Source organism: Brevibacillus borstelensis, from assembly GCF_036700025.1.
Classification (GTDB): Bacteria; Bacillota; Bacilli; order Brevibacillales; family Brevibacillaceae; genus Brevibacillus; species Brevibacillus borstelensis.
On the sequence record NZ_CP144922.1, the window covers coordinates 5,377,501 to 5,467,500 of the forward strand.

Genomic DNA, 90,000 nt, shown 5'->3' on the forward strand with positions numbered 1-90,000 from the left:
AATCTGTCTGCCAAACTTGCGCAAATACGCCTCTATATCGTTGTAAAGCCCGCTGTGGTTGGAATATTTGACATAGTTCTTCGCCGTGCGCAGCCAGTCCAGGGTGGTCGGCTTCACCTCGCTCAAAACCGTCTCCAAATCCTTCATCATGATCGGGCGCTCCACGCCGGTCTCCAAGATTTCCTCCAGAACAAGCTCCGCTGCCCGCTCACACACATTTTCAATGTCAGCCCCGGAAAAGAACTCCGTGTGCTTGGCCAGCCAATGGGGATCGATTCCTTTGGCAAATCGTCCGTGCAGCTTCAGCGTGAACATTTGCTCACGCGCTTCCAAATCTGGCGGCGCAACAAAAATCAACCGGTCAAACCGCCCCGGCCGCTTCAGTGCATTGTCTACATCCCAAGGGAGATTGGTAGCTCCAATGATCAAAACCTGATCGGTGCTGGTATCAATGCCTTCCATTTCCGACAAAAAGGTATCGATCACGCCCCGCATGTAATTGGATGAAGATTTTGAACGATTGTAGCCGATCGTATCGATCTCATCAAAAAACATAATGCTCGGTTTATGGTGACGCGCCTTGTCAAACATGGCTTTCAGATTCTGCTCGCTCACTCCGATATACGGGTCCAGAATATCGGTGATGTGCACCGGGACGAAGGTGGCTTTGCATTCTCCTGCAGTCGCTCTCGCCACGAACGTTTTCCCGCAACCGGGAGGGCCGTACAGCAATACGCCGCCGCCCACTTTTTTGCGGAACTTGGAGAACAGGCCTTGATTGAAAAACGGGCTTATTATCCGCAAGCGAATCGTTTTCTTCAATTCATGCAGGCCTGCCACATCCTCAAACGTGACCTTGTTTAACGTTGGCAGTTCCTCTTTTTTCTCCCGTTGGCCGCCATCGATAATTTTTAGGCCCGGATGGTTCTTTACTTTGTAGGAGTGGTTTTGTCTGCCCGCTCCAGTTCCCTGGCTGCCAGCATAACGGTCATCCTCGTAATCGCTGTTGTCGTCATCGGCTTCATCGTATTTCTGTTCGGCTTCATCGTATTTCTCATCGTCTTCCCCGAAATCATTTTGCAGCGAATGGTTGCGGCCATCTCTTTTATGATCTGTTTCTTGGGGGGGAGCCTCGTTTTTCTCTCCGATGTTTTCTGTTTCCATCCCTTTGGCCAGAGGCGCGACATTGCTCATCCCTGTAGCCGAGGCGGCGGAGGAGTTCTTCTGGACAGCCGGGGCAGCAGCACTGCCCGTTGCCTGTTGCTGCAGCTGTTGTGTGGCCAGTGACAGCTCCCGAATAAAGTCATTGCGCAATTCCTCATTCTCGCAATATGTGAGTCCTGCAGAATATGAACTGATCGCTTCCAGCCACAAACCGTTTTCGGCCAGTTCCTTTCCTAACCAGAAGTGCGTTTGGGCGTCCTCGGGATGCTTTGCCGCCATTTGACGCAGCCATTGTATTTTTTCCAAAGCGTGTTCACCGCCATTCATCCATGGTCTTCTATCTTGACGCGTGCATCCAGTTTCGGATATTCGTTTGCAACCTCTCATCATTCTACATCAAATGTAAAAAACTTCAAGAAACATGGTGGATTGTGACGATTTCTGCGGGTTGTCCTTTTCTTTATTTTATGTGGGTATTCGGGCAAAAGAAGCAGCGAAAACGGGACTTTCTTACCATTCCCTGTTCTGTTTTGATGTCTTGGCTATTACAAACACCCGATACAAATACTTCCATTATTGATAAACAATATAAAAAGGCCGTCACGCTCTCGTGCGAAACGGCCTTTCCATCCTTAATAGGGATCAGCCTGATGCCCTTTTCTTTCGGCTTCCTTCACTGCTGCTCCAGCGTTTTCTGTGCCGATCGGACCGCCCGTCCCCAATTTTCCCGAATCCTTGCTGCCGGCCTGCTCCAGACCCTCCCGGACGCGACGGCCGTAATCGGGATCGCATTTTGTTAGCATCTCGATCATCTTGTCCTGAATTTCCTTCCTGCAGACGCGCAAGGCGTTTACCAGATTTTCGATCAGATCGTCCCGCTCCCAGTCCTCGAACATCCGGTAACGCTCCCCGGCCTGTTTGAAGTCATTGGTCCGGTCAATTTTTTGCCGCACCACATTTCCCGCTACGTACGGCTCGTGGTCCTTTTCTTCCTGCACGACCTCACGCAGTCCCCCAATCGTGGACGGCTCGTAGTTGATATGCGGATTGGTCCTGTCCACATGGTAGAGCATTTGACCGCCTTCCTGATTGGTGGCTACGCGTTTTTTCGGAGCGTTGATCGGAAGCTGCAAATAATTGGCGCCTACCCGATAACGCTGTGTGTCAGAGTAGGAAAACGTCCGCCCCTGCAGCAGCTTGTCATCGGAAAAATCCAGTCCGTCGACCAGTACGCCCGTCCCGAAGGATGCTTGCTCTACCTCCGCAAAGTAGTTTTCCGGATTTTTGTTCAACACCATTTTGCCTACAGGGAGAAACGGAAATTGTTCCTCCGGCCAAAGCTTGGTCGGGTCCAATGGATCAAAATCAAGCTCCGGATGCTCGTCATCGCTCATGATCTGGACACAGAGCTCCCACTCCGGGTACTCGCCTCGCTCGATTGCTTCGTACAAGTCCTGAGTAGCGTGGTTGAAATTTTGTGCCTGAATTTTTTGGGCTTCCTTTTGCGTGAGGTTCTTGATGCCTTGGGAAAGCGGCTGCCAATGGTACTTCACCAGAACGGCTTCGCCCTCTTTGTTGACCCACTTGTACGTATTGACGCCCGAGCCCTGCATCTGGCGATAATTGGCCGGGATGCCCCACGGAGAGAAAAGAAACGTAATCATATGCATGGCTTCCGGGGTGTTGGAGATGAAGTCAAAGATGCGCTCCTGGTCCTGAATATTGGTCACCGGGTCCGGTTTGAACGCGTGAATCAGGTCCGGAAACTTCATCGCATCCCGAATGAAAAACACTTTCAGGTTGTTGCCTACCAGATCCCAGTTGCCGTCTTCCGTATAGAATTTGACGGCAAAGCCGCGCGGATCGCGCAATGTCTCCGGCGAGTGGATGCCGTGGGTGACCGTGGAAAACCGGACAAACACGGGTGTGCGCTTGCCCGCTTCCTGAAACAGCTTGGCCCTGGTGTACTTGGCTATAGGCTCGTCTCCCACTTTGCCGTACGCTTCAAAATAGCCATGGGCACCTGTCCCGCGCGCATGAACGACCCTCTCCGGAATGCGTTCCCTGTCAAAATGGGTGATTTTTTCCAGAAAATCGTAGTTCTCCAGTGTCGTGGGGCCTCTTCTGCCCACCGTCCTCATGTTCTGATTGTCCGTAATGGGGTGTCCTTGCCGGTTGGTGAGAGAATCTTCGCCCTCCCCCGCAGTCATTCTTTTGTCGTATACGCCGCCGGCACCCATTACCGAGGTCCCGTTCTCTCCTTCCGCTGACGCTCCTCGTTCCTGATGAACATCACTCATTGCATTCCCCCGCTTTCAGTCAAATAGCTTGCTTGCACGTTTTTTGGTTGCACATATGTAATATCTTCCTGCGGGGGTAGCTTTATGCAAAAATTGCCTGCGAAACCATTAGAGAGGGAATTTCATGCCACATACGAATGTGTAACACTCTGGAGATGTTGGTCGGCAAAACCGCTACAGGGCACAGCCTAAAGTGAGCCTGAAAACTGGCTTCTTCTGCTGCGCCCTGTATGTAGCGACTTTCATTTGGCTTCCAAGTCAGCAAAGGATTGACTCCAATCCTTCCTACGCCCGCTTTCTGCGCAATTGATAGTACGTGACTGCCAATGCCAGCGCCAGGACAATTCCTTTAATGATGTCATACGCATAATAAGGAAGATTCAGCATCGTCATGCCGTTCAGCAGGACACCGATCAGGATGGCCCCGACGAAGGTGCCGAATACATTGGGCTTGCCTGCGCCAAATACAGAGAAACCGACAAACGCCGCGGCCACCGCATCCATCAGCATGGAGCCTCCGCTGCTCACCTGACCGGTTCCGATTCGCGCAGCCAAGAGCATCCCTCCGAGTCCGGCAAACAGGGCAGAGAGCACGTAAGCAAGCGTCCGGTACCGGTTCACGGGTATTCCGGAGAGCCGTGCCGCTTCCACATTCCCTCCGGTCATATAAAGCATGCGCCCTTGTCTCGTATAGGTCAAATAAATATGCGTGACCGCCACCAGCAAAAAGGTAAGCAGCACAGGCACCGGTACGGAGAGAATCTCGCCTTGCCCCAGCCAGAGAAACCATTCCTGAAATTTGCCCGGAGCAGTCGTCCCGTCCTCCATCGGCATATTGGCGTAGATCGAGTAGCCCTTTGAATAGGTCATATGGACGCCGTTTACGATGTACAGCATCGCCAAGGTCGCCAACAGGTCGGGAATCCGAATCTTCACGACCAACAGCGCGTTGATCAAGCCCACCAGAACGGCCAGAACGATCGGAACCGTCAATGTCGCGACCGCTCCTTGTTCGTACCAGACCATCATCGATGCGGAGACAACGGTAGTCAAGGAGACGGTCGAACCGACAGACAGGTCGAATCCGCCGACAATCAAGGAAAACGTAACACCGACGGCCACAAATGTGACGATGGAGATGGAGCGCAAAATATCCGTGATGTTGGCATAGGTAAAGAAATAAGGATTGGTCAGGCTAAAAAGCAGGATGACGATGGCGATCACGGCAACTGTTCCGTATTTATAAACAAAATCAAACAAGCTGTATTTTTTTGCTTCCATCTTATTCACCCCCGCTTGCGTAATACATGATTGACTCCTGGGTCGCTTCTTCCCGGCTCAGCTCTTTTACGATTTGTCCCTCGAACATGACGAGGATCCGGTCCGCAATCCCCAGCACCTCGGGAAACTCGCAGGAAAAATACAGGATGCCTTTTTTCTCCGCGGCGAGCGAGCCGATCAGGCGGTAAATGTCGCTTTTCGCCCCGATGTCCACACCCTTCGTCGGCTCGTCGAACATAAAGATGCGCGCATCCGTATCCAGCCATTTTCCGATAGCGACCTTCTGCTGGTTTCCCCCGCTCAAGTGGCCGACAGGCTGACGAATGCCCGCTGTCTTTACCCCCAGTTTTCGGACGATCTTCTCGGCTTGCTCCGACTCCAGTCTTTGCTTCACAAAGCCCCTTGGCGACCATTTGGCCAGGGTAGCCACCGACAGATTGCGGGCGACCGACTCCTCTACGAATATCCCTTCCTTGCGGCGCTCCTCCGGCACGAGGACGATCCCCGCCTGGACTGCCTCTTTCGGCGTGCGAAGCCGCAAAGCCCTGCCGTTTACAATCAGCTTGCCATCCTCCCACTCATCCGCGCCGAACAGCAGACGTGCCAGCTCCGTCTTCCCTGCTCCAACCAGGCCGACGACACCGACGATTTCTCCCTCGCGCACATGCAGGTCCGCTCGGCGAACCTTGCCTCCTCTGGCGTTTTTCACTTCCAGGATGGTCTCGCCGATCGGCACCTGGGTCTTCGGGAACTCCTCGGAGAATGTCTTGCCCAGCATCGCGGCGATGACCTCGTCCATCGTTGTGTCCGCCGTCTCTTTGGTAGAGATCCGTTGTCCATCGCGCATGACGGTGATCCGGTCGCAGATTTGAAAAATTTCCGGCAGCCGGTGGGAGATGTAGATAATGCCCAACCCCGCTTGCTTGCACTGCTCGATGATCTGAAACAGCCGCTCTGTTTCCGTGTTGCTGAGCGGAGCTGTCGGTTCGTCAAAAATAATGAATCGGGCCTGCTGTACCGTCGCCCGGGCGATCAGGATCAGCTGCTTTTCGGACAGCGTACAGGCTTCCACCTGCTTTTTCACAGGAATGGAAAAGCCAAACCTTGCGAGAATCGCTTCCGCCTCTTCATACAAGCGGCGCCAGCTGATCAAGCCCTTTGCTTGGATTTGGCGATCGAGCAATATGTTTTCCGCTACACTGAGGTACGGGATCAGCGCCGTATCCACTTCCTGATAGACGCATTGAATCCCGAGCGCTTTGGCATCCTGCGGCGACTGGATCGCGGCCTCCCTGCCATCAATCACAATGGAGCCTCCGTCCGCCACATAGGCTCCCGTCAAAATCTTCATCAGCGTGCTCTTCCCCGCTCCGTTGGCTCCGAGCAGAGCGTGAACTTCTCCCGCTTTCACTTCGAAATCGACGGAACGGAGCGCGGGTACGCCAGAGAACTGCTTCATGATGCCGTTCATCTGCAAAGTCGTCATTTTCTGTCCCCCCTTATTAAGGAAGAATCCCGTTGATGGATGATCAACGGGATTACGCTACACCATCTATGCAGGATTACTTGCCCCATTCTTTCACGTACTGGGAGAGATCTCCCATCGTGATTTTCTTGTCCGTCGGCAAATCGTCTCGCTTGACCAGCACAGGATTCAGTTTGACGCTGTCCGGCACCTGCTCGCCGTTGATTTTTTTGAAGACGGTTTGGGCTTGAATCCGTCCGATGTTGCCCGGGTCTACCGCTGCAGTCGCTACCCACGAGGTAGAGGGATCCTGCATGAGCTGCAGGTCTTCGTCGCTCAAATCGATCGAGTATACTTTGATCTCGGTACGGCCGGCTTGCTGAATGGCGCGGGTCGCTCCTTTGGCGAACTCATCCCAGGAAGCCCAGACCGCTGTAATATCTCCTTTGTTTGGATACTTCTTCAGAATGGCTTCCATCTGCGATTGCGTATCCAGCGCGGTGTTGTTGGTGGCGCTGCCGAAAGCGGCAACCTCCTTGATATCCGGATATTTCTTCAAAAAGGCTTCGTACGTGATCTGGCGTTTTTCCATCGGTGCAAAGCCAGCCACCCAAATTTTCACGATGTTTCCTTTGCCGCCGGTATCTTCAGCCAGCTTCTCCAGGCTAAGCTCAGCCAGCTTCTGGTCATCCTGCTCTACTACCGGAACCCCGGGAAGCTTGATGTCTGTATCAAACAGCACGAGCGGGATGTTTTGCTTCACAGCCTTTTCTGCTCCTTGCTGCAGTGCTTCTGCAGTGCCGTGGTCAATCAGAATGCCGTCGAAACGCTGGTTGACCGCCGCATCCAGGTTGGAAGCCATTTTGGACAGATCGGTATCTGCGTTGAAAACAGTCAGCTCTCCGCCGTTCTTTTCTACTTCGGCTTTGACGCCGGCAATGTACTGAGCCGAGAATGTGCCTACGTTTTGCCGCATCACGAGCGCGATCCGTTTTGCTTTCTCGCCGGAGCCGCCACCCGCTCCGCCGTTTCCGGAAGACGCGCTGTTGCCCCCGCCGCAAGCTGTCAGCAAAAGAGACGCAGAAAGGATAAGCGATCCAATCAAACTAAACTTCTTTTTCATATCGGAAAACCCCCTTTTTAAAGTAACACGGTACGCTGTTCTGCGGTTTTGAACCGGAATCGACATCCATTTGCTCCATCAAAAAAGCCTCTTTCCAGATGAAAGAGGCTTAAATCAGCGGATTTTCGCCTCTCATCTGTCAGGTATCGCTACCTGTAGGAGTTAGCACCTTGGCTCAAAAGAAACGTGTTCCTTTGCGCTAGGTTGCCGGGCTTCATTGGGCCAGTCCCTCAGCCTTCTCTGGATAAGAGTTCATATTCTCATATCAAAACCTTTTGTATATACAGAATATAATGGCTGCTTTCAAACCTGTCAACTAGGATTTTTTCCCCTTCCCTGTCCCTATCTTTTCAAATGCCTGGGCGACAAACCAACTGTGCTCCTCCCGCATCTTTTGTTCCGTAGACGCATCGAGTCCCCAGTCGGATATTTTGGAAGCCGGGCGCAAAGCTGCGAACAGATCCCAGTAAGACAGGTCTGTAAAATCGAACTTCGTCAAGGATTGATAGCGACCGGTAAAACGAAGCATCGCCTCGATGCCGAATGCCCACAGAATCTCCAGTCTGGCGTTGGCAACATCCGCGAGCGGATCTCCGAGCTGCGCGTCCTCCCAGTCGATCACTGCAGCAAGCTGTCCGTCCCTCCACATTACATTTCCTGGCCAAAAATCTCCATGCAGCAGTACGGATGGATTCCGCGAAGGCAATGGCCAGACTGCCTCCAGCACATCCCGAATGCGTCCCTCACCCAGCGATTCATCTGTGATTGCCGGCCGTTTTTCGATTTTCTCGGTACATGCCTTCTCCAGTTTGGGCAAAAAGGACAAATCCAGCTTCGAGACGTCCACACTGTGAATCCTGGAAAGCTGCGCAGCTAGCTGGAAAACGTGGTCGGTCACATCGGCAGGAGTGAACTCAGTCTTTCCCTCGATGTATTCAATCACGACGTACGGCGTGGAAAAAATCTCGCCTGATTGATCCAGGAAAAATGGCACTGGCGCGGCCACCCCCACAGACTTCAGGAGTTCCATCAGCTTGAATTCATCTGCCGCCACATGGGGATTCTGTGCAATGTCTGCCGCACCGTGCCGGCGCACAACCACTTTTCTCCTTTTGCCGTCAAGCTGCTCGATTTCAAGCGCCGTCACCTGCGCTGAGACACCGCCTTTCAACTCCCAGGAGCGAACCAGCTTGCTTTGGGGTTCAAGCCTTTGAACCAATCTTTGAAAGCAGTCCCTTTCCGTTGATTCTGTCATTTGCACCTCTCCTTTGCCTTTTCCGGAATATTCGCTATCCCCGTGATCAAATCATCCCGGTTTCCCGCAGAAGATGAAAAATGAAAAGCGGACAGCTCTCGAATGGGCCGTCCGCTTCTTTTGCTCGCTTTACGGGTCAATCGCTGTTTATCGCTTTAGTTGGATGTGCAGCCATTGCATTTTTCACCTGGACTGCAACTGCTAAAGCCAGCGCCTGACCCAATCCCCCCCACAAATTCCCAACTACTTCTGCTGGTAATTTACTCTTACGATCTTCCAGCCATACGGGCTTGATTCTTCCTGTTCCAAAGAGTATTCCACCTGATAATTTCCTGTCAGCGTATGCTGATAGCTTCCTGTCACCCACAATCGCTTCGGATTGCTGTCATCTTTCCTGACCACCAGGCTGCCGCTGTAATCATGCAGAGGGAGCGGAGCGATCTCTTCCAGTGACTCTTGGGCGTCCTTGCTGAAAAACTGCCCGATCCGCGACGGGTCCTTCTGGACATACGCCTGATTGGCGGCGGTGAGGAAGAGGTTGACGATGTTTTTCTGGCGAAGCTGCGTTTCCTTGAACTGCTGAGGCGTATCGCGTTTCCAAAGATCATGCAAGCGTTTCAGGACGATGGCAAACTGCGCTCGTGTCATTTGTTTTTTCGGGTCAAAATTTTTGTCTGCGTTAAAGAGATAGAATTCGGAAATCGCTGCCGCATAGGGCGATGCCGTATCCTCGTATTTGGGATCGTGCTTCCACAGATAGTAGCCCGTATAGTAAGGCTTCACTTCATCCAGCTTGAGGGTTGTCGCCCGCATTTTGTAAGGAGCCAGGACATGGAACAGGATCATGCTCGCTTCTTCTCTGGTCAACGGCTTTTGCAAATAATCGGAGGACAGCCACCAGTCGATGTTGTTCTTCTGTGGCTGCTTCATACCTCCACGTTCGGATAAGTGCAGGTAGTACAGCATGCTTTCTCCCGGATCGAAGGAATTGACAAATCCGGTTTGTATGTCTAGCATGGCGCGCATATTGGCAAGGAGTTGTTCCGTTTCCTGTTTATAAGAGAACCGTTGATCCACATGCGTATTTGGCTTGGCTGTTTCCAAGGGACCATAGATGCCTTCCAGCACCCGGTTCAGCAAAGCCAGCGCTTCGCCCCTGGTAACCGGATTGTCCGGATGAAAATACCCGTACTTGAGGCGGTAAACATTCAGTGCGCTCAGTTCCTCGATTTCCTTTTGGGCCCAATGCCCCTGAATATCCTCATAGTATGCGGGAGCCGCAGAAGCGCCGGGGACAAAAAAGCTTTGGACGAACAGACCGAACATAACGATCCAGGCAAGATAACGTTTGTACATTTCTCAGTACTCCTTTCCAAATAATGCTTCGGGCAACATTTTCCCTAGGTAAGTGATCGTGCTGATGCTGACGGACGGGAATACCATGCGATTATCGGATTTCCGTTTACTTGTGGACTGCTCCTGTTTTATCGATCTGGATCAGCTTCCCGTTCTGTTTGACTGTGGCGACGCCATTTTTAAAAGGCGTGGCGTACTCGTACTGGCAATCGATGACGAGGCTTCCCTCGGCGTTGATGTACCCGAACTTCCCTCCCTTTTTCACGACAGCGAGCCCTTCGGAAAAGCTTGTCGCATGGTCGAATTGATACGCAATCGCCAGCTCCTTGTCAAACGGATTGATCTGTTTGACATAGCCCCATTTCCCGTTCTGCTGGACCGGCACAAGCACAGGGGCTGGTGCGGCTTTTGGCTGCGGCTTTGGCTGGGCGGGCTTTGCTGCAACCTGACTGGGCTTTGCTGGTTGTGGTTGCGGCTGTACGCTAGGAGTCGGCTTGCTTTGCTTTTTTGGGCTTTCTTTCTTCGGTCTGGGGGCGGCTTCTTTTTTTGCGACTGTCGGAGGAGCGGCTTTTGCGGCAGTCTCCGCTGTCGCCGCCGGGCTGGGCGTCGCTGCCGCTTCTGCTGGCGGTTGTACCGCCTGTTCCGCTGGCAGCTCTGGCTGCGGCATTGGGGGAACAGATGGAACCAGCTCTTTCCCCTGCCCGCTGAGACTCGACGCTGTCTCTATGGCTGCAACTGCCTTTTCCTTGGCAAATCCAAACAGGGACGAGCGCATATCTTTTCTATCTCCGTCACTTGCGGGGCTGGACCCATTGGGCTCCTCCGTCTCCTCTGCTGGCAGTTCTTTGCTCTCGGAGGTCTGGCTGGCCGGAGCGGGTTCTGGCTGGGCACTTGCCGAATCGCCTTTTCCGCCGCTCATCTGGGACAGGGCGACGCCGTTAATAATCAGCGTGACTGCCACGATCGCTCCTCCGATGATCAGGCTTTTGCGATTGCCCCAGCTCTTCTTCTTTTTGACTGGTCCGGCGGCGGCCGTCACCTGGATGTGCGTTTCCGTCCGCTGCCCCTCATACTGGGCCAGGACGACCATGTTTCCGACCACACCTACAGTTACAGCACCTGCCTTGGTTACTGTGCCAATCTGTGGCTGATCTGTGCTCCAGCGTACTTGCTCAGTAATGTCCTCCTCCCGTCCATCCATCCAGACGAGGTACGCCTTCAACTGTGCGGTTTGACCGGGATGCAGCTCCAATTCAGCCGGTACGACTTTGATGTAATGGGTAGTAGGCTCCCCGGTATTCGATTGTATGGACATGGTGGCACCCCCTAATTCTTCAGGTTTATCGTATAGGTATTTACACCTTGAACAGAAACGGCGTTAAAGTAAGCAAGACCGGACTGAGGAAGCTTCACAGCGTACGAAATGCCTCCTCCGGCATCTTTTAGGCCTTTTACCGTCACTACGCTCGGGACGGGAACGCTGATCGCTGCCGGCTGATTCGTCAAAGTAAGTACGGGGTATACCGACTTTCCATTGACAAGGATCTCGATCTGATCTCCGTCTTCGGCGTTGAAATCCCAAATCAGCATGGTTGCCTCCCCCGCTTCGTCGGCAGGGCTCTCTACGACAAAATCCTTCGCTTCCAAACCGGCCGTATTCTCTTCGGCAAACAACTGTTCACCGGCTGCGACGGACGTGCTGACCCGGCTATTGACGATCTGAGCGGCATCCCCCTCCGGCAGTTGTCCCCCCGTAAAGAAGACGGCCGCGGCAATCAAAATGGTTGCCAGCAAAAATGATTTTCCGATTCCTTTTTCGCCGGGGACCGCATCATGGGGCTCGGGTTTGCTTCTGCTGTCCGGAGCGTATGACCGAGGCGCATCTCCCCTTGACATGCGGCGCGACTCTTCCACTTGCATCACCCCTGCTTTCTCACGGTGAGACTAATCGGATATTTGCAGTACCAGTAAGACAAGAAGACCCGGGTCACCAGAACAATCACGACCGCTCCTCCTATCGCCAGCCACTTCGGAAACAACAAGCTGTCTGCCCACTGGTTCATCACTTCCAGACCTGCAGATGTTCCAATCGCCATAAAGTAAGCGATATGCAGGAAAGGCAGCAAAACCGGGTATTTTCGGTACAAGGTTCGCAAGGCTCCCACCCGGACGGATGCGAACAGCAGTCCGCCGATCACTCCCAGCACAATCAGGGGATACCCCAGACGGGGAGCCTCGTACTTGGCTACCTCGATCATGTCGAGGATAGAGAACAGCGGCATGGTGACCAGGATCAGTACACAGGGGAGCAGGAGCAGATAGAAACAGACCGCGAACATCGCCTTAGCTGCTTTCATAGATAGCCTCCTCCACCACATCGCATTCTTCCAACATGGTCAGCTCTTGTATGGTTGCGTGTTTGTTTCGGCTCAGGCGCATGGCGTGCGAGCGTATTGCCCGTTCACACAGATTCCTGGCAAAGCGTCCGTTCCCCGCCATCTTGTCCCCTTGCGTCTGAACAAACTGCTGCCGCATGGCTCGCTCTGCCGCAGCAGAAGCCTCATAGCCTCGCTGCGCCAACAATTGCCGGGTGATTTGCAGCAATTCATCAGGTGTATAATCCGGAAACTCAATGATCGTCGGAAACCGTGAACGCAAGCCGGGATTGCTTGCCAAAAACCCGGTCATATCCTCGCCGTAGCCTGCCAGAATGACGACGAGACTGTCGCGAAAATCATCCATCGCCTTGACCAGCGTGTCGATCGCTTCCCGGCCAAAGTCACCTTCGGCCCCCGCCAGTGCGTATGCTTCATCGATAAAGAGCACACCCCCCAGCGCACGCTCGATGACTTCCCGCGTTTTGAGTGCCGTTTGCCCCACATAACCGGCGACGAGCCCGGAGCGATCCGTTTCAATCAGCTCATCCCGCTTGATTACGCCCAATCGATACAACTGCCGCGCAATGATCCGGGCCACCGTCGTCTTGCCTGTTCCGGGATTCCCTTGGAAAATCATGTGCAGCGTCTGTCCCGCCGCATCGGGTATTCCGGCCGCTTTCCGCCGCTGTGCGATCTGGATTTGTGCCGCCAAAGACCTGACCATGTATTTGACCGGCTCCAATCCAACGACGGCAGCCAGTTCCTCCTCCAGCTCGGCCATTATGTTCTCTGCAGTACCGCGCTCCTTATCACCGATGCCCCAGTCTTCAGCTCGCAGCCACCTCCACTCTTCCGCCCCCGCTTCCAACTGGGCCAGACGAGCTGATTGCCTCCTCACAGCTTCCTCAAACAGGTTGCGAACCAGACGCCCGTTTCCGGTATCGCTTCGGCCCCGTACCTGCTTGCCTTCAATCATTCCGAGCAAATGCTGACGGGCATCGGGATGGATTTCGTACCCGCGGCCGATTACCATTCTCTCCAGAAGCTCCGCCATCTCTTCCGGCGTGTAGTCGGGGAATTCGATCTGCAGCGGAAAGCGGGAGCGAAGACCGGGATTCACTTTCAGAAAGGCGTCCATCTCCCGTGTATAGCCGGCCAGGATAACGATCATCTGGTCCCGGTGGTCCTCCATCGCTTTGACCAGTGTATCGATGGCTTCCCGGCCGTACAGATCGGCAGGGTCCCGGGACAGTGTGTATGCCTCATCAATAAACAGCACGCCGCCAATCGCCTCCTTTATCCTTTCTGCGGTTTTGGCGGCTGTGGAGCCGATATACTCGCCTACGAGATCCTGTCTGGTCACCTCGACCAACTGACCGCCCGACAGCAGCCCCATGCTTTTCCAGATGCGGGCCACGAGCCTGGCTACGGTTGTTTTTCCCGTACCCGGATTGCCTGAGAACACCATGTGCATCGACATGGGAAGCTTCGTTTGGCCTGTCAGGCTTCGCTTTTTTTCAGCCGTCACGACATCCAGGCATTCTCGAACGAATTTCTTAACGGCGTCCAATCCGGTCAACTGCTCCAGCTCCAGCAAAGCTTCTGAAAGCTCCTGCTCCTGCCCTCTCGCCAAACCCGGCAGCGGCAAGCTGACCGCTCCGCTGACGAGAACGAGCTCTCCCTCCCGGAAAGCCACCAGCGCCTCCTGATCGGAACGAAGCACTCCTCTCGCTCTCCAGTCCAGCAATTGCGGGGTAAATACATGTGTGACCCATTCCTCAATCGCCTTCTCGTACCGTTTTGTCTGTTCTACCTGTTTGGCGAGCTCTTGAAAAACGGACTCTTCAAAAGAAAGGGTCAGCCGGATATCCGCTTCGAGCCTTTCTGCTTGCGCCAGACACCTTTCTCCCAGCAGCTTCGCCAGAGTATCAAGGCCGGGGGCAGCAGTGAACGCGCACGTATCCAGACTTTTTACCAGGGCTTGCGGAACGGCTGGCGAAATCATTTTCTCCAGCGTCCTTCGCTCCATTTGTTCAGCGGCTCCTGCTGTTTCGCTTTTGGGAGACGGCTGGTCCACATGGAGGACCAGGAAGTAGTCGGAGGCCTCTATCTGTCCCCCCTCCGGAGTCCGGATCAAGCCATCTGCAAACAGCTTCGTAACGTACTGGACGATTTCCGGGCCAGCCCGCTCAATGCCTCTGAAGCAAACCGTCCCGATTCCGTCCCGAAAGGCATTTGCACAGTCGAGGAGAAACAGCGTATGTGCCTCCCGCTCACCATATCTGTCCAAATCGACCGTCGTGACGTGGCCGTACGGCAACAGCCGCTTTCGGCAAAACTGATCGAGCAGCAAAGATAATGTTCGCAGCTTGCCCGTCCCTTCGGGTCCGGCCAGCAGGAGCCTGTGCTGGACTTTTCCGCTTTCCCGAAGCAAAAAGCTTTTTTTGTAGGCGATCGCCACTTCGTAGACGAACGGCTCCTGCCGGTTGATTTGCCCGTTAACCTCTTCGATGATGGCCGGGAAAAGATCATCCAGCTCGGCCCGGGACCGGACCCAGGCATGCTTGTTCCACCCCCGGACGGTATCTGCCACTGCCTCTCTTCCGCTGGCCAAAGGGCCAAAGGTCTCTTTTCCCGCAGACGAGGCTAGCGATTGGCTTTGCCCGGCCATCCCGCTCTGCCGAAATGGCGATGTTTCGGGCTGTTGCTGACGCTCTGCCTTTTTCCCCGAAAACCCTCGCTCCCGTATATGGTCAAGCAGTTGAAGCTCCGGAAAGAGAATGCGCATCCACTTTTTCCATGCCATGTCTGAATCGTTTCCTTTCGTCATCCCGCCTCGTCTCAATGGGCTTGATAGAAAAATCCAGAATTGTTATGATGTAGAACAAATGCCAGATTGGGCAAAATATCCAGCCCGGAGGGGCGTTTATGAAGATTTGGAATGCAACGAAAAACAGAATGATCGCACAGCAGGCCAAATGTGCCGACACGTCGGTCACAAGGATGCTCGGCTTGCTCGGGAGAAGCACGCTCCCGGAGGGACAGGCATTGATCATAAACCCGTGCAAGGCTGTCCATACCTGGTTTATGCGTTTTTCCATTGACTGTCTGTTTGTCGATCAACACGGCGAGATCGTCCATCTCATGGAGGAGCTGCAACCATGGCGGTATACTCCGTTTATAAAAAGGGCGGCCTATGTTATCGAACTGCCTGCCCATACGATCCGCAACACGCAGACTGAAATAGGCGATCGACTGGAAATTACAAGCTAACGAAAGGAATCGTGACCATGATCATTCAGCCATCGAATATCCAACCTCAGCCCATTTCAGTTCTTCTGGGCCATAGTCTGAAAACGGGGAAACGGATCTGGCTCAGCCAGTTTCCCTTCCTGTTCCTGATCGTTTCCCTTCTCTTTTGGTCAGAGCAAGCGCTGACAGGATGGGCACAGTCCCAGCAGTTGAAGGAAGCGTTCAGCCCGCTGATCATGACGCCAGTCAACGGCATTCTGCTGTCCCTCTATTTCGTCTACATGGGAATCGTTTTGAAACGATCTCATTTGGGAACACAATGGGATCAGCAGCTTCAGGCGCTGACGGCCTTTGGCAGCCTGGTGCCCGTCGTTATCCTTGCCAGCCTGCTTGAATTTGCAGGGGTGGCATTAGGTACGCTACTGCTGATTATTCCGGGCATTTTGCTCATGATCTGGTTTACCGTCTTTCCTCAGGTGATCGCCTTTGAAGGGATGGGGGCGATCGCGGCACTGAAGCGAAGTCTCTTTTTGGTAAAGGGCTCCACGCTTCGCGTCCTGGGCATCATCCTGATCTTTGCCGTCGTGAGAGCAGTCCTGCAATACTTGCCCGGCTTTTTGTTTCCGGCAATTGCCAGTCAGCCGGCGATAGCCTTCCTGCTCTTCCTCATACGCGAAATGCTGATATTGCCGTTTGAGGGCGCCGCCTACTACCTGCTGTACCTGGAGCTTCGCACAAGAAAAGAAGCATTCGATTTCGACGTATACCAAGAGGAGAGCAGCAGAATGTAATACCGTATCTTGTACGGACGGTCGCGGGTGGCCGTCCTTTACTCTTCCATCCTCGCCTCCGCAGATGCGGACAAGGTGGTCCCCTGGATGCCAAACATTTTCATGACTTCGCCCGGTACAAGCACGACCTGCGGTTCTTCGGGCGGCTCTACATTCCAGAGATCGCGGTCATACGAATCCAGTCCCGCCCAGGCAGCAGCGTCAGTGGCCTCGGACAGCTTCGCCTGATGATAGGCGATCACCCCGGTGTCAATGACCAGCCCGGCCACAGCCACAAGGACAGGAAGAAAAGCGGCGAACAGCACCAGGGCGCCGCCCTTTTCGTCCCGTTTCCACCGGCCCCACTTTCGTTTCCATTCCTTTTTCCACTTCGCTGGTATTTTCATCTGACCTCATTCTTTCCTGCTCAGGATTTTTGTCCCACCGCTATAGCACTTTATAGACAGCCGTATGCTCAAGCTTTACAACAGGATTGGAGAAAAACGCGCTGATGATCGGGATCGTCACCGGGTAGTCATAAGTGACTGTCACGCTGATGTCATTTCCCGTTTCCCGGATCTGGACATCGTGAGACCCGCTCAGGCCGTTCGTTAGAATGGACAGGGCGGTGTTGCGGATTTTGGCCCGCGCGGCTCCTGCCCCCTCATCATCCCAGACAGCGCCGCCCACCCGCGCTCCCTGGCTGGCAGACAAGACCACGAGGGTTTTGGCGTACATCATATGTCCAAAAACGAGGATGCCCGTGATCAGCAGGATCATGACAGGCAGGACAATCGCAAATTCCGTGATGGCCTGCCCTTCTTCTCTTTTGACAAGTTGTCTCAGACGATTGCGGATCCCCAATACATGGTCACCACCGTTCCGATAAATATTGCGATGCCGTACGGAAATACCGGCTGGGAGCGATCTTTCAGCACATGTAAAAAGTCCTTCAGCTTTCCGCTACACAAATAGACAATAAAGAGATAGAGCAACTCGCATGTCCCTTTAAAGCCTCGCGCAGCGACAACGATCCCGGCTGCGATGACTCCGCCGACTGCGATCACGACAAAACTGTTGGTGACGATAAAGGGAAGACCCATGACCGCACCGATGCTGCCCATCATTTTTACATCACCTGCGCCAAAGGCTCCCATCAGGTAAGGGACAAGAAATATTCCAAGTCCGGCCAGCAAGCCCAAAAGATGCTCCACGAAGCCGGACCAGCCGTACAGAATGGTGCCGTTTGCCAGTCCGGCCAGCGCGAGTGATACTGTCAACAGGTTGGGGATTCGATATTTCCACACGTCAAAGATAAGCGCGATCGTCAGACCGAACAGGCAAAGGCCGTATGTGAACATTTCCAAACTCAGCTGCCCTTGCCAAGACCGTCAGCAATATCTTTAAATACTTTGACAATCTTATCCTTCATGGCGACCAGGCCAGCGATGGCGGCAATCGCGATGATGCCGAGAATCAAGCCGTACTCGCTGAGCGCCTGTCCTTCTTCTTCTTTCCAAAATTTCACCAGTGCTTGTTTCATTGCGAATCCCTCCATTGAATGGTTGATTGATTTAGAAGCCTTGCAGTGTAAAAACATACCCTTCCTGCTGAAATGAATAATTGCTGTTCAGAACGTCCTTCTTGTCAACGACGATGCTGAGCGGACGTGCTTCCCCTGTCGAAAGACTGCCAATGTCCTGAGCATTCGGAGCAAACGGAACCTCGACTACCTTTTGTCCATCTGCTTGGTAAATCGTCAGCACAGCTTTCGAAAGGTCGGCAGACGTCAGTGTTTTCCCTGGTACGCCATTTCGCAGCAGCATCACCGCGAGAAGCGAGCCGTCCTCCTGGTAGGCTGCCGTCACTGGAACGACATCCACGCTGCCTTCAGCCAGCGGCAGATAGAGATCCATCAGTGTCGTCAAATATTTTTTCATTTCCTCTGTTCGAAATGGTTCTTGATGCTCCAATACGGAAAGCTTCGATTCGACCCACTTTCCGCCTTGGCCGATGATTTCATCCCTTTTTGCTTTTAGCTGATCCTTTACCGCTTCCAACTGCTTTATCCGCTCCTCCAGATCTTCTTGCTGCAGATTCGCCAGTTGTTCAGCGCGATACTGAAGCTTCCGGTCAGCTCCGTTCTCCGGTCCGGTAGCAGGGGCGGACGTGCTGCTCTCCCCGCCGCAAGCGGCGAGAAAGAGGAGCAGGCACGTCGCCATCATGATGCTGCTTATCTTTTTCAGTTGCATGGTAACGTCCTTTCCATCATCCGGTCGACTCAACCAAATGACTTTCGTACATTGCTGAAGAAGCCTCCGATTGCGTTTCGTGCAGAGCTGGCTGCCTTGCGTGTCGAGCTCCACGCCCGGCTTGCTGTCTTCTTCGTCGAAGACCATGCGCGGTTCGCCGTCTTCTTCGTCGAAGACCAAGCATGGCTCGCTGTCTTCTTCGTTGCAGACCAAGCACGGCTTGCTGTCTTCTTCGTTGCAGACCAGGCACGGCTTGCTGTCTTCTTTGTCGAGGACCAAGCACGGCTTGCTGTCTTCTTCGTTGCGGACCATGCGCGGCTCGCTGTCTTCTTCGTTGCGGACCATGCGCGGCTCGCTGTCTTTTTCGTTGCAGACCATGCGCGGCTCGCTGTCTTCTTCGTTGCAGACCAGGCACGGCTTGCTGTCTTCTTCGTTGCGGACCATGCGCGGCTCGCTGTCTTCTTCGTTGCAGACCAGGCACGGCTCGCTGTCTTTTTCGTTGCGGACCATGCGCGGCTCGCTGTCTTCTTCGTTGCGGACCATGCGCGGCTCGCTGTTTTCTTCGTTGCAGACCAAGCGCGGCTCGCTGTTTTCTTCGTTGCAGACCAAGCACGGCTCGCTGTCTTCTTCGTCGCGGCCCAAGCACGGCTCGCTGTTTTCTTCGTTGCGGCCCAAGCACGGCTAGCTGTCTTCTTCGTCGCGGCCCAAGCACGGCTCGCTGTCTTCTTCGTCGCGGCCCAAGCACGACTAGCTGTCTTCTTCGTCGCGGCCCACGCCCTGCTTGCAGCCTGCTTTGTTGCACTCCAAGCCTGGCTCGCTGTCTTCTTTATTGCGGACCACGTATTTGCGGCAAAGTTTTTCGTCGCGTTCCATGCGTATCGGCCCAATTCTTTGCCTTTGTTCCACACCCATTTGGCGGCTGCGGCAATTTCTTTCCGATACTTCAGAGCTGTGGACACGACTGCCGCTCCAAGTGCAATCCCCGCCACGATCGGTGCAGCAGGCGTCGCAAGCAGGAACGGCAACGCCACTCCGGCAAGACCTCCGATGATATCGACGGAGCCCTCTGCGATTTTCCAGCCGTCGTTGTTCTTCGCTCCCTGAACGACATCATACACACCGAATCCAGCGGAAATCGCGGCGAACGGCGCCCCGACTTTGGCCAGAAAAACGCTGGCTGGCCCGTTTTGCAGCGTCGTCCAGGCGAACTCGTTTTTCAGCTTCGTCCACCAGCTTACATTCGCGGCGGTATTGACTGCGCCTGTAAACACGGTTTGATAGTTGAAAGCTGCCCGGAATTCCACAGCCTTGAGAGCAGGGTCTATCCCTTTCTCGATCAGCTGCACGCTCCAGTGGGTATCTCCTGCTTCGTTGAAAATCTTTGACCCGGAGGCTACGACGCCGAGGGTTCCCACAATGATGTTGCCTCCGCTCGGGGAGCTGCTGATGCTCTCTACTGCCTTGGCGACCTCCAGTACATACGTAAATGTATTATTGAATGTCTTTCCGGCCTTGTAGGCAGTGTCGTCCTGTCCCTTTCCATCCGGCAAGGCTCCGGGTGCTGCCCCGTTTGCTCCAGATCCCGGCTTTACGTCGTTCTTTTCATCTGCCTTGATCATGTTGGGAGTGGGTTTCTCGTTTGCCGACACCATCTCTGAAGGCACGGCAAACCATAGCAAGTTGAGCAGCACGATGAGGAAAACAGACACACCGGCGATCAGACGCCTACTCTGTTTTTTCCTGAACCACCTGTACATGATCTACCTTCCTTCCTGCTTAGTAAAAAAACCTCCATCGAAGACTTTGCAAGGATGAATGAATAGCGCTTTGCCGGAAGGTTTTTATGCGGTCGTATAGGGAGAGATCCACCTCCTCCAACAGATTTTGTATTTGTTATCGCAGCTACCACCCCCCTTTCTACGCGCTCCTCTCGGATGGTCAGTCATGCCTGTATGCTGCTTCCTTCCGCTCCGAGGAGCCATTTTTGCCTCAGCAAATCAGCGGTATGCTTGCCGATAAAATCCCTTGTTTCGTTCTTGGCTGTCCAGATTGCCTGCTCAAGTGTTTGCACACCGCGCTCCGCTATTGAGACCCGCTCCACCTGAAAGGAATTCTCCAGTAAAGCGACGATGTTCTGAGCTAGCTTCTCCTCACCGGCACCAAGCCATTTCTGGGCCAGCGCTTCAGAGAGCAGTCGCTTTGTTTCCGTGCGGGCTGTATGCGACTCCAGAAGGACCAGCACTCTTTTCCGCGAGTCATCCATGAAATCCAGCATCGCTTTGTCAAGCTGAGCCACCTCTTGCTCCCTCAGCGGCTGGCCCGCCTTGATCGGCTCGAGCCGCCGCAAAACCTCTCTTCCCGATGAGTTAATGCGCTCACCGAGCTGTGCTCCTTGTTTCAGGTACTGCTTGTAGCCATCCAGGTGAGCCTGTGCCGCTCTCCCCTGCTCCTCCCCGAGACGATCCAGCACCTTCTTTCCCAATTCCTCCACGTGCCGGATGATCGGCACAAACGACTGAGGATCGACAGCCAAATTTTTTTTGAGATAACCGGCGTTGTTGTCGAGTGTCACGATCAACTGGTACATTCGCAGACAGCGCTGCGTCACGTTCTGGTCTGGGACCAACCGGCCTGTTTGATCCACGATGGCGAATTTCTCAAAATTCGTTTCCATCCGAAGCAGCACAGACATTGGATAGATGCCCACCAGACGATAAGCTTCGCCGTCCACAACCATCTCCGAGCTCATGTATATCTGCTGCAAGCCGCGCTTAAACGGGGACAGCGCTGTTTTGAAAACACCCTTTGCCGGCGACATGATCCATAGCAATTTCATTGTCAGTCCTCCTTGTTCGTACATGGACAAATCGCTTAATTCATGACAAACCGAGCCAACTCAATAAACACAGGTCCCAGCATAAATATGGTCATCGCCGGAAAGGCAAGCAGCAGCAAAGGCAGGAACAGCTTCAAAGAAGCTTCCGCACCCAGTCTTTGCGCTTTTTTCTTGCGGTCCTCCCACACCTCCGAGGCTTGCTGGCGAAGCACGCCGGTGATCCCGGAAGCCCCCCGCTCGATCGTCTGCGACAGGGCCGAGACAAACCGGCTTACCTCTTCTACCTGACAGCGATCGGCCATCCGCTCCAAAGCCTCGATTTGTCCCACGCCGTAGGCCACATCATTGACGACCGTCAACAGCTCCCGGGCGAGCACTCCCTTTTGGCGAGTCGCTACTTCGCGGAGAGCGGGAAAGAGATGAAGTCCCGCCTCGCACATGATAGCGACAGCGTTTAGCAGATGCGGAAGCTCACGGCGTATCGATTCCTGCCTGCTTTTGATCTTTTGCCTGATCCATTGCTGCGGCAGGAAGTATCCAATCAGTACGGCTCCTATGGCGATGAGGTAATAGTCGGAATTCCCGTTTGCCCAGCCCAGAAACAGAAAGTACAAGCCGGCCAGTACAGCCGATCCCGCCTGGACGCTTACGAAATTCTCCACGGTCCAGTTCTCGGCCAACCCTGCGTGAATCAGCTTGGTTTGGATATCCTTGCGCTGTTTCGGACGGATGCGAAGCCGCAAAGCAGCCATCATGCTCATCACGAAAGGAGTGATGAGGTGTACGAGACCGGTTTTTCGAGTGGTGGAAGAAGTCACGTAGGATGACATAAAGACAAAGCCCTTTTTTACTTTTTGCACCTGCAGCCATTTGGTCGGCAAAAAGAGCATGACGACCAGTACGAATGTGAAGCAGGCAATCAGCGTCGGCATAAACATTCACCCACTATATATTGATCTTCGTGATGGCGCGGCCGAGGAAGTAGTTGGCGACCAGCATCAGAGCGGCTAGGAACATCAATGACGACCCGACCCAGGAATCGTACATCGGCTGCATATAGCCCGGATTGAGCGCCATGATCGCCAGCACAATACCGAGGGGCATGAATGTGAGCATTTTTGCCTCCATTCGCTTTTGAGCTGTCGCCACCATGATTTCCTGCTGGACCGTAATCTTGTCGGTGATCATCATCGTCGTATTTTGAATGACCTCGGCCAGGTTGCCGCCGCGCGATTTCGTGATGAGGGCCGCGTTGACGAATTGCGTGACGTCCTCCTGATTGACGGCATCGCGGAATTTTTGCAGCGCTTCCTCCAGCGATACGCCAAAATGGATGTCCCGATTGAGCTTTTCCAGTTCATCCAGCATGGGGCGATCCTTTTTATGGCCGAGCTGCTTCGCCAAGTCTTGCTGACTGCGCAGGAGCGCGACCTGCAGGGAGGAACCTGCCTTCAGCGAGCTTGCGATGGACAAAATCGCCTCGCGAAACTGGAGAACCATGATCTGACGCAGTTTTTCCTGCCTTCTTTTCTTTATGGCCCGCGGAACGAAAAGCCCAAGTACGCCAAACAAGGCTGCGTAAAACTCGTTTTGGAACAGCAGCATGCCAAAGAAAAACAGCGACACGACCGAAACGGCGATCAAGAGATAGTCAAGCAGCTTCGTATCCGACGACGATCCCAGTTGCAGCCATCGCGACAGCCCGGCCCGCTCCTTCTTTGTTTCAATATGACGCAAGCGGTCAAACTGCCGGGTCAGCCACTTTTTTTGCGGAAATTCCCCGTAAATCAGCACGTACAAAAGCTCGATGAAGGAACGGAGCAATACGTACAAAGAGACCATGACCGCTACATATGTCCCTAGCATCTCAACTCCTCCGCTTCAAACATGGTTTCTCCGTATCCCCTGGACAGCCATTTCTCCATCTGCATGACCGGCTCGCCGGTCGGAACGAGAGCCCCCCGCAGCCGACCGTCCTCATCCATGCCTTCCATCCTCCAGCGAAACAGGTCGACGCACTCGATTTCGCCATCGACGTAATCACGGATTTCCGAGATTTGCAGGACCTTGCGGGAGCCGTCGCGAAGGCGGCCCAGGTGAACGATAATCTCTACCGCAGAGGCAATCTGCCTGCGGATGGCGGGGAGAGGCAGTTCCAGTCCCGACATCAGTACCATCGTCTCGAGACGAGACAGCATGTCGCGCGCCGAGTTGGCGTGGCCCGTCGTCAGCGAGCCGTCGTGGCCCGTATTCATCGCCTGCAGCATGTCAACGGCCTCTCCTCCGCGGACCTCCCCGACGACAATCCGGTCAGGACGCATCCGGAGCGCTGTCCGTACCAGGTCGCGAATGGCGATGGCGCCTTTCCCTTCTACGTTGGGCGGCCGCGTCTCCAGGCGGACAAGGTTTTCAATATGAGTGACCTTCAGCTCGGCCGCATCCTCTACCGTAATCACCCGCTCCGTCTGCGGAATGAACATGCTGAGCGCATTGAGAAACGTGGTCTTCCCCGAGCCGGTTCCCCCGGAAACCACGATGTTGTACCGGGCACAAATCAGCTTTTCGAGCCACTCTGCTATTTGAGGGGAAAGGGCCCCCAGCTCCACCAGCTCCTGCATGGTGTAAGGATTTTCAGGAAACTTCCGAATCGTTACGATCGGCCCGGACAGCGAGATCGGACGGATGACTACGTTTACGCGCGAACCGTCGGCGAGCCGGGCATCCACGATCGGATCGCTTTCATCCACTTTGCGGTTGATCGGGGCCACGATTTTTTCGATCAGGTGCAGCAGCTCCGACTCGGACTCGAACTGCAGCGGGGCGCCTTTTTCCGTCATCGCCCGGCGCATTCTCCCTTTTTCCTCAATGAAAATCCGTTCAATTCCGTTGATCATGATCTCTGTGATCTGCTCGTTCTTCACCAACGGATCAATAATTCCGTAGCCGACCAGCTGCTGGACAATTTCTTCGACCATTGTCCGCTTTTCTTCCAAGGTGAGAAGGGCATGGCCGAAGCGGGACTCGCTCTCCTCTTCAAGCACTTTCCAGATCACCTGGCGAAGCAGCTCCGGCTGGCTCAGCAGCTGTTGATCCTTTTTGTTCTGCTCGATGATTCGCTCGCGGACAGCCTGTTTCAGCTCGGGAAGCTGGACGGTTTCCTGCGCACGCCCTTCTGCCGGGCCCTCGCCGGTCGCACCCGCCTTCTTTTGCCTAATGGCCTCTTCTACCCGCACGTGTAAACACCCCCCGCAAGCTGAAGCCCTTGCCCAGCTCTCTTTTTGTAAAAACCGGACAGATGAAGTGTGCAATACGCCGGTAGTACCTGTTGATCTTCAGATGGGGTCTCTCGACGAGCGAGATTCCCCGGTTCGTAAAGCCTTGTATCTGCTGATACATATCCGGGATGGTTTCCGCGATTGGCATGGAGAGGATCTCCTCCAGCTCCGAGGTCGGGAACCCGATCGACGAATGGTAGCGATTGAGCACCAAATAACGGGATTGGAGCGGCCGGTTCAGCTTTTCGACGATATCAAAGGTGGACAAGAGCGACCAGTTGGCGACCACATCCGTCGTCGTCACGTAGAACAGATCGGTCGCTGCGCTCAGCAGAGCGATATTTTTCGGGGAGAGGTCGGTCGATGTATCCATGACGATTACCTCGTAGTCGAGCGCCTCCAATCCCTCCAATATTTTGTCGGTCATGTCCAGCGTCATGTTGCTCATCTTGAAATGCGTAGCCGCACTCAGAACATGCAGCTTTTTCCCCTCTACCTCGACCTGGTGAACCGACTCTTTGAGAGTCGCCACGAGGTCATCCTTTTGTCCGATTCCCTGCTCGATCATCCTGATCGCATCTGTCAATCCCCGGGTCCGGGGCAAATACAGATAGGCAGATATTTGTCCGAAGGTAGCGAAGTCGACAAGCAGCACCTTCTTATCTTTTAGTGCCAGCTGGCAGGCCGTGTTGATCGCCAGCGTCGTCTTCCCTACCCCTCCCTTCGGAGAAAAGAACAATACTTTTCGCGTTTCCTGATTGCCCAGAAACTCGTTCACCGCCGCCTTGCTTTGGACAGGCTGCGTATGTCCCGGCGTAAAAGAATAGATCCGGGGAGCCAGCAAATCGTACGGGATGTATTTATAGACGAACTCTACGGTTCCGCCGTGGAGATCCACCTGCAGCTTCCGCAGCTTTTCCATCTGGTCCGTCCAAATCATGATCTTGGCTACCCGGCGATTCCTGATCTGAATGATCTCCTCTTGCGGGTTCGGCATCAAATCCAGGTTGATCAATACCACATCTACATCATGGGCCCCGCAGTAGGCATACAGCTCTGCCAGGGAACGGACTTGCGCAACCACGCGAATGGTCGGGTGATTTTGTTCAAAATAGTGTTGAATGTCCTGTGTATGCTCACGATCCGTATCCGCTACAGCCACTCGGATAAACGAGGTTGCGCTTGCAGTCGTGTTGTCGTACTCCATCTCTTTTCACCTTCTTTTGCGATCCTTATTTCAGCAGCAGCGAATCTGTTACCGGAGCAACCCTCTCCCGGTCTCCGTTCCAAGGGTTCAGGATCAGATCGATATCACCCTTGTGCTTGGCGAGCGAGAGTTTGACGGCTTCCTGCGGAGAAACGAGAAGCGTGACGTGCTGCATGACGCTCTCCCTTCCTTCGCCCTTCACATTCACACGCTCGATGTCAAACACCTCGACCTGCTGCAGAATCATGTGGGAAACAGATTCTCCTATCGCTTTCGAGTCTGATTTGGAGGTGTAGATCACGTCGACCCAATCCCCTTTGCTCAGTCTGTTGTCCACCACGGAAGCCGGTGGCAGCGCGACGGCTATCAAGCGCTTTTCTTTTGGAATGAAGTAGGTCATATCCACGCTGCCGTCCTTGCGCAAATACATGCTTCGCTGTTCAGGAAAGATGAGCGCTTTGGGGTCCAGTTCCATCGGTTTGCCCGCTTCGATTTTTTGCAGGGTGATGCCGCCTACGACATCTTCCTTGACGGTAACGGGCTTGGTAATCAGCAATCGTGCCGAGTCAGCCGCTACCTCGACGGGCTTTACCATGTCTTCGGTAATGAGCGTGTGTGCCGGAATTTCCTTGGCCGCGACAATGACCACCGTCGTTTGGCGCAACGAATCCAAATATTCGTACACGGAATATGCGATAGCTCCTGCACTCACTAAAATAAAGAAAATACGCCAGCCCACTTTCGCAAACATATGAGTTCCTCCTGCTATGACATTGCCATCGTTTCAATACATTTCCTCTATAGACCGAAAAACCCAAAGATTGGTTGCAAAAAGTAAGAAAAAAACACCATTTTTTATGAAAAAAATTGGGTGTTTTTTCTAAGCATTGTCGCATATCCTGATGGATTCAATGGGAATACCTGTACATAAGAACTGGAGGAAAACGGGAAAATAAGCAAAAAACTAGCCCAAGGAGATTACTTATGGACCTGTCCTCCCAATCAAAAGTCTCTGGTTTTGTCATACCGGTGGAAGGATTGAAGTCCCCGGAAGAGCGGTTGCAGCCTTTTGCCTGGTTTCAAAAAATGCGGAAGGAATTCCCTGTTTCCTTTGATGCCAAGCGAAACTCCTGGGACCTCTTCCGCTACGACGATATTCTGGCCGTTCTCAAGGACCCCGCTGCCTTTTCATCGGTGAGGCCGCAGCAGGGCCCTGTTTTGTTGGGAAGTATTTTGGGGATGGACCCACCGAAGCACCATCAGATGAGAAATATCGTGAGCAAAGCGTTTACACCCCGTTCAATCGCTGAACTGGAGCCACGCATTACAGAGATCATGGGTGAGCTGATCGCACAAACAGAAGGGAAAACCGAGATCGATCTGCTCCAAAGCATTTCGATCCCGCTGCCTGTCATCGTGATCGCCGAGCTTCTCGGCGTTCCTGCGGCAGATCGCCAGCTGTTCAAGGACTGGTCGGATCGAATCGCCGAGTCGGTCGAGGACGACTCCGAAGCAGCCATCCAAAAATTTCTCGCTGATAAAGAAAAGGTACGCCGCGAGCTTGACGATTATTTCATGAAAGTAACGCTGGAGCGGAGAAAACAGCCCGAGGATGATTTGATCACCAAGCTGGTGCAAGCAGAAGTAGACGGGGAGAAACTGACGGACGAGGAAATCATGGAGTTCTGCATTCTGCTTTTGGGTGCCGGCAACGAGACGACGACCAACCTGATTACGAATGCTGTTCGCATCTTTATGGAAGAGCCGAGTCTCCAGGAAAAGCTGAGGCAGCAGCCGGAGCTGATGAAGGGGGCGATCGAAGAGGTTCTGCGCTACTACTCGCCCATTCTGGCGATGAACCGCTATGCGACAAAGGATGTGGAAATCGGCGGGAAGCAGGTGAAAAAGGGCGACCTCGTCGTGACCTGGATCGGTTCCGCCAACCGGGATGAGGAAAAATTCCCGGACGCCGACCGTTTTATCGTCGACCGCACGCCCAATGCCCATCTCGCTTTCGGACAGGGCATCCATTTTTGCCTGGGCGCCCCGCTCGCCAGACTGGAGGCATTGATCGCCCTGCCGCTCATCCTCGCTCATTTCCACGACATGAGGCTGCCCGAGGGAACGAAGCTGGAGGCGATCCCCAGCACTTTTGTTTACGGCGTAAAGGAGCTGCCGGTCCAGTTTACTCCTGCCGCCTATCATTAAGAGCGTTTTTTGAACAAAAAAACGGACTTGGGCAAAGTCCGTTTTTCTGTTCTTATGCTTGTGCTTGCTGAGAAAGCTCATACAAATAAAACACGTAATCCGTCGGCACGCCTGCGTACCCCTGCTGTCTGAGCATCGCCGCAATATTCCCGCGATGGTATGTGCCATGGTTGACGACGTGCTGCACGATATCAGAATACCTGGCCTCCAGCACCCCGTAAGTAGGATGGCGGTATTGAGTCGTCGCGTCCAGATCTGGCAAACCCGCCAAAAACTCCTTGTACCTCTCGGAGGCAGTGCGGAACAGCTGCTGGAGTTCCTCTGCGCTTTTGCCATTCGTCTCCTCGGTGATGCCCCCGATCGCCTCTCTTATCTTCTCAAAGCTTTCGCCAGCCATCGCGTACAGCCAAATATGATCTGCCGTATAGATATGAACCAGTGCACTGTAAACAGAAGAAAAAATGCTCTGAATCTCTTGACGGCAGGCTTCTTCGGGCAATTCCTTCAGTTGTTGAAAAATCCTCTCATTGGCCCATATGTGTATTCGTACAATTGTACTGCGTGGTGCTTCATTTCAGATACGCCTCCATTCGCCTAACCTTTTCATGTCCACAGCATAACCGAGATTCACTGACAAATACAGTCAGTCAAGATGAATACGTTTCGTAATGCACAAGCAATGCCTTCGTGACACTCACCATTCTTTCCCGAAGCAGCTTCGGCTCCAGCACTTGAATCGCTCCACCGTACGGCAGCAGAAAGTACGGTACGTAACCCGAGATCGATTCTTCATCCAGTTGAAAGCGGGCCTCACCCTCCGACCGCTCCACCAGAGCGTGTCCGAACAGCCAATGTTCGCAAAGGTCGCGTATGGCATGGGGTTTTCCCTTGATCCGAACGGCAATGAGCTTTTTCCTCTCCGCATCGGGCAGCAAGTTTTGCATGAAAAACTGCCTTGCGGAAAAATCGTCGGGTGGTTGGAACAAAGCATCAGTCCGGGATACGTGATGAATTCTGTCTACGCGAAAGCTGCGGATCTCGCATCGCAGATGGCAATAGCCGACGACGTACCACTTGTTCTTCCAGTAAACCAGCCCGTATGGATCGACATCGCGGACCTGCGGAGACGGATCACGGCCCTTTTGATAGGCCATGGACAGCGTATACCCATCCGCTACCGCTCGCTGCAGCTCTTGCAAAACTGACTCTATCGCAGGATTCGGTGGCGGGTTAATCACATCGAAACCGCGTTCATTCCGCTGAATATGATGCAACTGCTCCTGATTGGTGTACCTCTTCAGCTTGGACACGGCACTGTCCAACGCCTCGCCAAAAGGATAACCGGCCTCTTTCGCAAAAATGGCTGCATGAATCAGCGCCTTCTGCTCGTCCAGGTCGAAAAACAAAGGAGCCTCGATGAAGTGATCGGGCAGGGTATATCCGCCATTGTGACCGGAATCGGCGATGATCGGCACGCCGCTCGCGCACAAGGCATCGATGTAGCGGTAGACGGTCCGGATATGAATCTCCAGCGTCTCTGCCAGCTTCTTGGCCGTCATCCGTCTCCCTGTTTTCAAGAGCCACAAGATGGAAAGCATGTTGTCGGCTTTTGACATGTTATGAAGTGCTCCTTTCCTGTTGGCGAGGTTATCGTTATTTCTGTTCACCGCATTAAGATCCGGTTCTCTTTTTTCATGTGGAATTGATATACAATTATCCATGAAGGCACCATAAACCTGCTGGCTTGTTCCATTCGTTCATGCTAAAAAGCATCGTTCCCGTTCTCCGTTATTTTGGGAATGATGCTTTCCATTGCCGATGTAGTCCCATAGAAATGATCGGAACCCTATTCTGAGGCACGTCTCGTCCCCCTAAAAAACAGGGAGGTGTCGCTCATGATAAAGCGAATCCTATGGTTTATTGTAACAATTGGCTTCGTCATCCTTTTTGTGGCAGGCTGTTCTGAATTCTTTGGGACCATACCAGACAGAGTCAAAGTACGACAACAAGCCATTGCCTACATTCATAACAAATACAATGTTCCCATCGAACAGATAAAAACGGATATTCCTTCTTATCGGTATGGAACTTTGCGCTATGTAATACATGTATTCGATACAGAAAGCGAGGACGTCTATTTCCTATCTGTTAGAATCAGGCCGAAAAACCATGTGGAAGACATAGAAGAGCCTATGGGGAATCCTATCAAGGAATGAAAAAGCAGTTGTAATAAAAGCAATCAGCCGTTTGATGCTGCAGCCTTGAATCCGCTACAGGCCGAGGATGAGCGATAAGCCACTTTCCCCAACCAACAGCCATCGGACGCCTTTAACGGAAACACTTTCGTTCTCGTACCTCAAGAGACAAAAAAAAAAGACCACGTCAGTTCGGGTCCTTCGCATGCTTTCCGATCATATCCAGTTCCACGTCTGCAACCCTTCGGTTTACATACCGTACTTTCTCTTTCATGTCGCGAATCTCGGACAGTACCAAATTATCGCTATTAATATTGGCGATGTGCTGGGAGTGAAGCGCGACTTTTATTTCGTCTACCTTTGTATCCAGTCGGTCAAAACGTTCCTCCAAATGGTCTACCTTTGCCTCTAGCCGATCAAAACGTTCTTCTTGTCGATCTACTTTCTCCTCAAGTCGCTCGAACCGCCCTTCCAACTGGTCCACCTTTGCCTCCAGCCGATCAAAACGTTCCTCTTGTCGATCTACCTTCTCCTCAAGCCGGTCGAACCGCCCTTCCAACTGGTCGAATCGTCCCTCCAACTGGTCGAATCGTCCCTCCAACTGGTCGAATCGTCCCTCCAACTGGTCGAATCGTCCCTCCAACTGATCGAACCTTTCTCCCATCCGCTTCATGCCTTCCGCGATTTCCAACAGGAGCTTTTCCATTCCGCTGTTCCCCTCCTTATGGGCATTATACAGGATTTCTGTCGGCTTGTAACTCACTGAGAAAGGGCCTTCATAAAGAAGGCCCCGCTGTTTTTCCCACTATTCTTTTGTATTGCGCCAAAGGCATAGCGCCTCTACTATCAGTACTCATAGCCTGACGCTATTATTTCAAAGCGCCCTCTACTTCTTTTACCATTGCGTCGACGGAGACGAGTCCGCCGCCGGACAGATACCAGAAGTCCGGTTTGAGATAAACGATGTGCCCTTCTTTAAAGGCTTTCGTTTTCTTCACCAGTTCGTTTTCAACTACACCCTTCGCGGAGGATTCTCCCCCAACTGCAGCGGTGCGGTCGATGACGAACAAGAAGTCCGGGTCTTTCTCCACGATGTATTCAAAAGAGATGCTTTGACCGTGAGTGGATACCTCGATGTTCTTATCTGCCGGTGTAAAGCCAAACACGTCGTGAATAATGCCGAAACGGGAGCCTGCTCCATACGCGCTTACTTTGCCGTCGTTGGCCAGAATGATCAGCGCGTTTTTGCCGCTGGCTGTTGCTTCTGCGTTCAGTTTTTTGATCGATTCATTGATTTTCGCCAGTTCTTCTTCAACGGCTGCTTCTTTGCCAAAAATTTGGCCAATCGTTTTTGCGTTCTCGGTAAAGGACTCCATATAGCGGGAGGTGTCCACGCCCTGGTAGATCGTTGGTGCGATCGCTTTGAATTCTTCATACATAGCCTGTTGGCGGCCAGAGATGATGATCAGGTCAGGCTTCACTTCGTTGATTTTCTCAAAATCAGGCTCTTTCAGGCTTCCTACATTCACATACTTGTCATCCTTGTATTTTTCGAGGTAAGTAGGAATGCTTGTTTTTGGCAGCGCCGCTACTTCAACGCCCAGCTTATCCAGCGTATCCAGCGTACCGAAGTCAAAGACAACAACTTTTTTCGGGTTTTTCTTCACTTTGGTTTCGCCCAGCTGGTGTTTGATCGTCAGCTCTTCGCCTTGCGCTTCCGTTGCCGGCGTTCCTTGCGCTCCCTGCGCTTGCGGCTGCTCTGCCGTGCTATTAGTGCTGCCGGTCGTGCTGGAACCGCCCGAACCGCATGCTACTGCAAAGACTGCCAGTACGGCAATCATGAGATATACTGCTACCTTCTTCATGTCGTCACCTCTAAAAGGGATTTTTTATATTGCATCGATGATTGTCTGGAAAAGAGTCTGGCTTGCTGCCAGCCCATTTAAAAACGGGATTTCTCTTTTTCAGACACCATCGAAATGATGCCTGACACAATAGATTTTCATCAAGAGAAGTAAATACAGATTTTATTGTCATCGATGTGCTGGATCGGAATGTCCATGTCATAGACCTCTTTCAACACGGGAGACGTGATAATCTCCTCGATCGTTCCCTCCCGGACGATCTTTCCGTCCTTGAGCGCCACGATGTAGTCGGAGTAACAGGAGGCGAAATTGATGTCATGGATGACGATCACCACTGTTTTCCCCAGCTCATCCACCAGTCTGCGGACAATCTTCATGATCTGTACGGAATGCTTCATGTCGAGATTGTTGAGCGGCTCATCCAGCAGGATGTATTCGGTGTCCTGAGCAATGACCATCGCGATATAGGCGCGCTGCTTCTGTCCCCCGCTGAGCTGGTCCAAATATTTGTCCTGCATGTCATGAAGCTCCATATAGCGGATCGCTTCGTCGACATGCTTCCAATCCTCCTCTGTCAGCCGTCCCTGCGAATAGGGGAAGCGTCCAAAGGAAACCAGTTCGCGGACCGTCAGCCGCAGATTGATGTGATTGGACTGCTTCAGAATGGAAATCTTTTTGGCCAGGTCGTTGCTTTTGCACTTGCCGACTTCCTGACCGTCAATGTAGATATCCCCTTCGTCCATGGCGATCAAGCGGCTGATCATCGACAGCAATGTGCTTTTGCCTGCCCCGTTTGGACCGATAAAGGAGGTGATTTTCCCTTTGGGGATTTTTACAGAGACGTTTTCCACTACTTTTTTCTGTCCGTATTTTTTGGACACGCTTCTTACCTCTACCATGATTTATTCTCCTTCAATAGTAGATAGATAAAATACACGCCGCCGACAAAGTTGATGATGACGCTAAGGGTTGTCGAGAAGGTAAACACCCTCTCTATGATGAGCTGCCCTCCGACGAGTGCAATCACGCTGATGAAGATGGAACCGAGAATCAAATACTTGTGGTTGTAGGTTCTCATGAATTCGTACGTGACGTTGACCACAAGCAGTCCCAGGAAGGTGATCGGCCCGACCAAAGCAGTCGAGATCGAGATCAGAATCGCTACGGCGACCAGCAGCCTTTTGACTACATAGTCGTAATCAACCCCCAGGTTTATGGCTTGATCTCTCCCCAATGACAGGACATTGAGGTATTTATTGAACCGCCAAAAATAAGCGAATACAAGCACCATCAGGATACCGGCGATGCCGATCAGATTGTTGTTGATGTTGTTGAAGCTGGCGAAACTCTTGTCCTGGATGACCTGAAACTCGTTCGGATCGACCAGCACCTGCATGAACGTCGCCATGCTCTGGAACAATGTCCCGAAGATGATGCCGATCAGCAGCAGATAGTAAATATTTTGCTGATCCCGTTTAAACAGGATCTTGTACAAAACAGCCGAGAACAGAACCATCAGGCCCACGCACAACAGAAAGTTCAAATTGTTGTCTACCATGGTGAGCGACTTGGAGCCGAATACGTAAATGACGAAGGTTTGGATCAGCATATAAAGCGAATCCAGGCCCATGATGCTCGGTGTCAGGATTCGGTTGTTCGTAATCGTCTGAAACACCAGTGTCGAGTAGGCGATGGCTGTTCCCGTCAGAATAATCGCCAGTACCTTCAAGCTCCGCCGGGGAAGGATGTAATCCCAGTTGCCCCCTGCTTTGATTGTCATAAAAATGGCGATCAAAACGAGGGCCGCCGCTGCCAACCAGACCATTTTCTTTTTATATGCCATATGCCTTTCTCCTCATCAGTAAATAAGCAAAGATACCACTTCCGAGCACCCCGACGGTCAGGCTGATGGAAATTTCGTATGGGTAGATGATGACCCGGCCAAGGATGTCGCAGAAGAGTACGAATACGGCTCCCAATAAAGCGGTATGAGAAAGGCTGTTTTTCAGGTTGTCGCCACGATAGATCGAAACGATGTTCGGGATGATCAGGCCCAGAAACGGAATCATCCCCACAGTCAACACGACGGACGCGGTGACCAGGGCAACAATCACCAATCCAATGTTGACCACCCGCCTGTAATTCAGGCCCAAATTCTTGGAAAAGTCCTCGCCCATCCCGGCTATCGTAAATTTGTTGGCGTACAGGTATGCGATAACAAGCAGCGGAATGCTGATGTACATCAGCTCGTAGCGCCCTTTCATGATCATGGAAAAATCGCCCTGCAGCCATGCCGACATGTTCTGGATCAGGTCGTACTTATACGCGATAAAGGTAGCGAAGGAGCTGATGATGTTCCCGAACATCAGTCCGACGAGCGGGATGAAGATCGTATCCTTGTACTTGATCTTCTCCAGGATTCTCATGAACACAAAAGTGCCCAGCAAGGCAAAGACGAAAGAAATCAGCATCTTGACCAACGGACTTGCCGTGGTAAACAGCATCAGCGATACGAGAATCCCCAATCTGGCGGAATCTAGCGTCCCTGCTGTCGTGGGAGAAACAAATTTATTCCGGCTTAGCTGCTGCATGATCAGACCGCAAATACTCATGCTGACGCCTGCAATAATAATGCTGATCAGACGGGGAAGCCTGCTCACGAGCAGTATTTCGACCTGGTCGTCTGTCAGCTGGAATACATCCAGCGGGGAAATGTCCTTTACACCGATAAAGACAGACCCGAATGAGAATAGAAGCAGTGCAAGAAACAAATATCCGATTTTCATTGGCTCTTTCCTTTGTGGTCAGGTAAGATTCTCAGTCAAAATGCCTATGAAGCACAAGAATATGTACTTCCGGCATCCAATAATGATATTCATTATCATCTGATTACATTGAGTATTATACCCATTCATTTACATACAGTCAATGAGAATGATTAGAATTCTCAGTGGCGGATGTGCTCTTGATGCGTCCATGAATGATAAAACCCGGAGCGGCGCCCCGGGCTTTATCCTTTTACATCTTCCTATCTCAGCTTTTCGGTGTACGCAACCAACTGGGCAGCAAATGCGTCCAGCCTTTGCTTCAAATCCTCGGCTGTAACGGCGTACCGTCCATTCTCAAGTATAAAATCGCTTTTGCAAGACGCCACCTGCATGGGGATCGCCACGCCCAACAGTCCCCTCACGACAATGCGCAGATGATCGATCGGCTGCGTACTGCGGATGCCGCCCCCATTGCCTACGAGCCCCACCGGTTTGTCCCGGAACATATCCATATTGAGAATATCCAACGCATTTTTCAGGACACCCGAATACGAATTGTGGTAATTGGGCGACCCGAGTACAAATGCATCTGCTTGCCCGGCCAGCCGGATCAGCTCGCGAGCGGTTTCATCGGGGTGCTTTTCCGGTTCATAGTGATATTTCGGATCGGCGATAGGCAGCGGACGTACCCGCAAATCCCAGACATTCGCTTCACAGCCTTTTTCCCGCAGCCGTGCGGCGATCTCCTCAATCAAAGCCGTTGTATGCGCAGGCTCCGCTACACTTCCCGATATGAGCAAAATTCGCATCAGATCATTCTCCTCTCTTATTGATGCTCAGATACCGCAAGTCAGCTCCCGCCTTACTTTCCAACAGATTGTCCCGTTGTCTCCATTCGGGTTTGCTGCCTTGCATGCCGCAACCGCAGGCCGTAAAACATTGCCGTTGTCCCAAACACATACACGGTCACTGCCGTAAAAGCGAGAGGCAGTGAGAATGCGGACAAAAGACCGCCAATCAACAGGCAGGCAAAGGCATCAGACACATTGCCGACGCTGGAGCGGAGGGCCATCACCTTTCCCAACATTTCGTTGGGGGTCCTCAACTGCAGAACAGTCGTCAATGTCGTGCCGGATATCGTATTTCCAAAGCCTTGGATCAACGCCGATAGAAATGTTTAAATCCTTTTTGTCAACAGCCAGCAACGGGATGCTCGCTTGAATGGCCGGAAAGAAAAAGGCCCGCAGGCAGGTCATGACAAAGCTGACGATCATGATGTGCTCCAATGTCAACACATCGGCAGCATGAGCAATGGGAATGGACAAGGTAAGCAATCCCCGTGTCCAACCGCAAAACAGCATGATCGCTTTGCGGTCTACTCGATCGACAATGACACCGCCTATGATTCCGAGAAAAAAATAAGGAATCTACGGAGACAAACAGCACCGCTCCCGCTCCCAGTGCACTGTCGCTGTATTGCAGGGACAGCAGTGTCAGTGCAAGCGTATAGACCGATGTGCCGAAAATAGACGAAGCATCTGGAAACCAAAGCAGTTTAAGATTGCGCTTCACGATTTTTCCTCACTTTTACTTATGTAGTAACTCCTTTACTGTCATTACATTGCTCCAGATGTCTACTCCAGCTAAACTGCCTTGCCTTTGGCAGCTTCTGATACCTTTCCTCGTTTTCAGCGCTCAAAATGTCCGATATTTCTAACAATTATATCCGTACTGCTATTTAAAGTGAAGGCGCTTTTATGCGCCTTCACTAAACTCTCCCCGTCAAATCCCGTCAAATCCCGTCAAATCCCGTCAAATCTTCCAGCGTATCCGATCATCGACGAAACAAAAAATTCCACTCATCGCTTTTAAACAAAAAAGCCAATAGCGAATCAAGCGTACAAGTATACAATCTCATCCCGGTCCTTCCGGTAATCCACCAGCATGTCCTTGCCGTCCAGATACCAGATTTCATCCTCTACGATGTAAAAGGTAATGCCGTTCACTTCAGTGGAGAGACCGATATTGTCCGGCTCTTCTTTGGTGAATCCCATGGAAAAGGAGTCCTGAATCGTGCTGCTGCCGCCATAGCGGGCAAAAAAACGAACGTAGTCCCCCGATTGAAAGCCGCACTCCTCCTCGAACCAGGCAAGTGCCGACTGTGTAACTGTTAGTTTCATGCGCTAGCGCCCCTTTCGGCAAAAGGCTGCCGATGGAATAGGTGATGCAGAAAAAGAAGACGGCTGTTTTCCCCATGAAAAGGCCCTTCTGGGAGACAAGTGGACGTACCAGAGAGGAATGCGCCTTCTATGCAAACAGAAAACAGCCTGGATCAAACTTTGCTATACATACAGTATAGGCAACTTACTATACTATTTCAATCATTTAGTTTATAAATCAACCAAAAAATGATGAGCTCCTTCACAAGGGTCGGATGGTATGAACCCAAACCATTCATTGGTCCAAAGCTTTATCACCTGAAAGCGCACTCTTTCTGCCGGACGAGAACACATTCGCCCCGACAACCCCGATGAGGATCAAAGCGCCGCCAACGACATGGAAAATCTCCACTCTCTCGTTTAACCAGATCACACCCGCAATTATCGTTACCAGCGTCGATATTTGATTGCATACACTCATCTTGGAGGCTTCGATATGCGACAAGGCATAATTGGACAAAAAGGAGGTAACGAGCGACGACAGCACGCCCAGGTACAGGACGCTGACCAGAAAGGACGGATTCGCCAAAGGCTGAAAGAAAGCGGCGAGCGTCCCCGCCGAGATATGGCTGACAACGGACATGCCGTTGAAAAACAGGAAGCCGAACACGGTCATTGCATACGTGACATCCATGTAGTGGTGTTTCTTCACAACCTTGCGGGCCATCACGCCATAAGCGGACAAGGAAAGAGCGGACAAAAACACCAAAACGGTTCCCGTCAGATTGGCGGATTGCGGGTCGACCCCTTTGGAGGTGAAGATGTAAACCACTCCCGCTACGGACAACAACGTAAACACCTTTTGCATCCCATTCGTATACTCCTTTAGGAAATAAGCGGCCAGGATCATGGTGAAGATCGGTACGGTAGCCTGAATAATCCCTGCCTCCGATGACGACGTATAGACCAGGCCAAACGCCTGCAGAGCAAAGAAGATGACGGGATAGAACAGTGCCACAGGCAAAAATGAAACGATGTCCCGCAGCGTGGTCCGCAGCCTGACCCAGCCCAGCAGAACGGGAATCGAAGCCGCCAGAAACGACAGGGTAAACCGGTGAGCCAACGTATCCAGCGGATCGCTGATCGCAAGCGCCACCTTCACGAACAAAAACGACAATCCGACGATAAGAGCGTTCAACACCGCCGCCAGATACGCTTTTTGAATTGTCTTTTGTGTCATATGATTGCCTCCTCATGCATGGCGTAACTGTGATTTCATGACCGGTCATGGCTCTATCGTAAATGGCAGGCACGTGTGCTACAATTCAAAAAAAACAAATCTGTATCGGTACAGATTTGTTCTGGAGTGAGATGATGCACAAATATTTGCAGTTGCTAAGCGAGCTGGAATCAAAAATCGAAAGCCGCCAATGGACAGATGGAAATAAGCTTCCCTCCATCAGGGTCCTTGCAGACAGGTATGGATGCAGCCAAAGTACAGTTATCCGCGCTCTGAATGAACTGGAGAGGCGCCACGTCATCTATTCGGTCCCGAAAAGCGGCTACTATGTAGTGAAGGGGGCGCTTGCCTCACCCAAGGAAGGTACTGGCGTCATCGACTTCGCTACTTCCGCTCCGGATCGCAGCGTCTTTCCCTATCTCGATTTTCAGCACTGCATCAACAAGGCCATCGACACTTACAGCAGCGACTTGTTCGTGTACGGGACACCGCAAGGGCTGGAGACCCTGATCCAGGTTGTCCAAAAGCAATTTGCCGATTATCAGGTTTTTGCCAGCCCGAAACATATCTTTATTACCTCGGGCGTTCAACAAGCCTTGGCCGTTCTCGCTGGGATGCCTTTTCCCAACCGAAAGTCAAAGGTCGTCCTCGAGCAGCCCGGCTATCACTTGTTGATTGAATACCTTGAGACGCACAACATCCCGGTCGTAGGTGTAGGGCGAACCGCAAAAGGACTGGACCTGGAGGAGCTGGAGAGAATTTTTCGCGGAGGGGACGTCAAATTTTTCTATGCGATGCCGAGATTCCACTCTCCCTTGGGTACGTCTTATACAAAACGGGAAAAGCTCGCCATCATCGAATTGGCCGAGAAATACGACGTGTTTGTCGTAGAAGACGACCACATGGCCGATTTTGAACAAGACAGCAAGGCGGACCCTTTGTTTGCCTACGACAGGTCCGCCCGCGTCATTTATTTGAAAAGCTATTCGAAAATCCTTCTGCCCGGCCTGCGGGTGGGAGTCGCCGTTGTCCCGGACCAGTTGGTCGATGTCTTTCAGCGGTACAAGCGATTACTGGACATCGATACCTCGATGCTGTCCCAAGCAGCGCTTGAGATCTACATCAAAAGCGGGATGTTTGAGCGGCACCGGCACAAAATTCGCGCGTCCTACGCCAGGAGGTCGAACGTATTGGCAGCGTCGATCAAACATCATTTCGGGCCATTGAGCGACATTTCCGCTATCTGCGATGCCAGCCAGCCGATGATTCATACCCATGTTGCGTTGGATCGGAGCATTTCCGTCCCGAGAGTCATTTCCCTTCTGAAAAAGGACGGCGTCGTAATCGAGCCGATCGACAAGCATTATTTGACTGCCTATCCAAAAGAAAATCTCCTGAAGATCAATGTGTCGAACACAAAGGACGAGGATATTGACCAAGGAATTTGCCGCCTGGCGGAAACGGTCAAAAAGCTGGCGAATACAAAGCGCAGATCAGCTGCCCGCGATCAGTGACAGCCGGCTTACTTGACAGGCGTTTCTTTTTTCACCGGAAACCAGCCTTCGACGGTCATGATGCGCTCCCACAACGGATCGGGAATTTCCAGTTTCTCCTGGTCGTTTGGACCCACCGTGGTGGCGATTTCGTCCTCTTTGCCGTCCATCACTTTTTCCACCCATTCCGGTTCGATAATGATTCCGCGTCCCAGCGCGATCAGCGGCACTCCCGTCTGTCTGGCGGCCAGCACATCGTCTGCCGTATACAAGGAACCGACGCCGATTACCGCCGTGCGATCACCGATCCGCTCTCGTATCTGCTCGATTCGCGTGCGGGTCGAATCGCCGCCCCGTCTCGGCTTGGACCAAAAATCCTGCAGCGACACATGTAGATAGTCGAGTTCCTTATCTGCGAGAGCGTCCACCAAAACGAACGTGTCGTCCATCGTAATTCCCTTTTCATATGGCTCTTCCGGTGAAAAGCGATATCCTACGAGGAACGGGCGGTCTGCGTGTTTGGCCACCACTCGCTTTACCTCGTCTACGACGGCGAGCGGAAAGGCAAGGCGTTTTTCCAGGCTGCCTCCCCAGCGGTCCGTACGGCGGTTCGTATGGCCGGAGAAGAATTGCTGGACCAGGTAGAAGTTGGCGCCGTGAATTTCTACACCGTCAAAGCCGGCTTCGATGGCGCGGCGGGTCGTTTCTCCGTATGCGCGAATGATCTCCTGAACCTCTTCATCCGTCAGCGCACGGGGAATGGGCGCATTGTCATCAGCGACTTCACTTGCGCTGACGATCTCTCCTCCGGGAACAAGCTCCGGCGGAGCCATTCGTCCGGCATGAAATATTTGCAGGACTGCCTGCGCTCCCTTTTCCTTAATGGTCGAAGCCAATCGGCGCATGCTCGGGATCATTTCGTCACTGGTTCCAGAAAATTCGCCGGGGAAGCCTTTGCCGTTCTCTGTCACATAGATGCAGGCGGTAATCACCATGCCCACGCCGGTAGCGCGACGGGAATAGTAGCGAAGTTCCGCATCGGAAACGGTCCCGTCGTCATTCGAAGAATAATTGGTCAGCGGAGCCATGACGATCCGGTTTTTCAATGTGATTCCGCTGCGAAAAGTAAAGGGTTCAAACAAAGGCGTATATTTTTCTTTCATGTACCGTACACTCCCAACATATTTCGCTATTGTGTCCAATTTGGCTTTTGTTCCCCAATCACTGCTCGCGTATCTCGTCCCTTCAGGTATGCCCGAGTCTCCCCATCATATTCTTGCCTGGGATCCAGCCTTTACTCCGCTGCAACCTGTTTTACGATCTCAAAGGAGCGCAGGCGAGCCTGATGATCGTAAATCGCGCCGTTGATGATGATCTCGTCGGCTTGCGTGGCATCCAGCAGCTCCTGCAGCTTTTCTTTGACGACCGCGGGACTGCCGATAATCGACGCCCGCAGTTGGGCATCTATGCTCGCTTTCTCATAATCGGCCCAAATTCCCTCCATGCTCTCGACCGGCGGCTGAAATTTTTGCGGACGGCCTCTTACCAGGCTGAGGAAATTGAGTTGCTGCGAGGTTGCCAGACGTTTCGCCGTTTCATCGTCATCCGCTGCGATCACGTTTACCCCGACCATCGCATACGGCTCCTCCAGCACTTCGGATGGGCGGAAGGCACTCCTGTACAGCCGGAGCGCCGGCAAGATATTGTCCGGCGAAAACTGGCCCGCGAAAGCGAAGGGCAAGCCCAAAAGACCCGCCAACTGGGCATTATACAGACTGGAGCCCAAGAGCCAGATCGGGATGTTCATGCCTTCGCCGGGAACAGCCCGAACGCGCGGCCCATCCGAACCCTCTGTGGAAGTCGGGTTCAAATATTCCCGCAGCTCCGCTAGCTGTTCCGGGAAGTCTTCACCGCCGCTCTTGCTGTCTCGGCGAAGCGCGCGGGCCGTGAGGTGATCCGTACCCGGCGCTCGCCCCAGTCCAAGATCGATGCGGCCCGGAAACATGGACTCCAGTGTGCCGAACTGCTCGGCGACGACGAGCGGGGCATGGTTGGGCAGCATGATGCCGCCGGAACCGACCCGGATCGTCGAGGTGCCTGCCGCCACATATCCAATCACCACGGAGGTCGCAGAGCTGGCGATTCCCGGCATATTGTGGTGCTCAGCCAGCCAGTAGCGGTTGTACCCCCACTTTTCCGCATGCCGGGCCAGATCCAGCGTGTTTCGGAAGGAATCGGCCGGTGTCCCTCCCTCCAGGACAGGCACGAGATCCAGTACGGAAAGCGGGATGTCGCGAAGCTGTTTGTTTCTTTCAGTCTGCTTGGCCATTGTTTTCATCCTTTGCTATGAGAAGATCGTTCCCCTGATCATTCTTACAAAATTACATATCTGAATATCTAGATTTATAGATGATAGAACATCCGCATACATGGCTGGGTCTCGCAGCAACGCGGGAAACACATCCATGTACATTTCGGCTGTCTGGACAGGCAGCTACAAGTCGTGTTGGATAAACGCAGCCAACTCTTTCAACTTCTGCTCATTTCGCTTGTAGTAGGTCCACTGGCCGTATCGGTATACTTCCAATAGGCCTGCCCGCTGAAGTGTCAAAAGGTACTGGGAAACGGTCGATTGCGATAAGCCAGCCTTTTCCTGAATGTGGCTTACACATACCCCGATTTTTCGGCAATCTCCTCCTTCTTGCGGGGGGAAGTGTTTCTCCGGTTCCTTCAGCCAGTCCAGAATTTGCAAACGCGTTTCATTAGATAAAGCCTTGAAAATGAGAAGGGGATCCATGCCCTTTATTATATCTTTATATCCCGATAGATCAATGCAGCAAGTGTAGGCAAAAAAAAAGAGAGGGCTCCCCCCTCTCAGCGTACATCCAGCAACACTTTTCCCGTACTCTGCCTGCTTTCTACCCACTCGTGGGCCTTGGCCGCCTCGGCGAGAGCAAAGCGTCTCCCGACTTTGATCTTGAGGCGCCCATCCGCCAAATACGGCAGCACCCGCTCCGCTGTCTCGCGCAAAAGCTGCGGCCGTTTGCTGCGGGTCGTTCCCAGGCTGAAGCCCAGCACGGAGCGGCAACTGGTATGCAAATCAATTGTTCTGATTTGTCCGACTTCCCCGCTCGCATTTCCAAAGTGAACCAGCCGTCCGTATGGAGCCAGACATTCCATGCTCTTTTCCGTGACCCGGCCAGCGATCGAGTCCAGAATAACATTCGCGCCTTCCCCATCGGTCCATTCGTTTACCTTTTCGGCAAAGTCTTCTCTATCCGTACAAATCACATGATCGGCACCGGCCTCCAGCGCGATCGCCGCCTTGCTCTCGCTGCCCACTGTCCCGATGACCTTCCCTGCCCCCAGCAGCTTCGCTAGCTGGATTGCGGTCGTACCAATGCCTCCCGCCGCGGCGTGGATCAGGACGGTTTCTCCCTTTTCCAGCCGCGCTACATCAGCGAGGAGCTTGTAGGATGTAAACGAAACGATCGGGCAAGCTGCTGCGGTGTCAAAGTCGAGCTGGTCCGGAATAGCAAACGTGAGGTTCTCGTCGGCAACGATATACTCCGCGTAAGAGCCGTTGTGAGGGAATGCGATGACGCGCTGGCCCACATGCAGCGACTGCACCTCGGAACCGACTCTCTCAATCACGCCGGCTGCGTCGAGACCGGGAATAAACGGCAGATTTCCTCCGCCCTTTTTTCCGTAGCGCGATTTGATATCCGCAAAATTGACGCTCGTTTTTTCTACCCGGATCAACACTTGCTTTGGGTGTATGGACGGCATCTCGACTTCCGTATACACCATGCCCTCGGTTCCGCCAAAAGCTGTGACAAGAACTGCTTTCATGTACCTCTCCCCCTTTTGCCGCATTGGATCAAATGGAATTTCGTTACATTCCGATGAGGCTCTGTTATTATAGTACTAGACACCTTGTTTCAGGAGTGATCGCATGCTTGCCGAAAAGCTGTTTAGCAAAATATCCAGCTTGTTATTTTTGTCTACGCTTGCGATAGCACTGGCTGGATTTCCCCAATCCACACTCTCCGTCTATTACGCGATCCTGGTGCCGCCGTTAGGTTTGGGACTGTCGTTGGTTGGAGTCTACCTCGGTGAAAAAGGAGTGCTTCGATTCATCGGTATCTGGGGAAATGCTGTTCTTCTCGTTTTTTCTGCCTTTACTTTGTTTACCTATACTTTATTTGTTTCTCTTTGGGGGAGTCTGTAGACAACGCTCTTTCTGTTGCACCTACAGACTCCCTCGGACTTGCGGAGCCAACCCAAACCTTTTTGCCGTTTTCTTACTGGTATACCGCGCCAAACTGAGCCTGGTGCAGCCGGTGGTAAATGCCGCCCGCAGCGATCAGCTCCTGGTGCCGTCCCTGCTCAGCAACACCGTCTTCATTGACCACGACGATTCGGTCCGCATTTTTGATCGTCGTCAGACGGTGCGCCACGACGAGGGTCGTACGCCCCTGGGACAGCTCGGAAAGCGACTGCTGGATCGCCAGCTCCGTCTCTGTATCCAGCGCCGAGGTGGCTTCATCCAAAATAAGGATCGGCGGATTTTTCAAAAACATGCGGGCGATGGCCAAACGCTGTTTTTGTCCGCCGGAAAGCTTCACGCCCCGCTCTCCGATCACAGTATCCATCCCTTCCGGCAGGTTCCGGATCACGTCATCCAGACGGGCTCGTCTCGCTGCTTCCCAAATCTCGTCCATACTGGCATCGAGCTTGCCGTACGCGATATTTTCCCGAATCGTCCCCGAGAACAGGAATACATCCTGCTGAACAATCCCGATCTGCTTTCTGAGCGAAGCTAAAGTCATCTTGCGGATATCGATTCCGTCGATGGTAATGCTGCCTTCATTCACCTCGTAGAACCGCGGCAAAAGACTGCAGATCGTCGTCTTACCCGCACCCGATGGCCCGACGAAAGCAACGGTTTCTCCGGCGCGAATGGACAGGTCGATGTTTCGCAGAATGCTCCTGCCCTCTTCGTACCCGAATGTCACCCCGTTGTAGCGAATATCCCCCTTCAGGTTTGCCACTTCAATCGCATCGGGCGCATCTGCCACATCCGGTTCTGTGTCGAGAATCTCTACATAGCGTTTAAACCCGGCGATTCCCTTCGGATAGCTCTCAATCACCGCGTTGATTTTCTCGATCGGGCGGAAAAAGACATTGGTCAACAGCAGGAACCCGACAAACTCTCCATACGACAGCTCGCCTCTGATCACAAACCACGTACCGCAGATCATGACAAACAGGGAGATGAGACGCATCATCATGTAGCTGATCGACAAGCTTTTGGCCATGATTTTGTATGCGAGCAGCTTTGTCTGGCGGAACTGCTGATTATTGACGGCAAACAGCTCTTTTTCGTAGGCTTCATTGGCAAATGCCTGAACCACGCGAATGCCGCTGACATTGTCCTCCACCCTCGCGTTGAACTCACCCACATCGCCAAACAAACGGCGGTATGTCTTGGTCATTTTTTTGCTGTAAACAGTCGCAACGACAGCCATCAGCGGAACGACCAGGAACGTTAAAATCGCCAGCTCCAGATGAATGTATGCCATCAGTCCGAATGAGCCGATCAGTGTCATGACCGCGATGAAAATATCTTCGGGTCCGTGGTGGGCAATTTCCCCGATCTCGTTCAAATCATTTGTGATCCGGCCGATCAAATGCCCTTTTTTGTTGTTGTCGAAAAAACGAAACGACAGCTTCTGGAGATGCTCAAACAGCTTTCTTCGCATATCTGTCTCGATGTTGACCCCGAGCATATGTCCCCAATAGGTGACGATATACTGGAGGACCGTGTTCAGCGCATAGATGGCAAGCAGGCCCAAACATGCCAAAAGAATCAGCGACCAGTCTTTGCCGGGCAAGAGCTTGTCGACGAACTGATTGACAGCCAGCGGAAAGCCAAGCTCAAGCAAGCCGGCGATCACCGCACACGAGAAGTCCAACAAAAAAAGTCCTTTATAGGGACGGTAATAAGAGAAAAAGCGCTTGATCAATTCGGGATCACTTCCTTCCTGCTTCGTTACCTTTGCGATACATGCTATCATACCAATCTTCCCAAAATTTGAAAATGGAGTTCTCGGCTGACAGTTTTGAAAAGGGGAGCGATTGGCTTCTGGTCAGTGCCACGGCAAAAAGGCTGCCGAATCATCGGCAACCCGCTTTCCTCTGTTTTATCTCTCTATACGTTTTATTCGCGTATTCAGTTATGTTCAGTCCCGTATTTATTGCTTCAAATCCAATACTTCATCCGGATCGGCCACGTCTCGCCCGTAATATCGCTTGGCACGGAAGTTGTGGATTTCCTGGCAAGCCTTCGCCATTTTTTCCAAAATGACCTCTTGCGGCTCGTCCTGATCCGGACTCCAGTAGTAAATCTTCATCTCGTACGTCTCGCCGCTGTCATCCTCCCGGCGGTACTGGATCCGGTCCGCCTTTACAAACCCGTTTTTCCGATAAAAGTTGACCCGTTTCCACGTGTCCTCGTCTTCCCGGTCGATCGGCTCCACTTCGAGGATGATCGTCTTTCCTTTTTCTTTCAGCCGGTTGAGCAGCTTGGTTCCGATCCCTTTCCCTCTCGTCTCCGGGTTGATCAGCAGGTAATCGATGAAGAGAAAGGTCGGAAATTCCGCATACAACAGCAGGTAGTCCTCTGTCTCTTCCTTGTGGTAAACATCCTTGTCCTCGATCAGAGCCTGCAGCTGGCGCGGGTCCTTCATCTCCTGCTCAGGAAAATATTCGCTTAAACGCTCGTACCATTCCATGACGACTCCCCCACATTCGATCACTCTAACTATCTGTCATAGCATTTCCATGAAGAAACGATTCCACTCGCTTTGGAGAGAACCTTCTGCAATATAAAAGCCGCTTGCTGTGAGGTAGACAATCCAAAAAAGAGGACGCTCCATAGCGGATTCGCCCCCCTTCATGGCACGCAGCGCTGGATGGCTCTAGCGTATCCGGGCAACTGCTACGACGAGATCTCTTTGTCTATTGGATCTGTCGGTTGCTGAAAGGCTGTCGGATTGGCCTTCTTCCAAATAAAGTAACAAATCGTGATCAGGATCAGCCACGGAAAACCGAGCCTCAGCGTGTCCTTAAACTCCGGCTGAAACCAGGTCGACAAGACGACAGACGCAAGCAAAACGGCTCCCAGGACACTCAAATACGGATAGCCGATCATCCTCACGGGCAGCTTTCGCCCCCCCATTTGCTCCCATTTCCGGCGGAAGAACAGGTGCGTCACGAATACCATGAACCAGGCGAACATCGCACCGAAGCTGGAAAGCGAGATCATGACGGCAAAGGAGCTGTCCGGCACCACCATGACTACGATCGTCGCAATTGCAATCCCGATCGTAGACAAAGCAAGCGCCTTTACCGGAACGCCTTTTTTGCTCAGTTCGCCCAATTTTTTCGGGGCAAAGCCTCCACGGGACAGCGAGAATACCATCCGGGTCGAGATATACAGCTGGCTGTTCATTGCCGAGAGAGCTGCCGTCAGGACGACGAAGTTCATAATTCCTGCTGCGCCCGGAATGTGGATGAGCTCGAACACCTTTACAAATGGGCTCCGATCGCTTCCCGTCTCGTTCCAGGGCACGATCATCAGCATCAGGGCAAGCGTCAGGATGTAGAAGAGCACCAGCCGGACAACAGCTGATTTTAATGCGATGGGTACGGCCTTCTCCGGTTCCTTTGCTTCCCCGGCGCTGACCGCGATCATTTCGATGCTGAGGTAGCTGAACAGCGAGATGAAAATGGCAATCCACATGCCCCAGAATCCATTGGGGAAAAACCCGCCGTTGGCCGTGAGATTCTGGATGCCCATTTCCGGATGGCTGCTGCTCCCGAATACGACAAAGGCTCCCAATACGATAAACAGGATAATAGCCGTTACTTTAATCATAGAGAACCAGTATTCAACAGTACCGAACAAATTGACACTGGTTGCGTTTACATAAATGAGGACGGCGGAGAAAATCAAAATCCAGACAACTCCCGGCACAGCGGGAAACCAGTATTTCATGTAGACGGACATCGCTGATACCTCGGTTCCGACCGCACACACCAGGCTGAACCAGTACGAATACCGGACTGTAAAGCCAGCCCACGAGTTGATATACCGCTCGGCGTGTGCTCCGAATGAGCCTGTGGTGGGATAAGCGACCGTCATTTCAGCCAGGCAGCCCATCAATAGCAGAGCAATGACTGCGCCGATCAGATAGCTGACGATGACACCGGGACCGGCGAAGCCGATTGCCATCCCGCTTCCGAGAAAGAGCCCGGTTCCGATCGCTCCGCCGATGGCAATCATCGTGAGCTGGCGGGTCGTCAACCCGCGCTGCAGCCCTTTCTCCCGCTCCATAATATCTTGAAAATGAACGTTCTTCTCCGACATCGCAGCTCCCCCTTTTTCCAAACGCTAGGCAACCACACTGCACGTATTTCCGAACTTTTCGCGAAATTCAATGCGCATGATCTTCCGGGCGTAGAGCTCTTCGGCAAAGCATTTGGTCACGGGTAACGTTGAATTCGCGATAAGGCCCTCCTTTCATCTTTTCATGCTTCGTTTGCAGCATCTAATGTGAACTCAAGATTGCTTCTCTTTGGTGACGCCGCCTACACCCCAGTGCGTGGGCGGAACCTCCGACACTAATACGCGCACCTGTTCAGGCTTGACCTCCAGGCTTGCGACGACAGCTTCGGTGACACTCGCGATCAACCGGGCGATTTGCTGTTTGTCTCTTCCTTCCAATACCTGAATCTGTACTATTGGCATGAATCCACCTCCTATTCGGCAGTTGTCAGGAAGCAAGGCACAGTCTCTCAACGAGCCGGGCAAATATGCCGACCCCTACGGCCAAGGCATCCTCATCAATCGTAAAGCGCGGATGATGATGGGGAAAAGTGATGCCCTTCTCTTTGTTGCCTGCCCCGATCAAGAGAAAGCAGCCGGGGGTTTTCTGCTGGAATGAAGAAAAGTCTTCCGCTGCCATAACCGGCGCCATCCGTTCGATCGCATTTTCTCCGCAATACTCTCGTACAGCGGCTTCTGCCTGCCTGGTCACCTCCTCATCGTTTATGACTGCCCGGTATCCAAAATCGTAGCGGAATTCATAAGAAGCGCCGTGGGCTTCCGCGATCCCTTTTACGATACGCTCCATCAGCGGAGGGACTTGTTCGCGAAACTCAGGCTGAAAATACCGCACCGTCCCAAAAATTTCGACCGTGCCGGGGATGACATGAAAAGCCGTTCCAGCCTGAAACTTCGTAATCGACAGAACCAGCGTTTCCAACGGATCGGTATTGCGGGAAACGATCTGCTGGAGGTTGCTGACGACTTGGGCGGCAACCGCGATACTGTCAACGGACAGATGGGGCATTGCAGCGTGGCCGCCTTTTCCATGAATCCTGATCGTAAAAGAATCGCCAGCGGCCATAGCCGGACCGTAGAGAATACCAATTTTGCCGTATTCCAAAGGGGACCATAGATGGGCGCCGACGATCATGTCTACTCCGTCCAGCACTCCTGCACGAACCATCTCTTCTGCCCCGCCCGGCGGCGACTCTTCCGCGTGCTGAAAGAGAAAACGGACCTCACCGTTCAGCCTGCTTTTGCTTCCGGACAGTATTTTGGCCGTGCCCAGCAGCATTGCCGTATGGCCGTCATGACCGCAGGCATGCATGACGCCAGGATTTTGCGAGACAAAATCAAACGTGTTTTCCTCCGCAATCGGCAGGGCATCCATATCGGCCCGAATGGCGATGACCGGTCCCGGCCGTGCTCCGCGCAAACGGGCCATTACGCTTGTTTGGGTCGGCCTGGACAGTTCCAATCCTCCAAATGAGGTGAGTGTGTCGCAGACGAACTGGGCTGTTTTTTCCTCCTGGTAGGACAGCTCTGGATACCGGTGCAAATACCTGCGCCATTCGATGACCTCCATCTGAATCTCGTCGACCAGCCTGCGTAGCTGCTCTGCTGCCATTCAGGCACCTCCCCTCTCCGCGAGTTTTTTGTCAGTTGGAAAAGAAGAATATCAATCGATAGCGACGTTTTTTGTACGACAGTATCGAGCAGCATTTGTTCTTGTTCCGTTGGCTAGGATTTTATTATAAGCTTCCTCAAAAGCACGTACAACACACTATTCAGAATATTCTAACCGAAAATTTGTATGCTCATTTCCAGAAAAGCAAACGGTCAACCGGTACAATCCGGTCGACCTTCAAAGGAATTGCATTACATTTTTCTGTTGGCCGCTTCCTCCCCAAATGCCGGAAGTGGCAAACACGCCGGAGCTTGTCATATGCACCAGTCAAACGCAGCCGTCCAAACCGAGCCGTCTAAACGCTGCCGCCAAACTCGATCAACCTATTCGTCCTGCTTCGCGTACCAAAAAAGCGCAAATTCTGTCATGACCGAGGCGTGGCCGATTTGCCGCAGCATGGCGGAAATATTGCCGCGATGATACGTGCCATGGTTTACGACCTGCAAAACAATTTCGGCATAGCTCGTTTTCCGGAACCCTGCATATGGATTGTCAAGCTCGATCGTCTGGTCCATGTTGTCCTGCCTGCTGAAAACTGCTTTGTACCGCTCCGACAAGTCTGAAAACAACGCGTCCAGCTCCTCGATGCTTTTGGCTTCCGCCTGTTCTATCAGCTGATTGGCAGATGCCAGCGCTTCATTCATGCTTTTGCCGGAAAGAATGTCATACCAACAGTGATCGACCATATAAATATGGGACATTACTTTTGAAACGGAAGGAAAGACGCTTTGCATCTCCATCGTGTATACGTCTTGGGGCAGTTGTTTTAAGTGATTGAAAATGGTTTGATTTGCCCATACATGGTAGTCGTACATATTGAATACAAGCTTTTCCATAATAGTTCCTCCCTTTTTCGGAAACCCATCGTCTGCATCAGTATGTAGCCATCATAAAACAGCTTCCCTGACATCGGCGGTCAGGGAAGTTTTGATCATCTATATTTTTAATTTTGAGCCGGCTTTGCATCATTTCTCCCGCTCAGTGAAACACAAGCGAGGGCGGCAACCAATCCGAGCCCTACAATCAAGCTCGCCAGCCACGGATTGTAAAGGACGGTTGAAGCCGCATTGACCATGACTCCCCCTGCTCCCGCTCCAGCCGCCAATCCCAAATGAATAATCGATGTTTGCAAGGAAAGTACGAGATTCGCTGACTGAGGGGCCTGCTGAATAAAGAACGTTTGAATCGCAGGAGCGGTCGTAAACATGGCAAGCACGATGACGGCTATCAGGAGGCAACCGATTGCCGGCGATGAGGAAAACAGAGGCAAGAGCGCCAATGATACCACATGAACAGCCAATCCGATCAAAATCATCCGAACAACTCCCCACTTGTCGACGACAAATCCGCCCAATTGCGACCCGATCACGCCAAATATGCCAAACACGAGCATCAGCATACCGACCGTAGAGAGCTTCATCTGCAAAATGGACTGCAAAAACGGCGTCAAATACGTAAACATGACGGAATTTCCCGATTCCCTGAAAAAAGTCAGGAACAAACCGCTTACGATGACGAGATTCCCCAGTACCTTAAACTGGTCTTTGAACGAAACGGGAGCGTCTCCCTCAATCTTGGGGAACCTGCGGAAAATGACAACCATGACAAGCAGACTGAAGAGGCCCAATATGAGAAAAATGGCTTGCCAGCCAAGCCAGCCGGCAATGGCTATCCCGATCGGCACTCCTAATACCATCGCACTGCTGAACCCAAGGATGACCGTTCCAATCGCGCCGCCCATTTTATCGGCAGGCACCAGTTTTGCGACAGAGCCGAGTGCGACGACAAGATATACGCCCGAGCTTGCACCCAGGATCATTCGAGATACCATCAGGGTCGCATACTGGGCGCTAGCAAACGAGACGAGACACCCGAGGATAAACACAGCAAGTGAACCAACCAGAACCTGTTTGCGCTCCATACGGGACGTAAACGACACAATGATCGGGGTTCCAATCGCAAACGCGAGCGAATAAGCGGTGATCAGCTGCCCCGCCAGAGCGGTGGATATATGCAATTCTTCGGCGATGACATTCAGGATTCCGGATACCACCAGTTCAGAAGTCGCTGTGAAAAAAACGCCGAATGCAAGAAGGTAAACATACAGTTTCTTCATCATTGTTATTCCTTTCTGACCTATTCACGGGCTTTTGGTCGATGATCCTGTTTCGGGCGCTGGCAGGGATTTCTGCCGCTTTCGTCACCCCGCAGGTCTGGGCGGCTATCCCCGCGCTTGTTCCCCTCAAAACATCATGAAGGCGATGGGAATTGCCACAGCAGGTTTACAGCGATATGCTTCGCCCTTTCGCTGCTCTTGTGGGCAAGCAGCGGTGTACTGAGGTCCGTTGCAGCAAAAGAAAACGCGGCCTGAAAATAGAACAGACACATAGGCTAGGTATCATGCCGCTCACAAAAAGCGGCTGATAACAAGCAATGCACGATTTGGTCTTCGTTTTACCAGGGTTTTGCCCGGGTTTTGCCCGGTTTCTGTTTGAACCAATCGCACAAGCCCCGCTCCCTCTGCCGACTATTTCATCGATTTGGAATGTGATGTGGCCTGAACCTTTCTCACGGGCGCATTCTTCCCTACCATTACGGAAAGCACGACAATGACAGAGGTTGCTATCGTGAAAAGCGTGATCGATTCGTTCAACAAAAGAGCGGAGAACAAAATCATCAAAAAGGGCTGCAAATACTGCATCTGGCTCACCCGCGAAATTCCCCCCATGGCAAGGCCGCTATACCACGCTACGTATGCCAAAAACTGACTGACGACGGCAAGGTAGATAAAACTGATCCAGGCTTTCAGGGGGGCATGCAGCATTTCCCCTGTGACGTTCATCAGGACAGGGACGACGATAAACGGAACCGCAATGACTAGTGCCCAGGCTATTACCTGCCAAGCGCCCAAGTCCCGTGCCAGCAGCCCTCCCTCGGCATAGCTGAAGGCGAGGAGGATGACTGCCGCAAGCAGCGCGAAATCCGCATACTGCAATTGGCCGAATCCGAGGTGGAAGGCGTACGCGATAACCGCCAGAAAGCCTACCACACTGGCCACCCAATACTTGAAGGAAGGAAGCTCTCTTGCGCGAAGCATGGCGCAGCCTGCAGTAGCCAATGGCAACAAGGCGACGACTACGGCTCCGTGAGAAGCAGGCAATCTCTCCATCGCCCAGGATGTGAGTAAAGGAAAGCCCAGGACAGCACCGAGAGCGACGACAATCAGTCCTTTAAACTGTTTGGCAGACTGAAGCTTCTCCCTCCGAATCAATAAGACAATCGCAACCAGGACCGAAGCGATCACCGTTCTTCCCAGCCCGACAACAGTGGGGCCGAAATATTCGACCGCTATTCGCGTGGTCGGAAGCGTTAAACTAAAGCAAAACACCCCGATTACACCGAGCAACAACCCTAGCCGTTCTTTCTTTTCCTGTTTTTCTCCCAGCATGACAATCCCCCACTTTTTGCTCGCAGCCGGGGGTCAGGCATCTGTCCCCCGTTTGCCCAAGCTGCAAGCGAAATAAATGAACTGTACCACTCCAAATTTTCATACATTGCTTCCAAAGACATGTCAGAATAATTACACTATAGGGGAGACAGACAGCGATTGAAATCGCGCTTTTCCTCATCTGTCCTGGTACAGAATCGGGAGGTTTACCTTGTGGCCGCAAAATACGAGATGATTATGAGCGTAATCAAGCAGCAGGTGGCAAACGGAACAATCGGTCCCGGAAGCAAGCTTCCCTCGGTCCGCATGCTGGCCGACCGATTTTCCTGCAGCAAAAATACCGTCATTCAGGCTTACAGCGAGTTGGAAAAAGAGCATCTGGTGTATTCCGTTCCGAAAAGCGGGTACTATGTGGTGAACGAATACCGCTCGCCGCATGATGAGCTTGCAAACAAAAAGGTTGATTTTTATTCCGCCGGTCCGGACAGGGAAGCGATGCCTTACATTGAGTTTCAGCATTGCATCAACCAGGCCATCGACATTTACAAAGAAGAGCTGTTCAGTTATTCCGATCGCCAAGGCTTTTATTCCCTGCGCCTCCAGCTCATCAAATACTTGCAAAATCTGCAGGTGTTTACAGACCCGGAGAGGCTTTTCATCACGTCGGGAGCGCAGCAGGCTCTCCATCTGCTGGTGTCTATGCCATTTCCCAACGGCAAAAGGAATATCCTTATGGAACAGCCAACCTACTTCGGGTTTATCGAGGCAGTGGAGCTTCAGAGCGCCACGGCATTGGGCATCGAACGGACAATGAAAGGACTTGATCTCGACCGTTTGGAATATATGTTCCGAAACAATGACATCAAATTTTTTTATACCGTCCCGCGGTTTCACAATCCGCTTGGTCACAGCTATACAAATGAAGAGAAAAAACAGATTGTGAAGCTGGCGCAAAAATACGATGTGTACATCGTTGAGGATGATTTTCTGGGCGATCTTGATCCGAACCCCAGGCATGACCCCATGTTCTCCTACGATCCTTCCGGGCGAGTGATCTATCTCAAAAGCTTTTCGAAAATCATGCTGCCCGGACTAAGACTTGCCGCCGTCGTCCTGCCCAAGCTCATGATCCACACATTTTCGCGCCATAAATTCAGTGCAGATTTCAACAGCTCCGCACTTTCTCAAGGAGCCTTGGAAATTTATTTGAAGAGCGGCATGTTCCAGGGACACATCAAAAGAATAAAAAAGCTTTATCAACGAAAGATGAAGCTGCTTCAAGAAGCCTGCGACATCCACTTGCCCCCCGGCGCTTCCATCTCCAGGCCGACTTCCGGTTTTTATCTGGCCGTCTCTCTCCCTGAACATGTGAAGGCCGGGCGGATGGCCGATTTGCTGCTCCGGGCAAATGTCTACGTCGATGACGCGGTGCGCATGTTTTTGCCTGAATATCGCCAGGAAAATATGCTGCGCCTCTGCATCTCCCAGGTGAGCGAGGAGCAGATTGGCCGCGGGGTCGAACAAATCGCCCGGTGCATTGTCTTTCTTCAAGGGAAAAAGGATCATTTTCATTCCAGACCATCTTTGCTGCTGTAAGCCTGAAGCTGTACCCTTTTTTTGGAAAATACAGGTTGTATCTGCAATCCATTTGCGCTATTCTAATGGCATCTCGCTTTTGAAGGGAATGATTGGCATGAAACGCCGGGCTTATTTTCCTTATGGAATGATGATGAACTAAATAGTGCAGATGGTGCTTCCTCTGCAGTTTTATAAGGATATCGCTGCTCATGGCTCCTATAAAAAGGGGGTTTATTTGCTTTGCAGATAAACCCGGCAACAATAGGCCGATAGAGACCGCAGGCGTTGTCTGCGGTCTTTTTGCGCCCAAAAACAGGCGTACGCAGAGATTACGGAACGAAAAGGCCGCGATTTTATCAAAATCCGGGCGATGCGCAAGCAAGGCAGTTGCCGTCATGGAACAGCGTTTTAGCCGTTATGCGATTTTATGCTTTTCCCAAACAAAAGGAGGTTTTGCTTCATGGAGCTGCAAAGCAAAAACTATACAAAGGCCCTGGACATTTTTCAGGATTGCAAGAACCACTTGTGTATTCACGGAGTGATCCGTGGCCTCATACCCGGCCGAATTTTTATGGCGGATGATTCTGCTACGGCCATGGTGGCAAGCACAGAAGGAATATATCTGGGCGGCAATCCCGATAATGATCTGTTTTTACGGGAGATGAACAGCCTGTTACGCCATGAGATTTTTCCCAAGCTTGACACCGACGATGTGCTGGACTATGTCGTCTATTACCCGCAAAGCCCGCTGTGGGAAGCGAAAATGGATATCGTGATGAAAGATCTGTACGCGATGAAAAGCGGCAGAATGACTTTTTCTCACGATCTGGGCAACACGGATGCACCGCTTGCCGACAGTGTCATCCCTGTGGATCAAAAGCTGCTGGCACGCGAGGATTGCATCGGTGTGGACGACGTTTTGGAGGAAATCTCGAACCAATGGCCTTCGCTGGAGGCATTTCTAGACAAAGGTTTCGGATGCGTCGGCATTGAGGAAACAGAGCGAGGACCGGTCATTGTCAGCTGGTGCCTGACAGATTGGGTGGTCGGCAGCGAGTGCGAGCTGGGCGTTGAAACCGCAGAAGGCTACCGGGAAAAAGGCTGGGCCAAAAAGACAGCCGCAGGCGCTCTCGCACTGGCCCGGAAACGGGGCCTCACACGAGCAGGCTGGCAGTGCTGGTCCAGCAATGCAGCCTCTCGACGAACGGCCCTTTCTGTCGGATTCAAGCCGCTTGCCGAATACCCGGTCCTGTTCGGGTGGACGAATCCGCTGAACAATTTTCTCGTAAACGGCAATTATTACATGCAAGGAGACGGGACTGTGGGCACTCAAAAGGATTATGCCCGCGCCGCATGGAGCTACGCCCAGGCCCTTGACAAAGGCTGGGACTGGGACGGCATGGCCTCGCTGTATTGGAATGCGGCCTGCCTGTTCTACCGGATCGGCGAGAAGGAGCGCGCCAAGCATTATTACCGGATCGCTGTGGAGAAAGGCTGGGACGGTACCGAGTGCCAGACCGCCGCAGACTATGTGTACTCCGAAGCGGATTCCGCGGCCATAGCTCTGGAATTGGCGAAATAAAAACGCAGGCGACCGACGCATTGGCGCCGGAGAGCAAATCCCGGACTGTCCCTCCGTATGAATTTTGCAGTAAACAAGTTTAGCTGAAACAAACAAAAAATGGATAGAGTTTCAGGCATCAACTGAAGCTCTATCCATTTCTATTACCTTTATTGCGAAGGCTTGATCAATACCCCCCGCCCGGCGTAAAAACGGGCGAAGACCTCGAAGCTTAACCGGACATTTTCCTGACTGGCGGGCGTGTCCCCGGATGGATTGTGAAAAACGACCTCCCGGGTTTGAGCATTGCCGCCAAATACATACACCAGATGCCCGCCTTGCCGGGGCGGCGTCACCTCAGGCGTGCGGATACTCGGGTGGACAGAAGCAAAGAAGACTTGGCCTTGATCGAGCAATTCGCCGATCTCTTCAATCGGTGTATGCTCCTTGACCTCGGCTGCAAGCCCGAATTTGTCCGCGACAAAGGAAACAAAGGGACGGTAGAACAAGCCTTTGATCGTCCCGTCCCCGTTCTCGACATACCCTCCGTATTCCCGGCATTGTTTCATTAACTCGATGGTTGGAATGATTTGCTTTTGCCGATGGGCGAGCAGCATTTTCAGGCAGGCCATGCCGCAGATGTGAGCGCTCCAGGTCGCATATTCCTCCCGGTTGGAGGCGCCGGACAGATGCCACAGGGGGTCATCGGCAGGAAGCATGCGCCCGGACAAAAAATCCGGCACCAGCTCCCGAGATTCCCATTGCGAAAAATAAGGCACTACAGCCATATTCTCATTCCTTTCCATGGCGATTTGTTCGCTCCCGATCAAAATGAAGGTACCAGTACAGCGCAGTCTCGCCGCTGCTTTCGGGAATGCCTTTATACACAAAAAAATCAAAGCCGCCTATGACAAAGCCGCAGCTCTCGTAAAATTTGCATGCGTTTACATTGTTGCTTTGCGTCTCCAGCATGATGCCGGCCATTCCGCCCGCCTTCGCCCAAAGCACGGCCTGCTCGATTAATTTGCGGCCGATACCAAACCTTCTGCAGCTTTTGTCTACTTTGATGTCTTCTATATAAGCGAAATGGTTCCAATTCCGCTTCAACACAATCAGGCCCGCGACTTTATCGTCTGCCAGTGCGACATAGATGATTTGATCGGGATTGCCGATGTATTCGGAATAGTCCACGTCTTCCTCTTCCAAATAGCTTTTCTGATAAGCAGGCACTTCTCTGACTGTATACCCGATTCGCCCATCGGTTACGGATAGGACAAGCTCGGAATCAACGAGGAAGCTGCCATCGATGCTATCCACGCGGTAATCTCCGTGAGCGTCCTTCAGTTCCGCTATTTTTATATTCATTGTCTTCCTCCCGTACTTAACTGGCCCCCACAAGAAGACCGACAATCCAGCTACTCTCCCTTTGTTCTAAATGGACAGCCTTGCTTTGGATATACTAAGTCCAAATTCATTGTCCATACATGAAAGGAGGATTGTTCCCCATCGACACACACCGCGAGGACCATTTGCCCGATTTTAAACAGTTGACCGACCGCGTGATCGCCCCGCCTCCCCAAGGTCCAATCATTGGCATTCGGACCAATCTGGACAAAGAATCCGAGGATGCGGGAAAAGAAGCGCCGAAATAGGCGATCCAGCCTCTTGTACGAAAGGCTACAGGCACAAGCCGCCCAGCTTTGGTACGACGGCTTGTGCCGAACCATCAAGGGCGCGGATTTGGCCTGGGGGAATCAGCCACTCTTTTGCATCCCCTCTGGCATGTTGCTCGCGCAGCCGCTGCCTTCCATAGTTGCAGTCCGCCAGGGAATACTTACTATTTGTCCATTCTGCTGCCTAAGTCCTTCTCTTTATATCGGGCAGCTCAATTTTTATCCGGGAATAGAAAAAGACAGCCCCTTTTCAGAGCCTGCCTTTGCCATTGCGAATACCCGCCAACATATGAATTTGTCGGACTGGTATGCTTACAATTCCAGAAAGACGCCCACCAGCGAATAGAGAATCACGGTAGAAAACAAGACGGTCATGTGCAGCAGTGAAAACAGGAACAGCGATTTTGCCCACTTCTCCGGGTCCATTTTTTTATAGCCATACACACTTAAAATCAGCCATGCGACACTCAACAAAAGAGCCACCAGCATCAGTCCGAGGCTAAGCGAGCCAAGCAGAAAGCTGGTCGCGATCAATACGACCAAATACACATTCGTTTGGATATAGGTTCTGCGGACGCCCTTGACTACAGGCAGCATGGGAACCTTCGCTGCCTTGTACTCATCGTGCTTGCGGATCGCGATTGCATAGAAATGGGGCATTTGCCAAATTACCATGATCACAAAGAGGCCCAGGATCGCCGGATGCGTGATATCCGGATGAATCGCTGCCCACCCGATGAGCGGAGGAGCTGCTCCAGAGATGCTTCCCACCTCTGTATTGTAGATCGTCCTTCGTTTCGTCCACATCGTATAAGGGACGACATAAAAAAACAGTCCCAAAAACCCCAGCAATGCCGCAAGCGGAGTAGTCCATGCGAGAGCCGCCAGTCCCAGGATCGTCATGACAATCCCCAGCCACAATACCGTCTTCGGCTCTATTTCCCCTGTTACAGTAGGTCTGTTTTTGGTCCTCTCCATCACAGAGTCAATGTCGCGGTCATACAGGTTATTAAAAGCCCCCGCCGCCCCCATTACCAGACTCGAACCGACGAAAGCCAAGATGATTTCCGGAAGCTTTTCAAACGGGCTGATCTTGTACGTATATAAGGCCAATGTCAATCCCGCAAACATCGGAATCAAATTCGACTTGATAATCCCCGTCTTCACGGTTTGCGCCAAAATCTTTGACAATGTCTGTTTCGGAGCCGTTGAGAGGGCTTGTTGTATGTTCGTATCGATTTTTTCGTCCTTTTGCATTTTCCCTATCTTCCTTTTCTAATCTACCCGAAATGTGACCAGCTCTTTTTACTCCTACCTAGTATATCAATTTATCATTCATTATGTTGCGAGTTCAAACAATTGGCACACACCAGTACCTGCCAAATGGGAAATGACTATCCCGAAAGACGCTGCAAATAACGATTTAAAGTAGAAAAATACAGATGTTTCCTTATATACTCATTGGAATTTACATACTAATCGGTATATTAATAGTATATGGGACGGCAGTCAAGAAAGGAAGGACGAGCGGTGACGAGACGACGATTGACCCAAGAGGAGCGCAAGCAGGAAACACGGCAATTGCTTCTGGAATCGGCAGCGAAGACTTTTGCCCAGCTCGGTTTTCACGGGGCCTCTGTCGATAAAATCGCGGAGTTTGCCGGGTTTAGCAAAGGAGCCGTTTACGCCCATTTTCAGTCCAAGGAAGAGCTGTTTCTTGCTATATTGGAACAGCAAATGAAATTGCATGTGCACACTATCCATAAAATTATTAGCCAACAGCCTTCACTTGAGCATTTTCATGAGACGATGAACCGCTATTTCCATTCAGCCAGACAGCAAACCCGGACCTGGAGCATGCTGAACATGGAATTTCTTTTATATGCGATGCGAGAGGAATCGGTTCGCCAGAAGTGGTCGAGCATGATCTTGGAATCGGCAGAACAACTCTCAAAGACAATCGAGGAAATGATGGCAAAGGAGCATTGCGAGGCGTCTTTATCTGCGGAAGAAATGGCGTGGACTCTATTGTCGCTGGAAAATGGCATGGCTATCTTTTCTTCTATTGTGGAAAACGCCGCTCCTCCCGATTTATTTGGAAAAGCGCTGCAAAGCATGCTCCAGCCCCCTCGTGAGGAAGAATAGGTTTCCCCTGATGGGAGGGGGCAGCATGTCAAATGCAGGGTTGGGCGTTTGTGATCATCTATACGGAAATAAGGGATGAACATGATCGTGCCATACAATATGGATTAGCTCCCCCAAATCGTCAATGACAGCATCCGCCTCTGCTACAGTTTCAAACTGTTCATTTCTCTTCCAAACCGCCTTCATTCCGACAGCCCGGCTGGCTCTGACATCGTTCTCCGGATGATCCCCTACAAATAGAGCATCTTCTGCCGGAACGCCAAGCTTTGCAAGCGCCCGAAGAAAAATCGCCGGGTCTGGCTTTTGCAGCCCTTCCCATTCCGATATCAATGCCTTATCGAAAAAATGCTCAATGTGCAGCGCCGGACACACCCCTTTGCGCTTTCATGCCTCGCTAAAAAAGCGGCTATCCAGACATACGCTCAAACACTTCCATTGCTTGAGCAGCCGTGGGAACCTGGACGACATTCTCCTCTGCGAACTCATGGGCTTGTGGATCGTCACTTCTTCTAATTTCGTTTGCGGCAGCCTCTACGTCGTAAGCCGTCCGCCGAAACTCGCATCCGTTCGGGCCAAGCAGCAGCCAATAGGCACCGGGCTGGTCGGCATAGGGCATACCCACGCTTCCTGCATTGATGACGCGAGTTTTTCCGGCAAGCAGTTCAAACTGAATATGCGTGTGCCCGCAAACAACCGTTCCTTGCTCAACTCCCTGAAAGATAGCGTCCAGCCTTTCCTGCTGCGTGAGCGGTGTAAAAATCACCTCGTCGCTATGCGGGGTCGCATGACAGAACAATACCTCCCCAATCCCTTCGATATATTGGACAAACAGTTGCGGCAGCTGCGACAAAAAATCGCGCTGAGCGCGTGTCAACTGTTTGGCGACCCATTCGGTCTTTTCACGCCCCTTCGCTGACATTCCGGGACGAAGCGGCTCACCGTCAAAAGCCATGACGACTTCGCGATCACAGTTGCCACGTATGAAGCGGACCTTTGTTTCCAGCCGGAAAAGACGCTCGAGCGTCTGTGCAGGCATTGGCCCAGAGACGATATCTCCCCCAATGACAATCAAGTCCGGTTTCACGTCTTCAAGCTCATCCAACACAGCGTGTAGGGCTGGCAAATTGCCATGGATGTCATAAAGTGCTGCCACTTTCATCGTACATCTCTCCTTTCGACCATCAAACCGTACTTTTAAAAAAACCACCACGGAAACGAAATGCTTGCGTGGTGGTTTTGCTTTGTGCCAGGTTAAACCGCTGTTTTCTTTGGCGCTCTTCCGTACGGGACGGCCATCATTCGCTCCCACATCGGGATAAACTGCTTGATCAACGGCCCGATCGCTACTGCCGTCACCAGTGTACCGATCGAAACCGGCCCTCCCAAGAGAAAGCCCACGAGCGCAACTGTACATTCGATCCCGACCCTGACTTTGCCGATCCCCCAGCCCATTCGTTCATGCAGCGCCAGCATAAAGCTGTCGCGGGGTCCGGCCCCGATTCGCGGCGAAATGTACATCCCTGTTCCGAACGTATAGATCAGAAGCCCGCCCGCGAACAAGACGACGCGCTCCGTCAAGGTTTCGCCGGTAGGAATCCATTCCAGCCACAAGAATAAGTCAATGAACAGCCCGAAGAAAAACATGTTCAAAAACATGCCCACGTTTGGCCTGATCTTTCCGATTACGTAAGACGCGAGTATGATGAGCGCTCCAACGATTTGCGACCAACTGCCGATGGTCAGTCCAAATGTCTTTTGCAATCCAATGTGCAATGTATCCCACGGAGCCACACCGAGATTCGCTTCGATCATCATCCCGATTCCAAAGCCCATCACAGCCAGGCCCAGCATGAAAACGGCATACTGAACCGTTACCGGGCTTGAAAAAAACTTCTTTATCATGATTGGTTCCCCCTGTTGTGTTGGGGTGGTCAGCCCCTATTTTCGGTTGTCCTCTTCAGGACGCATAAGGGGGAGATTGTGCGAATGCCATCCATTGTCCGAAGACGGGCATCACGTGTGTATCCATAAGCTTCACCTTCTTTCTGCAAAATTGAATATTCGGACTACTTGACCGAGTAAATGACCCTACAGGAGGAACCGGCTTCAAGCTCACGCCATCTTGCATCTTATGATAATTTCTCAGGATTTATTTCTCTTTCCCTCTCCCGTTGAACGAAAGGACTTGCTTATTCTCTCTTTTCTACCATTCTCGTTTCCACTTGTCTATAGGAAAAAGGCAGTCCCATACCAAATCATGGTGATGTAAGGAACCCCTCTTGGCTATTTGGGAACAGGAAGAGTGCAGATAAGCAAGAGACTCTTTCAACTTTCATTCACGCTGGAAAGTTGAAAGAGCCTTCTTCAGGCAGCCAGAACGGCAGAATTTGACTAGTCGTTTAGACTGGAAAGATACTTTCTCTTTAACCCGAAGTAAAAAAGAACCTGCAAGAAAAGGTACACGGCCACCACATACAACGCCTGCAGCATCGTATAATGGATTTTTGAGTAGTTGGTATTCACCAATGCGATATAGTACAAAGCCATAGCAACACCAAAGATGGCTGGTACCGAAAAGATCAATTTCAACTGTTTCGTCAGATTTTGCGTCATCTCGCGGTTGGTGATCCCGATTTTTCTCAGTATCGTGATTCTCTGCGTTTCTTCCGCAATATCTGTAACAATTTTATAGAACAGCACAATACTTGAGGAGATCAGGAGCAACGCTCCCAAAAACGCCATGGAGAAGTAAAAGACGCCATTTATTTGTACATCTATTTCTACTTTCTCGGCCTTGGAGAAAGGGCGATATGCTTCCAGCAAGGTCCTTTCGTTTTTCGGTCCACCCAAAAAGGTTTTGTCCTTCCAGATGGACTCATCAGCGTGATTCGCTTCCCGCAAAGTGCGGAGCATCTCAGCAAATATCTTGTTTTTATCACCGCTGGCGAGGTTGATCAAATGATACTTGGAAGTATCGGGATAGCCGCTCTTTCTGCGGATCATTTCATAGTCTGCATCATCGACTACATAGATGTGATACGTTGAATACGCATTGGTATACTCTAAATTTGCAAACTGAGCCATATCACTTTGAATCCGATCTTTCGAGACGGTAAATACATCGGCAGGGTCGACCTGACGAAAGAAGTCTGAAGAGCTCATTGTTATATTCGCCTCATCGAATGATGTGCCTGGGCTTTGCACGCTTTTTTTATTCATCAAAAACATGACATCTTCAGCAGGTTTCGTTTGAATCTCTCCGCCATCAAGAAATACATCCAGCATGCTGCCTTGTTTTACGTCCTTGTTTGCAGCCATATGCTTGTTGTAATTCCTTTCGCTAACAAGGACACCGTTGAAATACGTACGCTCACCCGTTTTCACTTTGCCATCCTTCATTTTGTAAATCGGTAAGGAAAGATACTCCAAGACCGCATATTTCTCGATCTTTCCGCCGCTATCTTCAATGACTTCCCGCATCTCATCTGGCGAAACATGATTGTATATACCATCTTCAACGAACATGAAGTCATACGGTCTCTCCAAATCATTGAATGTAACGGTATTTTTATGGATCGTGTAACCGACTCCGATCAGAAAAACACCCAGTGACACCATGAGGGAAACCACGTAAAGAATCGTCCGGTAGGATAAAAAACGGTGTGCAAGATTAGACAGAACCAGCAAGTTGTTATTGTACACCCTCGGAAATTTACGAATGAACAATTGGCATGTGCTGATCAATGTACCGAAAATGAAGAATGGACTAGCTAATACCACTATTGCACAAAGCGCAAGCATCGCCTTGCTACCATCAAAGATTTCATCCGTGTAAATTTTCGGCAATAGGTACAAGGCTAGTCCAAATAACAGGATAGATACCAAGCCGACGAAGGGATTGGCAGTGGCTACTTCTTTTTTCGAGCTGGATTGAATGACTTCAATGATGGACAGTTTGGTCAAATATCTCTCTGTAAAAAATGTGCTGATGATATAAATCGGCAAAAAGACACCGATCGTCAGCAAAAAAGAATCAAAGCCGATGCTGTATTCGATAGTTTTCAGCAATTTGCCCAGAATCAGGTAAAACATCCTCGAAAAAAGCAATCCTGCCGTAATTCCGGTTAGCAATGAGATGGAGATAATGATGATATTTTCTCGTCGCGTCATCTTTTTGAGGTCTCTGGCAGTCATCCCCAATGTCAAATAGACGCCAAATTCTTTTCCTCGGAATTTTACAAAATACGTTTGCGTGTAGGAGATAAAAACGATACAGAACAGCACGATCGCCACAAACGAAAAATTGAACACACTTTTCGTGTTGTCCGGGATGCTGTCGTTAAAAAACAAGGTTCCATACATAAATAGAACAGCGACAATAAAACTGTTTACGAGATAAAAGGAGATATAACGGGCGAGGTTGTACTTCAAATTTTTATATACAATCGCGGAAAACGTCATTGGAGCTCTCCCCCAATCATGCTTTCAGCTTCCAGGATGCGGTCAAAAAATTCCTTTCTGTCGCCACTCGATGCGATTTCCATCTTGATCGCTCCATCTTTGATAAAAATGATTCTTTTGCAAAAAGACGCAGCAAAGGGGTCATGACTGACCATGAAAACCGTGCTGTTTCTTTCTTCATTGATCTTTTTCAGCGTATTCATAATATTTTTGGAGGATTTTGAATCGAGATTTCCCGTCGGTTCATCGGCGAATACGATGGCGGGGTCATTGATCAACGCTCTGGCTACAGCTGCTCTTTGCTTTTGTCCACCCGATATATGATAAGGATAATTATTTTGGATATGCTCGATTTCGAAAAATGCTGCAAGCTCCTGAACTTTTCCGTTAATTGTTGCCGGGTCGATCTTGTCCAGTATCAAGGGAAGGGAGATGTTTTCCGAGATCGTCAGGCTGTCCAGCAAGTTAAAGTCCTGAAATACGTAGCCTACACTGTGCCTCCGAAAAAGCGCCATTTCCTCCTTCGACAGGTTTGTGATGTTTTTGTCCTCGATAAAGATTTCTCCCGACGTGCATTGATCGATACCAGACAGCAAATTCAGCAAAGTGGTTTTGCCGCTACCGCTCGGCCCCATAATGCCAACAAAATCGCCTCTCCTCACACTGAGGTTTATTCCATGCAAAGCCGTAACTTCTTTGGCTCCTTTAAACGAGTTGTACACTTTTGACAGGTCATTTACTTTTAATACTTCCATCAGAAAGAAAACCTCCAATACGCAACGTTTGTTCTGTTCTAAGCAGAAGTTTATAGGAGGAATGGATAACAAAATATCGATTTTGCTCTCAAAGTCTTACAGTTTTGAAAGAAAACCGATGTCGACCGTCGTTCCTTTATTCTTTTGTGATTGAATGTGAATGTGATGTCCCAATCGATCCGAAATAAGCTTGACCATATAAAGCCCGATTCCTGTGGCATTTCTGTCCCGTCTCCCGCCATCTCCCGTAAAAAATGGATCAAATACGCGATGGAGATCCTTTTCGTCAATCCCAATCCCCTCATCAATAATCGATAGAATCACCTTGTCCCGTTCTTTTCTTGCGCGAATCATGATTGATTCGCTCCGCTCTGCTATGGAATACTTGATGGCGTTTGACAGGACTTGCTCAAGCATATACTGTGCCCATTTTTTATCGGTCAAGATTTCAAATTCTTCCGGTATATCCACAATCGGTTCGATTCCTTTATACCTGATTTCTCTTCTTCTTTCGTTCAAGGCTTGATAGACGAGTTGCTTCAACGGCATGCGCTGAGCGATAAAATCCCTGGAAAACTCTTCGATTCTAAGCAAGTTCAGAGCTTCCTCCAGGTTCTTTTTCAATCCTTCATTCTCTTCCTTGATGTCTTCCAAATACTCATCATTTTCTCTTTCCGCAAGTCCGATTTCACAAGCCAGGTGGATGACGGAAACCGATGTTTTCATGTTGTGGATCCATTGTGAAAACAAGGCATTTTTATTGTTCTGTTTGACTTTGTTATCATAAAGCCTTGCGTTATAGTGACGATGGAGTTTGGAGAGCGTCTGAAAAACAAGCTTGTCTTTGTGATTCGAGACATGCTTGGCGTAGTCCGGACTCTTCCCTCCGTCCTCGATCTCGCTTACAAATTGATGATATTTGTATACTTCGTAGCATACATAAAGAATGAGCAGAGTACTGCTCAACAGGATCGGATATACATACTCCGCGCTATCCAGCAAAAGCATATAAAATAAAATGATCAAGAACGTATTCATCGTGTACACGAAGATCGTCACTTTCTTGTCCTGGATCACTTCAATCAGTAACGGAATGAAAGACATATCCCAACCCCCTTTTCGTCGTGATGACATCCTCAAGCCCCAATTCCCTCAGCTTTCCCTTTATTCTGGACATATTGACATTGAGCGTATTTTCCGCCACGAAGGTGTTATAATCGGTCAGCACATCAAACAGATCATCTCTGCTCACCAGTTTCCCTCTGTTTTGCATCAATAATTTGATGATTTTATACTCATTCTTCGAAAGCTCTACGGTTTGATTTTCATACTGCAGCTTTAAACTGTCCTCCAGCAGCACCAGCTTCCCCTCTTCGATCCTGACCCCATCCGAGTATTGCATGGACCTCCGCAAGGCCGCGTTAATTTTGGCCATAAGAATCCCGACACTAAACGGTTTGGTGATATAGTCATCCGCCCCTAGCTCCATTCCTCTGATTTGTTCTCCTTCTTCATTCCTGGCGGATACTATGATGATCGGTACGGCGTGGGTTTTCCTGATTTGTTTCAAGTAATAAAAACCATCAAACGTCGGCAAATTGATATCCAGAATGATCAGATGAGGTTCTACCCGGTCAACTGTTTCCACGACCCGCTCAAAATCCCCGACAATGAAAACTTCATAATCGTATGCGGTCAAATACTGCTTGATATATTTGATCAGCTTCACATCGTCTTCTATTAAAAGTATTTTCATCGCTTGCCTCCCGAATCAGGATTGTTGGATGCATCGCTTTTTGCTTTGCATGCCGTGGCCTGCATACATTATATCCCTTCCTTTTTTCAGGGCGAAACCGGGAGAGTCTCTTCAGCTAAGACCAGGGGCATTTATGTGCGGATATCACCGAGAGGTATCCGACTACAGCAAAACCCGGAAAACTCCAATACCATGTAATATTTACAGCTTTGCTTGGTAAAGGAGAGTGAGGACTTCTTGGCAAAACGAAAGAAGATCATCGTCCGGATTGCCTTTAACTCCAAAAAGCTAAAGTACAACCGCAAGAAGAGATTTACGACGAAATGGATTAAAAGCCGGATGAAAATATTTATGCGGTATACGCGGAGAAGTTTGCAAAGACAGACCAATCAAGGCTTTGTCGCTCTCGTGGAGTATGAGGACCGCTCCCGAAGGAAAATAAAAAAAGAGCTGCGCAAGTACAGCAAGCTCCCTAAAAATATCAAATTCATCCCCAAAAGCAAGTACCAGAAAAGTATCAGGAAGCGCCTCAAGGGCTATCATTATTTGTATTTGGTGCGGTTGGATTCAGACGATTTGTACCGCCGAAGCTATATCCAGCAGCTCAAGAATCACCGCAGAAGAAAGGGAACGTCCGCGGTGATCAACCAATTTGGCTACATGTATGACTCGAAAAAGAAGCGAATTGCGCCGATGTATGCAAAGTCGCCGGCATTCTATACGTTAATCTATAAAGTAAAAGATTATTTGAAAGGAAAACGGTATCGGCTTGCCGGGGGACATCCCGCCGTCATCCGCCTGCGCCATGACAAATTGCGTTTGCGCAACTATGTGCACGTCATCCACTCGGGCAATACCACAAGCAAATTTCGTTCAAAGCGGAACAAGGTCATCAACAAAAGACGTATTGTAAAAAATCGGCGCCAGGTAAAAAGGATCCTCTCGTCTTTTATGTAAAAAGGACCTTCTCATCGTGTTATCTTACAAGAAAAAAAGGTGCCGATTTGGCATCCTTTTTTATTCTTGAATCGAAAGCGATATGCCAAGAGGCTTAGTCTGGTTGGTGTTGAAACACAGGCCCTCCATCTTTTTCGTCGGCTTCACCATCTCGTTATTCATGGATTAACTCAAATAATTCGACAATCAAAACCGTATCATCTGTTAACGTAATCCCGATATCTTTCCAAGCAAGCCGATGGTCCTCCTGGAATTGAGCGACATCGTCTCCGTTTCCTTCTCCTTGGACAAGCCGCATATCTGGGTTTCCAAACGTCGTTTCAAAAACCTCCTTCAGTCTCACATTGCATCTGGGATTGCCATGCTTGTCATAGACGGTGACAATTTTTCCGACCGGCTCGTATGTTTGCTGCAATTCTTCCGCGGAATATTCTTCTTTGGGTGCACAAGTAGCCGTTTTCTCCCCCCTGAGGATTTGCTGAATCATTCTCTCGCCCAAGCCATTATCCTCTTCCCAGCCAAATATCATTTTGTGATTATGTACTGTAATTTCTGACATAGACTCTCCTCCAAAAGCTCACTTATCCATTCATCATAACATTTTGGCGAGTTGGCTTCATAGCTTGCCTGCCCTGTTATTCCCGTCAGCCTTTCCTTTGCCTGCCCATTTGGCATTGCCGCAAGTACTCGTTTTACCAGTTTTCGAATCGCTTATGGCCGCGGCGCAGGCATCAAAAAAGACGCTTCCGTGAGGAGCGTCTTTTAGCATTCCGAACATGTGTTCTTTTTTTGAAACATCCAAACTAACCAGACGTATATTCGACCTTCATATTAGTAGTATAAACCATTCTGAATTATAAGTCTATATTTACTTGAAAAAATGCTTTAAAGTTTGTATACCCGGCCGGGAAACTTGTGGTGTGTATCTGTTTGTAAACAGGAACATGCCTGCTTTGACAATAATGAGGAGGATATGGATGAAAATACGTTCATGGAATAACAATTTGAAAACCCGGTTAATCGGGGAAGCACTGTTTAACATGCTGTTTTGGATGTACTTTCCGTTTATCACTGTATATTTTGGTGCGGCATTGGGCAATCACATCGCTGGCATTTTGATGACGGTCCCTCCGATCTTCAGCCTGATCGGGAGTCTGCTCGGAGGAGCTTTGGCCGACCGGTGGGGAAGGCGTCCTGTCATGCTGCTGGGCGCTTTTCTTCAGACGGTGATGTTTGCCTTGTTTGCCGTGTCTTGGTCCCATTGGATCGATTATATCGCATTCATCGGTCTTGGTCTGGGAGGAGCCATTTACAGGCCGGCAAGCTCCGCTATGGTTGCCGATCTGGTTCCCGCACAATCCCGCCGCCAAGTATTCGCAACGTTTGCGACGGCCAACAACATAGGAGCGGTTCTCGGACCTGCACTCGGAGCCGTTTTCTTCTTTCATTACCGGCAAGAGCTGCTGTGGACCTGCGCACTGGTCTTGCTGCTGTATTTCATTGCCATGTATGCAATCGTCCATGAAACATTGCCGCGGTCGGCGAAAAACCTGGAAGCGCCGGCTTCGATTTCCCGCGCTTTCAAGGAACAATGGAAAGGCTACGGCGTTATTCTTCGCGACAAAGTGTTTCTGGTGTATACGTTGGCAGGCATCTTTGCGCTGATCCCGATCATGCAGCTGGATCTGTATTTGTCAGTATACGTGATCAATGAAGTCCCTGCCCAGCCACTGTTCCCGTGGAATGGCGATACCCTTTTGCTTTCCGGTACGGAGATATATGGATGGCTGCTGGGATTTAACGGTCTTTTGTTTGTCCTCTTCATCCTGCCTGTCACGAAGTGGTTCAACCATTGGCAGGAGCGCAATGTCTTTATTCTGTCGACGCTGTTGGCCGGCGGGGGCACATTCCTCGTCGGGATCAGCACGAATATATGGTTCCTGTTTTTCGTTACGGTTATCTTCACCTTTGGCGAGATCGTGCGCTCACCCGTGACACAGAGCTTTATCAGCCGCTATGCCCCGGAGCACGCCAGGGGGCAATACATGGGTGCTGACAGCTTGCAGGCCACGATCGGGAAATTTTTGGCCCCGGTCACCGTCTTCCTGTCCGGGTGGATGCCGCCTATGGGAATATTCAGCCTCATTTTGGCGCTCGCCTTGATCAGCACCGCGCTATACATTCAGTTATTCAGAATGTATGTGGAGAAGCCTGAAGCGGCGGGCTGATGGAAGCTTCAGCCCAATGCCGTACTAAGATCGATACCGTACCGTCAAATCGATTCCATCCTGCCAAAATAGTTGATCACAAACTGCTTGAATCGCAAGGCGGCAGGCGACAAGTACCGATCCTCAACATACGCGATCCCGATCACGCGTCTGCACTTTGGCTGCCGGATCGGGATATACACGATTTTGCTCTTGTCCAACCCTACGTCGGGGAGAAGCGAGAGGCCCAGACCAGCGGCGACCAGCCCTGCAACGGTAGACACTTCTTCTCCTTCGAACGTAACTTTCGGATTCATTCCCAATTGCCGGAACAAACCATCGGTAGTTTCACGCAGCGCGTACCCCTTTTTCAAAAAGATAAAGGGTTCGTCCGCTATTTCTTCCATCGAAATGCTCTGGGCATGAGCCAACCGATGATTCGTGGGCAGGATCACAAAAATCTCCTCGCTCCAGAGAGGCTTCCATTGGATCGGCACTTTTGTTTCGGTTGGCTCTGCTACAAGACAAAGGTCGAGCTTGGCGGCGTTCATCTGCTCTAACAGCGAGTAGCTGTGATTTTGGGTCAGCTGAAAACGGATCGCCGGGGAATGGACACGGAAGGCGCCAAGCAAGTCAGGGATCAGGCTGGTGCCGAGCGTATGCAAGAACCCTAACGCGACTTCTCCATGCTCCGGATTCACCATATCGTGCAGCTCCCGCTTCCCAACGTCAAATTCCATCAAAATGCGATTCACCCGCTTCAAAAAGAGCTGGCCATATCGATTCAGCACAATGGTACGCCCTTGTCGGTTGAATAACGGTACCCCAAGCTCCTCCTCCAGTCGGGCAATGGAACGGCTGAGGGCTGGCTGGGAAATGGACAGGTACTCGGCCGCACGCGTCACATGCTGCAAGTGAGCCAAGGTTTGAAAGTATTCGAGCTGTTGCCACTCCATGTTTGAATCCTCCTTTCTGTAAACATCGTGTGCTGATTTATCTATTACCCGTGTGCATGAAAAACATAATTACAATGAATTATACATCATGAGTTGCCGGTGATAGTATAAAAATGCGTACGGAAGAAGGTAAGGAGGTTCTTGTCATGGGTTACATTCAACAAGGCACCGCTGCTTTTCGCAAATCGAACCTGGCCTTTTTTGCAGCCGGATTCAACACGTTTGCGATTCTTTACAGCACGCAGCCATTAATGCCGGAATTCACCAAGGAATTTCACATCTCCCCTGCAATGGCCAGCCTGTCCCTTTCTTTGACCACCATATCTCTGGCGGTTAGTATGCTGTTGTTTGGCTCGATATCGGAAGTATGGGGACGCAAGCGAATCATGATGATCTCCATGCTATCCGCCTCCGTCTTGTCCATTTTGACTGCCTTCAGTACAACGTATGAAAGCCTGCTGGTCTTCCGGGTGATTCAGGGATTCGCTTTAGGCGGACTCCCCTCCATCGCAATGGCCTATTTGGGAGAGGAGATGGAACCAGCCAGTCTCGGTGTGGCGATGGGCCTGTACATCAGTGGAAACTCGCTGGGAGCCGTAGCAGGCAGAATCATTGCCGGAATGATGACAGACATGTTCAACTGGCACGCAGCGCTGGGAACCATTAGCGTCATCAGCATTGTGGCCAGCCTGATATTTTTTGCGAGTTTGCCCAAGTCCCAAAACTTTCACCCGCGTTCTCCTGAAATCGGCAAGCTGCTTGCGTCTCTGGTTGATCACTTGAAAAATCCGGCATTGCTTTCGCTCTATGTCATCGGGTTTCTCATCCTTGGCAGCAACATTGCCTTGTTTAACTACATCGGGTATGTCCTGACCGCGCCACCCTACTCATTGAGCCAGACGGTGATCGGCTGGATTTTTATCGTCTATCTCGTAGGCATGTTCAGTTCCGTCTGGATGGCAAAAATGGCAAGCAAATACGGTAGACAGAAGGCGCTTTTGCTCTCTTTGCTGATTACCTTGGCCGGAGTCATTCTGACATTGGATTCCCATGTGTGGCTCAAAATATTGGGCTTGCCGATCGTGTCTTTCGGATTTTTCGGCAGCCACTCCATCGCCAGCAGCTGGGTGGGATACCGCGCTCATCACGATAAGGCGCAAGCTTCTTCGCTCTACCTTTTCTTTTACTATATAGGCTCCAGTATCGGAGGGACGACAGCCGGCGTGTTTTGGTCTTCCCAAGGATGGGGCGGAGTCGTCGGTATGATCGCGGGATTTTTGCTGATCGCACTTGTACTTACGTTGCTTCAAGCAAAATGGGTTACGGCCGTGCAACATAAGAAAACCATTTCCTTTAAATGAAGCCATGCGTTGAAAAAATCCTCATCTGGCGAATGAGGATTTTTTTGTGTTTGAAAGAGTTGCTGCCTCTCTAGGTTGTCTCATGCCGATACGCCTGCCGAATAGGAGAGCAACATTTGCGGATGTCGCAGCTTTCCTGGCCTCTCCGGAAAGCCGGTGGATTACTGGACAGTGCATCGATGCTAGCAGGGGATCGCATTTGTGATTTATCTCTTTCTTGCCAAGCGGGCTGCCGATCGTTTTCTCGGCAGCCCCCAAACGGTAACGTCCCGTTTTCACTTTGTGATTTTCTTTCGCCAAGATATTTGTAGGGCAGTTGAGATTCAACCGTCTGTCTTGGCTCCATTTTTCGTCACAAGCTTGTTGTTCAACGGCTATGCAATCAAGTAGCTCTTGAGTAGCCTTTCCGTATACTTCATATTGCGTTCGATCGGGGCATTGCTGCCCGTCAAACGGCTCGCCATGATGGCCCCTTCCATGGAATCGATCAAAAAAGCGGCCATTTCGGCAGCATCCATATCCGGACGGAACTCCTTGTTGCGTATGCCTTGCTCAATGATCGATTGAACGAACTTGACCATGCCCGCGTAAGCTCCTGCGGCCTTCTGACGGAGTTCGGGGAACGTTCCGTCGCTTTCTACCGCCGTATTCAGCAGCGGACATCCGCCGGGTATGGGCGGGTTGTGGACGGCATCCTGGTAAACCGCCGAGATTTTCAGCAATTTTTCGAGCGTACTCGTCCCCTCTCCCACAGCCTGTGTAAAAAACTGCTGCATGATTTGCCCCGCTCTCTCAAAGGCAGCCAGCACAATCAGTTCCTTGGTTTCAAACCGCCGGTAAATGGCTCCCTTCGGCAAACCGGTTGCTTGCATGATTTCTTGTATCGACGTTTGAGCAATGCCTTTCGTATTAAACAAAAGCATGGCGGCATTAACGATCTTTTCCTTTATCTCATCTGATTTCTTCATATGATTCATCCCCCTGGCAGGCAGTCCTATTCATTAGAACCTTCCGCGACTTCTTCATATTGTCACGAATTACGAGAAGCTGTCTATTTTAAATTAGCAGAAGACACCGTATAATGAAACCGTTCAGACCGGACGGTCCGGTCCGATCTATTATACATAAAAACAGCAAAGGATGGTTTGCCAGTGTGAAAAATCGAACGAAAGAAAAGAATGGCGTTGTTATTCTGCTGTCAGTCGTCGCGTTGATGTGGATCATGCATACGGTAACCAAAAATTTCGTGTCTGATCCCGAATTCATCAAGCTTCTTGCAACCAGGGATTCCTTTACCGCCGACCGGGCGTTGTGGTTGTTCATGCTGAGGGCGCATATTGTGCTTGCGATTGTCTCTTTGATTACGGGGCCTGTCGGCATGCTGCGAAACATACGTACCCGGTCAATCGCCTGGCATCGATGGAATGGGCGAATCTACGTCGTTTCTATCCTGCTGAACTTCATTCCCGGGCTTTACGTTTCGTGGTTTGCGGCGGGAGGCTTGACAGTTGCCGGTTTCCTCCTCTTGAATTTGCTCTGGCTCGGGACCGCTTGGCTCGGATATCTCCATATTCGCCGCAAGCAAATTGCCGAGCATTCCAAGTGGATCACACGCAGCTTTTTTCTTACTTACGCGAATCTGGCCATTCATCTCCTGCTCCCGCTCGGCCAGCACGCAATCGGGCTTACGTACGCCTCTGCGTATGCGTTCGCCGTATGGGGGAGCATGCTGCTCAATCTGGGATTGGCAGAGATTTTCATCCGCAAAAAATGGATAACCTAGGAGGCGTCATAAAGGAGAAGTCAAACGTCCAGCGGTATCTACGTTTCATTCCCTTCTCATTTTCGAAAGCCCGCTGAGCTAATGTATAATAGTGTAAGCAAAGGGGGCGGAGAGCGGTGGAGTGGTTAATAGGTCTGGCCTGCAGCGCCGGGATTGCTGGAGCGGCTTATGCAAAACGGTCGCTGTCCGGTTCCGGCTTTTTCGCGGCGGTGATGCTGGGCACGGTGATGTACGCGCTCGGCAGCGCGGTCTGGTTCGGCTCCCTTATCGCTTTTTTTGTTTCGTCGACGTTATGGTCCAAGTGGAAAAAGCATGCAAAGGCAGAGGCAGAGAGCGGTTACGAGAAAACCGGGAGGCGCGATGCGGGCCAGGTGCTGGCGAATGGAGGAGTGGGGCTGCTGTTATGCGCGGCAAACTGGGCGTATCCGCATCCGCTTTGGTGGTACGCCTTCCTCGGCGTAATGGCGGCGGTCACAGCCGATACGTGGGCTACCGAAATCGGCGGCTTGAGCCGGATGCCTCCGAGATCGATCAAGACGGGTCGACGCGTTCCTCCTGGCACGTCCGGAGGCGTCTCAGGCCTCGGCATGGTCGCTTCGCTGGCCGGCGGCCTATTTATTGGCGTTGCAGCGTGGATGCTGCTTGCGGTGGTGCCCGGCCAATCCGCACCGGATACGACCTCGGCGGCTCTTAGACCGGCGGCCTGGATCGGAATAGCCGGTCTGGCGGGCATCATTGGATCGCTGGCCGATTCGTGGATCGGTGCGACATGGCAGCAAATGTACCGTTGCCCCGCTTGCGGCCGGGAGATCGAGCAGGTCCGCCACTGCGGCAGGCCAGCCGAGCGGATCCGCGGCCGCTCCGGCTGGAGCAACGATACCGTCAATGTCGCCGGATCGCTTGCTGGCGGCGTAGCAGCCGCCTCGCTGGCTCTGGCACTCGGCTTGGCCTGATGGGAAAAGCCGGAAGGGCTTTGTATCGTTGAACGATGCCTGGTCCTTCCGGTGATGCCGCATGCCTTGTACTATAGACGTACGGAACGTTAATAGAATTCCTATTAAAAAATGGTAGGCACCATGCCCCCATCCATACGGATTGGAGAACCTTTACATGCGGATGCATCAGGGCTGCATACGAATGCGGCCAGCCTGCCTATTCAGCTTGATAAACTTTCTCCACGATGCATAGCTTATTGTTTCACATGCGGAAATATTAGTGATATGGTCAGACCTGAACCAAGCGCTGATTTTGCATCCAACTGAATGGCTAAATCATAGGCCATCTTGCTTACCAAAAAGAGTCCCATCCCCGTAGCTTGCCTTGTACAAGTACCTCGCCTTCCGGTAAAGCCCTTATCAAATATAAATGGCAAATCTTCTTGAGGTACACCAGGCCCATTATCACTAATATGTAAAATAGTCTGATCACTCCCTTTGTCGTAAACCGTTTCAAACTTCAAAATGGGACTATCCTGATTCTGTGCAACATGTTTTGTACTATTAGCGATTATTTGTTCCAATATAAAAGCTAGCCCTTTGCGGTCGGAAAGAATTTCCCGCTCCTCACCTATGAATTGTATTTGAAAACCGGATTCATCCAGTAGCGTTTGATGATCTTCAATTGTCTGTTTACAAAAAGCCAGTAAGTCGATAGGTTCAAAAAAATAATCTTTATGAGTAGCCCCTAGTCTTGCAAAATACAAAATTCGCCCTACGTCTCCAAGCATTTGATCTCTAATATGAATCATACGCTGTCTAACAAGGGGAGACATTTCATCACTCCGGTTATCTAATACCAATGTCATTAGTGACAGAGGCTTTTTAATTTCATGAACCCATCCTTCTATATAGTTTTCATAATCGGTCAACTCAATAACTTGCTCATTAAGCTGCGCCTGATAAGACCTTATGACGCTCCCCATTCTACGGATAAACGGCCAATATGTCTTCGGAGATAGCCGGCATAATATTTCTTCGTTCGTCTCATTCGCCTCTAATAAAAAATCTTCAAAGGCCGCTTCGATTATTTTTTGCTTTCTGATGATAATGAATACAGACAACGATATCATTGCTAGAGTAAAAACAATCATGAGTCCTACTAACACCTTAAAGGTTTCCGGGTAAGCCAGCCAAGCGAAAAAGATAAATAGAAGATCTGTAGTAATGAAAATAAGAAACCATTGTTTATAAGCATGAAAGCAATCAAAGATTTGCTTTATCCATTTCATGCCTTCACCTACCCCTAAGTCGATAACCTTGACCTCTTATAGTCTCAATTTGATCTTCCAAGTTTAACTGTCGTAGCGTTTTGCGCAAGCGAGTCAGATTTACTTGAAGTGCATTTTCGTCGATATATTGGTCTGTTCCCCATAAAAGTTCACGTAATGCAGACTTGGATACAATCTCAGGTCTATGCTGCACTAAAGTCAATAAAATTTTTCCTTCATTTGCTGATAATACTATCGATTGAGATCCCTTATACAAGGTAAAGGTATTGGGGTCTAGGAAAAAACTGCCGCCATTTATCAATCCTGGTCGTCCTTCAAATCTTCTTAGCAGGTTTTGAATGCGAGCCAACAATCTATCTCGATTGCACGGTTTTGTGAGATAATCATCTGCACCTAAATCAAGACCATGCAATTCATCCTGCAACTTATCTCTAGATGTAAGAATCAATATGGGACCAGTTCCTTGTGATTTTAGACTTTTGCAAATTTCAAATCCCGATTGTCCCGGTAAATTGATGTCCAACAAGACTAAGTCTGGTGCCAAAGTGGCTATTTGAGCCACTATATCTTGGAAGTCCGCAATGGCAGCCACTTCATAACCAGCTTTTTGCAGTATATCGATTAATTCTTCCCTCATCAGCGGATCATCTTCAACAATGGTAATCCTCGCCACTTCAGCACCACCCTTCGATGTAAATTGCAACTGTTTTTTACTCTATATTTGGTTTCCAACGCAATTTATCTAGTTCATGATCTGCTGAACGGGCAACTGCTACTCCATAAATCCCCAAAATTACGATTACAATACAGGCAGAGGCAAGGGCAATCGGATAAAGGGACGCTTTGTCATCGATGTGAATCATAACAAATGCAATCATAGCCCTTATGCCAACAGCTCCACTCACGCATGCAAGAGATACAGGTAACAGAAAAGTCAGCAACACCTGTCTGTGGATGGATTTCTTCATTTGATTACGTTTTGCCCCCAACATGGAAAGCGTTACATAGCGTTGTCCAGTCTGTTTCACCTGTGTCAAAAATTGTAAAGCCAATACCGTACAAGCAATAATCAAAAACAAGAATCCCATATATAGTGTTGCATAACTCCCAGCAACAACATAGAAGAGTTTGCGTCCAAAGTTTTGCAAATAACTTTCAAACGTGAAGCCTGAAGCTTTTAATAAATCTCTGGCCTCCATCATTGGTTTCAGTAAACCTTCCTGGTCTTGCAGCTTTTGCGGGATTCGAAAATTCCAATACGCCACATAGGTTTCCGTATTCATTAATTGTTCAAACATATGATCAGGGACGATAAATGCTGAAAAAATTTGTACGGAGCGGTCTGCTACTAAACCTCTCATTGGAATTGAGGGGTGTATATATACCGCCTGACCATGAATGCTCATCAAGCTTTTGCCCTCTTTGGCAGCCTTTTCAAGAATATGATCTAGTACAGGCATGCTTTCCAGATTATCCATCGGCATAAAATCCGGATTAAAGTATAAAGCAATTTCATCTGAATGCAGGTTCAACGGTTTTTTTCCTACGGCTTTTAAAAGACCATTATAAGATGATTCTGGAATGAGGTAAGGTGCTGTTGTATCCGTCTCCAGAACCCCAAAAAGATTAAGTGCTTCAGGGTTTTCCGAACTGAAACTGTAATTCTGTATTTCTCCCGATAAAACTTGCTCTTTATAGTTGTCTGGCAGAGCCATAATCATTTGTTCTCTCAATGCAGACCAGTCTACCAAAGACAAAGGGATGCCGTCTTCGCCGCGTTCATCCTTATATTTCATTCTCCCAATTTTCAGCAGGTTTAAGTCCTCTACATATGGTTCCATTTTTTCCGAAGCAAGAAATTGCTCAATTTTTTGACTATCTCCATTAACAGTAAAATCATAGACAGAGGAACTCCTAGCAAAAACATTTTCTAAACCTATAAAAGTTGAAGCACCATCTGCTATCAAAATGATAGACAACGTGATTAGAATAGATGTTACTGCAACAGAAGTAGATCTATTGGCTACGTTTTCTTGAAACTGCCTTACTGTAAATGTGTGCAGACCTTTTGTAGATTTATTTTTAGACAAGCTTGCCAATAAGCCTAGCAATTTCCCAAAACCCCTCATAAAAAGGACCGTACCTAAACTTCCGAGAGCCACTGCCACAAACAGAAGCAGCCCTGTAAAATCCGTAAAACGATATAAAGCAACCCAATATGCGACACCCAGGAAAACAGCGCCTGCCAATAAAGTGAGTACATTGCCCGTAAAATGCCCCATATCTTGTTTCTTATCCATTTGCTCATAAAGTAATTGATGCACCTCTTGTTTAAACAACCTTCCGCCAAGAATGGCCAGTGCGATAAACTGAATGGATAAAAAACCGATGATGGTAAAGAAAATCGCACCTGCCGACAAGCTTATTTGATGACCGATAATTCCCTGTCCGACTAGTTTAGAAACCGTCAAGCTGATGATTTCTGCTAAGAATCCACCAATTAAGAGCCCTGCAATGAGTGCCAAAATAGAAGTGATGAACCCCTCTGCCAATAGTTGAAGAACAAGGCGTTTCTTGCGCATTCCCAACAAGAGATAGAGGCCAAACTCTTTACTCCTTCGATTTAATTGGTACCGATTCGCAAATAAAATCAAGAAAAACAATAAAAATAACGCAAATAGATACACAATGGGCATTTGAGCTAAAAGCTTGTCGATCGAATCACTTTCAAACTCCTTTAAGAACAAAATAACATCTTGTCTGCCCAGTGAAAGAATGATATAAAACGACGCTATTGCGATTACAAGTGTTGCAAAGTAAATGAGATTCTCCTTGCGACTTCGTTTCGCATTGCGATAAATCAGCTTAGAGAACATTTGCGCTTCCTCCCCCAAGCTGAGCTAGTACCTGCAAGATTCTTTCATAAAATTTCTCGCGAGTCTCATCATGTTTGCGACGCAGTTCATGAAATATCACACCATCTTGAATAAAAAGGATTCTTGAGCAAAAACTTGCTGCATTAGGATCGTGGCTGACCATTAAAATAGTTCTTCCGCTCGTTCTATTCATACCTTCCAACTTATTCATTAAAGTTCTTGCAGAGCGCGTGTCCAATGCCCCTGTCGGTTCATCCGCAAGAACGATATCTGGATCAGTAATGAAACAACGTGCGGCAGCTACCCTTTGCTTTTGTCCCCCAGACATCTGAGACGGGAATTTATGAAGGATATCCGTAATTTCTAAAAAACCGGCTAGCTCATCTAATTTAGCTCGTGCTTTTGCAAAATCCACCCCATGAATCGATAAAGGCAATAGTATATTTTCTTGTCCGGTTAGATTATCCAGCAATTCAAAGTCTTGAAACAAATATCCAATCCGACTGCCGCGATACTCAGCTAAATCCTTACTGTCGAAAGCACTGATATTTTTTCCATGTAAAAGTACACGCCCAGATGTTGGTTTTATTATGGTTGCAATGCAGTTTAATAACGTAGTTTTGCCAGAACCGCTTGGTCCCATTATTCCCAAGAATTCTCCGGGGAGAACATCAAAACTGACACCGTTTAAAGCTTTTGTTATATTGTTCTTCTTCCCGTAGTTTTTTTGCAAGTCTTGAACCTCTAGTAATTTTCCTTGTCTGACCACTGTATAAGGCTCCTTTCTTCAACAACTAGAATCGAATTGAGCTATACACATTATAGTCAGTACGAAAGACGAGAAACACTTACAAATGGCGTAAGGAAAAATGCAGGACATGAAAAAAGCCGAGCAAATGTCAGAAAATAATCCTGATCTGCCCGGCTTAATGCGACTTTTAATTGCTTCAGCACAAGTTTAAACTGCTGGTATAGGACTTTATTTGCTTTTTGCACTTATGCTACTTCAAAAACCCCTTACTCCACCGTAACACTCTTCGCCAGATTCCGCGGCTTATCAACATCAAGCCCGCGCGCAGCAGAAGTGTAGTACGCCAGCAATTGCAATGGAATGACGGTCAAAATTGGCGTTAACATCGGCGTGGTGGCCGGGACGTGGATGACGCCGTCCACCGATTTGGCCAGGTCGCGGTCTCCTTCGAGAGCAAAGCCGAGCACATGGGCGCCGCGGGCTTTGACTTCCACGATATTGCTGACCATTTTTTCGTAAATGTCCGGTTGGGTAGCCAGCGCCACCACCGGGACGTTTTCTTCAATCAGCGCAAGCGTACCGTGCTTCAGTTCTCCCGCCGCATACGCTTCGGAGTGAATATAGGAGATCTCCTTGAGCTTGAGCGAGCCCTCCAGGGAGACCGAATAGTCCAGTCCCCGTCCGATAAAGAACAGGCTGGTCGCGTCCTGGATGCTTTGGGCAAACTGGCGGATCGGCTCGACGTTGGCCAGGATGGCGCCGATCTTCGCCGGCAGCTCCTGCAGATGCTCGACTACCTCTGCGATCTCTGCAGCCGCCAGTGTCCCTTTTACCTGCGCGAAGTACAGCGCAAACAGGTACAGGGCAATCACCTGGGACGTATAGGCTTTCGTCGAGGCCACCGCCACTTCCGGGCCGGCCCAGGTAAAGATTACTTCGTCTGCCTCGCGGGCTACGGAGCTGCCGACGACGTTGGTGATCGCCAGAACTCTGACCCCGCTCTTCTTCGCCTCGCGGAGCGCGGCCAGCGTGTCTGCCGTCTCACCGGACTGGCTGATGACGATCATCAGCGTCTTGTCGGTGTAGATCGGATCGCGGTAGCGGAATTCCGACGCGACGGCCACCTCTACCGGTACGCGGGTCCACTTTTCCAGGACGTCCTTCCCGACCAGTCCAGCGTGCATGGACGTTCCGCACGCCACGATATAGAGGCGGTCGTAGGAGGCCAGCTCCGCATCGCTCATATTCAGCTCAGGCAGGATGACCTGCTTTTTCTCCTGGTCGATCCGTGCGCCCATCGTGTCGCGTACGGCTTGCGGCTGCTCATAGATTTCCTTGAGCATGAACGAATCGTACCCGCCTTTTTCTGCTTGGACCAGATCCCAGTCTACGTGGAAGATATCGCGCTCGATCTTCTCGCCGCTTTGGGCATCCATCAGCTGAACGCCTTCCCGGGTCAATACCGCCATTTCGCCTTCATTGAGGATATAGACATCGCGCGTGTGCTCCAGGAGAGCCGGGATGTCCGAGCCGATGAAGCTCTCGCCCTCTCCGATTCCGACGATGAGCGGACTTGCGAGACGCACTGCTACCAGCTTATCCGGCTCGTGCTCCGTCATGATTCCCAATGCGTAGGCACCGCGCATGCGCTGTACGGCCTTGCGGGCGGTAGACACGATGTCCCCGTCGTAGAGATCCGCGAGCAGGTGCGCGATTACTTCGGTGTCCGTCTCCGAGGTAAAGGCGTATCCTTTTGCGATCAGCTCTTCCTTGATCGGCAGAAAGTTTTCGATGATGCCGTTATGGACGACAGCAAACTTGTGGCTCGAATCCGTATGCGGGTGGGAGTTTTCGTCAGACGGTTTTCCGTGCGTCGCCCAACGCGTGTGTCCGATCCCTGCATTTCCGGCCAGCGGCTGTGCTGCCAGCTTTCCTTCCAAAACAGCGAGGCGTCCTTTTGCCTTGTCTACGAGCAGCCCCTGCTCGGTCAATACCGCGATTCCGGCCGAGTCATACCCGCGGTACTCCAGCTTGCGAAGACCTCCGATAATTACCTCTTGCGCTTGTTTATCGCCAATGTATCCTACAATTCCGCACATGTGTGTTTGTCCCCTTCCCTATGACGGGGGACACAACCCAGTTGTCAATGGTACGGGGGTTGCTCCCCCGCCATTCCATTTGTATATGTGGTCAGCTTGATTTTTTCGATAAAACCATTCCATAAAACGATCATCTGTATCATGCGCGGGTCTTGTGCAACAAGTCGCCCTGTTGTTTTGCCCCCGCGCTCCGCGGCCGCGATACTCGGCCGGGAGGCATCCGCCGAATGCTTCGATAAACCTCCACCTCGTCCACTGCACTCCACGTCGGGCAGCTGCAGTGCTGGCGCTTTCCCATCAAGATCGATGCTATGTCATTGTCTCTTTTCGCTGCATTCCCCCTTTTTCATTGTGAGCCCAGGCACAAACCAAACTTTATCATAGATCCCTGTCCTTCACAATCATTCTTTTGTCTTATACTTGTATGCAAAAGGGAGTGGCACCGTACCACTCCCCTGACTTTTTACACGAGTTCCTTTTTCACGACCTCAACGATGCGGTTCACCAGCTCATCCAGTTGCGCTTCGTCTGGGCCTTCTGCCATGACACGGACGATTGGCTCCGTGCCGGACGGACGCACGAGCACGCGGCCGTTGCCAGCCAGCTCGGCCTCCACTTCACGGATCGCCTGTTCGATCGCTTCGTTTCCGTTCAGCTTGGTCTTGTCTTCTACGCGGACATTGACCAAAAGCTGCGGGTATTTGGTCATAACCTGCTTCAATTCAGACAAGGGCTTGCCCGATTCCTTGATGATGTTCAGGAGCTGAAGGCCGGTCAACAGGCCGTCTCCCGTCGTGTTGTAATCGAGAAACACGATGTGTCCGGACTGCTCGCCGCCGAGATTGTAGCCGCCACGCAGCATCTCTTCCACGACATAGCGGTCTCCCACCGCAGTTTTGGTCGTATTGATCGCGCATTCTTCCATGCCTTTGAAAAAGCCCATGTTCGCCATGACCGTCGTCACGACCGTGTTGTTGTTCAGCTTGCCTTTTGCCTTGAGAGCCCGGGCGCAGATCGCCATGATGTAGTCGCCGTCTACAATTTCACCGTTCTCATCTACCGCAATACAGCGGTCGGCATCGCCGTCAAAGGAAAGTCCCAGATGAGCCTTGTGCTTGACGACTTCCTCCTGCAGGCGTTCGGGATGCGTGGACCCGCACTGCTCATTGATGTTGACCCCGTTCGGATTCGCTCCGATGGTGATCACCTCTGCTTCCACGTCCGCAAACAGCCTTGCAGCCAGCGAGGAAACGGCACCATTGGCACAATCCAGCACGATCTTCAGCCCGTCAAAACGTTCCGTTACCGAGCTTTTCAAATGGGAGAGATACTTCTGTCCACCCTCCAGGAAGTCCAGCACCGCTCCGATGTGCTCCCCAGTCGGCCGCGGCAGCGTGTCTTCAGCCGCATCCAGGTATTGTTCGATCTCTGCTTCCACCTCGTCGGAAAGCTTGAACCCGTTGCTCCCGAAAAATTTGATTCCATTGTCCGGGTAAGGGTTGTGCGAGGCGGAAATCATGACACCGGCATCTGCTCCCAGCGCTCGTGTCAAATAAGCAACGCCGGAAGTAGAGATTACTCCCAGACGAACTACTTCTGCTCCAACAGAGAGGAGACCGGCCAACAGCGCGCTTTCCAGCATTTGACCGGAAATGCGCGTGTCGCGTCCAATGACTACCTTGGGCTTGCCTTCCTGTTTATGTCTGGTGAGAACGTAACCGCCTACGCGCCCGATTCGAAACGCCAGCTCCGGCGTCAACTGCGCATTGGCTACACCGCGCACACCATCAGTTCCGAAATACTTCCCCATGTTTGTCCCTCATTTCTTTCCTTGTACAAAACAGCTTATGCCCAGCGCTATTTTTTGGTGATTTCCACAGTAACCTTCGTGATCGCATTCTTGGCCGTCTTGACGTAATCCGGCTGGTTAAAGATGTAGGTGATCGGCACCTCATACACTCCCGCCGGCATGTTGCTGACATCTGCCACGACCTGCACATCCTCCGGTCTTAGTTTCTCCAGTATGGTCGGCGCTCCAACCGTGTCGACGTCCATCGTGGACATCTCTTGCCCCGTTCCGGACAGTACGCGCGCCTCCATGTCTTCGGCCAGACCGCTGATGCGGATTGGAATCTTCTCCAAGCGTTTGGTTTCGGACGGCACGACCTTCAGGGCTACCTTCAGGTAATCCGGCTCCACCTTTACGATGTTCTCCAATACCGGCATCTTTCGTTCGATGACGCGATCCGAGGTCACATCGCTCAGATCGATTTCCGGCCCCGGATACGTCTCCGATTTCATCGCATCGATGACTTCCTTCGGACCGTATACGGTGACCTCATCCACATTCGTATCCACACTAGCCAAACTATATCCATCGGGCAATTCATTCGTCAAGTTTAATTTGATCGGCACCTGTACATACGGGCTTGTCACCGGCACGCTGATCTCCGCCGTGAGCGGGATAACCTCCGCGCCCTGCAGCGTATTCCCCGACTTGTCCATCACCTTTAACGGCACTGTCGTCTTGATCGGAGACGTAGCCCCTTCCAGATCGACGGGAGCCTTTACTGCGGCTACCTTGTCGGCCTGACTCTCCGGTACCCGGACGAGTACGCGGAACGGCTTGACCAGCGGCTCTCCGGCTTTGTAGCCGGGGGCGACCTGGCCGAGCAGCTCGACCGTCACTTCCCGCTCTACGGTTTTCTTTTCCTCGAGCGTAATTTCGACAATACTGGGAATAATTCCGACTTTCACATCGTCGGGAAATCCTTTGTACTGGACCGGAACACGGTGTGTCCCCTTCCCCTTGTCCATGAGGTCGACATACACCTCTCTGGAGTCCTGGGGCACAAGATTATGCTTGTAAAACGGATTGTTTGTCTCCAGAGCAAGCTGCACGGTACGCGGCATTTTGGCGACGTAATAACGATCCGTGTCATACTTTACGTGCAGGTTGACGCTGTCGATCAAGAGCGGCGGCGCTGAATCCGTGGTCGGCGTTGTGTCGCTTTCCACATTGACCACCGTCCACATCATCACGGCCAACAACAGAGCAACAATGCGCGCAAACCAGTGACTGTTCAACCATTTATCCATGTTGTTTTCGCCTCCATTGCCAACGACTTCCCATGGATTTGCTCTTCAGGGCCGGATGCAGTTGCTCGGTGAGCAATTCAGCCAACTGCTCCTCGGTCAAATTCCGGTTCATTTGCCCGTTCGCGGTAAAGGAAACTTGTCCAGTCTCTTCGGAAACGACAATCGCCATACCGTCGGAAACCTCGCTTACTCCGATCGCAGCTCTGTGCCGGGTTCCCAGCTCTTTTGAGATCGAATTGTTTTCGGAGAGGGGCAAATAGCTCGCTGCTGCCAAGATAATATCTTTTCTCATGATGACCGCCCCGTCATGCAAAGGTGTATTTGGGATAAAAATATTGATCAACAGTTCTGAACTGACTCGTCCATTGATGGCAATTCCCGTCTCCACAAAATCATTCAGGCCCGTTTCCCGTTCAATGACGATCAAGGCCCCGATCCGACGCTTGGCCATGTACGTAACGGACTTGCACACTTCCTGTACGACCCGCTTGACCATTTCCTCATCCTGAATCGTATTGGTGCGAGAAAACAGCTTCCCGCGTCCCAACTGCTCCAGCGCTCGCCGCAGCTCCGGCTGAAAGATGATCACGATAGCCAGTACCCCGAAGGTAAACGCCTGGGACATCAGCCAGTGCAGGGTCTTCAGCTCGAAGTACTTGCTCAGCAGCCAAGTGACGATAATCACCATGATCCCTTTCAGCAGCTGGACCGCCCGCGTCCCCCGGATCAGCATAATTAATTTATAGATCACGTATGTGACGAGCGAAATATCGATCACATACCGCAATATATCCCCATATTCCAGTGATATCATAACGAAGCCCCCATATCTCGCTCCATCTCAATGCGGTCGCTCTTATTCCTGCGGAAAAAGCACGGCTTCTGGCGCCGTGCTCATTATTGTTGTACCCTTTATTTTCTCCTATGGGAAGACGGGAAGCAAGTCATTTCCAATATTTTTCACTTCGTACCAAATCCATTCGAAAATGGCTTCGATCGATTCAGCGCTTCCTGCCACGTGTGCAGTCGATGCCAGAACGACCTTCCCCTCAATTGCCACAACGTTCCCTCGCACTTCGCCCTGTACCTCGACATTGCCGTTGCGTACGACCAGATCTCCATCAATGGTGGTGCCGGCCGGAACCACGACGACATTGCGCGTACGGTCAATCTTCAGTTTATCCATGTTGGACGAGGCAATTTGCAGTGTATTGTCCCGTTCATACCAGTTGGCCATCGTGCTCCCCGTCATCAGGAAGAGAAAGACAGCTGCAGCTGTAAGAAACGGATGATTGCGCAGCCAAGAAGAAAAACGTTTTTTCCTCGTCGGCGTTGGCAGTTGCGCAAATACCCGGGCTGTAAAATCCGGAGATACTTGTATATGTGACGCGCTTTGTACAAAAGCGATCGCTCTTTGCAGCTCTTGAAGATGTTGACGACAGGAGGCACATGTTCTCATGTGGGTCTGTAATTTCTGATTGGACAATTCGTCAATTTCCCCGTCCAGAAACTCATGAATGAGAACAGACATTTCTCGGCATTCCATCGTGACTTTCTCCTTTCCTACATGAATCGCAGCTTGCTGCGCAATGCTTCCCGACCGCGATGGATACGGGTTTTGATGGTTGTGACTGGCAATTTGACGATATCGCTAATCTCCTGAAGCGACAGGTCTTCAATATAGCGCAAAATCATGATCGACCTATACTTTGGTGCCAGATGCGACAAGGCATCCTGTACGGTCTCCTGCAGCTCTTGCGTGACAAGCGAGTCTGCCGGGTTCTTTTCGTTTGAGGATAGGCGGGAATACCAGTCCATTCCCTGTCCGGGTTCTACTTCTTCATCCAGGGAAAAGTCAGGCCTTTTCTTTCTGCCCCGGTCAATACACAGATTGGTTGCAATCCTGTAAATCCACGTGGAGAACTTGTAGCTCTCGTCGTAGGTGTGCAGATTGGCATAGACCCGCAAAAAGGTTTCCTGCGCGATATCCTCCGCATCCTGACGGTTACCTACCATCCGGTATGCGAGTTGAAATATCTTGTCTTTATATATTTCGATCAACTCAGCAAAAGCCTCGCGATCTCCGCGTTTGGCGCGCTGAGTCAACCGTTTTTCTACAAAATCCATGCGATCCTCCCCGCAATACCGTAATCCTTATATACGGATAATACCTCAAATGGTTTCAGTTTTGATTATGTTTATCCCGCCAATTTTCTGGGAATGAGTGGAATAAAGATCAAGGTTCTCTCTATATAGTAGTGATGGTACCTCTTTTATCCTGATGGTGTAAAGGGAGCGTGGTTTAAATGAGTCAGGATGATGTTCTGTTCCAAATCGAACAGCTTCGTCAAGAGTTAAACGACAGGTATAAAGAACTGGCAGCCATAACTCCGGAAATGGTCGAGCTGAGCGTACGCCTCGACAATCTCCTTAACCAACTGCATTTCCATCCTTAGTCACTGTAACGCTTTCCCTGGCGCATGTAAAGATGTGGAAACAAAAAAGGAGAGGCCTGTTTCCCTCTCCTTTTGCCTTATAACAATTTGTCGCCAAAAGCGGAACTCATGAGTGCTACTGCTACACGTGCCGTCACATTTTCCCGGTCGAGGATTGGGTTTACCTCTACAAATTCAGCCGAACAGAGTATGTCCGCATCTGCCAGCATCTCCAGGGCCAGGTGTCCTTCCCGGTAGGATATCCCGCCTATGACCGGGGTACCTACGCCCGGAGCGTCATGAGGATCCAGACCATCCAGATCCAGACTGAGGTGCACCCCATCCGTGTTTTTGGACACGTGAGCCATGGCTTCCTCCATTACGCGAGCCATTCCCAGCTTGTCGATCTCATGCATGGTAAACACCTTGAGCCCGATCCTCTTGATCAATTCTCTTTCCCCTCTGTCCAAATCCCGCGCACCAATGATCACCACATTCTCTGGTTTCAGCTTCGGTGCAAAGCCTCCGATATTGACCAGACGTTCATGGCCAAAGCCTAGACTCGCAGCCAGAGGCATGCCATGGATATTCCCCGATGGAGAGGTCTCTCCCGTATTCAGGTCACCGTGAGCGTCAAACCAAATGACCCCCAGATTTTTCACGTTCTTGGCCACGCCTGCTACTGTCCCGAGAGCGATACTGTGGTCCCCTCCCAGCACCAAAGGAAAACGTCCTTCCTGCATGATACCGCTTACAACCTCAGCGAGCTTTTGATTCGCTTCAACTACCTCGTCCAAATACTTATGGTTCTCTGTCTCTGTAAAATTGCGAGGACGTGTAACGGGAATATCTCCTTTATCCTGGATGTTCAAACCCATTTGCTCCAGACGGGCAATCACTCCAGCGTAACGAATCGCACTCGGTCCCATATCGACACCGCGGCGGTCTGCTCCCAGATCAAGCGGTACACCAACGATACTGATGTTTTTGTTCATACTCGTTACCCCTTCCTCTCGGTTACCTTGTTGTTTGTTACTTATTGTAGCCTTGAAAGAAGAAATGACTCAACTCGACACAAATCTGCATAAATAAACCGATAGGAAAAGGGTCCTAGGAAAAAGAAAGAACGATCTGCCGCTAAAAATAAAAAAGGACTGCCAACGGCATGTCCTTTACACTTATGGAGCGGGTGATGGGAATCGAACCCACGCGACCAGCTTGGAAGGCTGGAGTTCTACCATTGAACTACACCCGCATAAGAAATAATCGCTTGAAAATGCATATAATCCCAATGGAATACACGGGATCATAAGAAGAAATGGTCGGGAAGACAGGATTCGAACCTGCGACCCCTTGGTCCCAAGCCAAGTACTCTACCAAGCTGAGCTACTTCCCGACACAAAATCAATTGTCTAATCCCCGGTGTCAACACTATGCGATGAACAAAGCTTCGCATTATTTTTAGGGGAAAAATGGCGTGCCCTGAGAGATTCGAACTCCCGACCTTTTGATTCGTAGTCAAACGCTCTATCCAGCTGAGCTAAGGGCACATCTCGTTCACTTTAAAAATAAAAAAACTGGTGAGCCATGAAGGACTCGAACCTTCGACCCTCTGATTAAAAGTCAGATGCTCTACCAACTGAGCTAATGGCTCAAACAAGTGGCTGGGGTACTAGGATTCGAACCTAGGAATGACGGAGTCAAAGTCCGTTGCCTTACCGCTTGGCTATACCCCAATATATATGAAGTGGTGGGGAGAGACGGATTCGAACCGCCGAACCCATAGGGAGCAGATTTACAGTCTGCCGCGTTTAGCCTCTTCGCTATCTCCCCATCGCATTTGCTCTTCGAGAGTAATTACGGAACGGTGACAACCCGTAACCGATATCTGTGAACAAAATAATAAATGGTGGAGGCTGACGGGATCGAACCGCCGACCCTCTGCTTG

Annotated in this window: 86 protein-coding genes, 7 tRNA genes, 3 pseudogenes and 1 riboswitch (2 of these 97 cut by a window edge); of the genes and pseudogenes, 18 read left to right on the top strand and 78 right to left on the bottom strand. The window is 51.0% G+C overall.

The genetic code is table 11. The features are described 5' to 3' along the window. From V5G20_RS25805 to V5G20_RS25855, 11 genes are all read right to left on the bottom strand, one after another. Positions 1-1,491: the 5' portion of an ATP-binding protein gene (locus tag V5G20_RS25805; protein ID WP_081787832.1), read on the bottom strand. The gene continues 3 nt to the left of window position 1, outside the view; only the first 1,491 of its 1,494 coding nucleotides appear in the window; it begins with the start codon at positions 1,489-1,491; the stop codon falls past the left edge of the window. Between the two features lie 305 nt (positions 1,492-1,796). Next, positions 1,797-3,464, bottom strand: a complete 1,668-nt coding sequence (locus V5G20_RS25810) for a catalase (protein ID WP_170208381.1) — start codon at positions 3,462-3,464, stop codon at positions 1,797-1,799. Positions 3,465-3,749: 285 nt separating this feature from the next. Next, positions 3,750-4,745 (bottom strand): ABC transporter permease, encoded by a 996-nt coding sequence (locus V5G20_RS25815; RefSeq protein ID WP_327925700.1) that lies wholly within the window; start codon positions 4,743-4,745, stop codon positions 3,750-3,752. 1 nt (position 4,746) lies between these two features. After that, complete coding sequence (locus V5G20_RS25820) at positions 4,747-6,231, bottom strand: sugar ABC transporter ATP-binding protein (protein ID WP_003393162.1); 1,485 nt, start codon at positions 6,229-6,231, stop codon at positions 4,747-4,749. A 76-nt stretch (positions 6,232-6,307) separates the two neighbouring features. Further along, complete coding sequence (locus V5G20_RS25825; RefSeq protein ID WP_024984305.1) at positions 6,308-7,333, bottom strand: sugar ABC transporter substrate-binding protein; 1,026 nt, start codon at positions 7,331-7,333, stop codon at positions 6,308-6,310. Between the two features lie 129 nt (positions 7,334-7,462). Continuing rightward, positions 7,463-7,584, bottom strand: a riboswitch (SAM riboswitch). A gap of 65 nt (positions 7,585-7,649) precedes the next feature. Continuing rightward, entirely contained in the window at positions 7,650-8,588 is a 939-nt protein-coding gene (locus V5G20_RS25830; protein ID WP_024984304.1) for a phosphotransferase family protein, read from the bottom strand. A gap of 243 nt (positions 8,589-8,831) precedes the next feature. After that, positions 8,832-9,944 (bottom strand): S-layer homology domain-containing protein, encoded by a 1,113-nt coding sequence (locus V5G20_RS25835; RefSeq protein ID WP_003393157.1) that lies wholly within the window; start codon positions 9,942-9,944, stop codon positions 8,832-8,834. 106 nt (positions 9,945-10,050) lie between these two features. Then, positions 10,051-11,259 carry a WG repeat-containing protein gene (locus tag V5G20_RS25840; RefSeq protein WP_003393156.1) on the bottom strand — a complete coding sequence of 403 codons (1,209 nt, stop codon included), beginning with the start codon at positions 11,257-11,259 and terminating at the stop codon, positions 10,051-10,053. An 11-nt stretch (positions 11,260-11,270) separates the two neighbouring features. Next, positions 11,271-11,858: a hypothetical protein gene (locus V5G20_RS25845; RefSeq protein WP_243015056.1), complete on the bottom strand. Its 588-nt coding sequence runs from the start codon at positions 11,856-11,858 to the stop codon at positions 11,271-11,273. A gap of 5 nt (positions 11,859-11,863) precedes the next feature. Then, the gene (locus V5G20_RS25850; protein ID WP_003393150.1) at positions 11,864-12,301 is read right to left on the bottom strand and encodes a hypothetical protein; all 438 of its coding nucleotides are present in this window, start codon (positions 12,299-12,301) and stop codon (positions 11,864-11,866) included. Then, entirely contained in the window at positions 12,288-15,152 is a 2,865-nt protein-coding gene (locus tag V5G20_RS25855; RefSeq protein WP_052259778.1) for an AAA family ATPase, read from the bottom strand. Before V5G20_RS25855 ends, V5G20_RS25850 begins: the two co-directional genes overlap by 14 nt. Positions 15,153-15,250: 98 nt before the next feature. Between V5G20_RS25855 and V5G20_RS25860 the strand changes: the two genes are divergently transcribed. Together V5G20_RS25860 and V5G20_RS25865 are read left to right on the top strand one after the other, a co-directional pair. Further along, positions 15,251-15,595, top strand: coding sequence for a DUF192 domain-containing protein (locus tag V5G20_RS25860; protein ID WP_003393146.1), 345 nt, complete (start codon positions 15,251-15,253; stop codon positions 15,593-15,595). 17 nt (positions 15,596-15,612) lie between these two features. Continuing rightward, complete coding sequence (locus V5G20_RS25865) at positions 15,613-16,365, top strand: hypothetical protein (protein WP_003393144.1); 753 nt, start codon at positions 15,613-15,615, stop codon at positions 16,363-16,365. A 38-nt stretch (positions 16,366-16,403) separates the two neighbouring features. On the opposite strand, the gene V5G20_RS25870 is transcribed toward V5G20_RS25865, so the two are convergent. The 12 genes from V5G20_RS25870 to cpaB form a co-directional block, all read right to left on the bottom strand. Beyond that, entirely contained in the window at positions 16,404-16,751 is a 348-nt protein-coding gene (locus V5G20_RS25870; protein WP_338462752.1) for a TadE/TadG family type IV pilus assembly protein, read from the bottom strand. Between the two features lie 40 nt (positions 16,752-16,791). Then, positions 16,792-17,208 (bottom strand): TadE/TadG family type IV pilus assembly protein, encoded by a 417-nt coding sequence (locus tag V5G20_RS25875; protein ID WP_003393141.1) that lies wholly within the window; start codon positions 17,206-17,208, stop codon positions 16,792-16,794. Then, the gene (locus V5G20_RS25880; RefSeq protein WP_024984299.1) at positions 17,187-17,705 is read right to left on the bottom strand and encodes an A24 family peptidase; all 519 of its coding nucleotides are present in this window, start codon (positions 17,703-17,705) and stop codon (positions 17,187-17,189) included. Before V5G20_RS25880 ends, V5G20_RS25875 begins: the two co-directional genes overlap by 22 nt. 8 nt (positions 17,706-17,713) lie before the next feature. Then, positions 17,714-17,887, bottom strand: a complete 174-nt coding sequence (locus V5G20_RS25885) for a Flp family type IVb pilin (RefSeq protein WP_003393138.1) — start codon at positions 17,885-17,887, stop codon at positions 17,714-17,716. A gap of 31 nt (positions 17,888-17,918) precedes the next feature. Continuing rightward, a complete protein-coding gene (locus tag V5G20_RS25890) occupies positions 17,919-18,596 on the bottom strand; it encodes an SLAP domain-containing protein (RefSeq protein WP_171506023.1) in 678 nt (225 codons plus the stop codon). Between the two features lie 29 nt (positions 18,597-18,625). Continuing rightward, positions 18,626-20,353, bottom strand: coding sequence for a hypothetical protein (locus tag V5G20_RS25895; RefSeq protein WP_338462755.1), 1,728 nt, complete (start codon positions 20,351-20,353; stop codon positions 18,626-18,628). A 185-nt stretch (positions 20,354-20,538) separates the two neighbouring features. After that, on the bottom strand, positions 20,539-21,432 hold the full coding sequence (locus V5G20_RS25900; protein ID WP_338462757.1) for a hypothetical protein: 894 nt from the start codon (positions 21,430-21,432) through the stop codon (positions 20,539-20,541). A gap of 35 nt (positions 21,433-21,467) precedes the next feature. Beyond that, positions 21,468-22,364 (bottom strand): type II secretion system F family protein, encoded by an 897-nt coding sequence (locus V5G20_RS25905; RefSeq protein ID WP_003392782.1) that lies wholly within the window; start codon positions 22,362-22,364, stop codon positions 21,468-21,470. 13 nt (positions 22,365-22,377) lie between these two features. Beyond that, positions 22,378-23,298 (bottom strand): type II secretion system F family protein, encoded by a 921-nt coding sequence (locus V5G20_RS25910; RefSeq protein WP_003392784.1) that lies wholly within the window; start codon positions 23,296-23,298, stop codon positions 22,378-22,380. Beyond that, positions 23,292-24,665, bottom strand: coding sequence for a CpaF family protein (locus tag V5G20_RS25915; protein WP_003392785.1), 1,374 nt, complete (start codon positions 24,663-24,665; stop codon positions 23,292-23,294). Before V5G20_RS25915 ends, V5G20_RS25910 begins: the two co-directional genes overlap by 7 nt. Further along, positions 24,643-25,914 carry an AAA family ATPase gene (locus V5G20_RS25920; protein ID WP_003392786.1) on the bottom strand — a complete coding sequence of 424 codons (1,272 nt, stop codon included), beginning with the start codon at positions 25,912-25,914 and terminating at the stop codon, positions 24,643-24,645. Before V5G20_RS25920 ends, V5G20_RS25915 begins: the two co-directional genes overlap by 23 nt. Before the next feature lie 25 nt (positions 25,915-25,939). Further along, positions 25,940-26,665, bottom strand: a complete 726-nt coding sequence (gene cpaB / locus V5G20_RS25925; RefSeq protein WP_122958032.1) for a Flp pilus assembly protein CpaB — start codon at positions 26,663-26,665, stop codon at positions 25,940-25,942. A gap of 233 nt (positions 26,666-26,898) precedes the next feature. Between cpaB and V5G20_RS25930 the strand changes: the two genes are divergently transcribed. Then, a complete protein-coding gene (locus V5G20_RS25930) occupies positions 26,899-28,122 on the top strand; it encodes a cytochrome P450 (RefSeq protein WP_122958031.1) in 1,224 nt (407 codons plus the stop codon). A 52-nt stretch (positions 28,123-28,174) separates the two neighbouring features. On the opposite strand, the gene V5G20_RS25935 is transcribed toward V5G20_RS25930, so the two are convergent. Both V5G20_RS25935 and V5G20_RS25940 read right to left on the bottom strand, forming a co-directional pair. Beyond that, positions 28,175-28,621, bottom strand: coding sequence for a DinB family protein (locus tag V5G20_RS25935; protein WP_264484527.1), 447 nt, complete (start codon positions 28,619-28,621; stop codon positions 28,175-28,177). A gap of 148 nt (positions 28,622-28,769) precedes the next feature. Next, a complete protein-coding gene (locus V5G20_RS25940) occupies positions 28,770-29,738 on the bottom strand; it encodes a helix-turn-helix transcriptional regulator (protein WP_024984294.1) in 969 nt (322 codons plus the stop codon). 279 nt (positions 29,739-30,017) lie between these two features. Between V5G20_RS25940 and V5G20_RS25945 the strand changes: the two genes are divergently transcribed. Beyond that, positions 30,018-30,338, top strand: a complete 321-nt coding sequence (locus V5G20_RS25945; RefSeq protein WP_024984293.1) for a hypothetical protein — start codon at positions 30,018-30,020, stop codon at positions 30,336-30,338. Positions 30,339-30,504: 166 nt separating this feature from the next. Here V5G20_RS25945 and V5G20_RS25950 read toward each other — a convergent pair whose 3' ends face one another. The 9 genes from V5G20_RS25950 to V5G20_RS25990 all read right to left on the bottom strand — a co-directional run bounded on the left by V5G20_RS25950 (position 30,505) and on the right by V5G20_RS25990 (position 38,349). Further along, positions 30,505-31,023, bottom strand: coding sequence for a hypothetical protein (locus V5G20_RS25950; protein ID WP_338462763.1), 519 nt, complete (start codon positions 31,021-31,023; stop codon positions 30,505-30,507). Between the two features lie 163 nt (positions 31,024-31,186). Next, positions 31,187-32,182 (bottom strand): siderophore ABC transporter substrate-binding protein, encoded by a 996-nt coding sequence (locus V5G20_RS25955; protein ID WP_024984291.1) that lies wholly within the window; start codon positions 32,180-32,182, stop codon positions 31,187-31,189. A 140-nt stretch (positions 32,183-32,322) separates the two neighbouring features. Beyond that, positions 32,323-33,081: an ABC transporter ATP-binding protein gene (locus V5G20_RS25960; RefSeq protein ID WP_003392803.1), complete on the bottom strand. Its 759-nt coding sequence runs from the start codon at positions 33,079-33,081 to the stop codon at positions 32,323-32,325. Then, a complete protein-coding gene (locus V5G20_RS25965; protein WP_338462766.1) occupies positions 33,075-34,025 on the bottom strand; it encodes an iron chelate uptake ABC transporter family permease subunit in 951 nt (316 codons plus the stop codon). The genes V5G20_RS25960 and V5G20_RS25965 overlap by 7 nt, the downstream gene beginning before the upstream one ends. Then, positions 34,015-34,968: an ABC transporter permease gene (locus tag V5G20_RS25970; RefSeq protein WP_003392809.1), complete on the bottom strand. Its 954-nt coding sequence runs from the start codon at positions 34,966-34,968 to the stop codon at positions 34,015-34,017. Before V5G20_RS25970 ends, V5G20_RS25965 begins: the two co-directional genes overlap by 11 nt. Before the next feature lie 242 nt (positions 34,969-35,210). Then, a complete protein-coding gene (locus V5G20_RS25975; protein ID WP_003392811.1) occupies positions 35,211-35,759 on the bottom strand; it encodes an NADPH-dependent FMN reductase in 549 nt (182 codons plus the stop codon). A 228-nt stretch (positions 35,760-35,987) separates the two neighbouring features. Next, positions 35,988-36,377, bottom strand: coding sequence for an MFS transporter (locus V5G20_RS25980; protein WP_122958029.1), 390 nt, complete (start codon positions 36,375-36,377; stop codon positions 35,988-35,990). Positions 36,378-36,842: 465 nt separating this feature from the next. Continuing rightward, entirely contained in the window at positions 36,843-37,130 is a 288-nt protein-coding gene (locus V5G20_RS25985) for a HesB/YadR/YfhF family protein (protein ID WP_003392817.1), read from the bottom strand. A gap of 274 nt (positions 37,131-37,404) precedes the next feature. Then, positions 37,405-38,349, bottom strand: coding sequence for a DMT family transporter (locus V5G20_RS25990; protein ID WP_338462770.1), 945 nt, complete (start codon positions 38,347-38,349; stop codon positions 37,405-37,407). A 134-nt stretch (positions 38,350-38,483) separates the two neighbouring features. Here V5G20_RS25990 and V5G20_RS25995 point away from each other — a divergent pair, with 134 nt between their 5' ends. After that, complete coding sequence (locus tag V5G20_RS25995; protein ID WP_338462772.1) at positions 38,484-39,863, top strand: PLP-dependent aminotransferase family protein; 1,380 nt, start codon at positions 38,484-38,486, stop codon at positions 39,861-39,863. A gap of 8 nt (positions 39,864-39,871) precedes the next feature. Here the strand turns inward: V5G20_RS25995 and V5G20_RS26000 are convergent, their stop codons facing one another. The 4 genes from V5G20_RS26000 to V5G20_RS26015 all read right to left on the bottom strand — a co-directional run bounded on the left by V5G20_RS26000 (position 39,872) and on the right by V5G20_RS26015 (position 43,694). Beyond that, positions 39,872-41,005 (bottom strand): NADH-dependent flavin oxidoreductase, encoded by a 1,134-nt coding sequence (locus tag V5G20_RS26000; protein ID WP_251238040.1) that lies wholly within the window; start codon positions 41,003-41,005, stop codon positions 39,872-39,874. A gap of 131 nt (positions 41,006-41,136) precedes the next feature. Then, on the bottom strand, positions 41,137-42,171 hold the full coding sequence (locus V5G20_RS26005; protein WP_003392825.1) for an LLM class flavin-dependent oxidoreductase: 1,035 nt from the start codon (positions 42,169-42,171) through the stop codon (positions 41,137-41,139). Between the two features lie 165 nt (positions 42,172-42,336). Further along, positions 42,337-42,639, bottom strand: a complete 303-nt coding sequence (locus V5G20_RS26010) for an ArsR/SmtB family transcription factor (RefSeq protein ID WP_003392827.1) — start codon at positions 42,637-42,639, stop codon at positions 42,337-42,339. A 77-nt stretch (positions 42,640-42,716) separates the two neighbouring features. After that, positions 42,717-43,694, bottom strand: coding sequence for an NADPH:quinone oxidoreductase family protein (locus V5G20_RS26015; RefSeq protein ID WP_338462775.1), 978 nt, complete (start codon positions 43,692-43,694; stop codon positions 42,717-42,719). Between the two features lie 103 nt (positions 43,695-43,797). Between V5G20_RS26015 and V5G20_RS26020 the strand changes: the two genes are divergently transcribed. Next, positions 43,798-44,073: a hypothetical protein gene (locus V5G20_RS26020; RefSeq protein WP_338462777.1), complete on the top strand. Its 276-nt coding sequence runs from the start codon at positions 43,798-43,800 to the stop codon at positions 44,071-44,073. Positions 44,074-44,146: 73 nt separating this feature from the next. Here V5G20_RS26020 and V5G20_RS26025 read toward each other — a convergent pair whose 3' ends face one another. The 7 genes from V5G20_RS26025 to V5G20_RS26055 form a co-directional block, all read right to left on the bottom strand. Further along, entirely contained in the window at positions 44,147-45,922 is a 1,776-nt protein-coding gene (locus tag V5G20_RS26025; RefSeq protein ID WP_232425961.1) for an ABC transporter ATP-binding protein, read from the bottom strand. Between the two features lie 177 nt (positions 45,923-46,099). Next, complete coding sequence (locus V5G20_RS26030) at positions 46,100-46,639, bottom strand: GNAT family N-acetyltransferase (protein WP_003392834.1); 540 nt, start codon at positions 46,637-46,639, stop codon at positions 46,100-46,102. 206 nt (positions 46,640-46,845) lie between these two features. After that, a complete protein-coding gene (locus V5G20_RS26035; RefSeq protein WP_338462782.1) occupies positions 46,846-48,276 on the bottom strand; it encodes an amino acid permease in 1,431 nt (476 codons plus the stop codon). A 192-nt stretch (positions 48,277-48,468) separates the two neighbouring features. Beyond that, positions 48,469-48,657: a 4-oxalocrotonate tautomerase gene (locus V5G20_RS26040; RefSeq protein WP_172920440.1), complete on the bottom strand. Its 189-nt coding sequence runs from the start codon at positions 48,655-48,657 to the stop codon at positions 48,469-48,471. Positions 48,658-48,682: 25 nt separating this feature from the next. Beyond that, on the bottom strand, positions 48,683-49,864 hold the full coding sequence (locus tag V5G20_RS26045) for a M20 family metallopeptidase (RefSeq protein WP_338462784.1): 1,182 nt from the start codon (positions 49,862-49,864) through the stop codon (positions 48,683-48,685). Between the two features lie 383 nt (positions 49,865-50,247). Continuing rightward, the gene (locus tag V5G20_RS26050) at positions 50,248-50,760 is read right to left on the bottom strand and encodes a DinB family protein (RefSeq protein ID WP_327970492.1); all 513 of its coding nucleotides are present in this window, start codon (positions 50,758-50,760) and stop codon (positions 50,248-50,250) included. A gap of 107 nt (positions 50,761-50,867) precedes the next feature. Beyond that, positions 50,868-52,040 (bottom strand): MFS transporter, encoded by a 1,173-nt coding sequence (locus V5G20_RS26055; RefSeq protein WP_172920438.1) that lies wholly within the window; start codon positions 52,038-52,040, stop codon positions 50,868-50,870. A 20-nt stretch (positions 52,041-52,060) separates the two neighbouring features. On the opposite strand from V5G20_RS26055, the pseudogene V5G20_RS27185 reads away from it, so the two are divergent. Then, positions 52,061-52,209 (top strand): annotated as a pseudogene (locus V5G20_RS27185) (MFS transporter); the annotation flags it as partial. 242 nt (positions 52,210-52,451) lie between these two features. On the opposite strand, the gene V5G20_RS26060 reads toward V5G20_RS27185, so the two are convergent. Continuing rightward, entirely contained in the window at positions 52,452-53,372 is a 921-nt protein-coding gene (locus tag V5G20_RS26060) for a DMT family transporter (RefSeq protein WP_338462788.1), read from the bottom strand. Positions 53,373-53,585: 213 nt separating this feature from the next. Here V5G20_RS26060 and V5G20_RS26065 point away from each other — a divergent pair, with 213 nt between their 5' ends. Together V5G20_RS26065 and V5G20_RS26070 are read left to right on the top strand one after the other, a co-directional pair. Beyond that, positions 53,586-54,968: a PLP-dependent aminotransferase family protein gene (locus tag V5G20_RS26065; RefSeq protein WP_122958024.1), complete on the top strand. Its 1,383-nt coding sequence runs from the start codon at positions 53,586-53,588 to the stop codon at positions 54,966-54,968. Positions 54,969-55,410: 442 nt separating this feature from the next. Continuing rightward, positions 55,411-56,532, top strand: a complete 1,122-nt coding sequence (locus V5G20_RS26070; protein WP_338462790.1) for a GNAT family N-acetyltransferase — start codon at positions 55,411-55,413, stop codon at positions 56,530-56,532. A gap of 149 nt (positions 56,533-56,681) precedes the next feature. On the opposite strand, the gene V5G20_RS26075 is transcribed toward V5G20_RS26070, so the two are convergent. Beyond that, complete coding sequence (locus V5G20_RS26075; protein ID WP_279041595.1) at positions 56,682-57,317, bottom strand: C39 family peptidase; 636 nt, start codon at positions 57,315-57,317, stop codon at positions 56,682-56,684. Next, positions 57,304-57,876 carry a GNAT family N-acetyltransferase gene (locus tag V5G20_RS26080; RefSeq protein ID WP_003392852.1) on the bottom strand — a complete coding sequence of 191 codons (573 nt, stop codon included), beginning with the start codon at positions 57,874-57,876 and terminating at the stop codon, positions 57,304-57,306. The genes V5G20_RS26075 and V5G20_RS26080 overlap by 14 nt, the downstream gene beginning before the upstream one ends. A gap of 131 nt (positions 57,877-58,007) precedes the next feature. On the opposite strand from V5G20_RS26080, the gene V5G20_RS26085 reads away from it, so the two are divergent. Beyond that, positions 58,008-58,163, top strand: coding sequence for a hypothetical protein (locus tag V5G20_RS26085; protein ID WP_003392854.1), 156 nt, complete (start codon positions 58,008-58,010; stop codon positions 58,161-58,163). A gap of 333 nt (positions 58,164-58,496) precedes the next feature. Here the strand turns inward: V5G20_RS26085 and cyoE are convergent, their stop codons facing one another. Continuing rightward, complete coding sequence (cyoE, locus tag V5G20_RS26090; protein WP_003392856.1) at positions 58,497-59,441, bottom strand: heme o synthase; 945 nt, start codon at positions 59,439-59,441, stop codon at positions 58,497-58,499. Positions 59,442-59,714: 273 nt separating this feature from the next. Here cyoE and V5G20_RS26095 point away from each other — a divergent pair, with 273 nt between their 5' ends. Next, positions 59,715-60,329 carry a helix-turn-helix domain-containing protein gene (locus V5G20_RS26095; protein WP_338462796.1) on the top strand — a complete coding sequence of 205 codons (615 nt, stop codon included), beginning with the start codon at positions 59,715-59,717 and terminating at the stop codon, positions 60,327-60,329. A 54-nt stretch (positions 60,330-60,383) separates the two neighbouring features. On the opposite strand, the gene V5G20_RS26100 is transcribed toward V5G20_RS26095, so the two are convergent. The 7 genes from V5G20_RS26100 to V5G20_RS26130 form a co-directional block, all read right to left on the bottom strand. Beyond that, on the bottom strand, positions 60,384-60,659 hold the full coding sequence (locus V5G20_RS26100) for an HAD family hydrolase (RefSeq protein WP_251237876.1): 276 nt from the start codon (positions 60,657-60,659) through the stop codon (positions 60,384-60,386). A gap of 76 nt (positions 60,660-60,735) precedes the next feature. Then, on the bottom strand, positions 60,736-61,488 hold the full coding sequence (locus V5G20_RS26105; protein WP_338462799.1) for a metallophosphoesterase family protein: 753 nt from the start codon (positions 61,486-61,488) through the stop codon (positions 60,736-60,738). Between the two features lie 92 nt (positions 61,489-61,580). Then, positions 61,581-62,231 carry a YczE/YyaS/YitT family protein gene (locus V5G20_RS26110; RefSeq protein WP_003393069.1) on the bottom strand — a complete coding sequence of 217 codons (651 nt, stop codon included), beginning with the start codon at positions 62,229-62,231 and terminating at the stop codon, positions 61,581-61,583. 489 nt (positions 62,232-62,720) lie between these two features. Then, the gene (locus V5G20_RS26115; RefSeq protein ID WP_122958021.1) at positions 62,721-64,790 is read right to left on the bottom strand and encodes an ABC transporter permease; all 2,070 of its coding nucleotides are present in this window, start codon (positions 64,788-64,790) and stop codon (positions 62,721-62,723) included. Continuing rightward, the gene (locus tag V5G20_RS26120) at positions 64,787-65,545 is read right to left on the bottom strand and encodes an ABC transporter ATP-binding protein (protein WP_024984229.1); all 759 of its coding nucleotides are present in this window, start codon (positions 65,543-65,545) and stop codon (positions 64,787-64,789) included. The genes V5G20_RS26115 and V5G20_RS26120 overlap by 4 nt, the downstream gene beginning before the upstream one ends. 96 nt (positions 65,546-65,641) lie before the next feature. Beyond that, positions 65,642-66,649 (bottom strand): sensor histidine kinase, encoded by a 1,008-nt coding sequence (locus V5G20_RS26125; RefSeq protein WP_338462803.1) that lies wholly within the window; start codon positions 66,647-66,649, stop codon positions 65,642-65,644. After that, positions 66,624-67,301 carry a response regulator transcription factor gene (locus tag V5G20_RS26130; protein WP_338462805.1) on the bottom strand — a complete coding sequence of 226 codons (678 nt, stop codon included), beginning with the start codon at positions 67,299-67,301 and terminating at the stop codon, positions 66,624-66,626. The genes V5G20_RS26125 and V5G20_RS26130 overlap by 26 nt, the downstream gene beginning before the upstream one ends. A gap of 237 nt (positions 67,302-67,538) precedes the next feature. On the opposite strand from V5G20_RS26130, the gene V5G20_RS26135 reads away from it, so the two are divergent. Continuing rightward, positions 67,539-68,258, top strand: a complete 720-nt coding sequence (locus tag V5G20_RS26135) for a glycosyltransferase family A protein (protein ID WP_003393058.1) — start codon at positions 67,539-67,541, stop codon at positions 68,256-68,258. 154 nt (positions 68,259-68,412) lie between these two features. Here V5G20_RS26135 and V5G20_RS26140 read toward each other — a convergent pair whose 3' ends face one another. Next, a complete protein-coding gene (locus tag V5G20_RS26140) occupies positions 68,413-68,808 on the bottom strand; it encodes a hypothetical protein (protein ID WP_422388008.1) in 396 nt (131 codons plus the stop codon). A gap of 427 nt (positions 68,809-69,235) precedes the next feature. Here V5G20_RS26140 and V5G20_RS26145 point away from each other — a divergent pair, with 427 nt between their 5' ends. Beyond that, on the top strand, positions 69,236-70,486 hold the full coding sequence (locus tag V5G20_RS26145) for an MDR family MFS transporter (protein WP_172920432.1): 1,251 nt from the start codon (positions 69,236-69,238) through the stop codon (positions 70,484-70,486). Between the two features lie 44 nt (positions 70,487-70,530). Here V5G20_RS26145 and V5G20_RS26150 read toward each other — a convergent pair whose 3' ends face one another. Further along, positions 70,531-71,421, bottom strand: a complete 891-nt coding sequence (locus V5G20_RS26150; protein ID WP_122958184.1) for a LysR family transcriptional regulator — start codon at positions 71,419-71,421, stop codon at positions 70,531-70,533. Positions 71,422-71,567: 146 nt separating this feature from the next. Here V5G20_RS26150 and V5G20_RS26155 point away from each other — a divergent pair, with 146 nt between their 5' ends. Beyond that, positions 71,568-72,782 carry an MFS transporter gene (locus V5G20_RS26155; RefSeq protein ID WP_003393051.1) on the top strand — a complete coding sequence of 405 codons (1,215 nt, stop codon included), beginning with the start codon at positions 71,568-71,570 and terminating at the stop codon, positions 72,780-72,782. A gap of 118 nt (positions 72,783-72,900) precedes the next feature. Beyond that, positions 72,901-72,987: pseudogene (locus tag V5G20_RS26160) on the top strand (short-chain dehydrogenase); the annotation flags it as partial. Between the two features lie 169 nt (positions 72,988-73,156). On the opposite strand, the gene V5G20_RS26165 reads toward V5G20_RS26160, so the two are convergent. Next, positions 73,157-73,750: a TetR/AcrR family transcriptional regulator gene (locus V5G20_RS26165; RefSeq protein ID WP_338462811.1), complete on the bottom strand. Its 594-nt coding sequence runs from the start codon at positions 73,748-73,750 to the stop codon at positions 73,157-73,159. Positions 73,751-73,935: 185 nt separating this feature from the next. Here V5G20_RS26165 and V5G20_RS26170 point away from each other — a divergent pair, with 185 nt between their 5' ends. Further along, entirely contained in the window at positions 73,936-74,565 is a 630-nt protein-coding gene (locus V5G20_RS26170; RefSeq protein WP_122958183.1) for a DUF2306 domain-containing protein, read from the top strand. A 116-nt stretch (positions 74,566-74,681) separates the two neighbouring features. Then, the gene (locus V5G20_RS26175) at positions 74,682-75,518 is read left to right on the top strand and encodes a DUF92 domain-containing protein (protein WP_327985814.1); all 837 of its coding nucleotides are present in this window, start codon (positions 74,682-74,684) and stop codon (positions 75,516-75,518) included. A 104-nt stretch (positions 75,519-75,622) separates the two neighbouring features. Here the strand turns inward: V5G20_RS26175 and V5G20_RS26180 are convergent. The 11 genes and pseudogenes from V5G20_RS26180 to sigW form a co-directional block, all read right to left on the bottom strand. Beyond that, a pseudogene (locus V5G20_RS26180) lies at positions 75,623-75,721 on the bottom strand (oxidoreductase); the annotation flags it as partial. Between the two features lie 33 nt (positions 75,722-75,754). Further along, positions 75,755-76,792: a sensor histidine kinase gene (locus V5G20_RS26185; RefSeq protein WP_338462815.1), complete on the bottom strand. Its 1,038-nt coding sequence runs from the start codon at positions 76,790-76,792 to the stop codon at positions 75,755-75,757. 4 nt (positions 76,793-76,796) lie between these two features. Then, on the bottom strand, positions 76,797-77,465 hold the full coding sequence (locus V5G20_RS26190) for a response regulator transcription factor (RefSeq protein ID WP_024984030.1): 669 nt from the start codon (positions 77,463-77,465) through the stop codon (positions 76,797-76,799). 37 nt (positions 77,466-77,502) lie between these two features. Then, positions 77,503-79,668: an ABC transporter permease gene (locus tag V5G20_RS26195; protein WP_338462818.1), complete on the bottom strand. Its 2,166-nt coding sequence runs from the start codon at positions 79,666-79,668 to the stop codon at positions 77,503-77,505. Next, the gene (locus V5G20_RS26200) at positions 79,658-80,437 is read right to left on the bottom strand and encodes an ABC transporter ATP-binding protein (RefSeq protein ID WP_327985817.1); all 780 of its coding nucleotides are present in this window, start codon (positions 80,435-80,437) and stop codon (positions 79,658-79,660) included. Before V5G20_RS26200 ends, V5G20_RS26195 begins: the two co-directional genes overlap by 11 nt. 248 nt (positions 80,438-80,685) lie before the next feature. Further along, positions 80,686-82,518 carry a glutamine--fructose-6-phosphate transaminase (isomerizing) gene (glmS, locus tag V5G20_RS26205; RefSeq protein ID WP_251238030.1) on the bottom strand — a complete coding sequence of 611 codons (1,833 nt, stop codon included), beginning with the start codon at positions 82,516-82,518 and terminating at the stop codon, positions 80,686-80,688. Between the two features lie 463 nt (positions 82,519-82,981). After that, positions 82,982-84,328, bottom strand: coding sequence for a phosphoglucosamine mutase (gene glmM, locus V5G20_RS26210; protein ID WP_122958177.1), 1,347 nt, complete (start codon positions 84,326-84,328; stop codon positions 82,982-82,984). Positions 84,329-84,375: 47 nt separating this feature from the next. Continuing rightward, positions 84,376-85,617, bottom strand: a complete 1,242-nt coding sequence (locus V5G20_RS26215; RefSeq protein WP_024984026.1) for a CdaR family protein — start codon at positions 85,615-85,617, stop codon at positions 84,376-84,378. Next, complete coding sequence (gene cdaA, locus V5G20_RS26220; RefSeq protein WP_003393030.1) at positions 85,610-86,431, bottom strand: diadenylate cyclase CdaA; 822 nt, start codon at positions 86,429-86,431, stop codon at positions 85,610-85,612. The genes V5G20_RS26215 and cdaA overlap by 8 nt, the downstream gene beginning before the upstream one ends. Before the next feature lie 108 nt (positions 86,432-86,539). Beyond that, a complete protein-coding gene (locus V5G20_RS26225; RefSeq protein ID WP_003393028.1) occupies positions 86,540-87,163 on the bottom strand; it encodes a zf-HC2 domain-containing protein in 624 nt (207 codons plus the stop codon). 17 nt (positions 87,164-87,180) lie between these two features. Further along, entirely contained in the window at positions 87,181-87,744 is a 564-nt protein-coding gene (gene sigW / locus V5G20_RS26230) for an RNA polymerase sigma factor SigW (RefSeq protein ID WP_003393025.1), read from the bottom strand. Between the two features lie 179 nt (positions 87,745-87,923). Here sigW and V5G20_RS26235 point away from each other — a divergent pair, with 179 nt between their 5' ends. Beyond that, positions 87,924-88,073, top strand: coding sequence for an aspartyl-phosphate phosphatase Spo0E family protein (locus tag V5G20_RS26235; protein ID WP_003393023.1), 150 nt, complete (start codon positions 87,924-87,926; stop codon positions 88,071-88,073). A 77-nt stretch (positions 88,074-88,150) separates the two neighbouring features. Here the strand turns inward: V5G20_RS26235 and rocF are convergent, their stop codons facing one another. From rocF to V5G20_RS26275, 8 genes are all read right to left on the bottom strand, one after another. Beyond that, positions 88,151-89,047 (bottom strand): arginase, encoded by an 897-nt coding sequence (gene rocF / locus V5G20_RS26240; RefSeq protein WP_003393022.1) that lies wholly within the window; start codon positions 89,045-89,047, stop codon positions 88,151-88,153. A 186-nt stretch (positions 89,048-89,233) separates the two neighbouring features. Beyond that, positions 89,234-89,307 (bottom strand) — tRNA-Gly (locus tag V5G20_RS26245). Positions 89,308-89,371: 64 nt separating this feature from the next. After that, a tRNA-Pro gene (locus tag V5G20_RS26250) sits at positions 89,372-89,448 on the bottom strand. 77 nt (positions 89,449-89,525) lie between these two features. Next, a tRNA-Arg gene (locus V5G20_RS26255) sits at positions 89,526-89,602 on the bottom strand. A gap of 28 nt (positions 89,603-89,630) precedes the next feature. Then, positions 89,631-89,706: transfer RNA gene (locus V5G20_RS26260), tRNA-Lys, on the bottom strand. Between the two features lie 7 nt (positions 89,707-89,713). Beyond that, positions 89,714-89,788, bottom strand: a tRNA-Gln gene (locus V5G20_RS26265). Positions 89,789-89,800: 12 nt separating this feature from the next. Continuing rightward, positions 89,801-89,885, bottom strand: a tRNA-Tyr gene (locus V5G20_RS26270). A 74-nt stretch (positions 89,886-89,959) separates the two neighbouring features. Beyond that, positions 89,960-90,000, bottom strand: a tRNA-Val gene (locus V5G20_RS26275) (it continues 35 nt past the right edge of the window).

Bases quoted from the DNA above. Each gene is read 5' to 3' on its own strand.
- V5G20_RS25810 (WP_170208381.1), bottom strand. From the start codon at position 3,464: ATGAGTGATGTTCATCAGGAACGAGGAGCGTCAGCGGAAGGAGAGAAC.
- V5G20_RS25815 (WP_327925700.1), bottom strand. From the start codon at position 4,745: ATGGAAGCAAAAAAATACAGCTTGTTTGATTTTGTTTATAAATACGGA.
- V5G20_RS25820 (WP_003393162.1), bottom strand. From the start codon at position 6,231: ATGACGACTTTGCAGATGAACGGCATCATGAAGCAGTTCTCTGGCGTA.
- V5G20_RS25825 (WP_024984305.1), bottom strand. From the start codon at position 7,333: ATGAAAAAGAAGTTTAGTTTGATTGGATCGCTTATCCTTTCTGCGTCT.
- V5G20_RS25830 (WP_024984304.1), bottom strand. From the start codon at position 8,588: ATGACAGAATCAACGGAAAGGGACTGCTTTCAAAGATTGGTTCAAAGG.
- V5G20_RS25835 (WP_003393157.1), bottom strand. From the start codon at position 9,944: ATGTACAAACGTTATCTTGCCTGGATCGTTATGTTCGGTCTGTTCGTC.
- V5G20_RS25840 (WP_003393156.1), bottom strand. From the start codon at position 11,259: ATGTCCATACAATCGAATACCGGGGAGCCTACTACCCATTACATCAAA.
- V5G20_RS25850 (WP_003393150.1), bottom strand. From the start codon at position 12,301: ATGAAAGCAGCTAAGGCGATGTTCGCGGTCTGTTTCTATCTGCTCCTG.
- V5G20_RS25855 (WP_052259778.1), bottom strand. From the start codon at position 15,152: ATGACGAAAGGAAACGATTCAGACATGGCATGGAAAAAGTGGATGCGC.
- V5G20_RS25860 (WP_003393146.1), top strand. From the start codon at position 15,251: ATGAAGATTTGGAATGCAACGAAAAACAGAATGATCGCACAGCAGGCC.
- V5G20_RS25865 (WP_003393144.1), top strand. From the start codon at position 15,613: ATGATCATTCAGCCATCGAATATCCAACCTCAGCCCATTTCAGTTCTT.
- V5G20_RS25870 (WP_338462752.1), bottom strand. From the start codon at position 16,751: ATGAAAATACCAGCGAAGTGGAAAAAGGAATGGAAACGAAAGTGGGGC.
- V5G20_RS25880 (WP_024984299.1), bottom strand. From the start codon at position 17,705: ATGTTCACATACGGCCTTTGCCTGTTCGGTCTGACGATCGCGCTTATC.
- V5G20_RS25885 (WP_003393138.1), bottom strand. From the start codon at position 17,887: ATGAAACAAGCACTGGTGAAATTTTGGAAAGAAGAAGAAGGACAGGCG.
- V5G20_RS25890 (WP_171506023.1), bottom strand. From the start codon at position 18,596: ATGCAACTGAAAAAGATAAGCAGCATCATGATGGCGACGTGCCTGCTC.
- V5G20_RS25895 (WP_338462755.1), bottom strand. From the start codon at position 20,353: ATGTACAGGTGGTTCAGGAAAAAACAGAGTAGGCGTCTGATCGCCGGT.
- V5G20_RS25900 (WP_338462757.1), bottom strand. From the start codon at position 21,432: ATGAAATTGCTATGGATCATGTCGCCGGCAAAGGGTGTTTTCAAAACA.
- V5G20_RS25905 (WP_003392782.1), bottom strand. From the start codon at position 22,364: ATGCCGACGCTGATTGCCTGCTTCACATTCGTACTGGTCGTCATGCTC.
- V5G20_RS25910 (WP_003392784.1), bottom strand. From the start codon at position 23,298: ATGCTAGGGACATATGTAGCGGTCATGGTCTCTTTGTACGTATTGCTC.
- V5G20_RS25920 (WP_003392786.1), bottom strand. From the start codon at position 25,914: ATGGAGTACGACAACACGACTGCAAGCGCAACCTCGTTTATCCGAGTG.
- cpaB (WP_122958032.1), bottom strand. From the start codon at position 26,665: ATGTTTGCGAAAGTGGGCTGGCGTATTTTCTTTATTTTAGTGAGTGCA.
- V5G20_RS25930 (WP_122958031.1), top strand. From the start codon at position 26,899: ATGGACCTGTCCTCCCAATCAAAAGTCTCTGGTTTTGTCATACCGGTG.
- V5G20_RS25940 (WP_024984294.1), bottom strand. From the start codon at position 29,738: ATGTCAAAAGCCGACAACATGCTTTCCATCTTGTGGCTCTTGAAAACA.
- V5G20_RS25945 (WP_024984293.1), top strand. From the start codon at position 30,018: ATGATAAAGCGAATCCTATGGTTTATTGTAACAATTGGCTTCGTCATC.
- V5G20_RS25950 (WP_338462763.1), bottom strand. From the start codon at position 31,023: ATGGAAAAGCTCCTGTTGGAAATCGCGGAAGGCATGAAGCGGATGGGA.
- V5G20_RS25955 (WP_024984291.1), bottom strand. From the start codon at position 32,182: ATGAAGAAGGTAGCAGTATATCTCATGATTGCCGTACTGGCAGTCTTT.
- V5G20_RS25960 (WP_003392803.1), bottom strand. From the start codon at position 33,081: ATGGTAGAGGTAAGAAGCGTGTCCAAAAAATACGGACAGAAAAAAGTA.
- V5G20_RS25965 (WP_338462766.1), bottom strand. From the start codon at position 34,025: ATGGCATATAAAAAGAAAATGGTCTGGTTGGCAGCGGCGGCCCTCGTT.
- V5G20_RS25970 (WP_003392809.1), bottom strand. From the start codon at position 34,968: ATGAAAATCGGATATTTGTTTCTTGCACTGCTTCTATTCTCATTCGGG.
- V5G20_RS25975 (WP_003392811.1), bottom strand. From the start codon at position 35,759: ATGCGAATTTTGCTCATATCGGGAAGTGTAGCGGAGCCTGCGCATACA.
- V5G20_RS25985 (WP_003392817.1), bottom strand. From the start codon at position 37,130: ATGAAACTAACAGTTACACAGTCGGCACTTGCCTGGTTCGAGGAGGAG.
- V5G20_RS25990 (WP_338462770.1), bottom strand. From the start codon at position 38,349: ATGACACAAAAGACAATTCAAAAAGCGTATCTGGCGGCGGTGTTGAAC.
- V5G20_RS25995 (WP_338462772.1), top strand. From the start codon at position 38,484: ATGCACAAATATTTGCAGTTGCTAAGCGAGCTGGAATCAAAAATCGAA.
- V5G20_RS26000 (WP_251238040.1), bottom strand. From the start codon at position 41,005: ATGAAAGAAAAATATACGCCTTTGTTTGAACCCTTTACTTTTCGCAGC.
- V5G20_RS26005 (WP_003392825.1), bottom strand. From the start codon at position 42,171: ATGGCCAAGCAGACTGAAAGAAACAAACAGCTTCGCGACATCCCGCTT.
- V5G20_RS26010 (WP_003392827.1), bottom strand. From the start codon at position 42,639: ATGGATCCCCTTCTCATTTTCAAGGCTTTATCTAATGAAACGCGTTTG.
- V5G20_RS26015 (WP_338462775.1), bottom strand. From the start codon at position 43,694: ATGAAAGCAGTTCTTGTCACAGCTTTTGGCGGAACCGAGGGCATGGTG.
- V5G20_RS26020 (WP_338462777.1), top strand. From the start codon at position 43,798: ATGCTTGCCGAAAAGCTGTTTAGCAAAATATCCAGCTTGTTATTTTTG.
- V5G20_RS26025 (WP_232425961.1), bottom strand. From the start codon at position 45,922: ATGATAGCATGTATCGCAAAGGTAACGAAGCAGGAAGGAAGTGATCCC.
- V5G20_RS26030 (WP_003392834.1), bottom strand. From the start codon at position 46,639: ATGGAATGGTACGAGCGTTTAAGCGAATATTTTCCTGAGCAGGAGATG.
- V5G20_RS26035 (WP_338462782.1), bottom strand. From the start codon at position 48,276: ATGTCGGAGAAGAACGTTCATTTTCAAGATATTATGGAGCGGGAGAAA.
- V5G20_RS26040 (WP_172920440.1), bottom strand. From the start codon at position 48,657: ATGCCAATAGTACAGATTCAGGTATTGGAAGGAAGAGACAAACAGCAA.
- V5G20_RS26045 (WP_338462784.1), bottom strand. From the start codon at position 49,864: ATGGCAGCAGAGCAGCTACGCAGGCTGGTCGACGAGATTCAGATGGAG.
- V5G20_RS26050 (WP_327970492.1), bottom strand. From the start codon at position 50,760: ATGGAAAAGCTTGTATTCAATATGTACGACTACCATGTATGGGCAAAT.
- V5G20_RS26055 (WP_172920438.1), bottom strand. From the start codon at position 52,040: ATGAAGAAACTGTATGTTTACCTTCTTGCATTCGGCGTTTTTTTCACA.
- V5G20_RS26060 (WP_338462788.1), bottom strand. From the start codon at position 53,372: ATGCTGGGAGAAAAACAGGAAAAGAAAGAACGGCTAGGGTTGTTGCTC.
- V5G20_RS26070 (WP_338462790.1), top strand. From the start codon at position 55,411: ATGGAGCTGCAAAGCAAAAACTATACAAAGGCCCTGGACATTTTTCAG.
- V5G20_RS26075 (WP_279041595.1), bottom strand. From the start codon at position 57,317: ATGGAAAGGAATGAGAATATGGCTGTAGTGCCTTATTTTTCGCAATGG.
- V5G20_RS26080 (WP_003392852.1), bottom strand. From the start codon at position 57,876: ATGAATATAAAAATAGCGGAACTGAAGGACGCTCACGGAGATTACCGC.
- cyoE (WP_003392856.1), bottom strand. From the start codon at position 59,441: ATGCAAAAGGACGAAAAAATCGATACGAACATACAACAAGCCCTCTCA.
- V5G20_RS26105 (WP_338462799.1), bottom strand. From the start codon at position 61,488: ATGAAAGTGGCAGCACTTTATGACATCCATGGCAATTTGCCAGCCCTA.
- V5G20_RS26110 (WP_003393069.1), bottom strand. From the start codon at position 62,231: ATGATAAAGAAGTTTTTTTCAAGCCCGGTAACGGTTCAGTATGCCGTT.
- V5G20_RS26115 (WP_122958021.1), bottom strand. From the start codon at position 64,790: ATGACGTTTTCCGCGATTGTATATAAAAATTTGAAGTACAACCTCGCC.
- V5G20_RS26120 (WP_024984229.1), bottom strand. From the start codon at position 65,545: ATGGAAGTATTAAAAGTAAATGACCTGTCAAAAGTGTACAACTCGTTT.
- V5G20_RS26125 (WP_338462803.1), bottom strand. From the start codon at position 66,649: ATGTCTTTCATTCCGTTACTGATTGAAGTGATCCAGGACAAGAAAGTG.
- V5G20_RS26130 (WP_338462805.1), bottom strand. From the start codon at position 67,301: ATGAAAATACTTTTAATAGAAGACGATGTGAAGCTGATCAAATATATC.
- V5G20_RS26145 (WP_172920432.1), top strand. From the start codon at position 69,236: ATGAAAATACGTTCATGGAATAACAATTTGAAAACCCGGTTAATCGGG.
- V5G20_RS26150 (WP_122958184.1), bottom strand. From the start codon at position 71,421: ATGGAGTGGCAACAGCTCGAATACTTTCAAACCTTGGCTCACTTGCAG.
- V5G20_RS26155 (WP_003393051.1), top strand. From the start codon at position 71,568: ATGGGTTACATTCAACAAGGCACCGCTGCTTTTCGCAAATCGAACCTG.
- V5G20_RS26165 (WP_338462811.1), bottom strand. From the start codon at position 73,750: ATGAAGAAATCAGATGAGATAAAGGAAAAGATCGTTAATGCCGCCATG.
- V5G20_RS26185 (WP_338462815.1), bottom strand. From the start codon at position 76,792: ATGAAATGGATAAAGCAAATCTTTGATTGCTTTCATGCTTATAAACAA.
- V5G20_RS26195 (WP_338462818.1), bottom strand. From the start codon at position 79,668: ATGTTCTCTAAGCTGATTTATCGCAATGCGAAACGAAGTCGCAAGGAG.
- glmS (WP_251238030.1), bottom strand. From the start codon at position 82,518: ATGTGCGGAATTGTAGGATACATTGGCGATAAACAAGCGCAAGAGGTA.
- glmM (WP_122958177.1), bottom strand. From the start codon at position 84,328: ATGGGGAAGTATTTCGGAACTGATGGTGTGCGCGGTGTAGCCAATGCG.
- V5G20_RS26215 (WP_024984026.1), bottom strand. From the start codon at position 85,617: ATGGATAAATGGTTGAACAGTCACTGGTTTGCGCGCATTGTTGCTCTG.
- cdaA (WP_003393030.1), bottom strand. From the start codon at position 86,431: ATGATATCACTGGAATATGGGGATATATTGCGGTATGTGATCGATATT.
- V5G20_RS26225 (WP_003393028.1), bottom strand. From the start codon at position 87,163: ATGGAATGCCGAGAAATGTCTGTTCTCATTCATGAGTTTCTGGACGGG.
- sigW (WP_003393025.1), bottom strand. From the start codon at position 87,744: ATGGATTTTGTAGAAAAACGGTTGACTCAGCGCGCCAAACGCGGAGAT.
- V5G20_RS26235 (WP_003393023.1), top strand. From the start codon at position 87,924: ATGAGTCAGGATGATGTTCTGTTCCAAATCGAACAGCTTCGTCAAGAG.
- rocF (WP_003393022.1), bottom strand. From the start codon at position 89,047: ATGAACAAAAACATCAGTATCGTTGGTGTACCGCTTGATCTGGGAGCA.